Genomic DNA, 115343 nt, shown 5'->3' with positions numbered 1-115343 from the left:
GTGGCAAGCCAGAAATGGCCTTTGGCGCGGATTACCCCCGGCCAGGGCTCGTCCAGGAATGCTCGAAACCGCTTGGGGTCGAAGGGACGTCTCGTGCGATAGACAAAGCTCGATACCCCATATTCCTCCGTCTCCGGAACATGATCGCCCGGATTGTACAGTTCCTTGTGCCACAACGGGTGAGCGGCGGCTTTTGCTTCATCGAAGAGGCCTGTACTGAGGACGGTTGCAAGAGAAACCTTGCCGAAGTCCGTCTCCACCTGGCGGGCATCCGGGTTGAGTGCAGCCACCGTCTTGCGGACTTCCGCGCGGATCTCCTCGGTCGCATCGGAGATCTTGTTGATCACGACAACATCGGCAAACTCGATCTGGTCCACCAACAGGTCGATAAGCGTCCGCCGATCCTCGCTGTCGCGCTGCAGGCCGCGATCGCGAAGCAGATCAGCGCTGGTGTAGTCGGCCAAGAGGCTTGTGGCGTCGACGACGGTCACCATCGTGTCGAGTTTCGCAAAATCGGAGAGCGAAACACCGTTTTCGTCGCGGAATGAAAAGGTTGCCGCGATAGGGCATGGCTCCGCAATGCCGGTCCCCTCTATCAACAGATAGTCGTATCGCCCCTCTTCGGCCAGTCGCCGCACTTCCGTCAGGAGATCGTTGCGCAGGGTGCAGCATATGCAGCCATTGCTGAGCTCGATCAACGTCTCCGTCGTATGCGACAGGTTACAGCCGCCGTCTCGAATAAGACTAGCGTCTATATTCACTTCGCTCATATCGTTGACGATGACCGCGACCCGCAGGCCCTCGCGATTGGTCAACACGTGGCTGAGAAGCGTCGTCTTGCCGGCGCCGAGAAAACCCGAGAGCACCGTCACCGGCAGCCGGTCGATGCTGTTTATCAGCATCCCTTGAATGAGGGCATTCGGAGCGACTGTCATTTGCGTTTTATGAGCCTCATTCGAAACCCTCTTTAACCTCGTTCGACGCGTCAAGCTGCAAGCTGCGGCCGGAAGACCACATCGGCATAATAGTTTGCCGAGTCAAAGGTGCTGGTCGGGAAGAGACCTGTGGTGGCAGATCCGCCGTAGGCATAGACGCCATTGCCGCCAGCCGCAGCGCTGGATAGCGCCGACAGCGGACCGTTGCTGACGCCGTTGGCGAAGAAGCCATCGGTAGCCACGTATGCACCGGTGGTGTGGTAGGAGGCGATATAGGTGGTGTTGGCGGCGATGGTGACGGGCGTTGTGAAGTTCACCGTCTGCCAGCCGCTCGCCGTGGTGTTGGTGAAGGTGGCGGTGGCAAGCTTGGTGCCGGTCGTGGTCCACAGATCGACGACGTTCTGTCCGTTGTCGTTGGCGTTGCGGTAGAACTTGATGGCGGTGACATCACCGATAACGTTCGACTGGAACTTGACGCCGACCTCGAGCTGCTGACCGTCGTTGAGGTTGGTCTGGGCCGGTGTGCTGGAGGCGTTGAACAGGCTGTAGGTCGCAGGCGCCACTGTCGCAGTGATATTGAAGGTCTCGTTGGCGGCAAGGCCGCCGAGGTCGGTTGCCGTCACCCTGACGCCATAGGTGCCGGATGTCGTCGGTGTGCCGCTGAAGGTCCGCGTCGTGGCGTTGAAGGCGAGCCAGGCAGGCAGTGCCGTGCCGTCGGCAGCCGTTGCCGTGTAGGTCAGCGTTTCACCGCTGTCGACATCGGTGAAGGTCGTTGTCGGCAGGACAAAGGAGAAGGCGGTGCCGACGCTGGCGTTCTGGGCAGCCGTCTGAACAGCCAGCACCGGCGCGTCATTGGCGCCATGGATGGTGACGGTCAGGTTGGCCGTGGCGGTGGCGCCGGCAGTGTCGCGCATCGTGTAGCTGAAGACTTCGCTCAGCGTGTTGGTCGACTGCCGCAATGCCTGCACGGCGGCATTGGTCTCGTTGACGGCATAACTATAGACGCCCGATGCACTGAGCACGAGACTGCCATAGGCGCCGTTCAGCGCCGAACCGAGCGTGCCTGATGTCGCGCCGAAGCCGACTGCGGTCACCGCCTTGGTGTCACCGGCATCCGCATCGGTGTCGTTGGTCAGCACGTTGCCGCTGGCAACAACGCCGCCCGAACCGTTGCCCACGCCACCCTTCTCGGTCGCATCCCCGGCATCGGCAACCGCCGTCGGCGTCGTGTTGCCTGATGTCGACACGGCGATGTTGAAGGTCTCAGTGGCGGTGAGGCCGCCAAGGTCGGTCGTCGTGACCCTGACGCCATAGGTACCTGATGTCGTCGCCGTTCCGGAGAAGGTCCTCGTCGAGGCATTGAAGCTCAGCCAGCCAGGCAGCGCCGTGCCGTCGGCGGACGTTGCCGCATAGGCCAGCGTCTCGCCGCTGTCGACATCGGTGAAGGTCGTCGTCGGCAGCGTGAACGAGAAGGCAGAGCCGACGGTGGCGTTCTGGCTAGCCGTCTGGACCGCCAGCACCGGCGCGTCGTTGGCGCCATGGATGGTGACGGTGAGGCTGGCCGTGGCGGTGGCGCCGGCCGTGTCACGCATCGTATAGCTGAAGACATCGCTCAGCGTGTTGGTCGACTGCCGCAATGCCTGCACGGCGGCATTGGTCTCGTTGACGGCATAGCTATAGACGCCCGATGCGCTGAGCACGAGACTGCCATAGGTGCCGTTCAGTGCCGAACCGAGCGTGCCGGTTGTGGCGCCGAAGCGGATCGCCGTCACCGTCTTGGTGTCACCGGCATCCGTATCGGTATCGTTGGTCAGCACATTGCCGCTGGCAACCACACCACCCGAACCGTTGCCCACGCCACCCTTCTCGGTCGCATCCCCCGCATCGGCAACTGCCGTCGGCGTCGTGTTCGGTGTTGTCGATGCCGGACGGAAGACCACATCGGCCCAATAATTGGCAGCGTTGAAGGTGGCATTCGGGAAAATGCCTACGGTGGCGGATCCGCCATAGCGGTAGACGCCGTTGCCGCCGGCGACAGCGCTCGACTGGGCCGTCAGCGGACCACTGGTGACGGCGGTCGTATAGAAATTGTTGGTAGCCACGTATGCACCGGTGGTGTGGTAGGAGGCGATATAGGTGGTGTTGGCGGCGATGGTGACGGGCGTTGTGAAGTTCACCGTCTGCCAGCCGCTCGCCGTGGTGTTGGTGAAGGTGGCGGTGGCAAGCTTGGTGCCGGTCGTGGTCCACAGATCGACGACGTTCTGTCCGTTGTCGTTGGCGTTGCGGTAGAACTTGATGGCGGTGACATCACCGATAACGTTCGACTGGAACTTGACGCCGACCTCGAGCTGCTGACCGTCGTTGAGGTTGGTCTGGGCCGGTGTGCTGGAGGCGTTGAACAGGCTGTAGGTCGCAGGCGCCACTGTCGCAGTGATATTGAAGGTCTCGTTGGCGGCAAGGCCGCCGAGGTCGGTTGCCGTCACCCTGACGCCATAGGTGCCGGATGTCGTCGGTGTGCCGCTGAAGGTCCGCGTCGTGGCGTTGAAGGCGAGCCAGGCAGGCAGTGCCGTGCCGTCGGCAGCCGTTGCCGTGTAGGTCAGCGTTTCACCGCTGTCGACATCGGTGAAGGTCGTTGTCGGCAGGACAAAGGAGAAGGCTGTGCCGACGCTGGCGTTCTGGGCAGCCGTCTGAACAGCCAGCACCGGCGCGTCATTGGCGCCATGGATGGTGACGGTCAGGTTGGCCGTGGCGGTGGCGCCGGCAGTGTCGCGCATCGTGTAGCTGAAGACTTCGCTCAGCGTGTTGGTCGACTGCCGCAATGCCTGCACGGCGGCATTGGTCTCGTTGACGGCATAACTATAGACGCCCGATGCACTGAGCACGAGACTGCCATAGGCGCCGTTCAGCGCCGAACCGAGCGTGCCTGATGTCGCGCCGAAGCCGACTGCGGTCACCGCCTTGGTGTCACCGGCATCCGCATCGGTGTCGTTGGTCAGCACGTTGCCGCTGGCAACAACGCCGCCCGAACCGTTGCCCACGCCACCCTTCTCGGTCGCATCCCCGGCATCGGCAACCGCCGTCGGCGTCGTGTTGCCTGATGTCGACACGGCGATGTTGAAGGTCTCAGTGGCGGTGAGGCCGCCAAGGTCGGTCGTCGTGACCCTGACGCCATAGGTACCTGATGTCGTCGCCGTTCCGGAGAAGGTCCTCGTCGAGGCATTGAAGCTCAGCCAGCCAGGCAGCGCCGTGCCGTCGGCGGACGTTGCCGCATAGGCCAGCGTCTCGCCGCTGTCGACATCGGTGAAGGTCGTCGTCGGCAGCGTGAACGAGAAGGCAGAGCCGACGGTGGCGTTCTGGCTAGCCGTCTGGACCGCCAGCACCGGCGCGTCGTTGGCGCCATGGATGGTGACGGTGAGGCTGGCCGTGGCGGTGGCGCCGGCCGTGTCACGCATCGTATAGCTGAAGACATCGCTCAGCGTGTTGGTCGACTGCCGCAATGCCTGCACGGCGGCATTGGTCTCGTTGACGGCATAGCTATAGACGCCCGATGCGCTGAGCACGAGACTGCCATAGGTGCCGTTCAGTGCCGAACCGAGCGTGCCGGTTGTGGCGCCGAAGCGGATCGCCGTCACCGTCTTGGTGTCACCGGCATCCGTATCGGTATCGTTGGTCAGCACATTGCCGCTGGCAACCACACCACCCGAACCGTTGCCCACGCCACCCTTCTCGGTCGCATCCCCCGCATCGGCAACTGCCGTCGGCGTCGTGTTCGATCCCGACGTGCTAAACATCACATCGACCCAATAGTTCGTCGACTGGAATGTGCCTGTGGGGAAGAGGCTGGCGCTGCCATAGGTGTATACGCCGTTGCCGCTGGCCGGCGCCGTCAGAGGCCCACTCGTCACATTGGAGATGAAGTAGTCGGCGGTTGTCGAATAGTGACCGGTATTCGTGTGGTAAGACGCTGTATAGGTTTGTCCGGCCGTCAGCGCCACCGGACTGGTGAAATAGGCGATCTGCCAGCCGCTGGCGGTCTCGTTGGTGAAGGTGAGGGTCGCAAGCCGCGTACCGGTGCTCGACCATAAAGAACCGGTGTGCGTGCCCGTATCCTGGCTGCCCTTGTAGAAGCGAATCCCGGTGACGGTCCCTGCCACAGAGGTCTGGAATTTGACCCCGAGTTCAACGGCTGAGGTATCGTCGGTGTTGACGACCGCTGGCGTCGCCGAACCGAACAGAGACGTGTAACTCGGTCCGCTGACGGTGACCGTTCGCCCGGCGGAGGGTGTTTCAAGGTTGATGTTGTCGTCGACGGCGCGGGACCGGATCGTGTAGCTACCGGCGACCTGCGGCGACCAGCTATAGGTCCAGTTCTCATCGCCTGTCGCTGGATGCCAGCTCGCGCCGTTGTCGGTCGAAACCTCCACGCTGGCGACCACCCCGCCGCCCGTGTCGGCAGCAGTGCCCGTAATCGTCACGTTGGATCCGACGGCCACCGTCGCGGGCACCGTGATGACGGAGGTCGGTGCAACATGGTCCGTGGAACCGGTTGTAGCGACAAGCCCGGATTGCAGCGTCCCAGGCTGAATGCCCATATCGGCAAGCAGATTGACCATTGCCTGCTGTACGCGGGGATCGGTCGGAGTCGCCTGGTTGTCGTGATTGTCGCTCAGGCCCCATGTCCAGTACACGGTACCGGCGCCGAACACCAGTGCACCGCTCGGCGCACGATAGAGCGTCAAATTGTGGGTCGACGTCGCATTGCCGGTGGTATTTCCGTAGTCAAGCAAGTAGGTGCTGACCGGAAGCGTCGTCGACGACAGCTTGACAAGGCCAGCCGGATCGAAGCCGTTATCGACCGCTTCGTCCCATTCGTAACCAAGATAGTTTTTGGTGAGCGTTGCGGTCTGGCCAGGCTGAAGATTGGCAACACTCGTATTGCGCCAGAAGCGCAGGTTGGCGTCGTCATATCCGACCGTGATGGCGGCGAGATTGCTGCCGACATCATCGACCTTGAACAACTGTCCGGTCAGTGAGTTTTCCGGGTTTCCACCGCCGACGGCGGGTGGGCTGAGGCGCGGATCACGGAATGTGCCTGTCCATTCGTTCGAAGGGTCGATGCTCGCGCCGGGCGAAAATGTCTCCTTATAGGTGATCAGAGTGCGATAGGGCGTGCCGTCGGCGCTATAGGCATTGCCCCAACGGGTGCGCCAATAGACCTCGTTACCGCTCCAGAACATCAGGTTGACGCCCGCATCGCGCGCTGCTTCGACATTGGTCCGCTGCTGACCAGACCAGTATTCGTCATGCCCAGCATCAACATAGGTCTTGTGATTGAGCAACAGGCTGCCATAGCGGTCGGCGTCGACACCCGACAGGTAGGAGACGTCATAGCCGTTCTGTTCCAGCCAGTAGATGCCCGCATATTCGGCGCCGAACAGATAATCCTGCGGACCGGCAAAAGTGCCAACCCCGCCGCGGGTCGCGATCGGTCTGTTGTAGCTGACCGCATAGGCGCGACCCGCACCCTGCCCCGTCGCCGGACCGTTGCCGCCATAGAGGTTTGCGCCACCCCAACCGTTGTAAGCTTGCCAGGTCTGGTCTGCCGTCTGAAAGACGATGTCGCTGTGGCTGTCGTCGTCGCGCACGATGAACGGGATGTGATTTTCGCCGGAGGTGCCATCCTGACGCACGAGCTTGGCGATATAGACGCCTGATACGGCGTCCTCGGGTGCGGTCCACGAGGCCGACACGGCCCAATTGCCGGCATCGACCGTGCCGGTCGTCGCATTGCGCAACGGATTAGGTTGATTCTGCAATCCGGTATGCTGAATGGTGTCGACCTTGCGCGCGCCCATGCCGCCATAATAGCCGAGCCGGTATATATCGATCCGATAGTTGGTGGAATTCGTATTGATCTTGAAGCTGATCGTCTTGCCATTGTCGACGCTGATGTCGGTCGCAAATCCCTCGATGTTGGAGCTACCGGCACCGTCGATGCCCCACTCGCTCTCTGGGTTACCCTGCTTCTGATTTTCCAGCACGATCAGGTTGCTTGCCGCAGCCGCGGCCGCCAGATTTTGCGTCGTCAACGACCGCTGCGTTGAAGGTGGCGTCGTCACCGAGCCGGAAAGAGTGCCGATACCCTTGGATGTGGCGGTGCCCGTTCCGATTTCTCCGCCGCCTGGCAACGATCCGTTCAAGATCGGCGAATCCGTCCATGTTGCGGTCCCGCGCCAGCCCGAGAGAGGGGAAAGGTTACGATCGAGAAGCGGGTCGCTGATCGAGGCGCCGATGGCCCGCTTGATCGTCGATACAAAGTCCGGCCCCTCGGTCAGCCTGGTTCCCGGTAATTGACCGTCCTGTTGGAGCACGGCGCCGCCATGGGCCCAATCGAGAATCCGCGTAGGAGAGGTAAAATAACCGCATCCGCACACACCAAAGGGCATGCCAAAAGCCAGCGAGTTAACTCCATCATGCTGCGCGGTCGCCTGCGCTGACGGGCTCGATTCGAGGATGACGACGTTGCCCGAGTGCGCGCGCTCGCCCGTCACCGCGGCAGAACCCTGTCCCGAAACTATCGGTGAAGAGCTTTGCGACAGATACGGAGCCAAAGGATCGTCGCCTATGAGGCTCATTCCAGCGTAGGTGCGATAAAGGGACGATTGAGCCCCGAATGCGACACCGTGCGCGTCCCGCTCGAAACTTGCAAAACCAGGCGTGTGGGCGAACAACCGAGACGCGGCAGTGTCCCCGCTTCGAACCCCTGTCTCGCGATTTGCTGTGAAAGCGTCAGGCAGGGCAGGCAAGGGCAGCGCTAGGTGGTTGATATCCACCCCACCTTCCGCGTCGCCAATCACGCCCCCACTCGGACCAACATCGTGCTCGTTGAGCGCCGCGTTGTTGTAGGGATTGTCGACAAGCGTACCATCATGCTTGTCTCCATCGGCCGTCTGCACGGATGTCGCAAGTTGAGCACTATCCTCGCGCTTATCGGCAGGCTTGCCAGGCCTTCCCTTTCCGCCGACGGTCAGCCATCGGGGAACCAACGAATCCAGCAGGAGTGAGCGTGATGTCCACCGGCGAGCGTTGCGATACATGGCGGGGCCCTCTCTCGCGAGATTATCGGGATCGATTCTACGGGGATCGTTTGCTACGAAGCCCTGAATGATAGCCCAAAAATAAGCGAGTAGGTCCTACGCCTTTCGCTCTACAGGCGGTATCCTTTGGGCAACGGCATTGTTGGCATCGGCCACGTGATGCGCGAGACACGCAAGGTGTTCGTTTCGGGGCATTTTTTCCTTTGCTCCGACCGTTAAGGCGGCGCCGCCGGTCAATATCAACGTCTCGAAATCGACGATCCAAACAATGGCTCTGCCGCAAGGGATCGTTGTCCTGCGCGGCGAGCGCGCCTCTTCCTGCGCATGATCACCTGATTTCCCGGGCCAATGCCTCTGTATCGCAACGAAGGTGTATGTTGCTGCCCGGTTTAGGTTAAGCACCCTCCCCCACCTCATCAATAGTGATTAGGCGAAGCAAACAACCGCCACCTTCCTCAAGGCTTCGCCAGATTGCACACTGGCATTACGGCTTCGGACCTGGTGCCCGACGCTCGCGTAACGCGTAAGGCGTTGAACCGGTGTCCGTTTAAGGATGCTATTGCAGGCTGGACATGTAAATGAAGCTATCGTATCGCGTTCTCAACGTGTTTTTTCCGGCGACACTTGTCATCAGTACACTGGTCTTTCTTGCCGGAACTGTACCGCCGGCTCTCGCCAATGACGCTGCTTTTGCTCCGCAAACGAAAATCCGTCTGACGATTGTCCAATGGATGCAGTCCAAAGGCCAATATGAAAGATGGGATGCGCTTGGCGGCGAATACACCGTCTCGGATGAAGGCGCTGTCTTTCTGCCCTTTCTTGGATCCGTTTCCGTCGGCAATCTCGATAACACCAGCCTCACAACCGAGATTGCCAAGCGTTTGCAAGAAAAAATCGGATTGGTTCAGCCACCCGCCGTCACCATCGAAATTCTTGAATACCCGCCAATCTATGTCGTCGGAGACGTAACCACGCCTGGGGAGTACAAATTCCGTTCCGGACTTACCGTCCTGCAATCCCTGGCAATGAGCGGTGGCCCATTCCGCGCCACAAGTCAGCAGCAATCGCAGACGATCAAACTCGCAGGCGAATTGCGGGAAATCGACCACTCGCTGCTGCGCAGCACTGCCAAATTAGCACGGCTCCAAGCAGAGATGATCGGGGCAAAGGAGATCTCGTTCGATCAGACGGTCGGCGTCGATCAGCGATACGCTGCGGGAATATACAACGAGGAACGGGTTATTTTTCAGGCTCGTGCAAATGCGCTGGACAGGCAGTCGAAGGCGCTCACGGAATTGCGTGATCTTTTGAACAGTGAAGTCGGCATGCTGGGCGAGAAGGTGCAGGGCTCGGAGGACAATATCAAATCTATCGAGGAGCAGCTGACCAGCGTCAAAACGCTGGTTTCGAAAGGCCTCACACTCTCGTCGCGTCAATTGGATCTGGAACGGTTGCTCACCACCTACCGCTCCGATCGGCTCGACCTTGTCACCGCCATCATGCGGGGCCGTCAGGCGATCAGTGAGACAACGCGAAATCTTGAGGGGCTTTATGACACGCGGCGAAGCGAAGTCGCTTCCGAATTGCAGTCGGAACAGGCAAGCCTCGATCAGTTCAAATTGAAGCGCGAGATGACGCAAAAACTGCTTCTCGATGACCTTGCGGCAGGAGGCTCGACTACCACCGACGAGGCGCTCCCGCTGACGTTTACGGTGAGCCGGCGAAGCGAAGGGCAAATCAGGCAGTTCCAGGCCTCCGAAACAACGGCGCTGATCCCGGGTGATGTTGTGAGGGTCGTTCGAACCCCAATTGCCGATCCGGTGTCTCAGGCCGCGCCCGCCGACCTGTCGCGTGAAACTGAGACACACGCCAGTCAGGCAAGCCAGTGACCCGCGAAAAGCATGTATTACAAACGAGCTCGCAGCGGACGATTGAGCAGCACCAAGGCGTTCCGACTACGTGCGCGACAAGCTGTTATAAACCCGACCAGGTCTTGAATTCGCTCCCTGCCCCAACAGGAATGCCTTTGCCGCATATCTCCGAAGCGGCGTTGGTAAACATGTCGGCGACAGCGCGCCGGAGATCCCGCCCCACAGCATAGCGGCCAAGGATGATTGATGACTTTGCGCATGATCCCAGCCAGTGGGCAGACTTATACCCAGATCCTCAAGTCGACGATGCTGATGGGCGGTTCCTCGCTCGTGAACGTCGCTTTAAGCATCATTCGCAACAAGGCCCTGGCCGTTCTGCTTGGGCCTGAAGGCGTGGGGCTCATGGGCCTCTACCAGTCAATCGTCGATATCGCGCAAACGGCCGCTGGCCTGGGACTGGGCGGCAGCGGGGTGCGACAGGTCGCCGAGGCCGCCGGTACCGGCGACGAAGCGAGGATCGCACAGTCGGCGAAGGCGTTGAGACGCATATCGATAGTACTCGGGGTGGTTGGCGCGCTCCTTCTTGCGGCGCTGGCATTTCCCGTCTCGGGGTTCACCTTCGGCGCCTACCAGCACGCCGGTGGCATCGCACTGCTCTCGCTCGCCGTATTTTTCCGGATAGTGTCGTCCGGGCAGACGGCGTTGATCCAGGGCTTACGTGGCATTGCAAATCTTGCCCGCATCAATGTGCTCACAGGTTTTTTCGGCACGGTTATCACGGTCCCGCTGATTTACCTGTTCGGCGCGCAGGCGATCGCACCCTCCGTCGTAGCGATTGCGGCCGTCACAACACTCTCCACCTGGTGGTACAGCAGACGGATAGGCGCACACTCGCCGCGAATGTCGGCTCGCCAATTTGGCCAAGAGTGGGCACCTCTGCTGAGATTTGGCGCCGTGTTCATGGCGAGCGGACTTCTAACCTTCGGCGCGGCCTATGCCATCCGCATCATCATATTGAAGGATGGGGGCGTGATGGCCGCAGGATTGTATCAGGCAGCCTGGGGGTTGGGCGGTCTCTATGCCGGCTTCATTTTGCAGGCGATGGGAACGGACTTCTATCCGCGCCTGACCACGACTGCGGATAATCATGCCGAATGCAACCGCCTGGTTAACGAACAGATGGAAATCAGCATCCTTCTTGCCGGCCCCGGTCTGCTCGCCACTTTGACCTTGGCGCCGCTCATGATGAGCCTATTCTATTCTTCGGAGTTTCATGGCGCGGTTGATCTCTTGCGCTGGATCTGCCTTGGCATGATGCTCAGGATCATCGCGTGGCCGATGGGTTTCATCATCCTGGCGAAGCGTGCACAATCCATTTTCTTCTGGACGGAGGTGGCGGCCACGCTCGTGCATGTAGGGCTGGCATGGCACTTCGTATCGAAGTTCGGTACGCCAGGAGCCGGCATGGCGTTTTTCGGCCTCTACGTCTGGCATAGCATCCTCATTTACGTGATCGTGCGGCGGCTTACCGGCTTCCGCGGATCCGCAGCCAACCGCAGGCACGTGCTGCTTTTCCTGCCTGCATCGGTGCTGGTATTCTCGGCGTTTTGGGTCTTGCCGTTATGGCCGGCGATAGGGATCGGCACCTTGGCCGTAGCTCTGACTGGGATCTACTCGCTGCGCATGCTGGTCCAGCTTCTTCCGCCCGAAGTGATGCCTGCAGTGATCAGAGGATGGATCGCGAAGTTCGCCTAGAGCCTTTCCGGGTCAGATTGAATCATTCTGCCGGAACAGGTGTTCGTCCGGGAAAAGGCGATTGGCGAAGGGCATACCCCAAGGTACGTCCGAGCCGATCGCCTCTGATCCAGGTGGAGAGATGCCCGGCCCACCGGCCGCACTGCTTCGCCATGCGAAGCAATGCGGCCGGCAATTCTAGAGTCTTGCAGATTTGCTGGGCAAATCTGCGGGGGTTGGCTGAAACGGGCCTGCCTGATCGACCTGCCGGCTTGGCCGTAGAGCTTGGCTTCGACGCGCGCCGGCCGGGGTCGACCATCCGACTCCGTTTGAGCCAACAGAATGCTTCAAATTGACCAGGAAAGGCTCTAACAAAAAATGCGCATCGAAGCGATGCGCATCAGGTCCTGCGGCACAACAAAGATTGCATCACGCAATCAGGAAATCATACAAGAGCGATATCCCTATCGTGCTGTAAGGCGGGTATGTTGGCGACCTCAGCCAATGAGCTTCGAAGTGCTTCGACAACCCTGACAATGTCGAGATCCGTCATCTGAGCATAAAGCGGAAGGACTACCGTTTGCCGCTGCGCTGCCACGCTTCGCTCCAGACTTGTGGCGGCACGATAAGAACTCTGGTCGGAATAGGCACCTTCCAGATGAATGTTCATCACACCGCGCCGGGTCGAGATCCCTTGATCGAGCAGTGTCTGCATGACCTTCCGCTGGTCGACGGCATCAGGCAGTCTCACGCAAAAGCTCTGCCAGTTGCTACGAGCCCAATGCGGCTCGACCGGTGAGAGCCCAGGGATCGTAGACAGGCGCTCACGATATTGCTCGGCGAGCCGCCTGCGCTGCGCAATCAGCCCCGGCAGCCGCCGTAACTGTTCCCTTCCGACGGCAGCCTGAAGGTCGGTCATACGGTAGTTGTAGCCCAGTTCGTCATAGTCTTCGAAGATCACCTGTTTCGAGCCATGGCGAACAGCATCGGTGACGCTCATGCCATGCTGACGCCACAGCCGGAACTTTCGATCATACTCGGGATTGGCGGTGGTCAACATGCCACCATCACCTGTCGTGACGACCTTCCGGGGATGGAAGGAGAAGCAGGCAATGTCGCCATGCGGCTTGCCTATCTTTTCCCAACGCCCGTCCCACAGGATTTCGCTTCCCGTCGCGCATGCAGCATCTTCGATGACCGGGAGCTGATAGCGCTTGCCGATCTCCACGATCGAGCGGAGATCGCAAGGCATGCCAAGCTGATGCACACATAGGATTGCCTTGGTGCGGGGCGTGATGGCTGCTTCGATCAGGCTGGGGTCGATATTGTAACCATCTGCTTCGATGTCGACGAAGACAGGGACCGCATTGCAGTATCGAACAGCGTTCGCGGTGGCGATGAACGAATGGCTGACCGTGATGACTTCATCGCCGGCACCGACATCGACCGCCATCAAGGCGAGATGCAGTGCGGTCGTGCAGTTTGAAACCGCGCAGGAATGTGCGGCGCCGACAAAGGCTGCGAATTCGCCCTCGAAGGCCGCGACTTCCGGTCCCTGCGTTACCCATCCTGACATAATAACGCGGCGCGCTGCTTCGGCCTCCTCTTCTCCGAGGACGGGCTTGGCGACCGGAATCGTTGAGAGAGACGCGCTCATGCAGCTTGCCCTCCTGCCGCAGCGGTCTTCGACTGCCACCAGGCGACAAGGTCGCGAAGCCCTTGTTCCATCGATATTTCCGCTTTGAAGCCAAGGAGTTTCTCGGCCTTGCTGATATCGGCAAGACGACGGGTTACGCCGTTGACCGCGCGGGCTTCTTTGTGCTGCGGTTCGAGTGAGACCCCCATGATGCTGCTCAGCATCTGCGCAAGCTGCAGGAGGCTTATTTCCTCGCCGCTCGCGACATTGAACACCTCATCGGTGACATCGCTCTTCGCAGCCAGCAGGTTTGCCCGGGCGATGTCACGTGCATCGACGAAGTCCATCGTCTGGCTGCCGTCTCCGTAGATGAGGGGTGGCATTCCGGTCGCCAGACGCTCCATCCAGCGGATCAACACTTCGGTATAGGCACCGTAAACGTCCATTCGCGGCCCGTATACGTTGAAATAGCGCAGCGCCACATAGCGCAGGCCGTACATCTCCGCGAAGCTGCGAAGCAGCCCCTCGTTAAAGGTCTTGGCCGCGCCGTAGATCGTCCTGTTATTATATGGATGATGGGCTTCGGTGGTCGGAAAGGTCTCGGCCAAGCCCAGCACAGAGGCTGAAGAGGCAGCGACGACCTTCGACACGCCTGCCTTTACGGCAGCTTCGAGAACATTGAACGTGCCTTCGGCCAGCACATCGAAGGCAAGCCGTGGGTCTTCCGCGCATTGCGTGATGCGAATGGCCGCCTGGTGAAAGACGATGTCCACACCCTCGAAGGTTTTCGCCAGCAAGGCTCTGTCACGGATATCTCCCTCGATAATGTTGACGGACCCGCCACCTATTGCCGTGCTGAGATTGTCCCGGCGTCCGCGCACGAAGTTGTCGAGGATGATAATCTCGCGCGGCTTCTCCAATGCGACGAGATCGGCGATATGCGACCCGATCAGGCCGGCTCCGCCGGTAATGAGTACCCGTTGATCTCTCACGATCTTCCTCCACGCGATATATCGACCACAGCATCGGCTTCCGTGCGCCAGCGTATAAACTTCGCCGGCACGCCCGCCACGACTGAAAACGGTTCGACATCGGAAACAACGACAGCGCCCGCTCCGACGATCGCCCCCTTCCCGATGCTCACGCCGGGAAGAATTGTTGCGTTCGTTCCAATATCGGCCCATGCGCCGATGCGGACCGGCTTGATTTCGAGATCCGTGCGAATGATCGGCACATCCACCGGCAGTGCCGTGTGGGTCGACCCAAGCACTTTGGCGCCAGGACCCCAGCCGACACAGTCCTCGATAACCAGATCGCGTGCATCGAAATAGGCCATCGGGCCGATCCAGACATTGTCGCCGATCACGCAGGTGCCGTCGAAGCGTCCCTGGATATAGGCCTGGGCGCCGATGAACACGCCATTGCCGATTTCGAACGTTTCCGGATGTTTGAAACCGGCGCCGCCCGCGACCTGAAGTCCCGCGCCGCAGTTCCGCGCGATCGCTTGCCAGATGGCTTTGCGCATCAGAGTGTCGACGACCCCGTCACCTGTGGCGAAACGACCATAGAGGTCTATCAGGCCAGCGCGCCCGTATGATTGTCTGAGCTCTTCGACCAACCCAGTTTGGTAGTCAGGATCTGCCGGCCTTTCATGGCGACCATGGACCGCCTGCACCAGTCGAGCCTCGCCTGGGCGGTTAACTGACATAGGCGTACTCCAGCGCGGCGGCCACCTGGTCAACGTGTCGTACAGGCATCTCTGGATAGATCGGCAGCGAGAGGACCTCCCGTGCGGCGGCTTCCGAAACCGGGAAGTCCCCGGCCTGGTAACCAAGGTCGGCATGGGCTTTCTGCAGATGAACAGGGATGGGATAATGCAGCCCGGACGGAATGCCTTCCGCGCTGAGCAGGCGTTGAAGCCCATCGCGATCGTGGCTTCTTATGGCATAGACATGATAGACGTGACGCCGGTCGGCTGCTTCGACAGGGATTGTCAAATCCGTCGATCCGGCAAGCAGCGAAGAGTAGCGGCGCGCATGAGCGCGACGCGCCTCGGTCCAGTCTTCAAGGTGCCGGAGCTTGACACGCAGGATCGCGCCTTGAATGGCGTCCATGCGATAGTTAAAGCCTTTCAGCAGATGGTGATAGCGTTGCTCCTGACCCCAGTCTCGCAGCATGCGCATCGTCTTGGCCTGATCATCGTCATTCGTAACGACCATACCCCCCTCGCCGCAGGCGCCGAGGTTTTTGCCCGGATAGAAGCTGAAGCAGCCGGATAGGCCGATACTGCCGGCACGGTGGCCTTTGTATTGCGCGCCATGGGCCTGGCAGGCGTCTTCGATGACGGGTATCCCGTGGCGCTCGGCAATTGCCTTGATCGCGTCCATATCGGCCATTTGACCGTAGAGATGGACAGGAACAATGGCCTTGGTGCGGGGAGTAATCTTTGCCTCGACCTCCGCCGGATCCATCGTGAGTGTCACGGGCTCAACATCGACGAACACGGGTCGCGCACCCGTATAGCAGATCGCCGACACGGTTGCGACGAACGTGAATGGCACCGTAATGACCTCATCGCCGGGACCAACGCCCGCCGCAAGCAGGGCAAGATGCAAGGCACTCGTTCCGGTGTTGACCGCTATCGCATGCTTGACGTTGCAATAGTCGGCGAATTCCTGCTCGAAATGCGCGACCTCGTCGCCCAATACGTACTGCCCCGAGGCGAGGACGCCGAGCACAGCGGCGTCGATCTCACCCTTGATTGACTGATATTGTGCCTTAATGTCCAGGAACGGGATCATGCGATGCGCCTTGCCTCTTCGAGCTCGATGATGCGACCGCGCTGGGCTAACGACCGGCTTGCAGCTTCCAGAATGCGAACGACGCGCAAGCCGGCATGGCCGTCCGTAATGGGCCGCGAGTTCTGCTCGATGCACTCGACGAACTGATCCAGTTCGCGTTTCAGTGCTTCGGTCATATCGAGCTTGGGCGCCCACATGTCGCCGCTGCGGTAGCCAACCATCATCTGATGCACTTTCTCGCCGTAAGCCTGAGAATTGGGGTTCAGCGTGATGCCCTTGTCGTAGACCTTGATCTTTTCGCTGGGCTCCAGATCGTCGTAGACGACCATCTTGTTGCTGCCACCGATCAGCGTGCGGCGCACCTTGACCGGCGCCAGCCAATTGACGTGGATGTGTGCGATGAGCTTGCTTTCGAAGAAGAGCGTGAGATAGGCGATGTTTTCCGGCTCGCCGAGGACATGGCTCATGCCTGTCGCTGAAACAGCCACCGGCCTTTCCTGCACAACATGGTCCAGGATGGAGAGATCATGCACCGCGAGGTCCCAGATGACGCTGACATCATGCTGGAAGAGCCCCAAATTGACCCGAACCGAGTCATAATAATACATGTCGCCCAAGCCGTTCTCGACCAGTTCGCGCATCTTGCGGACGGCGCCGGTGTGGACGAAGGTATGATCCACTGCCAGCACGAGGCGTCGGCGTGCGGCCTCTTCGACCATCCGCGAAGCTTCCTCCGTCGTCGATGCCATCGGCTTTTCGACGAAGACATGCTTTCCGGCCATCATAGCCTGCATTGCGAGCTTGAAATGGGTGAAGACCGGCGTCGCGATAGCGATGGCATCAACTCTTGGATCACGCAGCACTTCCTCGAAATCATCGGTGATCGTCACGGCGGGGTAGCGGCTTTTGACAGCCGCCAACCGCTCAACATTAAGATCACAGACAGAAACGAGGTGCGCTCCGGCCGCCTCCGAGATGTTGCGCACCAGATTCGGGCCCCAATATCCATACCCAACAACAGCAATGCCGATCATTTCATTCCTCCCGACGCATACATGTCGACTGGTCCGTCATTGACGCGACCGATCACCCTGGCCGGAACGCCAATAACAATGGCGCCATCCGGTACATCTTTTGTTACAACGGCTCCGGCGCCGACCTGCGCAGCCTCTCCGATGGTCACGCCAGGCAGAATGGTGGCGTTGCTGCCAATCGACGCGTGGCGCTTGACCAGGGTCGGGACGACAATCCAGTCGGCCTCCGTCTGGAGGCTGCCATCCGGATTGACGGCGCGCGGGTATGTGTCGTTCGTAAACATGACCCCGTGGCCTATGAACACGCCGTCTTCCAGCGTCACGCCCTCACAGAGGAAGGAATGGCTGGAGATCTTGCAGCTTTTTCCGACCAGGACGTTTTTCTGGATCTCAACGAAGGTGCCGATGCGCGTTCCGGCGCCGATTGTGCAGCCGTATAGATTCACAAGATCCGGATGGTGGATAATGGTGCCGTCATCCAGCTTGACGTTTGATGCAATCATCCCTGCAAAACCCCTACTCTTGAACACGCCCAGACTTTCAGTTGAAACCAACAATCGCTTGATTGCACCCAAGGTTTCACACCGACAGGGCTAATATTTTTCTACATTGCAAAGAGAATTGTTTTCTGCATCTGAGTAAAGAAACAAAACGTTTAAGGTTATTCACCTAAAGGCGTATCTACTTATGATGACTTACGCCCATGTTCATACATCGGCCAACGTTGGTGGCGGACTCACCGACCGCATCCGCAGCCGGTCCTACGCCGGAGACTGCGATTGTTTCCATGCATTTAGTGACCCGTCACAAACTACGGTGTAACGATGAAGTTTATCCTGAAAATTATCTAGTAACGCGTAAGACTACTTCAGATTTACTTTATATTTCCGACTTGTTATGAAAGTTGTGCGCTACTTAGCCTATATTAGCTACTGTAACGTTCCGCGAATTGTGGTATTCGATTCCTACTTTAGAGTTTCCTAAACCCCCGAATTGAGAGGGGTTGGTACTCGGAGCCTTAGTTGAGCGTAACGTGTTAGGGGAGGGTGAAGCTGTGAATTCAGCACTTATACCGAATTTGGACCTCAGGCAGGAGAACGTAGCTCTTCCCCTCAGGATAGATAATCCGAACACAGCTGTCGTGCCGGGAAGACACACGCATTCGCTTGTCATTCTCGATAATCGTGAGCTTGATCGGCAATGCCTGGCGCAATGCATGGCTGCCCAAAAGGCGGATTTGCAGATTCTGGCATTTGGATCAATTGAGGAGTGGAAGCAGAAGCGCGACGAATATCCTCCGCTTTCGGCAATCCTCTTGAACGTCGGCGGCAAAAAGATCGATGAACCGGCCGTTTCGGAGCAAATCCAGAAGCTTTCGTCAGAATTTGTATCAACGCCACTCATCGTATTGGCCGATAGCGACGATTTCGGTCAAATCGTTAGGGCACTTGAGTACGGAGCCAAAGGGTTCATCCCCGCCTCAGTCAGCGTCAGTGTCTGTATGGAGCTGATCGCGCTGTCGGTGGCAGGAGGAATTTTTGTGCCTGCAAGCGCCCTGTTCGCCATGCGTCATTTGCTGGACTCGAGCAATTCGACCGCACGCCCGCTAGCCGGCATATTCACGGATCGTCAGGTCGAAGTCGTGGAGGCGCTCCGACGCGGAAAGGCAAACAAAATTATCGCTTATGAGCTCAACCTGCGAGAAAGCACTGTAAAGGTGCATGTTCGCAATATTATGAAAAAGGTCAAAGCGACGAACAGAACGGAAGTCGTGTTCAAGCTCAACGATCTGTTTCTTTCGGGCGGCTCTGCGACAAACAGCCTGTGCTGATGCGGTCGGCCGATCAGATCTTGGATCGCATCAGGAGCGCATTCTCGCTCTAAACATCCTCGGTGGCTGCACGGCAAATACGCCACCGAGTCCGCGATTGCATCTTCAGCCTCACTTGGAAAGTCTGTCATGTACGACTCTCCAGGTGTCGCTGTTTGCATGTGCAATTTTCCCACGGCTAATTGCCGGTGCCGATAGGAAGCCTGGAAAGCGCTATTCGGATCTTGCGCAACGGGCCTCTCTGCGAATGGGGGACCAGACCCCGCGCAAGATGCCAGAAATATCGGAACTCAGGCAGCGGCGGCACATTCGGCCGCAGGCCATTCAGGCGCAGTCTGACCATCAGGCCATCGACGCCTGAATATAGTCGCAGACGCCAGCCAGCATCACGTTTGAATTGTAGAGATGTTACTTTCTCGCCGGCGCTGCTTCCGCCGACGGGAGCGTGACGAAGAACATTTGCAAGATCTGGCTGCTGACAGCGCTCAAGAATATCGGAAAACCATGCAAGCCACTCGGAATCGCTCCGATCAGGAATCTGATGAATGCTTTTTCGATCCCTGCCATACCGCCCCGAGACGACCCCATCGCCTGAGCGACCGAGTTGCGCGATGACGAGGCGCGCGCGCCTGAATTCGTCGTGGGATAGCGATGGATAGAAATCTTGCAGCCTTCGCGCCCGCTCAAACTGGCCTCTGGAGATTAAAGCGAGAAGGAAGTACGCCCACTCGACCGGATCCGGGTTGAGTGCCCCATATTCGCTCATGGTCACCTTGACCAGGTCCACCAGAAGCTCATAGGCGTGATCGGCGTCGCCCTCCTGCAACGCACAGATGGCAAGGCGGAATTTAGCTTCGGGCAGGTAGGATACATAGTCCAGGCAGCGCGCGTAGCACTGCTTGGCCTCCGCCACCCTGCCCTGCTCGAGAAGCAAGTCGCCCTGCTTCAGCAAAGCGCGATCGCTGGCTTCCCCCACGATATGGACGCTCTCTCGCCTGGAGCTACGCTGAACCTTTGTAAGATCGCCGAAGGGGCCGGACTGAATGATCTTTTCACCGAACTGCAGGCCTTTGTTCAGCATGAACCACTGATATATTTGCGGCCTGTGGCTCAGTGTGTGACACGAATGGATCAAACTGTAACCGGCTTTCGTGATACGCCGTATTTCGTCGGGATGGGCAAAAAGGTAATCTAGTCGCTCGACGACGTTTTGGCCGTCAACAAAGACACAGTTCTCCATATCGACAAAGCCAGCTGCCTCCACTGCTGCTGTGCGTTCGGTCACGAGACAGGCATTTGCCCCGGGAATCTCGAAGTGCTTGCGTACGACCTCGCCGCCCATAGTGCCGCATGTGGGGACGACGAGGCTCGAGTTGAGCGCGCGCGCGTAAGCCTCTCCGGACAGGAGCTGGGAAGCTAGCTTGCTCTCATAGGCGTGTTGCGGCGAGACCAGGCAGGGGTAACGGTCGCGGATCATCGGAAAGACCGTCTGTCGCCAGGGATAAAGGCCATAGGCCTGACCTGTGAGCATCACCGGGATGACCTTTTGCTGGCCATAGTCGTGGTAGACTTCGGGATCGATGAAATTTGGCCAGACGAAGAGATTCTCCTTCACCGCCGGCATATATTCCGGAGTCATCGTTGCGATCGCGAAATACGCCTCGATGCCCCACTGCTCCATATCGGAAAGGAAGCCCGCGCGTCGATCGCACCATGCGTCGGCGTTATGAAGGCCAAGCTTGGGAACGACGATATGGGTATTGGTGTTGGTGATTTTTATGCGACGCGACCCATGCGACCGATAACCGCTTTCAAACAGCGTCAGATCCGGTTCGTACCTGTCGCATATCTCTGCATAATCGCAGTCGCGGTTAATGACGACGACATCGAAATGTGTTGTGAGGCATTTGACCTGCTGCTGCATGTGCAGCAGCAGGTAACCGGCCGCGTTCGCATTGGGCTGATGGTCCCATTGAAAAAAAACGAGCCGCGGCTTTCGATCATTAACGTTGCTATTCATGTCCCTATCGAATGGCTTCAGGAGCAGTGAGTTCGACGTTCGCAGACGCCAGATGCGGATAAGCTTCTTGCGAGGACTTGGCGCTAAGCCTGTTCCTTACGCCGCCGGAAAGCTTCCACTCGAAATAAGCGATCGTTCTCTCAAGCCCCTCACGAAGGTTCACCTTCGGCTGCCAGCCCAGTTGTTGCGTTGCGCGGCTGATATCGGGCTTGCGCTGTGTCGGATCGTCGACCGGCAGAGGATTGAAGACGATACCGGACTTCGATCCGGTCATTTCGATCACCATTTCTGCCAATTCACGGACCTGGAATTCTCCGGGATTGCCGAGATTGATAGGGCCTGTGACTCCAGCGGGCGCACCCATCAGACGGATAAAACCGTCGATCAGGTCGTCTACATAGCAGAACGACCGTGTTTGCGTGCCGTTGCCAAAGATGGTGATCGACTCGTTTCGAAGCGCCTGAACGATGAAATTGGAGACGACGCGGCCATCGTTGGTCTGCATGCGAGGCCCATAGGTATTGAAGATCCGCGCCACCCGGATTTCCACGCCATATTGACGATGATAGTCGAAGAACAGCGTTTCGGCGCACCGCTTGCCTTCGTCATAACACGCCCGCGGGCCTATGGGATTGACGCTTCCGCGATAGTCCTCCGTCTGAGGATGGACTGCCGGATCGCCGTAAACTTCGCTGGTGGAAGCCTGGAAGATCTTCGCCTTGGTGCGCTTGGCCAAGCCCAGCATATTGATGGCCCCATGCACATTGGTCTTCACAGTCTGCACAGGATCGAACTGGTAGTGAACAGGAGATGCCGGGCAGGCGAGGTTGTAGATCTCGTCGACTTCCACATAGAGCGGGAAGGTAATGTCGTGCCGGAGTATCTCAAAGCGAGGATCGTCAAGAAGATGCAGCACATTGTCGCGCGAACCGGTGTAGTAATTGTCCACGCAGAGGACGTCATTGCCCTCGCGCAAAAGCCTTTCGCACAGGAATGATCCCAGAAACCCGGTGCCGCCGGTTACCATAATTCGCTTTTGTCCGTGCATTGGTATGCTCCGTTGTTGATGGTTGCCTCGCGGAAGCGAGGATGGTCAGTAGGCTCCCCCGCGCTTGAACACCGCAGGGATTGTGCTGAGAAGAATTTGGCAGTCGAACCACAGGGACCGGTTGTCGATGTAGAACTCGTCGAGTTGCTGCTGCAGCTCGATATCCGCATTGCTTCGTTCGGATATCTGCCAGAGGCCTGTCAGCCCCGGTGTTACCGAACGCCGCTTGTCACGAAATTCGCTGTCCATCGCTGAGAGGTGATATTCTGGAAACGGACGCGGTCCGACGATGGCCATCTGCCCCGCAATGATGTTTGCCAATTGCGGCAGCTCATCGATGCTCGAAGAGCGCAGCATATGTCCGATCACCGGAAGGACGCGCGGATCGTCCTTGAGCTTGAAGTGGCTCAACCACTCGGCGCGCATGTTGGGGTCGTCTCGGAAGACAGCTTCAAGGCGCTGCTCTGCATCCTGATACATCGTCCTCAATTTCAGGACGTGCACCGGCTTGCCTGACCGCCCCTCCCTGGTGTGCCGGAAGAAGACGGGGCCCGGATCGATGGCATAGATTGCGGCCGCTGCAAACGCGATGAATGGGGCGACGACGATCGATGCAGGGATGGCGATTGCGAGATCGAGGATTCGGCGAACCAGGTCCGAGTTCACCGAACTCCCACTGTTGGTAAGGCGAATACCGATTTCTCCGCCGACATCCGCAGGCCGCAATCCGGTTACCTTGAGGCTCGGCGTGTCGGACAGCAAAATGACTTCGGCGAACTTCCGACGCATAGCCGCCAAATCTGGTGCAAGCACGCCTGTGTCGCCCGCAATCATGGCAATGGATGGCCCGCCATCGGGCAATGCCTCCACACTATCGGGGGAAATGGCCTCCGGCCTGATGCCATACTGCCAGTGGTTCTTGAAATGGGCCACGAGAGCGGGGGTAAGGTTGCCCCCCCCTATGACAACCGCGTGCTCCCCCCAGACTCCAAGTTTCCAGGACAGGCCCCGTGCAAGCCAATGCACAAATGGCTGAACAATCAGCCCGAGAGCGAGGAACCCAATGACGGCAAGCAGCAGTCGTTCCCCCTCCGGGAGGATAATTGCTCCAAACGCCGCCAGGACAGCCACCTTGACGGCAGCTACAGTGCGCCGCCGCAGATGTTCGTGCTCATGTAACCGATATCCAGGGTAGAGGCCGGCCGATGCGTAAAGAATAATCGCGGCGAGTGCTGCGATCGCGAACGTACGCTCCGCCAGCGTGCCCTCCAAACCACTGGGGAAAAAGGACAGGACAACAAAATAGGCAACCAAATAGCTTGCAATGTCGCCGGCGGCCAGCAAGGACGAGGTTGCAAGCCGAGGAAGCCGACGCCGTAGTGCGGCGGGCATATTCAGCCCTGCCCGGTCAAAGGGATCGGCGGTCTTAGCTGCTATGGGCGGCACGGAACCTGCCGCAATCGCCCGCGACGTCATGTCACTTGATGTGGCTGCCTTCGACGGACGCGGTGTCATTGCTGGCGACGCAAATAAGGACATGATGGCTTTACACCTTTGCAGCTGCTTCTTTTGGCGCGCTTGGTCCAAAAACCGTGTCTTCGATCGGAAACTTCCGAAGCCCCAGTCTCTGGAATGCCGTCAGTGAGATGAAGGTCGGCACGACGACCGCATAGCGCCGCCACAGCCGTCGCGGCTCGCACAAAAGGCGGAACGCCCATTCGAAGCCGCTTCTTTGAATGATCCTTGGAGCCTGCCGCTTGAGGCCGGCGTGGAAATCGAATGCGGCTCCGACCCCGATGAGCATCGATGCTTCCAGACGATCGCGCATGCGCGCCATCCAGAGCTCCTGCTTTGGACTGCTCAGGCCGACCCAGATGATATCGGCGCCCGATCGATTGAGCTGGTCAGCAATCTCCGTTTCCTCCCGCGTCGACAGTTTGCGAAAAGGTGGCGCATAGGAGCCGACGATCTGTGCTTGCGGAAATTTCGCGAGAAGTCGCGCCTGCAGCTGTTCGAGCGTTTCGGCCGTTGCGCCATAAAGGAAGTGGCGCAAGCCCTTGGAGCTGCCGGCATCGAAAACGGATAACATGAGATCCGGTCCATAGACCCTGTCGCTTTCGGCATGACCGGCACGTTTCAATGCCCATACCAACGGCATGCCGTCGGGTGTCACGAGGAACGCACGGTTATGTATCGACCGGAGTTCGGGATCATCTTGACATCGGACGACACCGTGCGCGTCGCGAACGCACACATATTCCTTCCTGCCGTCTTCGATCGCTGTTTGAATAAATCCGGTGGCACTTTTGAGATTAACTGCCGAAATGCGAACACCAAGGACATTAATAGATTCCGAATAGCTCGGTCGATTAAGAACCGAATCTTGACTGCTGTCTGCTAGTTGCTTTCTCATGACCTGCGCTTTCGCGATCTAAACTGTCATCAGAATATGCTGTAAGGGCGATTGCCTCCATACTTGCCGTTCCAACTATTGGACGTAGATGAGACTTCATATTTCTACGCCTTACGCGGGGATAAGTTACAATATTTGGAGTAACGCAATGTACCCCTATGGTTTACGACGTGCTCTTTTTGATGAGTGCCGTCGCGAAAGAGCGTTTGACCGTCGCAAAATCGAAGAAGATAGTCGCCGTCGCGCAGACAGGGCCGGGGGTGAGCGCACAAGCCGGGAGAGAGATGTGGGGATCCGACAGGCGAGATGACGGCCTCGGCTGGCGAGCAGTCAGAGCTGGACGACAGAATCCGCTGCAGAAAGATTTGAGTTCCGACAGCTACACCGTCATCAGGGAACTGCTAGCCGCCAATCAGGTGGAATGCTTACGACTGATTGTGACACAGTACCTGAAATCGGAAGGCCGGTATCAGTACGGTGGCAAATTCCAGCTTCAGGCCAGGTATGTCGCACAGGAAGTCGCCAGATTTCTGACATCCGACGTGATCCTCAATCACCTCAAGGAAATCACGCAACCGCTTGACGTCGTTCTCACAGGCGAATGCGATATGATGATCAACACGACATCGTCGTGGCATAATGAGGTTCCCCACCACCTTGCCTGCATTGACGGAACTATCTTCGCGGACGAGTCTTTCAGGGGTATAAGATCGCATTCTACCTGCAGGATCGGGACGAAAACTCGCCAGCGACATTGAAGGTTCGACCAAGATCTCACCTCAGGGGCCTGGTAAGGAGCATGCCGGAGAAGGGGCAGGCGATGCCATCATTTTCGATGTGCGGATCGAACATGCCGGGCAAATGCCGACACTCGTTGACAGAAGCCTACGCAAGTTCTGCGACCGGATCGGGCCGCGACTTCGCATTGACTCGCAAAGGGCTTTCACCGTGGCACGATCAGCCCTTCGACGGATGGCCGGGACTCCTGACCGCGTTGCGGTTTTCATGACCATTGGTCCGTCTGATGTATGGACCCATTCTTATGCCGATGAAGGCTCCAATCGTCATCCGGGAGTTCGGGGAACTCTCAGTGCAAAGGTGCTGACCCAGCTCGCTGCCTACAATATTGCCCCGCCTAAGCCTGCCTCACCCTACCAGATCTCCGGATCCTGATTTTGATGCAGTATACTTATGTCGGCTATCCCCGCGCGTCTGGCGCGGGATCCGAACTGGCAAGGGTTGCAATTTCGCTTTCGAATTGGCTCACCAAGGGCATGTCTTCATCGTTCTTAACTGCTGCAGTCACCAGCAACGCGTGCACGAATGGCGGAGCGGGTTTACAAGTCGCCATAGCCGAAGGCGCTATCGCGGGCAGGAACACCGCTCGTCGCGGCGCCTTTTGTTACTCCGGCGGCGCGACGACGCTTGCGGTGTCCGCCCCAGCCTTCTGGAGATCCCTTAGATTGCCAAATTCTCCCGAACGCATGATGCTCGGATGTATTCGGAAGCTCTTGTCGTTCAAATTGCCGATGTAGCGGTTGCGAGCGAACTGCACGTATCCAGGCCCGTGGCCGGGAGCGTAGACGTATGCTGCAAGCCCGCTACTACTGCCGATCGACACGATATTGCCCTCGATACGGTTGGGGCGTGCCCATGGCGGATGCCACTCCCTGCCGGTACCGTCATCAACGCGAAAAGCCGCGCCCGATCCGTGCGTGATGACGTTTCCCGTCACCAAGTTGCTCCAGCCGCCGTTGATGCCGATCGCCGATATATTGTCCGAGAGCGTATTTCCTTCGATGCGCACACCGCTGGCCTTGCCATCGGTGTAGATCGCCCAACTGATAGGGGTCGGCCATTCATTGATATTTTCATATCCGGGAGGCCAAAACGTCCCATCGGCCCTGTTCATAAGTTGACCTGTCCCGGTAACCAGGTTGTAGCGGATGCTGCTGTTCAGGAGGTCCGCCTGCTCGCCCATCAGCTTGATGGCACCGCCATCTGCCGTCTGCTGATTGGCATTGCGGATCACGTTATGCTCGATGACTGCGTCGTGGACTGCGTCTTGTGCTCCCCACAGTGAGCCGCCGGCGATACCGAACTGCGCAGTATTTTCGACCAGGTTATGGGCGATCCTGATACTGTCGGCCGCCTGGAACCATATCCCCGCGGTTTCAAAGTAGACCCTTCCGATGTCATGAATATGGTTCGACAGGATTCTGGCTCTGTCGGATTTGCCGAAGCTGCCATAGGTTGTGCCAACGTAAATCCCATTGCCAGCCACATCTCCAATCACGTTGCCGGCAATCAAGACATCTTTGCTCTCGGAAACATGGATGCCGACGCCGACATTGTCGATGGAATTGCCGAGCAGCCGGACGCCGTCCGAGTGATCGAGCCGTATGGCCCCAAAGCTTCTGGTGTCGGTACCGAACTTGCCGCTGCCCTGCGGATCCCCATCCCGAAACTGGAGCCCCGAGATAACCATCCCGTCGGCTCCATCCAGCCTGAAGAAGGTCGGCAGGATGCCGGCGACAACTGTAGAACTGGTTGGCGGTCGATCGGTCGGGATATAATCGAGTTGACCGTTGACGCGGTCATACCACCACTCCCCAGGCGCATCGAGCATCGCCGCCGCCCCAGTCAGGAAATAGCGGCTGCCTTCTGCGGTGAAGAAATAGCTGGTGCCTTGGGTATTTATGGCCCGGTTCGCGGCGTCGATTGAAACCACTGGGAGGGTGTCACTGCCCCACTGGCTGCCGGGGTGAAAACCACCTACGATGTGGGCGACTAGCCCTGCCGCATTTTTTGAGATCGGAAGATCGCCGGCATGGAAGCAAAAGCGCGTGTTACCATGCCATATATCGTCGTCCTGCGTGCACTTAGCCGCGAAAAGCCACCCTTTGCGCGGGTCTCCATCGAGTGGAGCGTTGGGAAAGCGAGCCCGCGTCTGGCGCGCGCCGCTGACGAAAAGATCGCCCACATCCCGGCCCGCAGGCAGCTTCAGTGACGCCTTCCAGCGACCATCGGCCTGCGCCGTCCAATTGCGCACAATCGGGCCGCCGTGCAGGACTGGCGCCTCGTTGCATCTCGCCGCGATGATCAGGCCCGCATCGCGAGCATCGAAGACTATCGGTTCAGCGAGATAATAATCCCCATTGCCCATTGCGATCGTATTCTGGCCGCCCTTCTGGCGCGCAGCATCCCGCGCTCTTTCAATACTGGCAAAAGGACCGTCTGTACGCCGAGAATTTGCTTTAGGAAGGTGCCCGCTCCAGGTGTCTTTGCCATCGGGAGAGACATAGAATACTGCCCGGGCCGCGGGTGCTCCGGTCACCATGCTGCTCAGTGAAGTCCCCTTCAGCTTGTCTGAAAAAGTCGCCGGCGAGGCTTCCGCGCAAGTTGCCTCCCTGACCGTCGTCTGCAGCCTCTCAGGCGCATCTGCGTTCGGGCTCACCGAGGCCAGCTTGCTCGGCTGCGGAAAGAGCATCGCAAGCAAAATGCTCAAGATCGGCGCGAAGCGCAGCCTCATGAGATTTGCAGCTCCGCCGTTGGGCTGCGGGCCGATGCTCGCAGTTGCCGGCCGGGAGCCGTCGAAACAACAACAGGCTTGTATAGAGAGAACATGATGATGGCTGTTGTGAACAGAATGAAAATCGCGTCATTCTGGATAAGGAAGATTGTCTCGGTCAGGTTCATCACCAAAACCACAACCGTGAAGACGTTCAGCCAGAGCCAGCCATAACGCGGGTCCCCGCATTGTAGGGCCGCCCCTTGGCGGAGTGCCTGCAAAAGCATCAGAGCGAACAAAGTCATTCCGCTTATTCCGAAGCTCAGCAGCGTATCGCGGAATCCATTATGGGCGTGGGGAGCCATCCATTGGATCTTTGACCAGATAATCCACGCTTCGGGATTCGCTTCTGTCCAAAACGCCTGGTAGCCGAAGCCGAGCAGGAGATGATCGGCGATCTGACCGTCGACAAGTTCCCACAAGGGCACTCGGCCCGTCAACGTGGCATCCTTGCCAAGCGCCTCAAGGAAAGGGACCAGGAATTCATGAAGCAAAAGGAGGATCCCGACGAACATTTGAACAAAAAACAGGATGAAGACGATCCGACCGATGCCACGGATTCGCTGCAACATGGAGTAGAATCCGATCAGGCAATATGCCGATACCGTCGCAATTGTCGCGGTCATCGATCCGGAAAGGAAGAGACAAGCCCCGCCCGCCATCAGCAAGATCAAAGCGGTTCGCCGCAAGCCTCGGTTGCCGTCCATTACGACGGCGGTCGACACCAGTATCATCATGCCGGCGTACCAACCAAGGCTGTTCTTGTGGATGAATATGCCGCGCACCGCGCTGTCCGTGGGCATGCGAGCGAGCCCCGGTGACACCACAAGAAGCAAAAGGCTGAGGACGATACATGTTCCGAAGGTCGCAAATGCAATGAGAAGCAGCTGCCTCGGCGTAAAGCGTATTGCCAATACATAAGCCAAAAGAACCGTGAAGAGCAGGCCGATGGCACGCCTGAAAGTCGTCGACGGGCCAACCGACCAGAAGACGGACAAGAAGGGCATAGCGACCATCAGCGGGACAAACCAATTTCGCTTCAGCGCTGTGATGAAGTGCGGAAAATTTCGTGCCAGCATCAGCAATGTAAACCCGTATACGGGTAGACAAAGCAGACGCAATATCGACCTGGCATGATCGCTAAGGCCTCCGTCGGCATCCGCCAACATTAGCGGGAAAAGCGCGCCTGTCTGAAGAAAAAGGCAGAGGCCGGCGCCCCAGCACTCTATTGTTCGCCAACTGGCAGTCGGCCCATTCGCTATTCTAAGCGTGTACGCTCTCATTACCCGTCCCGACTTGCTTGGACAGATGAGAGGGTATTGATCGCGGCAATGTGGAAAGACATGAAACCCCTTTCATAGCTGCGCCACCACCAGCGAACATCCCGCCACCTCCCCAGTCAACTAACGCAAACGTAGGCGGAGCTAATCCTAACGCGCTTACCCACCATCTAAGGGCGTTGTTTGGTTTAAGCTCCCGGTTTGCCCCTCCTCCAAAAGTTGGTGCCGGGACGTACAACATTGCCCATAAGAGCAGATGTCACCTGTGACCAATCACCGGTAGCTTCACGATGAAAGATGCCGCAAAGCACGTCGCGCTGAGCCGCAGTTTTCGGTGAAGTGAGACAGTAATTCTAGCGCAACTGACTATTGGCAGGTGACGCTTAGAAGGGTTGGGATTGGTATGGTTCTGCGTCATGATCCTGGTTTTGTAACGGGAGTGCCACGCGTCAAGGCGTTGTCGGCGGTAAATCTAGCTCAAGGCGAAATCCTCACCGAGCAGAACAATACCTGTCTGCATCTCATCTCTTTCCGCCAATTCGCGCTACCAGACGCGCGAGCGTTGGCAACTCTGGTGCACCGAAGCGTCGCGCAGCGACGAGCTTGAGGAGGCGTCATGGAGAGGCCGACATTCAGCGTCCTTATCAACAACTACAACTACGGTCGCTTCGTCGAACGGGCGATTGACAGCGCCTTGGGACAAGAGGCGTCCAATGTCGAGATAATCGTCGTCGACGACGGCTCGAGCGACCAGTCGCGCTCTGTTCTCGACGGCTATGACAAGCGGGTGGCGGTGCTTTTCCAGGAGAACCAGGGACAGGCCGCAGCCATAAATGCTGCTGTGAAGTTGAGCAGTGGCGACATCCTCTGTTTTCTCGATGCCGATGACTGGTGGGCGCCAGGCAAGCTGTCGGCAACCGCCGTTGCTTTCCACTCCAATCCTCAGGCATCTCTTGTTTATCACCGACTTCAGCCAACGCAGACCGATGGCTCACCAGCCTTCAAGCCAATACCTCGGACCCTGTGTTCAGGAAATTTGTCGCCACTGCTCGCCAAATCGGCTGGTTGGTGGCCCTTCCCGATGACATCAGCCATCGCTGTAAGACGCAGCGCGTGGGATGCTGCAGGGGATATTCCCGAGCAGTTCCGTATGTCTGCCGATGCCTGGCTCACAGGCATCTATCCATTTCTCGGGGGCGTTGTCGCCTTGTCGGATCCACTCGGGTTCTATCGGATTCACAACAATAATTGGTATCGGCCAGTCGATGACGCCGCCATGCTGCGGAAGCGGATGGCCCATTGGCAGGCGACGGTTGAAGCGACGAACCGGTTTCTTTCCGCGCATGATCTGGCGGGAAGGCTGCGTCTGACTGATCACTATCCGTACCGGGTAGCCTCAGCCAGGCTGCAGGGCGCCGATACACGCACCCGGTTCAGCCTCGCAGTGGAAGGGCTCTTTTTCGCCGGAGAACCAAACTTGCTGAGGCGGACGCGTGATGCATTGCGCACAGCCTACGACTTGCCTCGACTTGGTCAGGATGTCGGCGTGTCGGAGTCTGCGGGATGAAGGCGCTGCTGCTGGTTTCCGAACTGGAAGACTACACCATCTCCTTCGCTAGCGGCGTTGCGCGACATGCGCATGTCGTCCTCGCGGTTCCGCGCCGGCGCTACGCACACCTTGCTTCATGGATCGATCCGGCTGTCGATCTGCACCTCATGGACTGGCCAAGGCACCGCTCGCTCTCCAATCCCTGGTTCCTGCACCAACTCACACGTCTTATCCGGCAGGAGCGGCCGAACGTCATTCACCTGCTGAGCAACTCGACGCTCTGGTTGAATTTTGCCGCGCCGTTCTGGCGACCGATCCCGATCGTGACGACCGTCCATGACGTGGAAGTGCATCCCGGCGATTCCGACACCCGCACGCTGCCCGCCTGGGCTCCCCAATTGATGGTGCGGCAATCGGGCCATGTCGTCGTCCATGGCGAAGGGCTGAAACAGATGGTCCTCGAGCGATATTCAAAGTCGCCTGATTGTGTCCATGTCTTGTCGCATCCCGCCATTCATCGCTACGCGGAACTCGCCCGGCGGCACAAGATGGCGCGGCGCGGCGCAGATGGAACTTTGCGCGTTCTGCTTTTCGGACGGATTTTTGCTTACAAGGGATTGGAGCATCTGATCCGTGCCGAGGCAATGCTCAAGGACCTGCTCCCCAATCTACGCATCACGGTGGCAGGCCGCGGCGACGATCCGCGGATCTTCCAGCCCCTTATGGGGGACGCTACTCGCTATGATATTCGCAATCGCTTTATCGAGGATATGGAGGTCGCCCAGCTCTTTCTGGATGCCGACATCGTTGTCCTTCCCTATACGGAAGCCTCTCAAAGCGGCGTCCTCAATCTTGCCGCCGCATTTGGCAAACCGGTTATCGTGACGGATGTCGGCGAATTGCGAGCCACCGTTCTGCCAAACGGACTGGGAATGGTGGTTCCACCCGGGGATGCGGAACAGCTCGCGACAGCCATACGGACACTGGCGGAAAACAGCGAGCTCAGAAGCAGCTTCGGGATCAACGCACTCGCTTGGGCTACAGGTCCGAATTCGCCGCAACAGGTCGGAGCACAGGCTGCGGCCGTTTATCGTAAGGTGGTCGGGGCATGCTGATGAACACGCTCACGGATGGAAATCGGGTAGCGACGCGGAACGCAGCAGCAACCGTCCGCCACTACGTCCCGGGTGGTTGCGAAAACGGTGGCGGAATTGGCAGGCTCGTCGGCTATATATCGAACACGGCAAAGGAGGCCGGCGAAACACACCTCGTCACCGACACTAGAGGGTCTCGGTGGTCCTCCGTTGCGTCGCCTTTGCGCGTGCTCGGCGCCGTCTTGATGATGGCGAAGGACCGGATAATTGCTCCGGCACGCATTCACCATATTCATGTCGCGGGTCGCGGCAGCACCGCAAGAAAACTGATCCTGACCGAGGCTGCCCGTCTCCTCGGATGCTCTCACATATTGCACCTGCACGACTACGACTACGCGCGCGATTTTGCCGCACGCTCGCCACGTCAACAAATGCTTGTACGCCGGATGTTCCAACATGCTGACCAGGTCGTGGCACTGGGCCAGCGCGACCGCATGACGCTTACGACGCTTCTCGGCGTGGATGAGCGCCGCGTAGTCGTCATTGGCAATTGTGTGCCCGACCCCGGACCGCGCAATGTTCATGTCGGCGAGATGCCGTTGATCATATTTCTCGGCCGGCTGAGCGAACGCAAAGGCGTTCAGGAGCTTCTGCTTGCCTTAAGTCATCCGATCATGAAAGAGCTCCAGTGGCGAGCCGTGCTGGCAGGCGACGGACCTGTGGAAGACTACCGGCGTCAGGCTGCCGCCATGGGACTTTCAGATCTGGTGAAAATGCCGGGCTGGCTTGGCGCCGACGAGGCGCGGGCGTTGTGTACACGGGCAGATATCCTGGTCTTACCTTCGCATGCCGAGGGCTTGGCAATGGCTGTGGTCGAAGGGCTTGCCCATGGGCTCGCCGTCGTCACCACGCGCGTCGGCGCGCATGGCGAAGTCATCTCCGACGGTGAAACTGGCGTCTTCGTACCTGTCGGAGACAAGGATGCCCTGGCTGCGGCGCTGGCTAAGCTCGTCACCGACCCGGAAGTCCGCAACTATCTGTCGGCCAAGGCCCGCGCTCATTATCTCAATAATTTCAGTATGAAGGCTTACATGCGATCGCTGGACAAACTCTACGACGCTATCTCCGCGCAACCTCAAACAACGGCGGGTGAACGATGACTATTTCGACTGTGCCGCCAGACCGCAACACCTCGCTCTCATCGATGCGCTACGATCCCCGGCTTCAGGTAGAGACCCGTTCGGACGAAATTGATCTGACGTCAGGCCTGCGCCTTATTCGGCGACGGATGGTCATGATAATGGCCATCATCACGGTACTTATGGCGGTTGCCGCAACCGTGATTTCGGGATTGAAGCCGACTTATCATGCCGAGTCCCGGCTGATCATCCACACGCCTCTGGCGACGAAGCTCGGCACCGACGAGTCCGGCCGCAACGATCCGCTGGACGCCACATCTGAGACCGAACGGCTTCTTTCCAGAAGCATCGCAGAGCGGGTAATCCGCGACCTGCGCCTCAATGAATGGCCGGAATTCAATCCGGCGCTGCAAGAAATCTCGCCTATCGACAAGATCCGATCAATGCTTCGCGGTTGGGTCGACAGTGAAAAACCGTCCCTGCCGGTACGGGACAGCATCGAGCCCATAATCCCGAAGTACTACAAGGCCCTCCGCGTTTGGCGCGATGGCCAGGGTGACGTCATTCAGATCGGCTTCGATGCGAGCGACCCCGAACTGGCCGCCTCGGTCCCGAACCGGCTCATCAGCATCTACCTCGAAGAACGCAAGGACAGTCTGCGTGGTCGAGTGGACGCAGCAGAAGAATGGATTCTGCTGCGCATCGACGAACAGATGGGGCGCGCCAAGGCAGCACGCGATGCCGCCGACGGGTACCAGAAAATTATGGACGTCGCCTCAAGTGATGACGATCAGGTTGAACAGATCAAGTCGATCATGGAGTTGGGCGAGCGGCGGACAAAAATCGAACAAAGCCGCGTTGAAGCGAGAGCAACGATATCTGCACTCGAAGCGGCCGACGACCCCTCGCTCGCCCTGCAGAATATGGTCATTCCCGACAGCATTGGCGCAATGCAACGCGAGCTTCGTGCGCAGGAGCAAGATCTCGAGCGCCTTCTCGAGACATATGGCAACACGGCAGAATCCGTGCTCGACACGCGGGCCAAGATCCTTAAATCCCGCACCGATCTCAGCCTTGCGACTGATCGATATCTCCAATCGATACGCGCCAAGCTTGCGGCGCTCGATCATGAGGACGACGCAGTCCGGTCGGCATTGGCGGCCGCTCATGAGAAACGCGCTCGCTCCACACTGGCGCAAACCGAGTTGGCCCGACTCGAGCGCATGGCTGACAAAGAGCAGACGGCACTGGACAAGCTCGACGAGCAGCGCCGTGGCCTGGCTGCGCAAGCCATGTTGCCAGGCGCGGAACTGGAAGTCTTGTCACCGGCCGCGGTGCCGCTGGCGCCAACGGGACGCGGGCGGCTTTTCTATTTGATCGGCGCCCTTTTGGCTTCGGTATCGATCGCGGTGACGGCCGCTTTCGTGGTCGAGATGCTGGACAACTCAGTCCGCAGTTTCGACCAGATGGCCGGAATGTCGCGCATCGTACCCGCCGGATTCATCCCGCACCTCAAACGGAAAGACCGGAGAGATCCGTCGATGCTCTTCGGGAGCATCCAAGACGGGATGTTTGACGAAGCAATTCGCTCCGTGATGACTTCGCTCAAACAATCTAACGGCGGGAAACTGCCAAACACGATTGTCGTGACGTCGGCTCACAGCGGAGAGGGCAAGTCGCTTGTCGCCAGATCCCTGGCAATCGATCTCGCCGCCAACGGAATTCCGGTGCTGCTTGTCGATGGCGACCTCAGACTCGGAAATCTCGACTCGTTTTTCAAATCAGAGCTAAAGCAGGGGTTGAACGAATTCCTGTGTGGGCAGGCGGGATTGCGTGACATCATCCATCACCATCCAAGCGGCATCGACTTCATCCCGGCTGGCAATGCCAGTCTCCATCGGCGCGTCCGTTTGACTGATGCAGCTGACATCGTGGCGATGGCCGCCTCACTGGGCCAAATCGTCATCTTCGACAGCGCGCCTGTGCTCGCCTCGGCTGATACGATGCATCTGACAGCGTTAGCAGAAAGAACGCTGGTGGTCGTAAAATGGGGAAAGACGAGCCGTCGGGCGGTAGAGTTTTGCCTACATCAGCTGAAGACCGCGCGCAACGCAGAGATTGCCGTTGCCATAAATAACGTCAATACGAACAAACACGCCATGTACAACTTCCGCGATTCAGAACTGTTTGCGAGCTCACTGCGGAAGTACCACGAGTTCACGTGAGTTCGAACAGCGCGTGTCCGCCTGATTCCGCCGAAATAAATTACGGAGACCGCATGAAAAACGAAAATAAGGTTGCACTGGTTACAGGCATAACAGGTCAGGACGGTGCGTATTTGGCCGAACTGCTCCTGGAGAAGGGCTATATTGTTCACGGCCTCAAGCGACGCTCATCGTCCTTCAACACCAGTCGCATCGAGCATCTATACGAGGATCCCCATGTCGAAAATCCTCGCTTTATTCTGCATTACGGGGACATGACCGATTCAACGAACCTCATCCGCGTGGTTCAGGAAACGCAGCCGGACGAGATCTATAATCTCGCCGCACAGAGCCACGTTCAAGTCTCTTTCGAGACCCCGGAATATACGGCTAACGCCGATGGAACCGGCACCCTTCGGCTACTTGAAGCCATTCGCCTCCTGGGGCTGACAAAGAAGACCCGCTTCTATCAAGCATCGACCTCAGAGCTCTACGGCAAAGTCCAGGAAGTCCCGCAGAGCGAAACGACACCTTTCTACCCTCGATCACCCTACGCTGCGGCCAAGCTCTACGCCTATTGGATTGTGGTCAATTATCGCGAGGCATATGGCATGCACGCCTCGAACGGCATTTTGTTCAATCATGAAAGCCCGATCCGCGGCGAAACATTCGTGACGCGCAAAATCACCCGGGCGGCTGCGGCGATCCATCTTGGACTGCAGGAAAGGCTTTATCTCGGCAACTTGGACGCCAAGCGCGACTGGGGACATGCACGAGAATATGTCCGTGGCATGTGGCTGATGCTGCAACAGGATGAACCGGAGGACTATGTCCTTGCGACCGGCGAAACGCACTCGGTTCGTTCCTTCGTTGACAAGGCCTTTGCCCAGGTGGGCATGCCGATTGATTGGCGTGGGAACGGAGTTGAGGAAAAGGGATACGACAAGACATCCGGTCAGTGTGTGGTGGAGATCGATCCCGCTTATTTCCGCCCGACTGAAGTTGATCTTCTGATCGGCGATCCGACGAAAGCGCACACGAAGCTTGGTTGGAAACATGAGACCAGTCTTGATCAACTGATTGCGGAGATGGTTCGCGCGGATCTGAAAGTCATGGCACGAAATGTTCCGTCGGTCGGTGTAACCAAAGGTTTTGCCCATGCCTGAGGTGATCTACAGCCTTACCAGAAAGAGGGTCTATGTCGCGGGCCACCGCGGCATGGTGGGCTCTGCGATCGTGCGGCGTCTCGCTTCCGAGGGCTGCGAAATTTTGACGTCCACCCGCGCCGAGGTCGACCTCAGACGGCAGGACCAGGTGGAGGCCTGGATGAGTAAGCATCGTCCCGATGCTGTCTTCCTAGCTGCTGCGAGGGTCGGCGGTATTCTCGCGAACGCTACCTATCCGGCCGACTTCCTTTACGACAACTTGATTCTCCAAGCGAATGTCATCCACGCAGCCCATAGAACTGACGTCGAAAAACTGATGTTTCTGGGCTCGTCCTGCATCTATCCGAAATTCGCCGACCAGCCGATCGTTGAGGACTCACTTCTGACCGGATCGCTTGAACCCACCAATGAATGGTATGCGATCGCCAAAATTGCCGGATTAAAGCTCTGCCAAGCCTATCGCAAACAGCACGGTAGAGATTTCATCTCGGCCATGCCGACCAATCTTTACGGTCCAGGCGACAATTTTGACCTCGGGTCAAGCCATGTCATGCCGGCGCTCATACGCAAGACACATGAGGCCAAGGTCAGCGAGCAGCAAGAGATATGCGTCTGGGGTACGGGCACGCCGCGGCGCGAATTCCTGCATGTTGACGATTGCGCCGACGCCTGCCTCCATCTCATGAAAACCTATTCCGCCGAAAGTCATGTGAACGTAGGTTGTGGCGAAGACATTACCATTCTCGAATTGGCATACCTCGTCTCCAAGATCGTTGGTTTCGAAGGCAAGATCACCCGCGACCTCACCAAGCCAGATGGCACGCCACGTAAACTCCTGAGCGTCGACAAGCTCCGCAGTCTCGGCTGGTCTCCTAAGATAGGTCTGAAAGAGGGCATCGCAGATGCCTACCGCTCCTTCCTTGATGGCCATCATCTCGAACGCAGCGACAGAGCTGTGTCCAGCGACTTGATCGGTCAAAGCGACATCAGTTTCGAGAAAGCGAAGAGTTCGGCGCCGCACGCGCCCACGCTCTCGACCGTTGCGCATCATCCCTCGCCATAGGGAATTTGCACGAGGGATAACAGGGGTTTTGTCTCGGGGGGACGTACATGCTGGGACGGCGCAAATAATGCAGCCTGTAGAAATCAGGATTGCAGCGCTCATTTTCTTGATGGTCGTGTGGTTGATGATTATCGGTGCGGCGTTGGATTTTTTCGCGGTCGAAATGCCGATATCGCTTGTCGCGCTACTAGGCAGATAGTCCACATCGGATGACTCCACCGGGCCTTACCTTCGGCTGACCTTTCGGACGACAATCGCTGGAGTAAAGTCGACAGGCGAAGAGGAGCCGGACGGAACCCCGCCTCAGTTGATTGGCGGTTCCGCATCGATGTCACTGGGCGGCAAACCTGGCTTACCGAGCCCGAAGAACGCGCGCGCGGTCAAGCAAGCGTCATCCCCTGGGACGCAGGCGCGGCAGACATCAGGCCGAAGATCGTACACTTGACAGGATGTCTCTGAACCGACGCGACCGACCAATGCGGAGCAGCGCGCACCGTCGCAACGCATTCCTTGCTGGTTCGCAGCTACGAAATGCGCTGGCAGCAAATCGAGAGCAGCGTCGGTTTCCGTGGAAAATCTGGGCCAGGTCGGCGAATAGGAGCAGCAGGCTCCGCAGCCTTGGCAATTGAAATCGATCAATGATGTCATGGCCCGCTCCTACCACATAGGCCGCCAAGAGCAAAGCCTTCGGCTATGCGCTGAGCGAGCGCACCGCAGACGCGGCATCGACTACGTGAAATGGGCCATCGACTGCAGCGACGCGCTCGGCACGACGATGCTGAGCGGCCCGCGGCATTCGACGCTCGGCAAAATTCGGGAAGCCGGCCGAGCGCGGCGGAACTCAAGCGCTCGGTTTCCTCACAACACGCGATCGGCGATCATGCAGCAAAGCACAGCGTAATGATCGGGCTTGAGGCGCTGAATCGCCTCGAATGCTCTGTTCAACACGATGGACGATCTTGCGGCCCATATCGACGCGGTCGGACATCCGCATATCCGCGCCATGTACGACACGTTCCACAGCAAAATCGAAGAGACAGATCCAATCGGCGCGTTCACGCGAAACAGTGACCGCATCGTGCATGTCTACATTTTGGAGAACGACCGCCGCTTACCCGGCGGCAACATTCCCTGGGCAGAGAGGTTCAAGGCGCGACGCGCGAGCGGCTGCGACGGGTGGCTGACAATCGAGGCCTTTGGTCGAGCCCTCAAGGAGCTCGCCGCCGCGGCAAGGTCTGGCGCGACTTTTCCGAGACACCGGAAGCGGTCTATCGCCAGCCTGAGCCTCCTCGAAATCCCTGGTCCGACCCAAACATCTACATCCCAAGCCCCAAGGACTTGCCCCGCTTCAGCGACCGCTTCAACTCCATCTGCTGGGTGAGCTCCGCACGATGACTGCGATCGGCAAGGCGGGCAACCTGGCGGATCCGCTCGACGTCACCATCCTGATCAGGCCCAACGCGCTTCAGCTGATCCGCGAGATCTGAGGGATCGGCGCGACCGAAGCGCGTTTCGATCGCAGTAACGATGTCCTTTGCCTCGGCAAGCGCTCGACGACCCTCCGGTTTCCCGGCCAGTTGCTCGACGAACTTTGCCTTGTCGCTATAGGGGAGATCGTCGAGCTGGCGCAGCAGCGCCTCACTCCGGCGGCTCGGCCCCAGAACCTCGACCCCGTCCTGCTTTTCCCGCTTCCAGCGCTCCGAGCCGCATTCAGCCGCGAGGCGACGCTGCCAGGTGTTGGCGGATTGGCGAACATGCGAAGCCAGCGCATCGATCCGCGAAAGCGCGTGTTTGCGTTCAGCGTTGTCTCCGAACAGGCCGGTCTTGCCGGCGAGCGCGCCGATCGTCTCGGGCGAAGTGCTGAGTTGGTTGGCAAGCGCGACCGGATCTGCATTCTCATCCAGGATGCGGCCACGCAACACGTCCATGGCCGCTGGCGCGTCGTTGAACACTTGCGGCGCAAGCTGCTTTGCCGCCTCCCAATCTCGTTCGAATGCCGGCATCGCCTTTGATCGTCCGATCTCTTCGACACTCATCGCATAGGTCTTCACGGCCGCAACGAGCACGCGGCGTTCATCGTCGCGTTCATCGCGACGTTCATCGACATTGGGATCCTGGTGCGAAGAGCCGCCATCGGCGATGCTGCGCACTGCGAGCGGTGTCGGCGGCCGCAGTTCTTGCATTGGCTTGGGAACCGCCGTGTCCGGAATGGGCTGTATCCCTTTGCTGATTTCGTGAGATGCGACCTCACTCTCTCCCTGCCCCCGGCGATCCCCCATGCCGCGCCGATTGGCGAAGTCATGCGTATAGTCGAGTGTCGTCTCCTTGACGCCTGAGCGGCTCAGTGTCTCTGTCAGGGATCGCAGCGTCTTGAACGCATCGAGCCCCGCATAGAGCTGCACCGCCTCGCGATGACGGGTCATCGCCACGTAGGTCAGATGCCGGTCCATCGTCGTCGACGCGAGAACAAAACTCCGGTCGACGGTAGCCCCTTGCGTCTTGTGGATCGTCGTCGCGTAGCCGTGGTCAAAGGATTGGTAACTGTTCACCGGAATGATCACCTGGCGCTGGTCCTCTGGCGTCTGCGCCTTGCCGTCAAGCCGAACCTGTATTGCGTCCGGTTGGACGGCGATGACCTCGCCCAGCATGCCATTCTTGACGGCGAGATCGCGATCGTTCTCCAGAAAAACGATGCGGTCGCCACGTGCGAAGGATCGCTTCCCATTGCCGGTCTGGTAGGTGAGTTCCTCACCACGATCATCCGAGGTGCCGGTGCTTCTTGAGAGCTCACCGCGCTCCTGCAACCGAGCGCGAATGCCGGCATTGATCGCAGCCACATCTATCCGCCGATGGGCCATCGCAATGCGCGTGTCGTTGGGATGTGCCGATCGGTCAGCGACATAATCGGCAATGATCGCCTTCAGCGTTTCAGCGCGATCCGTCTTCAGATGAACGCTTCCCCGTGCCTCGTAGGCAGCAAGCCCGTCCGCAGTCCGATGCGAGGCAAAGTCGATCGAGGCCTGCTTTTGCCAATCGGTTCTTTGCCGTCGCACGTCCGACAATTGCGCATGACCGACGGCTTCGGCGATTGCCCGAAACGGCGCGCCCGCTCCGATCGCCTGAAGCTGTTCATGGTCGCCGACCAGGACGAGCTTGGCGCCGGCCCGTTTGACCTCGTCGACGAAGCGGGCGAGCTGACGACTGCCGACCATGCCACCCTCGTCGATGACGAAGACGTCGCGGGCATTCAGCCGACCGCGATTGGCTTGCCAGCTGTATTCCCACGACGCCAATGTGCGACTTGAGATCCCCGACGATTGCTCCAGTCCTTCCGCCGCCTTGCCGGCCAATGCCGCGCCATGAACGCGATAACCTTGCGCTTCCCAGGCCTGGCGGGCAGCTGCCAGCATCGTGCTCTTGCCGGCACCGGCAAAACCGATCACCACGGCGATCTGAGAGGCGCCGGTGACATGCTCGATCGCCTGGCGCTGTTCCGCCGACAGCCCCTGCCCGGGTGAAGGATTTCCCGCCTGTATCGATCTGTCCTGATCGGCGATGGCCGCATCGACATTGCGCTTGAAGACACCGTGGTTTTGGCGCGTCTTCATCGCAACAGTGGCTGTTGCCATCGCCCCTTCGATCGCCACCATCTCGACCGTCGAATAGCGTGCGTCGCCGTCACGGCCGCGAAGGCTTGAACTGTCGGGCCTCAACTCGACGAGAGCCTTCGACGCCATGACCGATGCAAAAGCATTCTGGAAGGTCTGCGCATCGTCGTTGATGGTGCGATGCAAAGCCCTGGCGATATCATAACGGTTGAAGACGCTTTTCTCGTTGGTGATGAGCTTCAATATCTCTTCGGGCCGCCGGCGAATGATCTCGGCATTGCGCTCGGCCGATTGCGGTGAGATGCGGACGCGCGAGACTGCCCCACCCTGGCGATTGATCTCAGTGGCATGCACACCGACATGTTCGCTCGGCTCGATCGTGATCCCGGCTTCCAGATGCGAACGATGATCGATACGGATATCGAGGCCGGCCCTCTCAAGGTGCGTGTTGGCAAGATGCTCCCACGCCTGTCTGAGATCCTTCAGCTGCAGCTGCGATGGCGGCAGGTGATTGGCGAGAAGCCATCTGTTTTCCCGCTCAAGCAGCGTCTTGTCGCCAAGACCGGTTTCCCTCACCTCACGCGTCGTCATCATCAGATGCGCGTGGCTGTTGCGGATATCGCTTGCCCCACCTGGCCGATGGATCGCGAAGTCGACGGCAGCGCCATAGCGATTGGCCAGATCTTCGGCAAAGGCCCGCGTCAGCACCAGTCGCTGGTCGGAACTCAATTCGTGTGGCAGGGCGATTTCGAATTCCCGGGCAATCCGGGCGTCACTTCGCTTCTCGGCACGCTCGGCGGCATTCCACAAGGCCGATCGCTTCATCGCCCAATAGGCGGAAGACCCAGTCGGCAAGACGATCTCGGCATGCTCGACACCTGTCCTGTTGCTAAAATCATGGGTTAGCCCATCACGCTCGTTCGTCAGCCGCTCGGCGGCACGATAGGCGGCGGACGCGACAGCGCTACGGCCAGCGCTGCGGGCGATCGGCTTCATGCTGAGATGATAGATCGCCATCGCCATCCCTTTGTTAGCGGGCTGCCGGCCCGCGCTTTGAGTTGCCCAGCAACTCGTAAGTGCGCCCTTGTGCCTTCGTCGCTTGGCTCCTTCGGGCACTGGTGGGAGCACGCGGCAATCTCCCGATGACCTCGTAAGCCGTTCAGCCCGTCGCTTCCACGCGCAGATTTGCGGGTTTCGAAGTGCCGCTCTTCGAGACAACTTCGATCCAGGCACGCCGGCGGCTGTGATCATCCGTTCATCGCCGCGGCCAATGGCTGAACAGGAACAAGGGAGAAATCATCATGGCGCGCAAAACCATCGGCGAGCGGCTGGCCCAGCTGGAAGCCCAGCGAAAGACATTGCAGATCCGTCTCGGCAAGCAGGAGCGCGCCATCGACACCCGCCGCAAGGTGCTGATCGGCGCACTGGTGCTGCATAGGCTGGAGAATGATCGCGATGTGCAGATCGGCGCAGGACTGGCAGCCTGGCTCAGATCCGAACTGCCAAAGTTCCTCACCCGCGATGGCGACCGGGATCTGTTCGACGATCTGCTGAAGCCGCGGGCAAATGAGCCGACTATCGGCGATATCGGCAACGGGAGTGCAACATCATGATCCATGCCAACGAGATGAACAGTGAGACCTAGGGTCGCTAGTCCGACTTAGGTCCGGCTTTCCCTCGGCACAATCGGGCCTAGATTGTCCTGATGCTTGTTGAAAGGACGTCAGGGAGGTTCTAGCAATGTTGCCGACTCCAGTCAGAACCTCCCTGATGAATTGCCAAGTCGCCGAACCGTGTTGGAAACGAACAATGCAAAGAGTCGGGATAAAGCGAAGACTTCCCTCCGCTGATGCTTGTGGTGAGCGGTCAGGAAAAGCACAGGCTGGCTCGATCACTCGGCGACGATGTCGATGCCCCGATTATCAGGTGGCCGGTAGTGATTGCGAGGAACATATTGCGGGGATACAGACATGCCTTCATTCGGGCCAATGTCCACGCTAGGATAGCTCGGCCCGCCGGAGGCTCCAAATCATCGGTTGACATTCAAAAGGCAACGACATGCTCAAAACAATGGCAGTCGGCTTGGCCGCCTTGATCGCCATGTATGTTCTGGGCGGCATGAGCGCGAGACATGAGATCTTTCCTTGGCCACAACTTTCCGCGCTGAAGAAAATGGTTGGCGGAGAGAAGGCGGCGGCTCCAAGCCGTTATACGTTCGACGACAACGAACGACTGATCGGGGATGAATCAAAAACGCTTGTGGCCTGCCCGCCTCAGACTGACCGAACTGCTGTCTTACTCATTCTTGGCCAATCGAACGCGGCCAACTACGGTGGACAACGGCACCGCTCGAATTATGGCGCTCGCGTTGTAAACGCCTTTGACAAACGCTGCTTCATCGCGGCGTCGCCACTTCTTGGATCGACCAATACGAGGGGAGAGTATTGGACGCTTCTTGGGAACAATTTGATAGCATCGGGTCAAAATGACAACGTCATCCTCGCACCTCTCGCATATTCCGGATCTGAGGTCGCACGATGGGCGGCAGGTGGTGACTTCAATCCCGTGCTAGTCGATACAGTGAAACAGCTTCAGGGTTCCGGTTACCGGATAACGAACGTCCTCTGGGTGCAAGGAGAGGCGGACCTCGTTATGGGCACCACTGCGAAGGCCTACCAGGAACGTTTCATGTCGATGGTTGACACGTTGCGTCAGCACGGCGTCGAAGCACCCGTTTACATTTCGATTGCATCGAAATGCCTCGAACCGAGCAACGGCGGCTTCAAGGAGCATATTCCAGACAATGCGATCGTACGGGCGCAACTGGCCCTGTCAAAAAGCAGCCATGGTATCCGAGAGGGGGTAAATTCTGATGCGTTACTCGATGGAGACGACCGCTACGACGATTGCCATTTCGGGGGCACAGGCGGGGAGAAAGCGGCCCGGGCCTGGCTGAATCTTCTGCGCGGCGATCGCCATCTGGAAACCTCGCAATAGTCATGCGTTGGAGCCTGAACAACGCTGTCGGTACAGGCCCGGCAGGCGTATTTGGGACGGCGGTGACGAGGACGCGTGCACTGCGCTGGAACGACGCCCAACCGTTCGGACACGTCCTCGCCAAGCCATGCAAGCCTCCGCCGCAGAGCAGATGGGGGCTTTCCGGCTCGATGATCTCCTCGATACGAGGAAGATGGACGGGCCGCAATTGGCGGCGCGTGTTTTGGGGTGCTGCTTGCCTGAAGGGCTATCGGCCTCGGCTCTGCATGAACGGTCGCGATAGCTGTCTCAAGGTCTTCCACCGCGAGATCCCTTCGCTTGTCCATGGAAAGGCGATCACAGATCAGGGCGGCGAGAACAATGTGGGAGCAGAAGACGGACCGCTCGATGTGCTATCGCGTGTACGTCGTGAATCAAATGCCGAACTTGCGACTGTCAGCACTTCTTGTTCTTGAGATCGTGCCTGCCTCGGCAAGGACGCTCCTCCAAACAATGAGCATACCAGGCGAAGGCGCGTCCGCGCCGGCGCCAGTTCGCGCACGGCTTGACCGGTTAAAAGGGCAGCCGCAGGAGGGTTAGCGGAGCGCCGCTCGGGAACGAGCGGAACCCGGGACCGACTGCCCCCGGCAAGCCGTTCCGCTTGGGGTGTACCGGCGATCCCCTCGCCTCACCTGCCCGGCCTCGCCAACGACCTCGCGATATCGACAATGTCATCGCGCGAGGCGGTTGGGTCGTCCTTGCTCCACGCAACACCGAGCCCGATCCTGAAGTCGATGCCTCTGACAGCCTTCAGTTCGAAGTCCCGGTTCGGCAGGCCCTCGGTCCATTCCGGCGCAAAGCCGATGCCAAGGCCTGCCGAGACCAGCGACACCAGTGAATAGGTATCATCGCAGCTATAGGCGATGTTGCGGGTCAGATCGTATTCCTCGAACTTCTCGTTGAAGTACCGCTCGGTGTAGGAGAGGTTCTTGCGATTGAAGGCGATGATCCTTTCCGAGCGCAGGTCGTCGATGGCGATCTCCGCCCGCTCCGCCAGCCGGTTGCTCCTCGCCACCGCCAGCAGATACCGCTCATGGGCGATCGAGGAGAAGCGCAACGAGCCGATGTTTTCCACCGGCCGGATGAAGCCGAGATTGATCTGGCCGTTTTCCAGGCCGCGGATGATGTCGCCGGTATTGCCGCTTGATATATGAATGCGGATATCCGGGTACTTGCGGGCGATCTTTCCAAGAAACGCCGGCAGCACGCCGGTGGTCGCCGGATAGACGGTACCGATCCTGATCTGCCGGATCGTCTTGCCGGCCACCGCCCTGGTGATCTCGGCACTCAGATCGACCTCGCTCAGGATCCCGACGCAGCGTTCGTGGAAGATCTCCCCTGCCCGCGTCAGTTCCACCCGCCTGGTCGAGCGGATGAACAGCGGACAGCCGAGTTCCCGCTCCAGCGCCTGCACGTGATTGGAAAGCGCCGGCTGGGCGATGCGCACCTTGGCGGCCGCCCGGCCGAAATGCAGTTCCTCGGCCACCGCGACGAAGTAGGAGAGCTGCCGTAGTTCCATGAATGCCCTGTCCCGACGACGTCTCACGCCGCCCTCGCGCTTCAGCACTGAGCTAGGCTATAGTCGCCGTTGATAGAATCAGCTCGCGCGGGAGGTAGCCCCCGCAAAGTGTGTATACGACGCAAAAATCGCCATGTCAAGGCGAATTCGATATGGGGAAGCGATTTTGTTGCCTATTCAGTGTAAGATGGCGCGAACCGCGCTGGAGATGGGCGTGAAACAACTCGCCGATGCAGCCGCTGTCTCAACAAATACGATCGTGAGATTTGAGCGCGGCGAGGATCTGAAGCCGAGGACAATCGCAGCCATTCGGACAGTTTTAGAAGAAGCAGGGGTTATATTCCTCGATGGCGATTACTCTGGGGTCGGTGGTCCCGGAATTCGGTTGAAGGCAATGGAATGACGCACGGCAAGTCCACAGCGCTGGTCGAACTTATAGCGCGGTTCGAATCCGCTCTTCACGCGTTTTGTGTGCCCATGATCTCCTGCAAGACGTCCCGAAGTCGTGCGTCCTTGGCCGATAAAATGGCGTCTCGCAGTTTCAGGAGGCTGGGCGCATTGACAGAACGTCTCATCCGGAGCGATCGAGTGTTTTTCGAGCAGGACCGTCGCGTCGGCATCGTTCAGGGCATCGAACGGGCTCAGCGAATACTTCGAACAGACCGGCAATCAGATGCACGGTTTACCGCCGTCGCTGAAGTTGAGGTGGCTGGCGTGCTCCTGCAAGCCAGCCACCTCACTCGTTGACTTTCCTGACGAGGCCTGGAATGTGGCGCGACATTTCCAATAGAAGGCGCGACCTGTCAGGTGGCCTCGAGGATCATGTTGAGGGGCGTCTGGGCTGCACGCCGGATATGAGTGAAACCGCCTGAGCGGATCACCTCGGCCAATCGCCGCTCTCCCGCTTGCGCACCGAGTGCCAGCCCTGTCTCCTGCGCAAGCGAGGTCGGAACGCAGATCATCGTCGAGGCGGAGTAATAGAGCCGTCCAACCGGATTGATATTCTCCTCCAGCGTATCTCCGGCCATTGGTTCGACCACCATCCACGCACCGCCCTCCTTTAACGCCTTTCGGATATGAGCCGCAGCGGCTTTCGGGTCGCCCATGTCGTGCAAGCAGTCGAAGCAGGTGATCAAATCGAAATCTCGCCCGTCGAAATCCTGCGCCCTGCCGACCTCGAAGTGCAGGTTCGTCAACCCGTGTGCCTGGGCGTGCGCGGAAGCAGCGGCGATCGAGCCCGGATGGAAGTCGTAGCCCACGAACCGGGAATTGGGAAACGCCTGCGCCATCAGGATCGTCGAAAGCCCGTGCCCACATCCGACGTCCGCCACCTTCGCACCCGCTTTCAACCTGTCGGTGACACCGTCGAGCGCCGGCAGCCAGTCCTGCACAAGGGCATTGACATAACCTGGGCGGAATAGCCGCGCGACGGCGCAGAACATGCAGCCAGCCTGATCGCCCCAGGCAACGCCTCGGCCGGTTTTGAAGGCGGACTGCACCTTCGGCTGGTTTTCGACCATCGCAGCAGCGGTATCGAATGCGCCGATCAGATTGACCGGGCTGTCCGGCTCGGCAAACACGAAGGCCTGTTCGGGCGTCAGCGAGAACAATCCTCGCTCATGGTGCACATAACCGGAGGCGGCCTGTGCCGCCAGCCACTCGCGCACATAGCGAGGTGCGCATCCCGAGGCATCGGCAAGTTCGTCGGCCTTCACCGGCCCGGTCTCCTTCAGCGTCCTGTACAGCCCAAGAGCATCCCCGATCCGGACTAGCGGCACGCTGACCGCTCCGCCAAGATCGCCAAGGACGCGGCCCACGAGTTCATTGAGCGTTGTTTCGTTGATTTCCGTCACGTGAATTCCTCCCAGTGCACGGATGGCGTCCTGCCATCCGTAACGCCGAGGATGAAGCTTGCCGTCTCGGCGGGCATGAGGCGGTTGTCCCGCGTCTGCGAAGAAATCCCGCTCCTTGGAGGGACACATGTCCCATTGGCATCGGAGGAGGTCTATCCACCTGCAGAAGCGGGACTATCGGGAGAGCGCGACGACGATCGCTTGCGAGCGGCTATGCACGCCGAGTTTGCTGAATATCACCGACAGCTGGTTTCGCACGGTCTTTGCACTCTTGCCAAGCCGTTCTGCGATCGCGCGGTTGTCTAGCCCCTCCGCAACGAGGTCGAGAAGGGCGGCCTCGGCGGGTGTCAGACCGGCCTCACTGACCGCACGCGGCCGCACCGACCGATCCTGCCCGAGAAAGGCAGCAAGTTCCGTTTGAAACACCTTCCACGCGGGCTCGTCCGGCAAGAGCACATGGTTCTTGCTCTCAAGCGGCACGAAGCTCGCGCCCGGAATCGCGGCGGCGAGCTTGCAACCCTGATCAAACGGCACGCGCATGTCACCGCGGCTGTGTACGATCAACGTCGGAACGCTCAGCATCGCCGCAAGATCCAGCACATCGATCCCCTGCATCTGCCAAAGCAGTTGTGCGGCGACGTCGGCCGTTGCCGTTTGCCGCTCGAGATCGCCCCACCAGCGATGCTGTTCAGGCGTGCCGTCGGGGATAAAGAGATTGGTGAAGAACCGGCAAAACGCCGGATTGTCGCGTCCCCAGCCGACGCGAACGAAATTGACAAGGGTCTCGGCTTCCAGCCGCTCCGCCTCGGTCTGAGCTCTGGCGCGGGCACCCTGACCATAGGCGTTCAAAAGCACCAGATGCGATACTCGCTCGGGATATTTGAGGGCATATGCGATAGCGAGCGCGCCGCCCTGCGAAAGACCGAGGAGGACGAAGCGCGGCTCCTCGATCGACGCCGCCACGGCAGCAAGGTCGGCGTGCCACGCTTCGACCGAGAGGTCAAAGACATGCCGGTCCGACAGGCCGCAGCCGCGCGGATCATAGCGTACAAACCGGTTGTGGGCGGACAGTGCCTGGAGCCACGGCCGCCACACCGGGCTTTCGAGATCGTAATCGACATGGCTCAGCCAGTGCGCCGCCCGCAGGATCACCTGACCCTGCCCGCAAGAGGCCATGGCAATACGGGTGCCGTCCTCGGCTGTAGCGAACCGTATGGTCTGACTGAGTTTCATCGGTCGAGAATATCGCAGCCGACGATCGCATAACAGACCTATCTCCTACGGGGGCGATTCCAATTGATCCAGCGATGGCCTGTAGTTTGTGAATTTCATGATATGCCCAGTCTATGCGAGGATAAGGCCGGCAGCTTTGCCTGCCGCAGCCATGACGGCAGCGTTGGTGTTGCCGCTGACGATCGTTGGCATCAGAGACGCGTCTACGACCCGCAAGCCTCGTGTACCCCAGACCCTGAGGCTGGAATCCAGGACCGCATCTGGGTCGCTGTCTTGACCCATCTTGCACGTGCCGACAGGGTGATAGCCGGTTTTAACAGTGCGCTTGCAATGAGCGGCGAGGGCCTCGTCACTTGTCGCGTCCGCGCCAGGGAATATCTCTTTTTCGATCAGCTCACGCATGGGGGACGCTTCGAGAACCGTCCGGGCGAACCGGAACCCTGCAATGGTCAGGCGCAGGTCATCGGGATGGCCGAAGATCTGGGTGTCGACGATCGGGTTTTCGAATGGATCGCTTGAGGCCAACGTCACCGATCCTCTCGCCTTTGGACGAAGCAGAAGCGAGTTGATCGTGACGCCATCACCGGGTTCGGTGCCCATGACGTCCCGGTCCAGGTAGACGGTCGGCACACAGAACATCTGGATCGTCGGTCGATCGTTATTGCCGTCAGGGTCGTAGAACGCGCAGGTCTCCACCCCAGTCGTCGACACCGGACCCGTCTTGAACATGAGATACTGCAGCCCAGCTTTGATCATCGGCCAGCCTCGGTCCGCACCGTAATAGCCAAACGCCCCCTTCGTGGTTGCAACGACCGGGCACTCGTAATGATCCTGCAGGTTTTTGCCGACGCCAGGCAGCACGACTTTCTTCTGGATATTATGCTTGGTGAGTTCGTCATCCGGTCCAACACCAGAAATCATCAGCAGTTTTGGCGTCTGGTAGGCTCCAGCGGCAAGAATGATCTCCCCCGCGCTCGCGGATTTCCGGCTCCCGTTGCGTATGTAATCGACGCCAGTCGCGCGATCGCTTTCCATCCTGATCGAGGTGACGGTCGCTTCCGTCTCGATGGTCAGCAGCGGATCGCTCATCACCGGTGCGAGGAAGGCATCGACGGCGCTGGACCGCCTTCTGGTCTTCCAGTCTATGGTATGCTGCATGAATCCGACGCCAAACTGATGTGCGCCGTTGAAGTCCGGGTTGTAGGGGATTCCCATGGCTTGCAGGGTTTTCACGTAGGTCCGTGTCATCGCACTTGTGTGTCCAAGATGTGAGATCTTCAGCGGCCCGCCGACACCATGGAAGTCGCCGGCAAGATGATCATTGTCCTCCTGCGCCTTAAAATATGGAAGCAGGTCGCCGTAGGACCAGGCGCCGTCATTGGATCCTTTCGGCGTGACCAGTTCGTTCCAAAGATCAAAATCCGCCTCCTGTCCGCGCATGTAGACCATCGCGTTGACGGCACTGCCGCCACCTAGAACCTTGCCCTGCGGCACAATGGGACCACGGCCGTCCAGTTGGGGCTGCGGCTTGGTTTGATGCATGGCGAGATATGTGTCTTTGGCAAGGAACTTCATATACCCGGCTGGAAAGCTCATGATCGGATTGGCTTTTGCGGGTCCGCGCTCCAGAAGCAGGACGCGCGCCTTGCCCTCGCGCACCAGTTTCTCGGCGACGACGCAGGCGGAGCTTCCTCCACCAACGATGATGTAATCGTAACGGTCACTCGCAGGCATTGGGAACTCCGTAATCGATATCAGATGCTGGAGGGGCGCATGTGGATGCTGCCAGAGATGGCTTCACCGGATTTCAAAACCTTGAGACCGCCAAGGTCGGGCATATTGTGGCCGTTGGCCAGATGGCTCATCGGCTCAAAGCAAAAGTAGTCACGCTTGAAGCTCGTATCGAAAGTCGTATCTGATACGAACACAAAGGCGTGCTTGAAAATGGCGTCGGCAGTTAAGTGGAGCGATGTATTCCGCTCCGGCCAAGTGATGAGTGCTTCACCACTCCAATCCTCGAACCCGTTGTTGACCCAATGTTGGGGCAGCGACGCCGGAGAACTAAAATCCAGCTCCTTCGGTATTTCGGTCTGGTGGCCTGGCAGCCATCCTTCGACTTCCGTCCAAAACTTGCGAGCCGGAGCAAGCAACGTCGTCTTCGGCGTCATCGGAAAGTAAGGATGCCAGCCGAGTCCGAACGGCAGTGAGCGTTGGCCACGATTTTCGACCGCAAGCGTCATGGTCAACCCTTGTTCGTCGAGGGCGAAGCGCTGCCGGGCTTGGTATTCGTATGGGGTGCCTTGGCCCTCGTGGGCGAACACCAGTTCAACCGACGTCGGTGTCCTCCGTCCGATAGACCAGTCCGCCTGCCAGCCTTCGCCGTGCAGATAGTGCTTGTCCCAATCCGTGTTCAGGCGGAAGTGATAGTCGCTTCCTTCAAACGAGAATTTATTGTCTTTCACTCTGTTGCCGAATGGCACAAGCGGGTAGCAGGAGGAGCTAAGCGCATCGACGTCGTCGGACAGGCAGGGACGCAGAAGCGCTGTCCTGGCCGACCCGACATCTCGCCAAAAGCCGAGCACAAGCCCTCCTCTTGTCGAGACGCGAAGAGACAGCGGCCCAGCCTCAAGGCTTACAATGGACATGAGATCAGCTCTTGTTACGGGACATGCTGCGCTTGATCGCCTGGATGTTGGCGAGCACCGCGATGACGATGATCAGACCGCGCACAACCTGCTGGAAGAAAGGATTGATGCCAAGCAGGACAAGGCCGTTACCGATGAGGGTGATAACGAGCACGCCCAGAAGCGTGCCAAGCATCGAGCCCCGCCCGCCAGACAGCGAAGTTCCTCCGACCACGACTGCTGCGATAACGTCGAACTCGAGGCCGGTCGCTGCGGTCGCGTTGCCCGATCCTAGTCGTGAGAGCAGGAGAATACCGGAAATTGCCGCCATTGCACCGGCGATCGCAAACAGCGCGACGCGTATCTTGGAAACACTGATGCCGCTCAGAAACGCTGCGTGAGCATTACCGCCGATTGCGAAAACGGACCTGCCGAAAGGTGTCTTTCGGCTGATGAAGGTGAACACCGCAAACAAGATCAGCATGATGATTGCGGCAGGCGGAATGCCAAGAAACGAACGATCAAGGGCGTCCAGGGTATCGTTGCGACCGATAGAAACGGGCAGCGCATCGGTCACGAACAATGCAGTCCCGCGAAGAGCACTCCACAGACCGAGCGTGCCAACGAAGGACGGGACATCGAAGTATGCTCGCAGAGCTCCGGCGATCGAACCAAGCATAGCACCGACCAAAATCGCAAGCGCGAAGGCGATCGGAGTCGGAACGCCCCACTGAAGCAGAAACGCAAGCACGACTGAAATGAACGCCACCATCGGACCGACGCTGACGTCGATTTCACCTGCAATGATAATGAGCGTAGCCGCCCACGCAGCGATCCCGATCGTAGCCGCGTCTCGGAGGATATTGATCTGGTTATTGAACGAAAGGAAACCGTTCGCGGTGGCTGTAAAAACGACGTAGAGTATTACGATCGCAACGAACAAACTGAGTTCGTTCATATGTTGCGACAACGAGAAACGAGATCTTGTTCCTTCGGTCGCCGATTCCGACTTTGCAGTCTGGTCGAGTGACATATCGCGTCTCTCCCTCAATGTCCGGCGATGCAGGCGGCCATCAAGGCGTCCTGATCGATCTTGGGTGATTTGAATTCTTCCTTGAGGGTCCCGTCCCTGAGGACCAGCACTCGATCGCAGACGAGCGGCAGTTCCTCAATCTCGCTGGAAACGAAGATCACGCTCCGCCCTTCCGCTGCAAGCTGACGAATGATGGCGTAGATCTGAGCCTTCGCTTCGACGTCCACGCCTCTGGTGGGCTCGTCTAGGAGCAGGACGCGGCTGTTGGCGTAAACCCATCTGCCGATAACGACCTTTTGCTGGTTTCCGCCCGACAGCGTGCCGATCGGGGTGTTCGTCTGGGCTGTCTTGATATGCAGGCGCTGGATCACCTTGCGGGTGGCATCCGCCATCATCTTGGCAGATAGGGTTCCGTGCTTGCTGACGCCGGCAAAATTTGTCGAAAGCGTATTCTCGTCGACACCGAGAAGAGGAACGATCCCCTCTTCTTTCCGGCTTTCGGGCGTATAGGCGAAGCCCATGGCAATCATTCTTTTGTACCGGCCGGGTTGAGCGGCCTGACCGTCGACGAGGACTTGCCCGTGATCGTAGGAGCGGACGCCCATGATTGCCTGAAGGAGCTCTGTCCGCCCGGAGCCTAGAAGCCCGGCAATCCCGAGCACTTCTCCAGCCCTGAGTTGAAAGGAAACGGAAGTCAGCTTGGGCGCCAGGGCGATGTCTCGAACTTCCAGAACGGTGTTCTCTTGGCTTCGATTGTCCAATGCCGCTGCCTTTGAAGCCTCGGCGCCAAGCATGAGCCGAACGATCTCTCGAGTATCGGCGCCCTTGACGTCGACAGTATCGATGATGCGCCCATCGCGCATGATCGTGGCTGAATGCGCAATCTGGCGGATCTCGTTCATTCTATGGCTGACATAAATGACCGCGATGCCTTCCGAAGCGATGCGGGTCACCGCCGCCATCACCTTCTCGGCTTCGGCGGCCGCAAGCGAACTGGTCGGCTCGTCGAGAATGACGAGTTTCGGCCGTCCAAGGAGGACGCGAGCAATCTCGAGGAGCTGGCGCTCAGCCGGGCTCAGGCTTGCAACCAGGGCATTGGGGGTACGGTTGAGCCCTAGTCGTCGCATGGCCGCGGATGCTTCCGCTTCCATGTCGGCGTATTGGATGACACCGCCCTTCCTCGGCCAACGGCCAAGGAATAGGTTTTCCGCAAGCGTCATGCCAGGAACGAGACTGAGTTCCTGGTAGACGACCCGAACACCCTTTTCGAATGCATCCTGAGCGCGGCTGGATCCCGAGTGTCGCAGTTCCTCGCCGTCGATCATCACGGTTCCGCTATCGGGGATTTCAGCTCCAGTGAGGAGTCTGATTAGCGTCGATTTGCCCGCGCCGTTCTTGCCAAGTAGCGCCCTCACCTCTCCGGCCGCTACTGAAAACGATGCGTTGTCGAGAGCTAGCACGCCAGGATATTGACGTGTGCACCCCGCAATCGATGCGATCGGATGGGAAGCGAGTTCGGCCGTTCGCGATGTCTGTGTCATTCAATTTCCACCTTCGAAAAGGCGCCGCCGGTCGTCCGGCGGCCTCGACGCTCGTGACTTGGGAGGTGAGCTTACGGAATGCCGTCGGAGTGGGCCTTCAGCCACGCCTTGCCGTCTTCGGAAGATTTGTAGAGATCGATGTTGTAGGCAACCTTGATGCCTTCCGGCGGTTGCCCGTCGATCGACTTGATGGCCTGAGCGAGCGCAAGCTTCCCGAGACCTTGGCCGGAGATATCGACAACGGCCTTTATGACGGTGAAGTCGGCCAGCTCCTGAGCGATCTCGGTCGTCATGTCGCCACCGAAGACGACAACCTTTCCGGTCTTACCCTGGCTCTTTACCGCACGAGCGGCACCGAGTGTTGCACCACCTGCCTCGCCGAAAAAGGCATCGATATCAGGGTTCGACGACAGCATCGTGCTTGCTACCGAAACCGCCTTGTCAAGGACAGCGCCTTCCTGGTTTGCGACGATCTGTGCGCCTGGGACCTTTGCCTTCAGTGCCTCCTCAAAGCCCTTGCGGCGAGTCACGCACACCTCCACGAATTCGCAGTTAAGGACGGCGATCTTCGGCGCATCGTTCTTTTCCGCGATGAAGTAGTCGGCTGCAGCATCACCAAGCTTGTGACCGAAATCATAGGGATCGCCGACAGCGTAGGCCGAGATATATTCCTTCATGTCGGCGTCGTTGAGGCATGTGTTGTAGCAGACGACCGGAATGCCGGCTTCATGAGCGCGGCGGATCGCGCGATTCGAACCATCGGCGGAGACAGGCGATACGATGATGGCCTGCACGCCCGACGAGATCAGAGAGTCGATGAACGAAGATTCTTTGCTTACATCACCCTGAGCGTTGGTCTCGACGATGTCCAGCTTGCGGCCGGCATCATTCGCGCCGGTCTGGATGCCTTTGCGAACACCTGCATAAAACCCCTGAGCATCCATGTAGATGGCGCCGACCTTCAGGTCCTTGTCTTGCGCGAAAGCTGACGTGGCATGTGATCCAGCAATTGTGGTGAGCGCCAGGATCGCGGCGCGTACGATGAGCTTCATTGCTCCCTCCCGTTATCTTCAACGACAGGCTCCATGGCGGAGCCAACCGACCAGGCGAATTTAAGTTAGGTATGATTATTGTCAATATAAATAGGATTTATTTTTTTAAAGATATGGCGGGCGGCTCTTTTCGTGTGCTACAACCCAATTGACGCGGCGCACAGAAACAAGGCCTGAAAAAGAGTTTCCGGTCGTCGCAAGTTTCGGATAAGCCGCAATAGGGGTTATGGGAGGCAGCCAGTGACAATCTCACGCAACGAGTGGAAGCTCACCGACGGGGGCATCGAGATCGCATCTCGCGGCAAGCGTTCCGTTCGCGAGGCATTGCTCTCCAAGTTCGTAGAACGGATTGTCTCCGGCGCGTTGCCTGAGGGTTCTACGCTCCCCAATGAAGCGGACCTGACCGATCAATTCGGCGTCAGCAGAACGACGTTGCGCGAAGCCATGCAGTATCTATCGGCAATCGGGTTGATCCGGTCCAGAACCCGAGCCGGAACCACGGTGCTTCCGCGAGAAAACTGGAACTACCTGGATCCGCTCGTTCTTGACGTAATGCTTTCCCTCGGTGGCGATGAGTCCTTTTATACGTCACTGATCGACGCCCGTCATTTGCTCGAACCCGCCGCTGCGGAGCATGCGGCAACAAAGGCAACCGCCAAACAGCTGGCCCGAATTGCCCAGGCATTCGAGGACATGGTCGATGCAAACGCCCGTGACAACGAGGAATGGAGCCGGGCGGACCTTGAGTTCCACACAGCGATCATCAATGCCAGTGGTAACTGGGTCTTCAGGCAGTTTGCGAGCGCCATTCGTGCCGCCCTCCTTGCGAGCTTTCGCCTCACGAACCGCGCCAGTCAGTCTCACGAACAGGCCATTCAAAAGCACCAGGACGTTCTGGAAGCGATACGCGTTCGCGATCCAGTCGCAGCCAGAAAGGCGATGGAAACCTTGATCGGCGTTGCGAGAGCGGAAATAACGGACGCGCTTCGAAAGAACAAAGGGAGCCGCTAAGGCAACAAGAGTGCTTCGCTCAGCGATGGGAGAAGCTGGATTCAACGCGCGAGCATGCAGGCGCCGCCACGGGAGGCCTTCGCTCCCATCCCAAGCCCTGTTCATCGGTCTGTCGTCTCTAATTCAGGAGGCGATCATAGTTGCGGCAATGACGGCGGTCGCTGTCCCAAACGATCGTCGCACCTGCTAGCGCTTGAGTACGAAGCGAAATCACCGCAACGTGACGCTGTACCTCCGTTGACTGTCGCTGAGCTCACGGTCTTGTGGCAAGAGCCAGGAGGCCATCGTAAAGCGCGGTGGCAATCGGGTCGACATCCGGTGCCTCCTGATGGAGGCGGACGAGGATCGGTCTCAGCCAGTTCCTCGATGCCGGAGCCGACCGGTTGAGCTACCGCAGCATTATCAGCGGCAATAGCTTTTCAAGATCCTTCGGCGAGCAGTCATAGTGCCGCCACAGAATTCAGCCCAATCAAGCTTGTTCAACAAGCGGAAGGCGACAAGATGAGATTGCTGGCTCTCGTGGCTGCGGCCTTTTTGCTGACGGTCTTTCAGACTCAAGCCCAGATCTATGGGCCGTATGACGGATATGACGACTTTGACGGATCCGGTTACGACGATCCATACAGCCCCTATCCGCCACCACTCGATTACGATCCAGCGCCTCCCTATCAAGAGCCCCTGCATGATCGCATGCAACCGCCGACAGGACGTGCAAAAGGAACCATCGAAATCGTGACGAGCGAGCATACGCTCATTTACACCACCCCTTGGGGCGAGCAATTCGCTTACCCCATCGCGGTCGGCCGTGAGGGCAAGCAATGGTATGGATCTACGCGGATCGTGTCGAAGCGAGCGCATCCTGAATGGCGACCCACGGCCAGCATGCGGCAGAAGAACCCTCGGCTTCCAGCGGTGGTGAAGCCCGGCCCCGCCAATCCGCTTGGAACCCGCGCGATCTATCTCGCCGATGGCCTGTTGCGCATCCACGGCACCAACGACCCCTCGTCTATCGGCACCAACGCGTCGAGCGGGTGCTTTCGAATGTACCGTCAAGATGTTGAAGAGCTTTACGAGATCGTGCAGCCGGGAACGAAGGTCATCGTTCGGCGCTAACTGTAGCCGATCGATCGCTGATGGACCTCTGCGGATTGGCGTTGGAATCTAACTCTCGATACGCAGCTTGCGCGCCAGGGCCTGAAGTTCCTTGAACCCTTCGTAACGCTTGTCATGAATATGAGGGATCGGCCCTTCTGATAGCAGGAATGTCGTTTCGACCGCCGAGAGTGTCGTCATCGCTTCGCGTACATCCGCAAACAGACCGCCGGCGACAGCGCCCAGGATGGCGGCCCCCAGGAGCACCGGTTCCTCAGCCTTTGTCGCGATGACCGGCTTACCGCTCGCATCGGCAAGCAGCTGGCGAACGAAATCGTGCTGGCCGGCGCCACCGCTGATGACGATGTTTTCAATGGTAACGCCCGCATCGACCTGCGTCTCGATGATCTGCCTGAGGCCGTAGCCGATACCGCAAAGCCCTGCCACGTAAAGAGAGACCAGGCTGCCGATATCGTCCTCCATCCCGAGACCAGCAATGATTGCGCGGGCATGCGGATCGGCAAAGGGCGCGCGGTTGCCGAGGAACTCGGGAACGACGTGCAGTCCGCTCGCAAGCATGACGGCGTCGGAAGAACGGCCCGCCTTTCGGGCGGCCATATCTGCGAGCAGAACCGGCAGCGGAACGCCCGCCCTCTTCGAAAGCTCCCGCGCTTCCGCGGCAGCCGGATGGAAGGAGAGCAGTTGGTCGATCGCCGCGCCTGCCGCACTCTGGCCACCCTCGTTCAGCCATAGTCCTGGCACCATGGCCGAATAATAAGGCCCCCAGACGCCGGGCACGAAAGACGGTTCAGCTGTCGATGTCATGGTGCAGGAGGAAGTGCCGAAAACATAGGCCAGATTGGCTTGTGGATCGGTACCGATGCCAACGGTTCCTATTCCGCCCGCATGGGCGTCGATCAGTCCGGCAGCGACGGGCGTTTCCGGCTTCAGGCCGAGCTCGCCGGCTGCAGCCGCGGTCAGTCCTCGACCGAGGGCCGAACCGGGCTCGACGATAGCCTGCCCGATGCGGGCAAACTCTTCGTCGGCGAGCGTGCCGAGGCCGATCTGATGAAAATAATCGCCATCCCAGCGCTTTTCATGGGCGAGATAGGTCCACTTGCAGGTGACCGTGCAGGTCGAACGCGACAGATCGCCGGTCGCCCGCCAGGTCAGGAAATCTGCAAGGTCGAAGAATTGCCATGCGGCATCAAAAACCTCAGGGCGATTTTCCCTCAGCCAGAGAAGCTTGGGCGTTTCCATCTCAGGCGAGATACGGCCGCCGACGTAACGCAGGACGTCATGGCCAAGCGCATTGATGCGCTCCGCCTGCGGCACGGCTCGGTGGTCCATCCAGACGATGATGTCCCGGTTCGGATCTTCCGAGGGTCCGACGGGAAGCGGCTTGCCGCCTTCGCCAAGGACGACGAGCGAACAGGTGGCATCGAACCCCAGCCCCATGACGGACGCCGGATCGACCCCGGCCGAGGAAACCACCTCGCGCACTGCCGCGCAAACCGCCGCCCAGATCTCGGTGCTCGATTGCTCAACCATCGAACCCGGTTCGTGAAACAGGGTGATATTCCGCTTGGCGGACGCCAGCATCCGGCCAGTCAGGTCGAACAGGCCGGCGCGGGCGCTGCCGGTGCCGACGTCGACGCCGATGACATGTTTGGCATCTGCTTGCGGCGTGCGAGATGTGTCGCTCATGGTCTCTCCTTTGAAGTCGGCAAGGATCAAGCTAACTGCAGTCTGGGCCTGTGTTTACAGATCCACGCTATTCGGCAGAATCACCAGATCGCGGACAGTTACATTACGCGGCCGCGACAGCATGAAAAGGACGGCGTCGGCCACTTCTTGCGGCTGCATCAGACTGCCATTGGCCAGCGCTTCCTCCATTTTCGCCTTCGGCCAGTCGTCGAGCAAGGCCGTGATGACAGGTCCTGGCAGCACCGCACCGACGCGCACGCCGTGCTGCGCCACTTGCCGGCGCGTGGAATGGACGAAGGCCTGAACTGCGAATTTCGAGGCTGTGTAGATCGGCTCCCACGCGACCGGCACGACGCCCGCGATCGAACTCGTAAACAGGATGTCGCCGGACTTCTGGGCAATCATGTGCGGCAGCACCGCATGGACCGAGCGGAAGGCCGCGTTGATATTGAGATTGAGCATGCGGTCCCAGGCATCCGGGTCGCCATCGACAACAGGACCGCCAATATAGGCGCCGGCATTGGCATGGAAGATGTCGAGCCCGCCGGCCGTTTCGAGAATGCGAGGCAGTATGCCAGAGACCTGCTCTCCATCGAGAAGGTCGACGACGAGCCGCAGAGCACCTGAACCGATCTCCCTGCAAAGAGCTTCGAGTTTATCCTCCGCCCGGTCGATGAGCACGACTGTTGCCCCCTCGCCATGGAGGATCCGGGCGCAAGCCAATCCGATGCCCGACGCGGCGCCCGTAATGGTGGCAACCTTGCCTTTCATGAGATCAGTCATGAGGAATACTCCTTGCAGATGCAGATAGGGCGCGTCCGTGGCTGACATGGGGGCAGGGTTCGTTCCCGAACCAGACGCCATTCGGTGAGATCAGGAATGGAAACCCTTTTGGGGCGGAAACCCGTCACAGCGTGCCTCCGATATCCTCCAGGATGGCGACAAGCTGTTCCGCCCCCATGGCAACGGCAAATGCTCCAGCTGTCATCAATGCCGCATGCCGGTCAGGTCTCGGATCAGCCGGGTCGACAAATCCGACGGCCGTCATTCCTGCGGAAACGGCTGCCGCCACGCCATGACTGCTATCGTCGATCATGACGCATCTGGAGGGACGGGCTCGAAAACGCTCCGCGCAGTGCAGCAAGAGATCGGGCGCGGGCTTCGGCCGGGCGACGGCTTCGGCACTGAAAACCTCCTCTCCAAATGCGCTCCACAGATCCAATATGCCCAAGCTTTTGCGAAGCCGCTGCATCGTGCTGTTTGACGCAACGCATTTTGGTCGCTGAAGTCCGTAGACGACATCGGCAATGCCGGGGATCGGCAACAGCGAGCGTGAAAACTCTTCGAATAGACTCTGGTGCCATGTTTCAAACAATTCGGGGATATCGATAATCCCGTAATCGCGCCGGCACATCTCGCCGATGATGCTTTCTGAATTGCCGGTAAATTTGAGATGAGCCTCTGTGGCGGTGATCGCAATGCCGGCACCTTGCAGAGTTTCCGCCAATGTGCGGCTGGCGATCGGCTCGCTATCAATCAGCACGCCATCGCAATCAAAGATCACGAGATCAATGCTTTCCAAGGCTTGGCGGTCCGGCATACCGGGGTAATCGACGCGGTTATCGAGCATGTCTCACCTCCGCGCCTGCAATGCGAGATCCGGCCGGTCCGTGGTGATCTGCCGGATCGGTTTGGCAAGCCAGTTTTCAAGATCGCCGATGTCGTTTGGGACCCAGGCTCCAAGCCGCTCGACCGGCACGAGTTCGGTAATCTGCTCCCATTGTGCCGTAAGCAATGACTTCTCGACAGCGATGATATCTGAGCATTCGTTGAGTAACTTCAGACCGTTGATCAGACCGAGACGCTCGGCCGACTTGGAATCGAACGACGACAAGGTGCGGATATGCGGAGCAACCTTGCGTATGTCGACGAGCACGTCCGAATGAAAGCTGGTGAGAATTGACCGCTTCGCCAAGTCAAGACGGTCGACCGCGGCGGCTGCCTTGGCGGCGAGCCCCTCATACGGCGTTCCGTCGGCATTGGTTTTCAATTCGATATGAAGCTCGAGCGACGTGTCCTTGAAGACGGCGAGGACCTCTTCCAATGTGGGAATGGTCTCCCCGTCGCTCTCTTTGAGGCGCACCGTGCGATTTTCGCCGAGGTGAAGGTCGGCGACCAGCCCGTCCGCATCTGTCGTTCGCTCCAGCGTCGGGTCGTGAATGACAAGCACTTCCCCCGCGCGCGTCAGATGGATGTCGAATTCGACACCGTCTACAGGCATTTGCGCGAGTTTACGAAAGCCCGAAAGACTGTTCTCGGGCCAGAGATTGCGACCACCGCGGTGGCCGATGATATGCACCATTGTCTGATTATCCTTGAAATTCGGGATGTTACTTTCCTGAGTCCACCAGTCCCTTGGTGAACCAGCGCTGCATGAAGAGAATGACGGCCGCAGGCGGAAGCATGACGAGAAGTGCTGCACTCATCGCGATGTTCCAGGCAGGCGCTGAGTCCGAGACGGGAACGAGCTGCTTCAGCCCAAGGACCGCGGTTCCCATCTCCTTGTCCGTCGTGAAAAGCAGCGGCCACAAATACTGGTTCCAGCCATAGAGAAACAGGATGATCGACAGGGCCGCGATATTGGCGCTCGAGAGTGGAAGGAGAATGTCCTTGAAGAATTTCAGCGGGCCGGCTCCATCGAGCTTGGCCGCCTCGCAAAGTTCATCGGGAACGGTCAGGAAGAATTGCCGGAAAAGGAAGGTTGCGGAAGCAGAGGCGATGAGCGGCAGGATCAGGCCGGCGTAGCTGTTGACCATGTTCCACTTCAGGGATGCTTCGATATTGTATCCGGTGAGCCCCTCAACGACACCGGAAAGACCGATCGACCCTGCCAACCAGCGTAGCGGTCCGGCGGCATCGGCGACCGCTTCATAGGTCGGGATGATGCGGACCTCGACCGGAAGCATCAGCGACACGAAAATAAGCCAGAATGCCGTCATGCGAAACGGGAAGCGAAAATAGGTCACGCCAAATGCTGCAATCAATGAGATCGCCAGCTTTCCGATCACGATGCCGGCAGTGACGATGATCGAATTCAAAAACAACTGCGAAAACTCGCCCTGCTGCCAGGCGGCGGCAAGGTTTTCGAGAAAATGCCGACCTGGGAAGACCGGGAACGGTGCCTGCTGAACCTCCTGCAACGTCAATGAACCGGCGACGAAAGCGAAGTAGAGAGGAAGGCAGACAAAGATCGCGCCAATCAGCAGTATGGCATGGCAGAAGATCGAAAGACCAAGATGACGTTCGGGCATGATTACACCTGGTAATTGACCTTGCGCTCGAGGGCGCGGAATTGAACGATGGTGAACAGGATGGCAATGAACATCAGCAGCACGGATTGTGCGGCCGACGACCCGAGGTCCAGTTGCACGAAGCCGTCCTGATAAACCTTGTAGACCATGCTGTTCGTTGCGCCTGCCGGGCCACCGCGCGTGACCGCGTCGATAATGCCAAAGGTTTCAAACAGTCCGTAGACGAAGTTCATCACCACGAGGAAGAAGATCGTCGGTGAGATCAGGGGAAGCGAAATTGTGAAGAAGCGCCGGACCGGCCTTGCGCCATCGAGCTTTGCCGCCTCCAGAAGCGAAACGGGCACGGCCAACAATGCGGCAACGAGAAAGATATAGTCATAGCAGACATTCTTCCAAACCGACGCGATGGTCACCAGGAGTTGCGCATCGAAAGGGCGCCGGTTCGGGTCCCATTCGAAACCGAGCCCATGCAGAAATTGAGCGACCGGCCCGACCGCCGGATTGAACAGGAAGGCCCAGATCACGCCTGAAATCACCGGGGCGATCGCGTAGGGCAGAAGGATTATGCTTTTATAAATTCCCCTGCCCCTGACCACGAAATCGGTTGCGAATGCAAACAGACCTGCAAGCACAAGCGTTGCAACATTCTGTGCGAGGGTGAACCAGAGGGTGAATAGCGCACTGCTTCGATATTCCGGACTTGCGAACAGATTGTAGAAGTTTTTCAGCCCGACGAAGATTTGCGTGCCGCCGAACGGGTCGACCTGAACGAAGGCCAACGACAGTGCCTTGTAAGACGGTATGAAAAAGAAGAACAACAGGATCAGCAGCTGCGGCGCGACAAGTCCGAAGGCGAGCCACGGCCTGTTGAAGTGAGCGGACTTCAATCCAGCATCCGACGACGGCGCGATCAGGCGGCCCGCCGAAAGAGCGTGCGGGATGCGAAGGCGCCGGGTGGCGCCCCCCATCTCTCCGAGGGTCTTACTTTGCTGCATGAAGCTGCTCATACTGCCGAAGGATCTGGTTTCCGCGGGCCGCCGCAGCATCCAGTGCCTCCCGCGGCGTTTTTTGTCCGGTCCACACGCCTTGGATCTCCTCAACCAGAAGCGCCATCGACTGGTTGTGATTGCCAAAGCGGAAGCCGCGCGAATTGTCGGTTGGCGTGCCGCGCGTGAGTTGGAGAATGGCGACCTCGCGGGTCGGATGCTCCTTGAAATAGCCCTCGGATTTGGCCTCTTCGTAGGCGGCATTCGTCACCGGGACATAGCCGGTTTGCTTGCTCCACCAGACTTGTGTCTTCGGCAAGGCGACAAAATTCAAGAAGGCCGCAGTGCCTGCGTATTCTTCGTCCGACTTGCCTTTCAACACCCAAAGCGCTCCGCCGCCAATGGTGCTGTTCTTAGGCTCGATGCCCTCCTCATGCGGTAGGAACGTCGCGCTCCATTGAAATTTCGCACCGCTTTCAACAGCGGCATGCGCCGCGGTCGAGGCCACATAGGTCGAGCAACTGCCAGAGGTAAACAGCTGGTCGGGTGAGAGGCCTTGCCCGGCGATCTGCAGGACCCCATCGTCGAGCCACGTCTTGAGGCGTGTCACCTGGCCGACGATCAGCGGGCTCTTGTTGAAGATGAATTCGGTATCGAGACCACCGAAGCCGTTTGCCTTGGTACCGTAAGGCTGGTCCTGGATCGCGGCGTAGTTCTCGATCAGGCTCCAATAGAAGTCGTTTGCAAGCGCCATCTGGCACTTTGAAATTCCCTTCTCCTTGATAGCGTGCAACTGCTTGTCGAGTTCCTGCCAGGTCTCGGCCGGCTTGTCGAAGCCGGCTGCCTTGAAGTGATCGGCATTGTACCAGAAGATCGGTGTCGAGCTGTTGAAGGGCATTGCCGCCGGCTTGCCGTCAACGAGATAAAAGCCCGCGACCGGAGCGATGAAATTGCCCCAGTCGATCTTGTAGCCTTCCTTCTCCATAAGCTCCGGCACCGGGATGATGGCGCCGGAATTATACATGGTCAGAAAGCCTCGCTCGGCGGCTTGGATAAGCACGGGCTGCTGACCGACGCGATAGGCAGCCACCATCGCCGCCATGGTTTCCTCGTAATTGCCTTTGCTGATGCCAACGAGCTCATATTTGTCCTGCGAGGCATTGAAGTCCGAAATCAGCTGTTTGGTGATCTCGGCCAGGCGGCCGTTTGCTGCGTTCCACCACTCGATCTTGACGCGATCAGCTGCACTGGCGTCGCCTGCATTTGCCAATCCGAGCGTCATAAGAGCAGCGCCTGCCGCGAAGGACCGGAATCTCCGTCCTATGCGAGCGCCCATCGAAAATTCTGTCGTCATTTCGCTTTCCTCTCCATTGCCGTTGTGTTCGCCGACCGGCACGTCCAGCGCCGATCAACCCCTCCCAAGGTGGCGATGAAAACAAGGGTGGGGCCACTTGTTACAAATGTCAATAGCGTGTTACAAATGTATGACGATATCGAAGGGAGGATACTTTGGCAGCGATCGAACTGATTGACCTGAAGAAAAATTACGGCCCCGTCTCCGCGGTGAAGGGGATCAATCTCACCGTCGCAGATGGTGAAATGATCGTGCTGGTCGGACCGTCGGGATGCGGAAAGTCGACTTTGCTTCGTATGATCGCCGGCCTAGAAGCCATAAGCTCCGGGCACCTCAGGATCGCTGGCAGCGACGTTAGCCATGTCGATCCGGCCGACCGCAACATCGCCATGGTGTTCCAAAACTATGCGCTCTATCCTCACATGACCGTTCGGCAGAATCTCGAATACGGCCTCAAAAATCGCCGTGTCGCTCGCGGCGAGATTGATCGGCGAATCGCCAATGCCGCCAGCATTCTGGAGATTGGCGAATTCCTCGAGCGGCGCCCCCGCCAGCTGTCCGGCGGACAGCGGCAACGGGTTGCCATGGGCCGCGCCATCGTCCGCGATCCCGCCGCCTTTCTCTTCGATGAACCGCTGTCCAACCTGGATGCGAAGCTGCGTGTGCAAATGCGCGTCGAAATCCGAAGACTGCAGCGGCAGCTTAAAACGACAAGCCTTTATGTGACGCACGACCAGCTCGAGGCCATGACGCTTGCCGACCGGCTGGTGGTCATGAACGGTGGCCGGATCGAGCAGATCGGGACACCAATCGAGGTGTTCCGCCGGCCTGAAACGGTGTTCGTGGCAGGGTTCATTGGCTCACCGCCGATGAACCTGATCGATCTCGATCAGCTTGGCCCCTGCCAACTCGCGCTTCCCAGGGATACCGATGTCATCGGCATCCGGCCGAGTGCAATCAATCTCGGTGGGAGTTCAGCGCATGATCTCCGGTTCGACGCTTTCGTTGAATTGATCGAGACCGTCGGCGATGAGAATAACGTCCATTTGCGCATCGATGGCGCGGACAAGCGCGTCGTGGCCAGTGTTTCCACCAATCAGCGTCTGCAGGAAGGTGATCGGATTTCGTGTCATGTGGGAATGGATGGCCTGCATCCCTTCAACCGGGCGACCGGGCGTCGAACCGATTGACAGGGGAAGCAAACGGCATCCAACCGTCACAATTGACAACGGCAGGAATTCGCGATCCATAGCCGTCAAAGCGGAGGCGCAGATATTGCATGACGCAGAATAGAAATTCTCCATTCGCCCCCGTTGCGCTCCCAGATGAGCAAATGCAGGTGCGCGTGGTTTGGCTCTATTACATGGAGGGGCGCACGCAAGGTGAAATTGCCGAAGCACTTTCAACCAACAGGCTTCGCGTCAACAAGATCATCGCAGAAGCGCGCCGATCAGGATTGGTCACGATCACGCTCAATTCGCGGCTGACATCCTGTGTGGCTCTGGAACAGCAGTTGGCGGCGGAATTCTCGCTCACCAGGGCTATCATCGTACCGACTCCAGAGGATGAGGACCTCATCCCCGTCCTGCTCGGTCAAGCGGCAGCCGATTATCTCGTTCAGTTGCTGAACGGCGGCAACATTCGCGGTATCGGCGTCGGATGGGGAGCCACTCTGCGCGAAATGGTGCGTCATATGCCTTCACAGCGGCGACCCGAAATCTGTGTCAACTCTGTCATGGGCGGACTGACGCATGGCATCGAAATCAACACGTTTGATATCGCAAGCGACCTTGCCCGCCAGCTCAATGCCGAATGTTCCTATCTTGCCGCGCCCATTTACGCCGGCAGCCCCGAGTCGCGCGAAGCGATCGTCAGACAAGACGTCTTTGAAGCGGCCTTCCGGCAGATCGAGGCCAATGACGTCATCGTGCTCAGCATCGGCGACATGACCGAACGCTCACTGCTGATGCGCTACGGCCTGCCGAGCAACATCAACATAGAAGAGCTTGTCGCAGCCGGCGCCTGTGGTGACGTGCTTGGCCAGTTTGTCGATAAGACCGGGCGCCCGATCGAGCATCCGATCAACAGGTGCGCGATTGCTCCGGAATTTGAGGTGTTACGAGCCATTCCCAATGTCGTCTTCGCATCGGGCGGCTTGAACAAGGTTCACGCAATTGCCGCGGTTTTGTTGTCCGGCCTTGGAAACGTGCTGATTTGCGACGAAGCGACCGCACTGCAGGCGCAACTCGTTGCTACCGAGTTGAGGACGCGCGGCGGGTCATAGACCGCGCATCGACGGCCGATCCCGGCTGCGAGCTCCTCCGGATACATCCACGTGCGCCTGCGCATCTCAGGAACTCTCCGGTCGCCCATCTGTTTTACATTCTGCACCGCCCAGAAATTGCCCCCAGAGGCAATCGGCGGCAGTGGAGCTGATCCATGGATATGACGCGCATTCGAGATCGCATGGTGGAGCACCACGTGACGTGTCGTGGCATTCGCGATCAAAACGTCATCGGGGCGATGCGCATGGTGGCGCGCGAAAAATTCGTTCCTCCAGGCTCCGAGGAATTCGCCTATGAGGATGCGCCGCTGTCGATCGGCGAGGGCCAGACGATTTCGCAGCCATTCATCGTGGCTCTGATGCTCGAAAAGGCCAATCTGAATGCCGGTGACAAAGTGCTCGAGGTCGGAACGGGCTCTGGCTATGCTTCCGCCCTCATCAGCCGGATAGCAAGGTATGTCTATTCTATCGAGCGCCATGAAAAGCTGGCGCTTGAGGCTAAGGAACGGTTCGAGAAACTGGGATACCGCAACATCGACGTTCGCGTCGGCGATGGCAGCAAGGGCTGGGCGAAAGCCGCTCCGTTCGATGCCATTATCGTTTCCGCGGGCGCACCCGAGGTGCCAACCGCCTTGAAAGAACAGCTGGGGCTTGGAGGGCGGCTGATCATTCCGGTCGGCCGCGGTGAAGGGCAGCGCCTGAAACGGCTCACGCGCACCGGCGCCACCGCATTCGAGGAAGAAGATCTCGGCGGGGTGCGCTTCGTTCCCTTGATCGGCCAAGACGCCTGGACTGCTACCCATCCGATGTACACGGCAACGGCCCCCTCGTTGCCGGGAACGGTTGCCTCCGAGCCAAGCTCTCCGCAAGACGCACAGGGAGGGGGCATGGGAAAGATAGACAAATTGCCCGCGCTGCCGCATCAGCATCATCAAGCAGCAGAAATCCGGCTGACAATCGACGACGAAGGAGACATCGCGAGTTAAGAGTATGAGCTCTCTACCATTTTTGAGTTGATCACCGCTTGGGAATGCCCGTCAGAAGGATAGATCGAGCACCCTGCCCTCGAACAGACGGTCCCGAGAGCCTTCGAGATGCGCCTTCATCAGTCTTTGTGCATCGTCAGGCCGGCCATCGGCGATCGCCTTGTAGATGGCGTTATGCTCTTCATAGACCTGTTCCAACCCTTGGCGAGGGCCGAGCAAAGAGAGGCCGTGGAGATGCATGCCGACGGCGATATGAGCCTTCAGCGCATCGATCGAGGCCGTGTAATAATGATTGTTGGCAGCCTCCGTCACCGCGCGGTGGAAGAGGAAATCGGCGTCGGTGCGATGAAGTTGGTGGCTGGTCGCCTCACGCAGATCCGCAAGCGCGCTGGCGATCTTCTGGATGGCCTGCTCATTGCGGCGTTTGGCGGCGAAATAGGCGGCCGCCGGCTCAATCGTCAGTCGGAATTCGTAGCAGCGCTGAATGTCAGCGATGGTCTTGACCGGCGAATAGGCAAGCTGCGTCGTCGGCGATCCATGCGCGCTGACGAAGGTGCCGGCGCCCTGCCGGGCATAGACCATGCCTTGATCGCGCAGGCGCGCCAGCGCATCGCGGACGATCGGCCGCGACACACCCAGCATCGAGGCAAGCTCATGCTCGCCGGGAAGGCGTGAATCGGGCGGATAGTTTCCGCCGCGGATACGCTCGAGCAACTGGTCGAAGACGCGATCGACCAGCTTGACGCCCTTGCCGCGTTCGGGCTTGCCCGGCGGGCCGGCTTCCGCGTTCAAAGATTCGCCATTCACTTCAGCCACGTCATTCTCCCCGACGGTATCTTACTATGCCGCCCGATTCCAAAGGACCAGTCTTATCAAACTATCGGGCTTGCCGAAGCCCCCCGACTTCACGGCGCACCGAAAATGCCGCCCGTCGGCTGCCGTGACATCGAACCACGGCACACCGGCTTCGATTTCGCCCTGCGGCGCCAGCACTCTGACCCCAAGCGCCTGGAAAACGGCAAGCGCCGTATCGCCGCCGCCGACCATCAGCATGTCAGGCCTGGTATCGTCGATGACCGATCTAACGCCTGCAGCAAAACAGCGGGCGACCTCTGCTGCATCGGCTGTCATATCGCCGGTGCAGCGCAGCAGCGCCGGCAGCGCCATGCCCTCCCCGACTTCGACCTGCCCCATCGGCGCGTCTACCACCATGCGCAGGACACCCGAGGCTTCGAGCCGGTCCATCTGGGTAGCGGTAATCGGATCGCGCGAGCCAAAAGCGAAAAGGGTGCGTCGGGTCGCTGCAAATTCCGGCACCGGCTGCCGCCCCGTTTCGCCGAGCTGGCGGGCAAGAGCAGCACCCAGACCCCGTGCGCCGACCGCAAGTGCCAGCCGCCAGTCCTGATCAACCACGATCTGGTCGAGATCACTGTCATTCTCCGCATCGGCAACGGTGACGCTGCCTGCGCGGCTCTCGAACAGATCGGCGATCGGGAGCGGCTTGTCGACGCCGCGGCCGACAACACAGCCTCTGTAGGTCACGCGCTCCTGATCGGGAATAGCGGGCGCCACGAGGATAGTCTCCAGGCCGAGCGCATCTGCCAGCGCCAGGCTCTCCGCCGCGACATTGCCCTTCAGACGGGAGTCGATCTTCTTCATCACGACTGCGGGCTTCACGCCACGAAGTGCCTCGGTCGCGAAGCGCACCCTTTCGGCAGCTTCGCGCTCGCCGAGCGCGCGCGAGGCCGTGTTGATAACGACCACGTCACAGCCAGTGGCGATGGCATCCTCTGCGGCCTCGACATCAACGGCGACCGAAATCGAAAGGCCGGCTTCGACGAAGGGCGTGCCTGTATCGAGCGCGCCGGTCAGGTCATCGGCAATGATGACGGCCTTCAGCGTCATGCGGTCTGTCCGGTGTTGACGGCGTGACAGGCGACGAGATGGCCGGGTTTTGCTTCCTGCCACGCGGGGATGACCTTGCTGCAGACATCCATGGCGATCGGGCAGCGCGTGTGGAAACGGCAGCCGGTCGGCGGGTTCAGCGGGCTCGGCACATCACCCTGCAGGATCTGGCGCTGGCGCGTGCGCTCATGCTCCGGATCGGTCTCCGGAACGGCCGACAGCAGCGCTCTGGTATAGGGATGCAGCGGATTGTCGAACAGTTCCTCGCGGCTGGCAAGTTCGGCCAGCCGCCCGAGATACATGACGCCGACACGGGTGCTGATATGGCGCACGACCGCGAGATCATGGGCGATGAAGAGATAGGTCAGCCCGTATTTTTCCTGCAGATCGAGCAGCAGGTTGATGATTTGCGCCTGGATCGACACGTCGAGCGCCGAAATCGCCTCGTCGCAGACGATGAATTTCGGCTGGCAGGCGAGCGCGCGGGCAATGACGACGCGCTGGCGCTGACCGCCGGAAAGCTCGTGCGGGTAGCGCTGGGCAAACCGCGTCGGCAGGCCGACATCGGTGAGCAGTGTCGTCACCCTGTCCTTCAGCTCGGCCTTGGTGCAGAGCTTGTGGAAGAGGATCGGCTCGCCGATCGCCTCGCCCACCGTCATGCGCGGATTGAGTGTCGAATAGGGATCCTGGAAGACGATCTGCAGGTCGCGGCGAAACGGCCGCATCTGCTTCTCGTCGAGCGTCGCGAGATCCTGGCCCTTGTAGACGACCTTGCCGCTGGTCGCCTTGTAGAGGTTGAGGATGGTGAAACCGGTCGTCGACTTGCCGCAGCCGGATTCGCCGACCAGGCTCAGCGTCTCGCCTTCCATGATGTCGAGATTGACATTGTCGAGGGCATAGACGGTTGCCGAGCGTTCGCCGAAGGCGCCGAGCTTGACGTGGAAATGCTTGACCAGGTTTTCGATCTTGAGCAGCGGTTGAGCGCCCATCACGCGGCCTCCTGCATTCTCTGGACGACGAAACAGGCGGCGCGGTGATTGGCGCTGCCGCTCAACGGTTCGAGCTGCGGCACCTTCTCGTGGCATATGGCTTCGGCAAGCGGGCAGCGCGGCGCAAATGGGCAACCCTTCGGCCGGCGGCCAGGCTCCGGCGGCGTGCCGCCGATCGAGCTCAGCCGGCTTGCCGGCGGGTCCGAAAGCTTCGGGATAGAAGACAGCAGGCCGCGCGTATAGGGATGGCTCGGGCGGGCATAGAGCTCGTCGACCGGCGCATCCTCGACCACCGTGCCGGCATAGAGCACGGCGACGCGATCGACCAGGCCGGCGATCAGCGCCAGATCATGGGTGATCCAGACGACCGACATGCCGAGCTTGGCTCTGAGATCCTTCACCAGATCGACGATCTGAGCCTGGATGGTGACGTCGAGCGCCGTCGTCGGCTCATCGGCAATCAAAAGCTTCGGATTGCAGGCAAGACCGATCGCGATCATCACGCGCTGGCGCATGCCGCCGGAGAGCTCGTGCGGATAGGCCTGCAGGCGCTCTTCCGGGCCGGGGATGCCGACAAGCCGCAGAAGTTCGACAGCGCGGGCGCGGGCCGCCGCCTTTTTCATTCCGCGATGGTAGACCAGCGGCTCACAGATCTGGTCGCCGACGCGCATCACCGGATTGAGCGAAGTCATCGGATCCTGAAAGACGAAGCCGATATCGCCGCCGCGCACCTTGCGCAGCTCGCGATTCGACATCGTCTGCAGGTCGCGGCCGTCGAATGTCGCCGATCCCTTGGTGACCTTGATCTTGTTCGGCAGCAGCCGCATCAGGCTCAGCATGGTCAGGCTCTTGCCGCAGCCGGATTCGCCGACGACGCCAAGGGTCTCGCCCTTGTTGACATGGAGATCGATGCCATCGACGACCACGGCCGGGCCGTTGCGGCCGTCGATCTCGACGGTGAGGCCCCTGACATCGAGCAGGCGGTCGGTGCTTTTCGTATCCATCATTTGCTGCCCCGCGGATTGAGCGCGTCGTTGAGTCCGTCGCCAAGGAAGCTGAAGGCAACCGAGGCAAGGCCGAGCACGGCCGCCGGAGCGGCGAGAAGGTGGGGATAATGCTGCCAGACGCGCAGGCCGTCCGAGATCATGTTGCCCCAGCTCGGCGTTGGCGGATTGACCCCGACGCCGAGGAAGCTGAAGGCGCTTTCCAGCACCATCGCCGTGCCGAGGCCGGCGCTGACCGAGACGATCAGGGGGCCGAGCGCATTCGGAATGACATAACGCTTGATGATGATCCAGTTCGACAGGCCGAGCGCCTGGGCCGCGGTGATATAGGGCCGGCTGCGGATCGACAGTACCTGGGCGCGCACGAGACGGGCGTAAGGCGGCCAGGAGATCAGCGCCATCGAGCCGAAGACGAGAATGAAATCCACCCACATGGTTTCGCGGTAGAAGGGATTGAGGGTCGCGAGATAACGCGCCTCCATCCATTTGCTGATCGGCGATTTCAGCGAGGCGTTGATGACGACGACGAGCAGCAGGTTGGGAACCGACATCGTCACGTCGGTCAGCCACATGATGGCGCGATCGAATGGATTGCCGAAGAAACCAGCGACGGCCCCGAGCACGAGGCCAATCAGCACCGCGAAGACGGTGACGATGATGGCGACGAGGAAGGCGGTGCGTGTGCCGAAGACCACGCGGCTGAAGACGTCGCGGCCGAGATCGTCGGTTCCGAAGAGGTGGCTCATCGACGGCAGGACGTTGCGGGCGTTGAGGTCCTGGCTCAAATAATCATAAGGCGTGAGGTAGGGGCCGAAGATCGCCGTGAAGCCGAGGATCAGGACGATGACGAGGCCGAAGATGGCGAGCCTGTTGCGCTTCAGCCGATACCAGGCATCGCGCCACAGGCTGACCGGCTCTTCGACGGTTTCGGTGGTGGAAAGAGGGATGGCGGACATGGTCAGCGGCTCCTTCTTGAATCATTGGCGCGCGGGTCGAGCAGCGGATAGAGCACATCCACCAGGAGGTTCGAGACCATCACCAGGAATGAGCCGATCAGCGTGATCGCCAGAATGACCGGATAATCGGAATTGATCAGCGCTTGCACAGTCAACCGGCCGAGGCCCGGCAGGCCGAAGACGAGTTCGACGAAGATCGCGCCGTTGACGATGGTGATCATGATCAGGCCGAGCTGCGTGACGACGGGCGTCAGCACCGGCCGCAGGATATGGCGCAATGCCACGATGATCTCGGGCACGCCCTTGGCGCGGGCGGTGCGGACGAAATCCTCCGACAGTACCTCGATGACGGCGGCACGCGTCTGCCTCACGATCAGCGCGATCGGCTGGAAGGAAAGGACGAGCAACGGCAGCAGGATACGGACATCGAAGATGCCGCCCCAGCCATAGGGCACGCTTGCACCCGGCAGCAGCACGATGAGGCCGACCATCAGCATCGGACCGGCGACATAGGCCGGGATCGCCCAGAGGAAGAGTGCGGAGCCCAGAATGGCATAGTCGATGCGCGAATTCTGGTTGAGCGCAGCGATCATGCCGAGCGGGATCGCGACGACGGCGGTCAGGATGATGGAACAGATCGCAAGCTGGAAGGAGACGGGGGCTGCGGCCGAGACCATTGCCCAGACGGAGCGGCCCGAGGTCAACGAATTGCCGAACTGGCCGTGCAGCAGGTTCCAGATGTAAAGGCCGAACTGGACGATGAAGGGTTTGTTGAGACCGGCACTTTCGCGAATGGCTTCGATGCGCTGCGGATTATAGGCGACGTCGCCTGGCGCGCGCAGGAAGATCAGCTTGATCGGATCGCCTGCACCATAGAAGGCCAGCGCGTAGACCGCCAGCATCACCACCAGAACGGACGGAATCCAGATGGCAAATCGGGTTAGCACGTAGCGCAGCAAGGCCACCTCCCACCTGTTGTTCGACGCGTTCCCGCTTTTGGCTGCGATCGCATCTCTTCTTTTTGATACGTGCGCGAAGGCCTTGCGGCCTTCGCGCGGGTTATTGCCGATTGGAACGGTTTCCGCCGGATCAACCGATGGAAATGTTCCAGGGTTCGACGACCTGCCAGTCAAGGTTCTTTTCCAGGCCCTTGACCTCTTTGGTAGCCCAGCGCGACATCGCCTGAGAATACCATGGAATGAAGGCCCAATCCTCGCGGAACGCCTTCTGGGCTTCCTGGGCGAGAGCGATGCGCTTCGGATCGTCCGCAGCCTTGGTCGTGGCCTCGGCAAGGGCACTGTCGACCTTGTCGTTCTTGTATCCACCGAGCTTGTTCTGCGCATTCGACGAGGTCGAGGCGATGCAGCCCGCCAGATAGGAGACGGCATCGGGAACGCGGGTGCCGACGTCGTCGCGGAAGATCTGGACCGAATTCTGATCCGGACCCGCATAGGAATCCTGCTGCGGCTTCATGTCGACGGCTGTGATGCCGAGATTCTGACGCCACTGCTCGGCGATGAACTGGGCGGCGGCCTGAATGGCCGGCGCCGAAATGCCGACGAACAGGATCTTCGGCAGGCGCTCCGGACCGCCGTAGGTCGATTCCGCAAGCAGCTTCTTGGCAGCAGCCGGATCATAGGGATAAGGCTCGAAACCGGAATTCTCCGCACCCGGAACCGAGTTGAGGATCTGGTCGGCTTTCTTGTGCGGGCCGTCGGGATAGGACGCCTTGAACAGGCCGTCGCGATCGACGGCCATGATCAGCGCCTGGCGGACCTTCGGATCGTCCATCGGCGCGCGGGAGATGTTGAACCAGAAATGCTGGCTGGTCGGGATCAGCGGGCCGGCCGAGAATTCCGGACCAAGATCCTGGATGATGGTCGAGGTGACAAGTTCGGTATGGGCGTTGAACTCGCCCGATTTGATCAGCGACGTTGCCGTGACATTATCCTCGATCGAGGTGATATCAATACGGGCAAGCTTCGGCTTCGGTCCGAAGAAGTTCTCATTCGGCTCGAAAGAGAGTTTGCCGGCGTCGATGTCGATGCTCGTCAGCTTGAACGGACCGGAGAAGACCGGCTTGCTATCGGGCTTATACCAATCGATGATCTCCTCGCCGTCGCTGCCGCGCGACTGCGATGCCTTGGTGATCGGCGCGATGTGGTTTGCCAGGCGCATGAAGAAGATCGGGTCTGCGGCACCAAGCGTCACCACGACCGTCCCATCGTCGGGTGTCGCGACACCAGTCAGTTCGTTGCCGGAGCCGGCGGCGATTTCGGCGTAACCCTTGACCCTGCTCAGCACCTGGTCGGCGCGCTGGTTCTTGGTGTTGGGCATCGAGGAGACTTCCCACGATCCCTTGACATCCGCTGAGGTGATCTTGCTGCCGTCGGAAAAGACGGCCTTCGGGTCGAGCTTGAAGGTCCAGACTGTGTTGTCGGCCGATTCCCAGCTGGTGAAGACGTAGGGCTTGATATTGCCTTCGCTGTCGAAATACATCGGCGATGCCCACCAGATCGAATTCCAGCGGAACGTCCTGCCGCCGCCGCGCAGCGGCGACCAGTCCTGGTCGAAGGCCGGATTTGCGACCTTCAGGACCTGGCCTTCATCGGCCATAACGATGCGGGCATTCATCCCGAATACGGTGAGGCCGACACCGGCTGCAAGGCCGAGCTTCAGCGCGTTACGACGTGATATTTTGGTTTTATCCGATTGATCAGACATGGCATTCCTCCCAGAGTGAATTCGGCAGCGCTCTCCCTGCACCTGCCAGGCGCAGCACAATCCGTTCCGTATCGTTCTCTCGTTATTGTAAATATGTCAACAAAAAATCGCGATTTCAATCCGAACAAAATTTTCTCCTGAAAATATATGAGTTATAACAGATAGATAACTTTTCGCGGCGGCTTCACGGCATTTTGTCTTCTTGACAAAAGCGCGGCAATATAAAAGTTCTTTGCACTCCATCGCGACAGACGGATGACAATTGGAACGCGCAGCCCCCGGTTCGAACACGGATCGGCAAGACAGGACGCGCCGAGGAGGGCGGAAATGAGCCAGCACAGGATTACCGGCGTTTTCAGCGCCTCCGCAACGCCGCTGACGGCGGACAACAGGCCGGATTTCGCCCTTTTCACCGACCATTGCCGGCAGCTGCTGACCGAGGGGTGCCATGGCGTGGCGCTGCTCGGTACGACGGGCGAGGCCAATTCCTTCTCCGGAGCCGAGCGCCGTGCCATTCTGGAAGCAGCACTGAAGGCCGGCATTCCCGCCGACAGGCTTTTGCCGGGCACTGGCGTCGTCGCCATTCCCGAGACTGTGGAATTGACCCGGCACGCGCTGTCGCTTGGCGTCACCAAGGTGGTGATGCTGCCACCCTTCTACTACAAGGGCGTCTCCGACGATGGTCTCTTCGCCGCCTATTCGCAGGTGCTGGAAAAGGTCGCCGACACCCGCCTGCAGGTCATCCTCTATCATATTCCACAGGTCTCAGGCGTTCCGCTATCCATTCCGCTGATCGGGCGGTTGATTGCGGCCTTCCCAGAGACGGTCGTCGGCATCAAGGAATCTGCGGGAGATTTCAACAACATGCAGGCGATCATCGCCGCCTATCCCGGCTTCTCAGTGCTCGCAGGCGCCGATCCGCTGTTGTTGCCGCTGCTGAAGGCCGGCGGCGCCGGCTGCATCACCGCCACCTCCAATCTCGTGGCGAATTCGCTCCGCACCGTCTACGAGCATGTCCATGACGAGGCGCGCGCCGCCGATGTCGAGGCGGCGCAGGCCCGCATCAACGCCTATCGAACGCTTTCCAATTCCTACGTCCAGATCCCGACCATCAAGGCGATGGTTGGGCTGAAGACCGGCAATCCCGCCTGGAAGCGTACGCGCGCGCCGTTGATGCCGCTCGGCGATGCCGACTATGCCGCACTCGCCGAAAGCTACGCCAAGCTGCCTTGAGGAGATCCGTCATGAGTTTTACCGGCCTGCCTCCGGAAGCCATTCCGGCCCTGATGACCGGGGCCATCGCCCCTCACCCCACAATCGAGGGTCGTGCGGATGCCTATCTGCCCTCCCCCTGCATCCAGAACCATGCCGCAAATCTCGCCTTTCTGCCCGACGGCACGCTGACCTGCGTCTGGTTCGGCGGCACGATGGAGGGCATGGGCGATATCTCGATTTACATGTCGCGGCTGGCGCCGGGCTCCGGGCGATGGTCCGTGCCGGAAAAGATGAGCGACGACCCGGAGAAATCCGAACAAAATCCGTTAATTTTCAAGGCTCCAGACGGAAACGTATGGCTGCTCTATACCTCGCAGACTTCCGGCAATCAGGACGGTTCTGTTGTCAAATGCCGGATTTCAGGTGATGGCGGCCAGACTTTCGGCCCGGTCCAAATTCTCTGCGACAGTCCCGGCACTTTCGTTCGCCAGCAGATCGTCGTCAACGGCAGGGGCGATTGGCTGCTTCCGGTCTTCCGTTGCGTCGGCCTGAATGGCCAGCGCTGGAGCGGCGATGCCGATACGGCTGCGGTGCTGATGTCACGTGATGGCGGCGCGAGTTGGCAGATGCGCGATATTCCAGACAGTATCGGCGCGGTGCACATGAACATCCTGCCGCTTGGCGACGAGATGATCGCCTTCTACCGCAATCGTTTTGCCGAAAACATCCTTTCCAGCCGATCATCCGATGGCGGCGAGACATGGAGTGCGCCCGAGCCCGCCGAACTGCCGAACAACAACTCCTCGATCCAGGCCACGATCCTGAATGATGGAGCAATCGCAATGGTTTACAACCATTCGAATGCCGGCATGTCGGATGCACGTCGCCAGTCTCTCTATGACGAAATCGAGGGTGGCGAAGCTGGAGAGACCGCCGTCGTTGCCGATACCAGCGCACGCAAGGCCGTCTGGGGTGTTCCGCGTGCGCCGCTGAGCCTGGCGATATCAAGGGATGGCGGCAAGAGCTTTCCGCATCGCATCGATCTCGATACCGGCGACGGCTTCTGCCTCAGCAACAATTCGAAAGAGTCGCTGAACCGCGAGTTCTCCTACCCCTCGATCGTCCAGGGCGGCGACGGCACGCTCCATATCGCCTACACCTACTACCGGCGCGCCATCAAATATGTGCGCCTCGCCCCGCAATCCCTGCCGTGAGCAAAGCGGCAGCCGGAAAATTGTAAACCTGCATCCGATCGCAAGGATCCAGGATGGCAACGGCTGCGGGTTGACGGACGGGGAAATTGACAACAGGCTCAGATTATTCACTGCCGTCGCAAAGATCATGGGCCAGCGGTGCATGAAATGCCGGCATAACCATGACGAATTTCATAACACACTGATATCTTTATCGATATTGGCACAGCAACGCCGCGTTGAAGCGCGCTCGAGCGCACGTCAGATGATAAAAACTTCTGCTCTCTGGAATGCTGGCTTGACATTGACCTTACAACTTTACATTAAAGAGGACGATGATATTGCCGCAAGATCTTGCAGGGAGGACTGGTTCATGGCCAGCTTGGATTCGCCGATCACGATAGTTCGGCCGCATCTGATCGAATTCGGCGTCGGCACGGCGGGAAAGCTCGGCAAATGGGCCGCCGAAAAGGGCTATGGTCGCACGCTCGTCATCTCCGATGCCTTCAATGCCTCGCGCATCGACGTACTGGAGCTGAAGGGCGAGGTAACCGTCTTTGCCGAAGTGACGCCCGAACCGGATACGGCCAATCTCGCAAAGGTGCTGGCGGCGGCAAACGCCGCCGATGCCGAGCTGATTGTCGGCTTCGGCGGTGGCAGCGCCATGGATCTAGCAAAACTTGCCGCCGTGCTTGCCGGCTCTGCCCAGACGCTGCACGAGGTCGTCGGTCCGAACAAGGTGCATGGGCCGCGCAAGGTAGCGCTTGCCCAGGTGCCGACGACATCGGGCACCGGCAGCGAGGCCGGCATCCGTGCGCTTGTCACTGATCCGGCGACGATGGCAAAGCTTGCCGTCGAAAGCCTGCATATGCTGGCCGATATCGCCGTCATCGATCCTGCTTTGACCTTCAGCGTCCCGGCTCGCACGACGGCCGCCACCGGCGTCGATGCCATGGCCCATTGCGTCGAGGCCTTCACCAACCGCAAGGCGCATCCGATGGTCGACATCTATGCGATCGAGGGGACGCGGCTCGTCGGCAAATATCTCGCCCGCGCCGTCAAGGACGGCAACGACGCTGAAGCGCGCGCCGGCCTCTCGCTCGCCTCGCTTTACGGCGGTTTCTGCCTCGGCCCGGTCAATACCGCCGGCGGCCATGCGCTTGCCTATCCCCTCGGAACACGCTGGCATGTGGCCCATGGCGCAGCCAATGCGCTGATCTTTCCGCATGTTCTCGCCTTCAATACACCGTCCGCGCCTGAGAAAACCAAGGCGGTGATGGAAGCGCTTGGGCGTGAAACCTCCGGCAATGTCACCTCCGTCTTCGATGCGGCTTACGCTTTCTGCGCCGAACTCGGCATCGAGATGAAGCTCTCCGGCCTCGGCGTGCCGGAAACCGATCTCGACGCCATGGCCGACGACGCCTTTGCCATTCGCCGTCTGCTCGATAACAATCCGCGCGATCTCACGCGCGCCGACATTCGCGCGATTTACGCGGCTGCCTTTTAAGCGGTAAGGTTTTTTAGAAGGGACTCGATCGATGGACAGGAATGCGAAAGTTGCCGTGACGCTCGGCGATCCGGCCGGCGTCGGCCCCGAGGTGATCGTCAAGGCCTTGGCAGCCCTTCCGAGGGAAGAGCGCCGCGATTTCGTGATCGTCGGCAATGTCGAAGCGCTGGAACGCGCCGACCGCGTCAGCGGCACCGGACTGCGGTTCGGGCCTGCCGATGCGCCCGGTGACGACAGGATTGCCGTCGACGAAGTCGCGCTCGCCGCCGCCCTGCCCGAGATCGGCAAGGTCAGCCCCGTCGCCGGCGATGCCTCGGTGCGCTATATCACCCGCGCCGTCGATCTCGCCATGTCGGGACAAGCCGACGTCATCGTCACCGCGCCGATCAACAAGGAGGCGATGAACCTCGCCGGCCATCACCATGACGGCCACACCGGGCTGCTCGCGCATCTCACCGGCTCGAAGAGCTCCTTCATGCTGCTTGCCTCCGAGCGGCTGAACACCATCCACGTCTCCACCCATATCTCGCTGAAGGGCGCGATCGAGCGCGCCAAGACTGAGCGGGTGCTGGCGACAATCGAAGCCGGCCATCGACACTTCCTGCGGCTTGGCAAAACAGCGCGCATCGCCGTCGCCGGCCTCAATCCCCATTGCGGCGAAAACGGCCTGTTCGGCACCGAGGATACGGAATTCCTGGCGCCCGCCGTCGAGCAGGCGCAGGCAAAGGGCATCGACGTCGTCGGCCCGATCTCGGCCGATACGGTTTTCGCCCGCGCCTATAACGGCGCCTTCGATCTTGTCATCGCCCAGTATCACGACCAGGGCCATATCCCGATCAAGCTCGTCGCCTTCGACACGGCGGTCAACGTCTCGCTCGGCCTGCCGATCGACCGCGTCTCGGTCGATCACGGCACCGCCTTCGACATCGCCGGCACCGGCAAGGCAAACCACGTCAACATGCTGTCGGCCATCGCCTATGCCAGGCTGATGGCCCGCTCGCCGCGGCAGAGAGCGTGATCGCGGCTTCCATGAGGACCAACAAGCGCCCATCGCCGACACAACGATTTTGAACTTCGTTATGACATCCAATAGCATAACCGGACTCTGTCGTTCAGGAGCGTCCCGCCGTTGACGCGTCGACATTCCAAGACTATATAGCTAGACAGTCTAGCTAGGAACAGAATCGATGGAATGGCAGTTGCAGGACGCCAAGAACCAATTTTCGAAGGTCGTGCAGAAGGCCCGACAAGAAGGGCCGCAGGTGGTGACCGTGCGGGGCGAGCGTACGGCCGTCGTTCTGTCCGCGCGCGACTACGACGCCCTGCGTGCCGGCAGGCCGACCCTCGTCGACGACTTGCTCGGTGGCCCCGCCTGGGACGATGAGTTCGCCGATGCGGTAGAAGCACGCAACAAGACTCCAAGCCGCGACGTTGCCTTCTGATGTATCTGGTCGACACCAACATCGTCTCGGAGGCGCGACGCGGCACGCCGCAGGCGGTCTCCTGGCTGCGCTCCGTCGATCCGCTCACCATCCACCTGAGCGCGTTGACGCTTGGCGAGATCATGTGCGGCATTGCCCTCAAACAGAAATCGGATCCGAAGACCGCGGCGCATCTCACCGAGTGGCTGCGCAAGCTGCGTTATGATCATGGCGACCGGATCCTGCCGGTGACCGACGAGATCGCCGTCGAATGGGGCCGCATCGCCGCCATCCGGCCGCGTGGCGATATCGACGGGCTGATCGCCGCAACCGCGATCGTTCATGATCTGATTGTCGTCACTCGCAATGTCGGCGATTTTGACGACACCGGCGCAGCGGTGATAAATCCATGGGAGACGGACGCGTGAGCAGTCGAGGCAGCCACTTCCTCGTTTAAAATGGCCTCCTGTGCCTTTGGATAAAGGCCTTGGCTACGTCGGGCCGAGTACTATTGTCGGCGCGTTTGGTGGCAGCATCATGATCTGCTGACCAAGCCTCATCTGTCCGGCGTTTTGATCTGCTCAGCGGAAACGTTGATTGCACCGCAACCCGTCACATGCCGAACAAGCGACGATCCCAGAAGACCGGTTGGTGGAGGCTGGTGGTGATCGACGGGAATTCCGGGTGGGCCGGATTGATCAGCACGTTGCGGTCGACGCGGGCGACGACGCTTGGCACCAGCAGGATGGCGCTGCGCTTTTCCTGGCACCAGCGCTCGCCGAAAGCCTTGCTGACGTTTGCCGGCATGCTGTCCCAGCCGGGCAGCGCGGGCTCGGAGAAAACCTCGTAGCTTAGCCCACGCGGTAGGGTGATCGTGACATAGTGCTGATTGGGTGGCAGCCGCCCGCTGCCATGGACGAGCTTTTCGAGCAGTGCCGTCGAATAATGCTCGCTCGTATAGATGATCGGGCTGCCCGACGTGTTCCACCGGCCAGGCGCGATGGTCGAGCCGGTGGCGTCGAAGATCGGATAGGTTCCGTGGGGATCTCCGATGCGGACGGATGTCAGTGTGCGGTCAAGAACCTGTGCGCTCACGCAGCGCTGCCGTATTTCAGGCTTCCGAGAATATCGAGCACGAGCTCGCCGCCGATCTCGCTCTGGATCACCACGTCGATCGGCCGCCTGTCCTCCAGCATCGCATGCGGCCGAAACAGGAAATCGCGCGCCTCGGTCTCGGTCTGCCAGACATCCAGCGCCGATCCCCAGACGCGCGCCAGACGGGCGAGCTTTATGCCCTCGTCGGAGGAGAGCCGATGCTTGGACTTGCGCCGCTCATAGGTGGCCTTCGGAACGAGCCTATACTTGAACTGAGTATCATCAGGCGCCAGAAGCAGCGCCATGCGATCAAGCGCCTTGACCGGCAAGCCTTCCTCGATGCTGGAGAGCAGGCCAAAGGCCGAGCGCGACGCCGGTTCCCGGGCGGGCAGTCCGAGAACGTCTGCGATGACTGCAAATCCCATCATGACAAAGCTCCTTATCACTTGAGGATATATCTAGCCTCAAGTGAGGCGATGTTCAAGGGTGCCATCCCGGCTTATCTTCGATAGCGGCGGATTGCCGTGCGCGCGAGAGACCGCTATCTTTACCTAAGGCACACGAACAATGAAGGAGGTTGCCTATGTCACCGCGGGACGCCTGATCCAGCAATATCAACACTTCTGCCTTTACAAGGGCATTGATTTCATACACATCGAATCCGTACGGCCGCATGACGATACCACGCTCTTCTGCAGCGCTGGAATGCAGCAGTACAAGCCCCTCTTCACCGATCCCTCCCATAGTGGAACAATCGCAAACAGCCAGGCTTGCCTGCGCATGGGCGACCTCGACGAAATCGGCGACGGAACTCATCTTCTCCATTTCTCCATGCTCGGCCTTTTCTCGTTTAGGGAAATGACCGTCGGCAATGCCATCGATTTCTGGCTCGAGTTTCTGGGAACGGTGGGGCTCGTGCCGGATCATGTGACGATCCATCCCGACCGCCTGGTGGAATGGACGCCGCTCTATGGCGGGCGCGTGGCCATCATGCCGGATCCGGAATGCATGTGGAGCGATGGCAGCATCAGCGGATACTGCACCGAGTTCTACAAGGATGGCGTCGAGATCGGAAACATCGTCAATCCGCTCGGCACCTGCATCGACGTCGGCTTCGGTCTCGAGCGCCTCGACATGATCGTCAACGGCACGCCGCAAGACGATGCGCTTGGGACACTGTGCGAGACGGTCATGACAATCGTGGAAAGCGGCTACCGGCCGGGCAACAGGGAGCAGGGATATGTCTTGCGAAAACTGCTTCGTCGCATCCACAAGATGGGCGGCACGCTCGATCACCCCTTCTTCGCGGAAGAGGTCGAGCGCCAGAAGCGGCTGCGCGCCAAATATCTGCGTCTGCGTGAACGCCATTCCGACATGAGTCCCGCCTGGTGGTTCGACACTCATGGCATCGATCTCTCCGACATCCGGGAGACGATGGACGAATAGCGGAAGCAAGGCCTCCCGCAGACAAAGCGGGAGGCCTTGCCATATGCTGGAAAGTGTCAGCGTTTTGGCCATCCCCTGTTTGCCCAGGCGATGAGCCAGTCACGGAGATGTGCTGCCCGCATTGAACGCTTTCAGTTGCGCGCCGGCTGCAGCCGACGGAAAATCCGCTCGATCTGGGCAACAGCGGCAAAAAAGACGATACCGGAGAACGAGGCGAGCACGACGGCGGCAAAAAGCCTTTCCGCCTGATAGTTGAATGTCGACTGGATGATGACGGCGCCCAGCCCCTGGTTCGAACCGATCCACTCCCCGACGATCGCGCCGATCACACAGGTGGTTGCCGAAATGCGCAGCGAAGCAAAGAGCAAGGGGGCGGATCGTGGGGCGCGTAAGCGCCAGAACGTCTCCCACCCGCTCGCCGAAAGCACATGCATCAGGTCAAGCTCGCTCGCAGTCGCCAGATTGAGGCCCCGGGCCGTATTCACCAGGGTTGGGAAGAAGCAGATGAGAGCGGCGATGATGACCTTTGGCAGCATGCCGAGGCCGAAAATGAGGATGATGATCGGCGCAAGCGCCAGCACGGGGATGGTGTTGAAGAGCAGGACAACGGGAAAATAGGCGGCCTGGAAGCGCGGATTGTAGACAAAGGCAATCGCCATGATCACGGCGAGACTGTTGCCCAGGAGGAAACCGAGACCCGCCTCGCCCCATGTCGGAATCGCATTCGACAGAAGGAAGCGCCATTCGATGCCAAGCGTGCGCAGGATCGCCAGCGGCGTTGGAACGATATAGGCCGGAATACCGAGCGCCGGCACCAGCCACTGCCAGGCGAGAAGCAGCGAAAGGGCGCCGATAACAGGAAGGCCGATTGCCTCGGCGAATGACAACGGACGATGCATCATGCAGCCGAACTCCCCTGCTGCAACAAATGGCGCAGATGGGCGGCTGTCTCCTGGACATCGAGACTCTCGCGCCGACAGAGCCCACGCTCGTCTTTCAGCGGTGCAAGGTCGATCAGCGCCTGGACGCGGCCCGGATTGGCGGCCAGGACCAGCACGCGTCCGCCGAGATAGATCGCCTCGACGACGCTGTGGGTGACGAACAGGATGGTCGTGCCGGTCCGGCGCCAGACGTCCAGAAGCTCGTCGTTCAGTCGTTCACGGGTGATCTCGTCGAGCGCGCCGAAGGGTTCGTCCATGAGCAGGATATCCGGCTCGCATTGAAGCGCGCGCGCTATGGCGACGCGTTGGCGCTGGCCCCCGGACAGTTGATGCGGATAGCGGTCGGCCAGATGCGACAGGCCGACCAGTTCGATCCAGTGGTCGGGCCGCGGATCGACCGATCGCAAGACGCTCTTCTTCCCCACCTGCAGCGGCAGCGCGACATTCTCTTTCACGGTCCGCCACGGCAGCAGCGTTGCGTCCTGAAAGACGAAGGCGACCTCGCGCCGCCGGCGCGCCTCCGACGCTGTCCTGCCGAGCACCGACAGCCGCCCGTCAAGCGGCGGGAGAAGATCCGCCACGGCACGCAGCAAGGTCGACTTGCCGCAGCCAGAGGGACCGAGAATGGTCAGAAACTCGCCCCTGCCGACGCTGAGGTCGACGCCGGACAGAATGCGGGTCGTCTCGACAGCGCCGGCATAACCGACAGCCAGATCCTTGGTTTCGATGGCCGCTGCTTCAGGCAAATCCGCTCTCACGCAATCTTCGGGCGGTCGTCCGCCGTCATGTCCAGGATTTTGGCCGTATAGCAGTCCTCCAGCTTCGGCGCGCCGCTCTTGAACTGGCCGATCTTGTCGTAGACGGAAATCTGTTCGGCAAGCGCCGCCGGATCGAAACTGCCCCAGCCATCCTTACCCGTTGCTGCGTCGAAGCTCAGCGACAATATGCGCGGTATCGTCTTCAGCTCCACGGCAAGGTCGAGCTGCGGATAGGCCTCCACCGTCAATTTGACCGCCTCTTCGGGATGGTCATGCGTCCAGGCCCAACCCTTGGCGACCGCACGCAACACCTTTGCCAATGTCTCAGCATGGCCGGTCACGGCATCGTCGGTGGCAAAATAGACGTTGGCGTAGGACGGCAGGCCCGTGTCCTTCATTATCAGATCAATGCGGTCGGGGCCGATGATGGAAAGGGCTTGCGTGTTAGTGATCCATCCGGTCACTGCATCGACCTGACCGGTCATCAGCGGCGTCATGTCGAAGCCGATATTGGTGATGGTCAGGCTCGAGGGATCGATATTGTTCTTCAGCAGGATGGCATCAAGGACATAACGAGCCGTCGGCTGGATGCCGATGCGCTTGCCGATCATGTCCTTGACGGTGCGGATCGGCGCCTTGGGCAGCGAATAGAAGGCGAAAGGCGCCATGCGGAAACCGCAGGCGAAGATCTTGATCGGCACGCCGGATGACCTGGCAAGAAGAAGCTGTGCCGAATCCGAGAACTGGCCGAGCTGCGCATCACCCGTGATCACGGGCGGCACCGTTGCCGAATTGGGACCGCCAGGGGAAAACTCGACGTCGAGACCCTCGGCCTCGAACAGCCCACGCTTGACTGCGACGATATCGCCGATCTGTCCGTTGCTCATCAGCCAGTCATATTTGATGACGACCTTGGATGCGGCGGCTTTGGAGTGACGCGGCACGAACACGCTGATCCCTGCCGTCGCTGCAGCAAGGGCAAAGGCTCCGCCCTTCAGGACGGTACGCCTGCCGACCACGATTTGTTTGTCTTCCCCGTTCATTTGTTTGCCTTTCCCCTTGTTGGATTGTTGGACGACCGACCGATTGCGCTCGCTATTGCGGGCCGATGTCACCGATCGGGCCACCTGCGGACCACGCATAGATTTCCCAGAGATTGTCGTCAGGATCGGCGAAATAGACGCATCGCGCGTTCCAGACATAATCCTGCGGCGGCGCGTGGAAGAGCACGCCCGCAGCTTTCAGCTCCGCATAGGCAGCATCGACCTGCTCTGGCGAGGCGAGCTCGATGGCCGCGCAGGCCTTGTGCGCACCTTGCGGGGCACGGCGGCTTGAGACACCGGTATTCTCGGCGATATGCTCGATCTCCCAGAGCGCCAGCGTCACGCCCGCCCCTTTGAAATCGGCAAAGCCCGGAGCCCGGCGGCGCGGCTTGAAGCCAAGCCGCTCGACATAGAAGGCCGATGCTTTGTCGATGTCCTCGACCAAAAAGCAGATGTCGGTAATCGGATTAGTTTGGGCAAAAGCGGTCATATGGGCCTCCTGATGGGAAAAGCCTCGCAGACCGCAGCCTCAAGAGATTTCAAATTCGTGCGGTAGTCTTTCGCAAAGCTGCTGATCTGTCATCGGCAAGAGCCGGCTCAAAGACGGACCGAACGCTGGTATTCCTTCGGTGTCGCCCCCATCAGACGGCGAAAGACGCTGGAGAAATGCGCCTGGCTGGAAAAGCCTGTGGCATAAGCGATGTTTGCGAGCGTCTCCTTGCCATCGGCGAGGTAAAGCCGTGCTCGTTCGATCCTGCGTTCGAGAACGAAGCGATGCGGCGCCATGCCAGCCGCCCGTTTGAATTCCCGGCTGAAGTGAAAGGGGCTCATATGGGCCACCCCGGCCAGCTCCTCCACACTCAGATCGGATTTGCCAAGCAGGTTTTCAATGTAGTCGATCACCCGTCGAAGGTTCTCCGATGTCAGCGGACGATCGCCGGCTTCAGGTTTGGCGCCCAGCAGTTTTACAACGCAACAGGCGAGCGCCATCCCCAGATGCTGCATCAAAAGCGGGTCGTCGCGCCCGGTCTTCTCGGCGGCAAATGCAAGGGAGAGCGCGACCTGCAGCGTTGTCGGATCAGTCGTCGCGCTGAGCGCATCACTATCCCAATGCTCGGAATCGAAGCGAGAGCCGCCAATGCTGCTGTAGAGCGCAGGTGACTGGAAGATCGAGATATAATCCGCCGCATCGCCATCGACTTCAAGGGCGGTGGCGGCCGGTTGAAATCCGAGGGTGAACGGCGGCCTCTCAACTTTGCGGAATGCCCCGCTTCCAAGCCGATAGGCATATTTGCCGTGCGCCGTGCGGTTGATCGAAATTCGATGAAGGGAGCCCCTCGAAACCATCTGCCCCGCGGCGCTGCGATAGGTCTCGACAATCATGTCGCGTTGAACGAAAGCCTTGTAGCCTCCAAGGGATGGCCGGCTTATTGAGAAAATCTGCGGGTCGATATCCGGCATTGTTTCATTCTCCCTGGCAGGGGAGAGGCAAGTTGCGCGCCAAGTGGAGCGAAGCTTCGCGCTGGATATCAACATCGCAGCATAAAACCCGACGGTGCCCCGTTAAATCGTGATTTTACGCCTGCTGTCGCGCCACACGGCACCGCGGCCCGGCAGGAGTTCGCCTTCGGCAAATTTGGTCGCATGCGCAAGAATTATGCAGTGCATGTTCTTCTTGATCGGTGGCTGCAGACTCATCGACCGCTCTGAAAACCGCCGAGGCCTCCGGAATCATCCCTGGTCGCGGGAAACCGCGGCCAGGGAAGAGCTTTCGTTTTGTCCACTCTTTCCCCCGGAGATCGTTCTTTTGGAAATTCGTTCCTATCCAGACGCATTAATCCATTTAATCTATAGACATAATTAATTGGAGAGAAATTGCGATGAGTATCGAAAAGTCTGAAAACGGTCTCGGAAGACGAGAGCTGCTGAAACTGTCTGCGGCGGCCGGGGTCGCCGTCGCCGGTGCATCGCTCATCGGACAGAAGTCGGCTTTTGCCGCGGGCGAAGAACTGTCGCTGAAAGGCAAGCGCATCGCCATCAGCGCAACCGGCACCGATCACTTCTTCGACCTGCAGGCCTATAATGCCCAGATCGAGGAGGTAAAGCGCCTCGGTGGCGAGCCGATCGCCGTCGATGCCGGACGCAATGACGGCAAGCTCGTCTCGCAGCTGCAGACGCTGATTGCCCAGAAGCCGGATGCGATCGTTCAGATCCTTGGAACGCTCAGCGTCATCGATCCCTGGCTGAAGAAGGCGCGCGATGCCGGGATCCCGGTTCTGACCGTCGACGTCGGTTCGACCAATTCGATCAACAACACCACCTCCGATAACTGGGGCATCGGCAAGGACCTGGCGCTGCAGCTCGTCTCCGATATTGGCGGCGAAGGCAATATCGTCGTCTTCAACGGCTTCTACGGCGTAACCCCCTGCGCGATCCGCTACGACCAGTTGGTCAATGTCGTCAAATATTTCCCGAAGGTCAAAATCCTCCAGCCGGAACTGCGCGACGTCATTCCGAATACCGTGCAGGACGCCTTCACGCAGATCACGGCGATCCTCAACAAGTATCCGGAAAAGGGTTCGATCAAGGCGATCTGGTCGGCCTGGGACATTCCGCAGCTTGGCGCGACCCAGGCCTTGGCGGCCGCCGGGCGGACCGAGATCCGCACCTACGGTGTCGATGGCAGCCCGGAAGTGCTCCAGCTCATCGCCGATCCGAATTCGCCAGCCGGTGCCGATGTCGCCCAGCAGCCGGCGGAAATCGGCCGCACCGCCATCCGCAACGTCGCCAAGCTGCTCGCCGGCCAGACGCTGCCGCGCGAGACCTATGTTCCGGCACTGCTCGCCAACAAGGCCAATGTCGGCGAAGTCACCAAGAAGCTCGGCATCGGCTGACACTGAACACGAGCGGTCCGGTCATCGCCGGATCGCTCGCAATCTGCCCGCCCGGAGAGATCGATATGACGGCCATTTCGTTGAAGCCGCCGGTGACGGCACGCGACGACATCATCCGCTTTGAAGGCATCGTCAAGCATTTCGGCGGTGCGCAGGCGCTTGCCGGTGCGTCGCTGATCGTCAGGCGCGGCACCATCCACGGTCTCGTCGGCCAGAACGGCGCCGGCAAGTCGACGCTGATCAAACTGCTGGCCGGTCTTCATCAGCCGGATGGCGGCCGGATCGAGATCGAAGGGCAAACATTCGACAGGCTGACACCGCATCTTGCCGAAGAGCTCGGTATCCACTTCATTCACCAGGACCGGCTGTTGGTGCCGACCTTCACCGTCGGCGAAGCTCTGTTCCTTGGCCGGGAACCGCGGATATCGGGCACACCGTTCCTCGACCGGCGACTGATGCAACGTCGCGCGTCTGATATTCTCAACGACTATTTCGGTATCCGGTTGCCGAACGCCGCCTTGATCAGCGAATTGTCGACTGCCGAAAAGCAGATCGTGCAAATCACCCGCGCGCTCCTCAATCAGCCGAAGGTGCTCGTCTTCGATGAGCCGACGGCCGCACTGGTGCGCCGCGAGGCCGATATCCTCTTTCGATTGATCCGCCGTCTGCGCGACGAAGGCGTCACCATCATCTATATCTCGCATTACCTGAACGAAATCGAAGAGCTCTGCGACCACGTCACCGTGCTGCGCAATGGGCTGGACGTCGCCTCCCTGCCGATCGGGGAGACCTCGGCTGGCGCGATTGCGCGGCTGATGGTCGAACGCGACATCAAGGAGATGTTTCCGAAGCCGCAGGTGACGCCCGGCGCGGAAATCCTCAAGGTCGAGCAGCTGTCGGCGCCGGGGAAATATAGCGACATCAGTTTCACGCTTCGCCGCGGCGAGGTGCTTGGCCTCACCGGCCTGCTCGGCTCCGGCGCAAAGGAGCTGGTCCGCACTCTCTTCGGTCTGGAGACCCCGGCTTCCGGCCATATCGAAATCAGTGGCAAGGCTGCCCGTTTCACCAATCCCACCCAGGCGGCCGGCCGCGAGATCGCCCTGGTGCCGGAAGATCGGCGTCGCCACGGCGTCGCGCTCGACCTCAGCGTCGCGGAAAATATCAGTCTTTCCAGCCTTGGCCGCTTCACGCGTTTTGGCTTTCTCGATCCCAGACGCGAACAGCAAGAAGTGGACGCTCTGATTACGCGGCTGCAGGTGAAGACCAATGGGCGGGACGCCCTGCTGCGCACGCTTTCGGGCGGCAACCAGCAGAAGGTGGCCATCGCCAAGTGGCTGAGCCGCCGTTCCGAGGTCTATCTCCTCGACGAGCCGACTGTTGGAGTCGATATCGGCTCCAAGGTCGAGATCTATACGCTGATCGGTGAACTCGCGTCGCGCGGCGCCGGCGTCATCGTGCTGTCTTCGGATCTGCCCGAGCTCATCGGCATCACCGATCGCATCCTGGTGCTCTTCCGCGGCCGCGTGGTGCGGGAATTCGTCTCGTCGGAGACCACGGCAGATGCGGTGCTCGCTCAATCGACCGGATCATCCGAGGGACAACGCCATGTCGGCTGAAGTAGAATTCGCGCCTTCCGGTTTTTCCGCTGCGGAACCGCCTCCCCGGCCGGCCGGCAATATTGCAGCGACCGCGTTGCGCTTCGGATCGCTGATCGCTTTCGCCGCCATCCTGATCATCTTTTCGCTGACCGCACCCTATTTCCTCAGCATCGGCAATATAGGCAACGTACTTGGTCAATCGGCCATCTCCGGTGTGCTTGCCATCGGGTTGACGATCGTGCTGATTGCCGGCGGCTCCAATGTCGTCACCGGCGGCATCGACCTGTCGCTCGCGGCCAATATGGGCCTCAGCGCTGCCGTCTATGCGAGCCTGACGCAGCTCGGCTACGGCGATGCGACGGCGATTGCCGCGGCGATCCTCACCGGCGCCCTGATCGGCACGGTCAATGCCATTGCCATCGTCTATGCCGGCATCGTGCCGCTGCTGGCCACGCTTGCCGTCATGAACGTCGTCGCCGGCCTGGAGTTGGTGCTGACCGGCAATACCGTCCTGCCGGCCTCGACGCCTTTCCTGTCGGCGCTCTCGGCCTCGGATGTTTTCGGCATCCCGGTTCTTGCCTATGTGCTCCTTGGCTTCACGGCCATCACCACGGCGATCGTTCAATATACTCCGCTCGGCCTGCGCCTCTATGCCGTCGGTGAGTTTCCGGATGCGGCGCGTGCCGCCGGTCTGCCGCTTCGCCGGCTGCTGGCCGGCGCCTTCGTTGCCAGCGGCGTCTCCGGCGGCGTCGCTGGCATCCTGTCGGTTTCCTATCTAAGCGGCAGCACGACCGGCGCCGGCGAGATGCTGTTGCCCGTCGTCGTGACGGCCCTGCTCGGCTCGGTCTTTTCGCGCCGGCTGGTTCCGACGGTCACTGGGACGCTGCTTTCGGCCCTTTTGGTCGGCTTCCTGGTCAACGGTTTCCAGCTGCTGAACATTTCGAGCACGCTGGTCAGCGGCGTCCAGGGTGTGCTCATTCTCATCGTCGTTTCCGCGACCACGCTGCTGCGCCGGCAGGAGGCCTGACCATGTCGCTCCAGACCCCTACCCCCGCCAGCATCGGCTTGCCGCGTCTTCTCGCCGGCGGCCTGGTGCGCTATGGGCTGATCCTCGCCCTGGTTGCGGTGTTTGCCGCCTTTTCCGTGGCAACGCCGACATTCCTGACGCCTGCCAATCTGCAGAGCATCCTGGTCAACAATTTCACGCTGCTAGCTATCGTCTCGGTCGCCATGACCTTCGCCGTCGCATCGGGTGGCATCGATCTTTCGGTGGGAACGGCGATGGATTTCGCCAGCTTTGCCTTCGTTTCGCTCGTCCTCGCCGGGCAGCCGGTGGCAGTCGCCGCACTCGCGGGACTGGCCGCCGGAGCGTTCGTCGGCGCCTTCAACGCGCTCTTGATTTCCGGGATCGGCGTGTCGCCGTTCCTCGCCACGCTCGGCACGCTGTTCATCGGCCGCAGCGTTCAGCAGCTGCTGACCAATGGCGGCAATCCGGTCTATCTGCCGCCGAACGGCGTGCCGGAAGCCTTCCGTTTCCTCGGCCACGGCACGATCGTCGGCTTCCCAGTACCGCTTGCCGCTGCCATCGTCGTCATCGCGGCCGCTGCCGTTGTCTTTGCCCGGACGCGTTTCGGCCGCGTCATCCTGTCGATCGGCATCCAGCCGGGCGTCGTGCGCTATTCCGGGATCGCCGCGCCGGCCCATGTCGCGGTGACTTTCATCCTGGTCGGGTTGATCGCGGCAATCGCCGGCCTGATCCTGACCGCAACCGTCACCACCTACATCCCTTCCTCGGGCAATGCCTTCCTGCTCAATGCCATCGGCGCGACCTTCATCGGCACGACGCTCAGCCCACTCGGACGGCCGAATGTCGGCGGCACCGTACTCGGCGCCCTGCTGCTCAGCATCGTCGCCAATGGGCTTCTGCTGACCGATCTGAACTTCTATTGGCAGCAGGTCGGCACGGGAACGCTGATCTTCGCCGTGCTCGCCCTGAGCTTCATCAACAGAAAGGCTGCCGGCGCGTAAGAGCCGGAAGCGGTCCTATCCCGCGGAGGCGTCTGAAATCATTCGCGATACGGCATTCTTCCAGCCGATGATCTTCGTTTGGCGCTCGGTCTCATCCATCGAAGGGCTGAAGCGGCGGTCGCAGGCCCAGGCCTGCGCAAAATCCCGCTTGCCGGGCCAGATGCCGGCTTTCGACCCGGCAAGCCAGGCTGCGCCCAGCGCCGTCGTCTCGCGGATCGCCGACCGGTCGACAGGATTTCCGGTCATGTCGGCCAGGCACTGCATCGTCCAATCCGAAGCCGCCATGCCGCCATCGACGCGCAGCACCGTTTCCAGCTGGTTGACGCCCCAGTCCTTCTTCATCGCCACCAGCAGGTCGAGCGTCTGGTAGGCGACGGATTCAAGCACCGCGCGGGCAAATTCCGCCGGCCCGCTGTTTCGCGTCAGACCGAAGATCGCGCCGCGCGCAGCCGGATCCCAATAGGGGGCGCCGAGGCCGGTGAAGGCCGGAACGATGTAGACCTGCTGTCCGGGATCGGCCTTGGCGGCAAGCACTCCCGCCTCCGACGCCTGGTCGATAATGCCGAGGCCGTCGCGCAGCCATTGCACGGCGGCACCGGCGATGAAGATCGAGCCTTCGAGCGCATAGGTCGTCTCGCCGTCGAGCCGGCAGGCGATCGTCGTCAGCATCCGGTTGGAAGAGGAAACCCGATCCCGGCCGGTGTTCAGCAGGGCAAAGCAGCCGGTGCCATAGGTGGATTTCATCATGCCGGGTTCGAAGCAGGCATTGCCCATCGCCGCCGCCTGCTGGTCGCCGGCGACCCCGAGGATCGGAAGTTCCGCGCCGAACAGCGCCTTGTCGACGCGGCCGAAATCATCGGCGCATTCCCTGACGTCAGGAAGCATGGCGGCCGGAATGCGGAGAATGCCGAGAAGCTCCTCATCCCAGGCACCGTCATCGATATTGTAGAGCAGCGTCCTCGATGCATTGGTCGCATCGGTGGCATGCACGCGTCCATCAGTCAGATTGTAGATCAGCCAGCTGTCGATCGTGCCAAAGCAGACGTCGCCCACTTCCGCCTTCTCACGCAGGCCATCGACATTGTCGAGCAGCCAGCGCAGCTTCGTTCCGGAGAAATAGGGGTCGAGCAGCAGCCCGGTCTTGGCGCTGAACAGCTTCTCGTATCCATCGGCCTTCAGGCTCTCGCACATCTCGGCCGTGCGCCTGTCCTGCCAGACGATCGCGTGGTGAAGCGGTGTCCCGGACCTGCGATCCCAGACGACCGCCGTCTCGCGCTGATTAGTAATGCCGATCGCGGCAATGTCGGCGGCATCAAGTCCGGCATCGGCGATCGCCTTGCGCACAGTATCGACGACGGACTGCCAGATTTCGGCAGCGTCATGCTCCACCCATCCGGGCTGCGGATAATATTGAATGATCTCCGCTTGCGCCGAGCCGGCCATTTTCATGTCGCCGTCGAAGACGATCGCGCGCGAGGAGGTCGTGCCCTGGTCGATTGAAAGAATATAGCCGCTCATATCCGTCTCCGGCTCGCACGAAACCGCTCCTGCCGAGGACAGCAGGACGCGGACGTTTCATGAGAGAAAGATTGTGGGTGCCACCGGCTTGTTGCCGGTGGCAGGAAGTGATGGCCGGAAGCCCCGTCGCTTCCGGCCGGGTCCGCCTTACTTCGACTGCCAGCTCTTGACGAGTTCGTCGTAATTGACCGTGACCGGCTTTTCCTTCTCGTTCTCGATCTTCAGCTGCGGCGCAAGGTTGCCCTTCTTCACCGCATCCGCGTTCCAATAGGCGAGATCATGCTCCTCGGCGAGTTTCGGGCCGATATCGCCCTGGACGCCCGATTTCTCGATACGTCCCATGACCTTCTCCTGCTCGCCGCAAAGAGAATCCATGGCTTCCTGCGGTGTCTTGGCGCCGGCAGCGGCGTCACCGATAGCCTGCCACCAAAGCTGAGCCAGCTTCGGATAATCGGGAACGTTGGTACCGGTTGGCGACCACTGGACGCGGGCGGGCGAACGATAGAACTCGATCAGGCCGCCGAGCTTCGGAGCGCGCTCCGTAAAGCTCTTGTCGCGAATGGTAGATTCGCGGATGAAGGTGAGACCGAGCTGGCTCTTCTTCACGTCAACCGTCTTGGAGGTCACGAACTGTGCATAGAGCCACGCGGCTTTTGCACGGTCCGTCGGGGTCGATTTCATCAGCGTCCAGGAACCGACGTCCTGATAGCCAAGCTTCATGCCGTCTTTCCAGTAAACGCCATGCGGGCTCGGTGCCATGCGCCATTTCGGCGTACCGTCTTCATTCATAACAGGCAGGCCAGGCTTGACCATGTCTGCGGTGAACGCAGTGTACCAGAAGATCTGCTGCGCGACGTTACCCTGCGCCGGCACCGGACCGGATTCCGAGAAGGTCATGCCCTGAGCTTCCGGCGGTGCATACGCCTTCAACCAATCGAGATACTTCTGGATCGAATAGACCGATGCAGGGCCGTTGGTATCGCCGCCACGCGCGACGCACGAACCGACGGGACGCGAATTCTCGTCGACCTTGATACCCCATTCGTCGACCGGAAGACCGTTCGGCAGACCCTTGTCACCGTTGCCGGCCATCGAAAGCCAAGCGTCGGTGAAGCGCCAGCCAAGCGACGGGTCCTTTTTGCCGTAATCCATATGGCCGAAGACCTTCTTGCCATTGACGTCACGGCCGGTAAAGAATTCGGCAATGTCCTCATAGGCCGACCAGTTGACCGGAACGCCGAGATCGTAGCCGTATTTCGCCTTGAAATCGGCCTTGTTCTTCTCGTCGTTGAACCAGTCGTAACGGAACCAATAGAGGTTGGCGAATTGCTGGTCGGGAAGCTGGTAGAGCTTCTTGTCCGGCGCTGTCGTGAACTTGGTGCCGATGAAGTCGTCGATATCGAGGCCGGGGTTGGTAACGTCCTTGCCTTCGCCGGCCATCCAGTCGGTCAGGTTGCGCACCTGCTGATAGCGCCAGTGGGTGCCGATCAAGTCGGAGTCGTTGACCCAGCCGTCATAAAGGTTCTGCCCGGTCTGCATCTGCGTCTGGATCTTCTCGACAACGTCACCCTCTTGAATGACGTCGTGCGTGACCTTTATCCCGGTAATCGCAGTAAAGGCCGGAGCCAGAACCTCGGACTCATACTTGTGGGTGGTCAAGGTTTCCGAAACAACCTTGATGTCCATCCCCTGGAAAGGCTTCGCAGCATCGATGAACCATTGCATTTCCTTTTCCTGGTCGGCGCGAGAAAGCGTCGACACGTCGCCGATCTCTTTATCCAGAAAAGTTTTTGCCTCGTCCATGCCGGCATAGGCCGACCCGGTCATGGCCAGCAGCACGGCTGCTGTCGTCGTCAATAAATGCCTTCGCATGATATCCTCCCAGGGTTTTGCGATTGCAGTCTTCACGTCTCAGGCGGCCAGAAAAACCCGGCCATCTGCATCAGTTTGCCTCACACGTAACGGAATACGCCAACGGCGTAGACAACGGAGAGAGCGAGAGCCCACCAGAGGCTTGATCCAGCGAGACCAAGCCAGGCAAGATGGATAAAGGCGCTGCCGAGCAGCGAAAGGAAAAGCCGGTCACCGCGCGTCGTCTCGAAGCGCAGGATTCCGATCCGGGGATTGCCGCCCGGAGCGGCGTATTCCCAGACCCCCATGCCGATCAGCAGCAATGCGATAACGACGAAGAAAGTGGCCGTCGGCCAGGTCCACGCCATCCATGAAAAATCGGGAAGCGAAAAGCTCATCAAACCCTCCCCAGGGCGAAGCCCTTGGCGATGTAATTGCGCACAAACCAGATCACCAGCGCCCCTGGGATCAAGGTCAGAACACCCGCGGCGGCGAGCAAGCCCCAATCCATGCCGGATGCAGAGACGGTACGGGTCATGGTGGCAGCGATCGGCTTGGCGTCGGTCGTCGTCAGCGTTCGTGCGATCAGCAACTCGACCCAAGAGAACATGAAACAGAAGAAGCAGGCGACACCTATGCCGCTCGCAATCAGCGGCGTGAAGATCTTCAGGAAAAAGCGCGGGAACGAATAGCCATCGATATAGGCCGTTTCGTCGATTTCCTTCGGCACGCCGGACATGAAGCCTTCAAGGATCCAGACCGCAAGCGGCACGTTGAAGAGGCAATGCGCCAATGCCACGGCGATGTGCGTATCGATCAGCCCAAAGGCTGAGTAGAGCTGGAAGAACGGCAGGGCAAAGACCGCCGGCGGCGCCATCCGGTTCGTCAGCAACCAGAAGAAAAGATGCTTGTCACCAAGGAACCGATAACGGGAAAAGGCATAGGCCGCCGGCAGCGCGGCTGCCACCGAGATCACCATGTTGATCACGACATAGGTGATTGAATTGATGTAGCCGGAATACCACGCCTTCTCCGTGAAGATCGTCACGTAATTGGCGATCGTCGGGTTATGAGGATAAAGCGTCAGAGAATTGACGATTTCCGCGTTGGTCTTGAAGCTCATATTGACGAGCCAATAGATCGGCAGCAGGAGCACAATGATATAGATCGTCGGAACCACCCACCACCAGCGCGATTCCTCGCCGCGCCGGCGCATCAGACGGCTGACTTCATCGGAGGAGAGACCGCTTGCGACACTGGTAGCGCCAGAGATTTTTCGGCTCGCTGTCGTTTCGTTGGAGGCGCTCATTTCAATTCTCCGCGTCGTGGCTTGTCATGACGGTGTAGAACACCCACGAAAGCAGCAGGATGATCAGGAAATAGACCAGCGACATGGCAGCGGCCGGACCGAGGTCAAACTGTCCGAGGGCGGTCTTGACCAGATCGATCGACAGGAAAGTGGTCGCGTTGCCGGGACCGCCACCAGTGACGACAAAAGGCTCGGTGTAGATCATGAAACTATCCATGAAACGCAGCAGCACGGCGATCAGAAGAACGCGCTTCATCTTTGGCAGCTGGATATAGCGGAACACGGCCCAACGAGACGCACCGTCGATCTTGGCTGCCTGATAGAAAGCATCCGGAATGGAAACGAGGCCTGCATAGCAAAGCAAGACGACCAGGCTCGTCCAGTGCCAGACATCCATGATGATGATCGTCACCCAGGCGTCGAACGGATCCTGCACATAGTTGTAATCGATGCCGATGGCATTGATGTAATAGCCAAACAAACCAATGTCGTTGCGGCCGAACACCTGCCAGATCGTGCCGACAACGTTCCACGGGATCAGCAGTGGTAGCGCCATCAGAACCAGGCACACCGGCACGCCGATGCCCGATTTCGGCATGTTGAGCGCAATGAAGATACCGAGCGGGATCTCAAGAGCGAGAATGATCAACGAAAAAATCAGGTTTCGCTGTAGGGCGGCCCAGAATCGGTCGGAATGCAGGATTTCCGTAAACCAGTCAGTTCCGTTCCAGAAGAACTGGTTGTTTCCGAAAGTGTCCTGAACGGAATAGTTCACAACCGTCATCAAGGGAATGACGGCCGAGAATGCCACCAGCACAAGGACCGGCAAGACCAGAAACCACGCTTTGTTGTTCCAGGTTTTTTCCATCATCAAGCCTCCGGTCCGGCGCGCCAAGAGTCGGCATAGATACTGATACCCGATGGCTCGAAGGTCACCCGCGGATCAGCCGGAATGTCCTCGTCCTCAGGGACGACTATCGCGATCGGCTGGCCGGCAAACTGCGCGCGGACGATCTTCTGCCGGCCGATATCTTCCACCTTGCTGACGGTCACAGGCATGCCCTCGCGGCCGACCCGAACAAACTCGGGCCGGATTCCAAGCTCTACCTTGGCCGCTGCCGAAATCTTTGGCGCATAGTCGAGCGTCAGCGCATGCTCGCCGACCCGAACCGTGCGGCCTTCCACCTTGGCTGGCATGAAGTTCATGCCCGGAGAACCGATGAAGTAGCCGACGAAGGTATGACTCGGACGCTCGAAGAGCTCGGCCGGCGTGCCGATCTGCACGATCTCGCCATCGTACATCACCACGACTTTGTCGGCGAAGGTCAGCGCCTCCGTCTGGTCATGCGTGACATAGACCATTGTAAAACCGAACTGCTTATGCAGCCGCTTCAGCTGCGATCGCAGCACCCATTTCATATGCGGATCGATAACAGTGAGCGGCTCGTCAAAGAGAATCGCGTTCACATCCGAGCGCACCAGGCCGCGGCCGAGCGAAATCTTCTGCTTTTGGTCCGCCGTCAAACCGCGCGCGCGACGCTTGGCCCAATCTGCAAGATCAATCATCTCCAATATTTCGCGGACACGACGATCAACATCAGGCTCCGCGACTCCGCGGTTGCGCAAGGGGAAGGCCAGATTGTCATAGACGGTCATCGTGTCGTAGATGACCGGAAACTGGAATACCTGCGCAATATTTCGCTGCTGCGTCGGCAGGTTCGTAACATCCTGTCCGTCGAAGAGAATTCGTCCTTCGGAGGGCTGAATAAGGCCGGAAATGATATTGAGCAGCGAGGTCTTTCCGCAGCCTGAAGGTCCGAGCAGCGCATAGGCACCGCCATCGTTCCACTCGTGGTGCACTTCCTTGAGAGCGTAGTCCTTCTCGCTCTTCGGGTTCGGCCCATAGGCATGTCGAATATGATCGAGGGTGATACGTGCCATGATCTTCTCCTAGCCCCTCTGCCTGGCAGCGGTGATCGCCTGGCCGTCCGCGCCGAACGCCATCAGGTGGCGCGTATCGATGAAAACGGAGAGATCCGTGTCCGGGTCGACATTGAGGATGCCGTGCGCAAGCATCACCCAGCGGGTGTCGGCAAATTGCAGATGCACGAAACTCTCCGACCCGGTGATCTCCGAAATCTGTGTCCGTGCTGTCAGCCGCGCCGAATCAGCCGTCTGGGCGGTTGGTGCAAGATGATGGGGGTGAAACGCGATCGTTGCCGGCCCGTCTGGCACGTTCTGAAGATGCCGCGGCACGGCAAAAATCACAGCGCCGTCGCGCAGGAAATTGCCTGCCGATTTGATTAGATCAATAAAATTCAGCGGCGGATCGGCAAAGGTTTTCGCCGTCGTCAGATCGAGCGGATTGCGATAGACCTCGACCGTCGGGCCAAACTGGGTGATCCGGCCCTCGCTGAGCGTTGCCGTATTGCCGCCCAGCAACAAGGCTTCGGAGGGTTCCGTCGTGGCATAAACGAAGATCGCGCCGGACTGGGCGAAAATGCGCGGCAATTCCTGCCGCAATTCCTCGCGCAGCTTGTAGTCGAGGTTGGCAAGCGGCTCGTCCATCAAAACAAGGCTCGCATTCTTCACGAGTGCACGGGCAAGCGCCGTGCGCTGCTGCTGGCCGCCCGAGAGGTTGAGCGGCGTGCGATCGAGATAAGGCCCGAGTTTCAGAAGTTCGGCAGCCTTGCGTACCTCCAGATCGATGATCTTGGCATCCTTGCCGGCAATCCGCAGCGGCGAGGCAATATTCTCGTAGACCGTCAATGCCGGATAATTGATGAACTGTTGGTAGACCATGGCGACGTTGCGCTTCTGCACCGGCATGCCGGTGACGTCAGTGCCGTCGAAATGGATGGAGCCGCCTGTGGGACGGTCAAGCCCCGCCATCAGCCGCATCAGAGAGGTCTTACCCGCGAGCGTCGGCCCGAGCAGGACGTTCAGCGTGCCTCGCTCGAGAACCAGATCAGTCGGATAGATATGATAGTCCGCGCCCACCATCTTGGCAGCGTTTCGCAGTTCCAGCATTCCGATTCCCGTGCCTCCACGCATCGGGGACCACATGGCTCCTACCCGGCCATCGCCGGCATGGCAGCCATGTACTCCTCCAGTGACTGGGCCTGCTCCTTCGAAAGGCGCAGACCATCCTTTGTTCTCCTCCACAGCACGTCTTCGGCGTGCCGGGCCCATTCATGTTCGACGAGATAGGTGACCTCTGCCTCGTAGAGATCGCCGCCGAACAGCCGTCCGAGATCGTCGATGCCGCTGGCATCGCCAAGCAGCGCCTCGGCCCTGGTGCCATAGCGGCGCACCAGCCGGCGGGCATGCCGATCGGCGAGGAACGAATAACGCCGCTTCAGCTTGGCGACCTCCGCCTCGTAACCCTTGACCGCGAAATCGCCGCCCGGCAGATGGCTTTTGGCCGTCCACGGGGCGCCTTTGGCGCCGATCGCAGCGCCGATCTTCTCCAGCGCATGTTCGGAAAGCCGGCGATAGGTGGTGAGCTTGCCGCCGAAGACGTTGAGCAGTGGCGCCGCGGCACCTTCGCCTTCCAGCTTCAGCACATAGTCGCGCGTCGCCTCCTGCGCCTTCGAGGCGCCGTCATCATAAAGTGGCCTGACCGCAGAATAGGTCCAGACGATATCCTCCGGCCTGACCGGCTCCTTGAAATATTCCGACGCCGCATTGCAAAGGTAGACGGTCTCCTCCTCGGAGATCCGGACATCCCGGGGATCGGCGGTGTAGTCGCGATCCGTGGTGCCGATCAGGGTGAAGTCGCCCTCGTAGGGGATGGCGAAGATGATCCGGTTGTCGGGGTTCTGGAAGAAATAGGCTCTCACATCGTCGAACTTCTTCTTCACGACGATATGGCTGCCCTGGACGAGGCGGACATGGTGGGCTTCGTTCTGGCCGAAGGCGGAACGAATGACATGGTCGACCCAGGGACCGGCGGCATTGACCAGCATCCGAGCCTGATGGCTGTCATTGCGACCGGTGATGGTATCGGTGGTCTCGATATGCCATAGGCCATTCTCGCGCTTTGCCGACACCACCTTGGTGCGCGGCATGATCAGCGCCCCCTTGTCGGCGGCATCGCGGGCGTTCAGCACCACCATGCGGGCATCGTCGACCCAGCCGTCGGAATATTCGAAAGCCTTGGAAAACAGCGCCTTCAGCGGCTTGCCGGCCGGATCGCGGCGCATGTCGAGAACGGATGTCGGCGGTAGCAGCTTGCGGCCGCCAAGATGGTCGTAGAGGAAGAGGCCGAGCCGGATCAGCCAGGCCGGACGGATGCCGCCCTTGTGGTAGGGCAATACGAAACGCAGCGGCCAGATGATGTGCGGCGCCATCGCCCAGAGGATCTCGCGCTCCATCAGCGATTCCCGCACCAGGCGGAATTCATAATGCTCGAGGTAACGCAGGCCGCCATGGATCAGCTTGGTGGCGCCCGACGAGGTACCCGAGGCGAAATCGTTCATCTCCGCCAGCGCCACCGAATAACCGCGCCCGACGGCATCGCGCGCAATGCCGCAGCCGTTGATGCCGCCACCGATGACGAATATGTCGTGAATATTTCGGCCCAATTCCCCCTCCGAGCCCGCCGTCAATTTCGCATCGCACAAAACTTGCGCAATTGCGAAAGTAACAACAGTTAAAACGAAAGGAATACGAATGTCAAACGAATGTTTGCGAGGGTCGTTGTCTAGCGAAATCTGCCGTTCGTTTCGATCAGTTTCACATTATTTTCCAGGCAGAGATTACGGATCGACGGCACCGGACAGTGATCGGTGATGAAGGTATGAACCTGGGAAAGCTGGCCGATCCTGACCGGTGCGGTGCGTTCGAACTTCGTCGAATCGGCAACGAGAATGACATGTCTGGCATTGGCGATGATGGCCTGGGCGACCTTCACTTCGCGAAAATCATAGTCGAGAAGCGCGCCGTCGATATCGATCGCCGACGCGCCGATCACGGCGTAATCGACCTTGAACTGGCGGATGAAATCGACGGCCGCCTCGCCGACGATTCCGCCGTCCGAACCGCGCACGACGCCGCCGGCAATGACGACCTCGATTGCTGGAAAAAGACGTAACCTATTGGCTACGTTTATATTATTGGTGATCACCATCAGTTCATGATGGTCGGCAAGGGCCTCGCCTACCGCCTCCGTCGTCGTTCCGATATTGATGAAGAGCGAGGCCCCGCTCGGGATCAGCTCGACCGCGGCAATGCCGATCGCCTGTTTCTCGGAAGCCGCGATCTGGCGGCGCGCTTCGTATTTGACGTTCTCCGTCCCGCTCGGGAATGTCGCGCCGCCATGGATGCGCGTCAGCACCTGCGCATCGCAGAGATCGTTGAGGTCCTTGCGGATCGTCTGCGGCGTCACCGAAAAGCGGGAGGCGAGCTCCTCGACCAGCACCCTGCCGCTCGATTTCGCAATCGCCACGATTTCAGTTTGCCGGTCGGTCAAGAACATGAGCACGCGCCTTTCGATCTGCTTTCGTTTTAAAGAAAGCGAACGGCGGCGCAATGCTTATCTGTTACCAGGCCGCCTTTCGCGGCCTGAATTCGACGCTACCGCTTCCGCATCACGTTAACGACGAGCACGCCGAGGATTGCCATGACGCCACCGACCGCGCCCAACGCCGTCGGCGTTTCGCCCAGCCAGACGAACCCGATCAGCGTGGCGACCGGGGGAACGCCGTAGAGGAAATTCGAGGCGCGGGCGGCCGTCAGCCGCTTCAGGGCGATTGCCCAGGTGAGATAGCCGATCGCGGTCGGGAAGATAACGAGATAGGCAACGCCCCAGTTCACCTCCGCCGGTGCGGCAGCCAGCGCCTGAATCGTCGCCGGGACGGCTGGAAACAGTGGTACGGAACCGATGAGCAGGATCCAGGCAGTGACGGCAAGCGCCGGCAACCGCCCGAGCAGCGGCTTCTGCAGCACGCTGGCGATCGCCGAGCAGAGCGCTGCGCCAAGGATGAGGACGGCATTTGGATCGAGCTTGAAGCCGCTGTCGGAGGCGACCGCAATCAGCGCCACGCCGCCGAAAGAAACCGCGGTGCCCACCCAGCCCCAGCGGCCGAAGCGCTCGCCGAGCGCGAATGTGGCAATGAGGGCGGTGAAGACGGGCATGGTGTTGATGATGAAGCTCGCCGGTCCTGCCGCAACGGTCTGCTCGCCGGTGTTCAGCAGAACCGCATAGGCGGCGATGAAGAGCACGGCGGCAACGGAGAGGCGGAAAAAATCGCGTTTTTCCGGCATCGGCCGATAGATGACGAGATAGACGAGGGCGATGGCGCCAGCTGCCACATAGCGCGCCGTCGCCAGTTCGATCGGCGTCAGTGGTCCGAGACAGATGCGGATCACCACGAAGGAGGAAGCCCAGGAGAGGATGGTGACGACGATCGCCGCAAAGGCCACCAGATCGAACCCGCCTTGCTGTTTCGTCGAAACCGGTACGCATGCCGCCATGCTCATTTTCGCCTCCATATGTTCATGCGACAGTGATTAGGCCTTCGATGCGTGCTTGAAAAGCATCGCAATCGATGATCAAATGTGCGCATGGTTCACAGCTCGCCAGTGCTTCCACCGCTCGATACGCTCGAGACCTTTGCCCGCGCCGCCCGGCTCGGATCGTTTTCGGCTGCAGCCGAGGAAAGCGGCATCACCCACGGCGCGGTGTCACGGCAGGTCTCGCGACTGGAGCGCTGGATGGGCGTGCGCCTGTTTGCGCGCGAAGCCCGAGGCGTGCGCCTGACGCCGGAAGGCATGCGGTTTTTCGCGCGGGCGGAAGAAGCACTTACGCTGCTCGGCAATAGCGGCGAACGCTGGCTGCCTCGCCGCAACAAGGCGGTGGTGCGCCTTTCGGTGACGCCCTCTGTCGCCTCTCTATGGCTGTTTCAACGCCTGCCGAAGCTCGAAGGAAACGAGCTGCATGTCGAGCTGACGCTCGAACACCGGCTGGCGGATTTCGGCGAAGGCACGGATCTTGCCATTCGCTGCGGCAAGGGACCGTGGGCCGGCGTGCGCGCCCTGCCGCTCTGGCAGGAGAAATCGTTTCCGATCGCCGCCCCGGCGCTGGCGGAGCGGCTCGGGCAGCGCTCCGATGCCTCGGCGCTGCTCGATCTGCCGATCCTGCACGATTCGAATATTGAAGGCTGGCGACGCTGGCTCTCCCGTGAGGGCGTCGACTATATACCGCGCGGCCACGATCGCCGCTTCGAGGACTATAATCTGGTGATCGATGCCTGCGCCCAGGGCCTCGGAATCGCGCTCGCGCGGCCGCCGCTGTCGGATGCCGCGCTGGCCACCGGGCGCGTCGTCGCCGTATCCGAGCGGACGCTCGATTACCATGTGGCCTTTCACCTGATTAGACCGGACGAGGCGCTTAGAAGCCCTGCCATCGAATTCGCCAGCCGCTTCCTGCGCGAGGCCGGCCATGACGAGACGACGATCGCTACTTTTATCGCACCCGGCCGAGCGAAAGCGTAGGCGGATCGGACGGCCCGCGCTAGATCGAGCCAGTTGATCTCAGAGCAGACAAACGACGGCATTGCCGATGCACAGGCCAAAGGGAAAGAACCGCGGCACCAGCCACTCGATACCAAGAAAGTCGACGCCGCTGTGAAGCTTTTTAGTGCTGGAACTTCGCCGTCGGAAACTGCGATGCAACTTGGCCTAGCCGCTCAACTTTCTATCGCGGATGCACCGGCTAGGTGTCAGACGCTCCGAGCAACTGGATTTTCTTATGATACGCAACTCCTCGCAAAGCAATATCCTGAAACACACGGTACGATCCGATGCAGAAAAAGCGCGCATTTGTGCCGCTAACAATGCAGACCTGTATCAGGCGATGTTCCGTGCCCATGGACTGCCTGATCAGCGAACCAGTGCATTTTGGTCAAGCGATGCGATCGCACCCCCCTACTATTCCAACATGACGACACTCGACCCGGATGCAACAGAGGAACAGCTGATTGAAATCGGTCGGCTGACAGATCGGCTAGGACGGCGACCTGGTTTCAAAGACGGGTTTTCCAGGCTCGATCTCGTCAACAAAGGGTTCCAGTTGTTGTTTTCCGCATCATGGATTTGGGCTGAACCTCGCAGAATTTCAGTGCGTGCGCCTCAGGATTGGGCACGCATTCGCGATGCAGCGGCACTGGAGCGCTGGGAACATTCCTGGAAAGAGTCTGGTAGCCAGACCGATGCCAACGTCTTCACACCGGCCCTGCTTTCCGATCCCAACATACATATCTATGGCCGATGGGCCGGCGACGCTTTTGATGCGGGCTGCATCGTAAATCGATCAACCGAGGCTGTAGGGATCTCCAATATCTTTAACTTGACTGGTGCGCTGCAGGCCTTCGGGGACGCCATGTCGTTGGCCACTATCGCCTTTTCACCCGAAGTGCCGCTAGTCGGCTATGACAGTGGCGCAACGCTAAACGAAATGACAAAGCTGGGCTTCAGGTCAGTCGGCAAACTGAGGATTTGGCTACCTGACGACGGTTCCTAAGCGTCTTTCTCTATTTGTTATCCAATAGCGTAGTTTGATGGGAAACCAACGCTCGCCCTCTATAGTGCTCCGGCGGCGTGCCGTAGCTGTCCCAGATCTTCAGATAGTGCCCGACCAGGATCTCGTCCTCGCCGGGCGTTGCCATTCGAATATCCACATGTCGTGATCCGGCTTGGGCATGCGAGGGTGCGAAACCGCGCCCCAGACGAGATGACGTCCCCTGCCGCGTCGCGGCAGGGGACGTCAAAAGGCCATATCAATTCGCTGGTGTGAGCGTCATCGAAGCGCTGCCGGCCGCAACGTTGAGGCCGAGCTGACCGGTCAGGCTGACCGTCTGCAGATGGATCGAGCCGGAGGTGCCGCCAACCAGGAGATTGGCGCCGACACCGGCGCCGAGCGTCGCTTCGGCGGTGGCGCCGACGTAGAGGCCGGCGAGCGATCCGCGGTGATAGCCGGCCGTCGGCGCGAACACGGCCCAGATCAGGCGGCTGCGCGTGGTGAAGCCAAGGTCGATGCCCAGCTTTCTCATTTCACCCGTATAACGATCCGAAAGTTCGTTGCCGACGGTCGACTGGAAGATGCAGTCGGCCTCTTTGGAGGAACCGAGCACGTAACCCGTGCCGCCACCGATATCGCAGGTGAGGTAACCGATCTTCACGCCATTGCGGAGGTCCGGCTCCTCATATGTCCTGGTGCCGAGATCGGCGGCATTGACCGCCCCAGCGCCGACAAACGTCAACGATACCGCGGCAAAAGCCGTCGCAAGAATTTTGTTCATAAGTCTCTCCTTCTCAAATCGTGACGGGAGCATACCCGGCTACTCGCCACCAGATTCGGCAACAGATAACGGACGGAACCGCAAAACGATCCCGAACCGGCATCATTTACGCATCGCATGTCAAAGCGCCTGGGAGGGCGCAAGCGATAAACACGCTTACGGTTCAGCTCCCATTGGGACATTTCGAAGGCATCTTTTCGCGTCATCCGGTTATTTCACGATGTTGTCAGGGATGGTTGCCGGAAAGGCACGATCCTGGTCGCCGTCAACTCTCGACGAGCGGTATCATGCACATCGCAGGCGCCCCTATTTGGATAAGCATCGATGATCGCGCAGGTTGCCATGCCGTATAGATAGCTGTACTGTATCGAAGATACTCTCCATGCAGCAGTGCAACTGGAGAGAAAACAGCATGATTGCTTGGCATTGCCGCAGCATTTCCGCTTGTTTTCCGGATTTCTGCTTCTGCTCGAACAGAAACTAAGTCTGAATTTAAGAAATATAATCAGGCGATATTTTCGCGGGGGCCGGACAATCGTACGCCCGCCGATCTCTATTGGAGATAACGGGTAATTTTATCGGGAGGGAAAGATGCGCATACGCAGGACAAACATCATACTGGCGGGATGCCTTGCCGTCTCCGCCTGCCAGTCCGGCCCGACGTCGCAGGCCGTCTCGGATCGTAATTCCGAATTCGGCTGCATCGCCGGAACCGTCGGCGGCGCGATTGTCGGTGGCTTGATCGGCAGCACGATCGGCGCCGGAACCGGGCAGGTGCTTGCTGTCGGCGCCGGCATAGGCGGCGGCGGCTTCGTGGGTAACCGCCTGGCTTGCCGATAATTGGGGAGGGATATCAAGCGATGAAAACTTTGGCTTTGGTGACCACATTCATACTGTGCCAATGAGTTGGGGCAGTGGCGCAACAACAGCAACAGCCCGGATCAATGTATCAGGGCCAGATGGATCGGCTTGACGCAAATACCAGCAAGACCGTCGACCGATCGGAATACGAGACCTTCATGGGCTCGGCTTTCGGAAGTCTCGACAAGAACAAGGACGGCAGCCTGCAGTCCGACGAGACGGTGCAGATCCTGACGGTCGAGCAATTCACTTTGACCGACGCGAACCATAACGGCCGGATCAGCCGAAGCGAATTCATGCAGCGGGTGATGGCGGATTTCGCGACAGCCGACCACGACCGGGACGGAAGCCTTCAGTGACGGAGACATGAAACCGAATGTGGCAATAAAGAAAAACCCGGCGATGTGCTTCGCCGGGTTTTTATACTTTAATCTGTCCGAGTTATACTTTTCGCATCAGTCGCATGACGAGCGATACGACGAACAGCACCAGGAAAATGAAGAACAGAACCTGGGCAATGGAAGCTGACGCCCCTGCGATGCCGCCAAATCCGAGGACGCCGGCAATCAAGGCCACCACGAGAAACACCAGAGCGTAGTAAAGCATCGCAATCTCCTTGTACGTTGCTGCGGAGATAACGGAGACGGCCGCATTTGGTTCCCGTCCGTCTGATGGCCGGGACATGCGGCGTCGCATCGGCTCCCTTCAGCCGAAATGAAAGGCGCCGCTGTACGTCCGGTCGCCTTCATTCGGCTCGGGAGGTTCGGCTGCATCGAGATAGGCCTTGAGCGGCCCGGTCAGCACGAACCAGATGCTGGCTCCCAACATGAAACAGGCTCCCACCGGATCGTCGATGCGGGCGATGAACGGAAGGCAGGCCGATGCAAAGAGGACGATGATCCGCACCGACCACTCCGCCTCACGTTTGGCGATGGCGCGCGCTCTCAGCGACTTGTACTCCCGGGCGCCGTACCCGCCTTGCCCTGCCTTCACAGCCGAAAGCAGCTTTCGCGCAGACGGCAGCGCCAGCATGATCAGCGCAGCGACACTGAGCGCAAAAGGTTTGCCGGCCATAACCTGCCCGCTCGCGATCAGCAGAAAGGAGAGCACGACGAGATTCCATGTCGGCTCCAGCAGCTCCGGCGGTTGCCGCGTGCGGAGATGCCAACTCCGCAACAAACCCGCCGCGCCGTGCAGTAGCGGCTGATCGATATAACGATTGATCCAGTCCATGCCGATGCGCCCGTCCCCGATTGCATGAAGAGGCCTCCGAACACCACGGAATTTGGTCATCATCGTGGCAATAGCCGTCGAATCCGCTCTTCGCTTGGAAGAAGCGGCCCGTCCGTAAGGCCGATGACGGCAAAACTTAAATCGCACGAGAGGGGTTAGCGCAATTCGTGCGCGACCTCCCAGACATGGCCTGACGGATCCGCAAAGGCCGCGGTGCGGCGGCCCCATGGACGATCGATCGGACCATTGAGCAGCGCAACCCCGAGTTTCTGCAGCTCCGCGCAAACCGAATCGACGTCATCGACCTTGATCGTCAGCAGGATGCGTGCGCCCGAACCGGGGGCTGACACGGCGGATGGCTCGACCAGCTGAGGCGCCTGCGCTGCATCGAGCAAGTTGATCATCGTTCCCGAGAATTTCAGGACAGAGGATACCGCGTCTTCATAAACGACGTCGAGCGCAAAGACCTTTTGGTAGAACGCTTTGGCCTCGTCGATATCATCGACGAACAGGGTGACGACCTCGATCCGATCCAACAGCATGCGCATTTTCTCCTCCGTTGCTTCGAGCGGCCAACCGATATCGCTGGCCTGCTCTCCGCTTGTCGATTCGACGCTGACGGTTTCGACATGCTGCGCAAAAAACCGTCAGCTTCGCAGGCCGGGCGCCTCGTGGCCGGTGCGCGCTACATATTCGGTGTAGCCGCCGCCATATTGGTGGACACCCTCGGGCGTCAGTTCCAGCACCCGGTTGGAGAGTGCTGCCAGGAAATGCCGATCGTGCGAAACGAACAGCATCGTGCCCTCATATTGCGACAGCGCCTTGATCAGCATCTCCTTGGTGTCGAGGTCGAGATGGTTCGTCGGTTCGTCGAGCACGAGCAGGTTCGGCGGGTCGAACAGCATGATCGCCATGACCAGCCGCGCCTTCTCGCCGCCTGACAGGACCCGGCACCGCTTCTCGACATCGTCGCCGGAGAAACCGAAGCATCCGGCCAGCGCGCGCAAAGGCCCCTGCCCGGCCTGGGGAAACTGGTCTTCCAGCATCTGGAAGACGGTCCGCTCGCCGTCGAGAATATCCATGGCGTGCTGGGCGAAATAACCCATCTTGACGCTGGCGCCCAGCGCAACGCTGCCCTGATCAGGCGCGGTCGAGCCCGTTACCAGCTTCAGCAGCGTCGACTTGCCGGCGCCGTTGATGCCCATGATGCACCAGCGCTCCCGGCGCCGCACGACGAAGTCGAACCCCTCATAGATGCTTCGGCTGCCGTATTTCTTGTGAACGTTCTTCAGGTTGACCACGTCTTCGCCGGAGCGCGGCGCCGGCTGGAACTCGAAGGAAACGATTTGGCGGCGCTTGGGCGGCTCCACCCGGTCGATCTTCTCCAGCTTCTTCACCCGGCTCTGCACCTGCGAGGCATGCGAGGCGCGCGCCTTGAACCGCTCGATGAACTTGATTTCCTTGGCGAGCATCGCCTGCTGGCGTTCGAACTGGGCCTGCTGCTGCTTCTCGTTCTGCGCCCGCTGCTGCTCGTAGAATTCATAGTCGCCGGAATAGGCCGTCAGCGTGCCCGCATCGATCTCGATGATCTTGGTGACGATGCGGTTCATGAACTCGCGGTCGTGCGAGGTCATCAGCAGCGCGCCCTCATAACCTTTCAGGAATTCCTCCAACCAGATCAGGCTTTCGAGATCCAGATGGTTGCTCGGTTCGTCGAGCAGCATGACATCGGGACGCATGAGGAGAATGCGGGCAAGCGCCACGCGCATCTTCCAGCCGCCCGACAGCGCACCGACATCGCCGTCCATCATCTCCTGGCTGAAGCTCAGCCCCGCGAGCACTTCGCGGGCGCGGCCTTCGAGCGCATAACCGTCCAGTTCCTCGTAACGCGCCTGCACCTCGCCGTAACGCTCGATGATCTCTTCCATGTTGTCGGCTTGTTCGGGATCGGCCATGGCCGCCTCCAGATCGCGCAATTCGCCGGCAACGATGCTGACCGGACCGGCGCCGTTCATCACCTCGGCGACGGCGCTGTGGCCGGCCATCTCGCCGACATCCTGGTTGAAATAGCCGATGGTGACGCCCCTCTCGACGGAGACCTGCCCCTCGTCGGGCTGCTCCTCGCCGTTGATCATCCGGAAGACCGTTGTCTTGCCGGCGCCGTTCGGACCAACAAGGCCGATCTTCTCGCCTCTGTTAAGAGCCGCGGATGCCTCGATGAAGAGGATACGGTGGCTGAGCTGCTTGCTGATATTTTCGATACGGATCATGATTTACGCGGCGCCTGGAGAAGGAGATTTTGGCGCGCTTATGCCATGCGGGGAAAGCGCAGGATAGCCCTGTTTCCCACCCTCTCGATCAAGAATATGATGCCGAAAAGCCTGAGCGGTTTTCGAACCACATCATGCTCACCTTCTTTAATTTGCAACAGGATTGGATAATATCGCGGCTCACACCAACGGGAACTCGCGCCAATGAGCGTTCGTCCGCCGCAGTCCTTCAGACCATCCGAGCAGAATAAAAACGGTTTCAACGTCCTCGAATACGAGCTGATGTCGGAACGCGCGGATTCGCTTGGACGTCACGGACTGAAGGTGGAGGCGACGCTTGCCGCCCTGAAGGCCTGGGCTCCCGATCGCCAGAGCGCTGAGGAACGCGAGAGGCTTCTCAATGAAGCATCAGACGCCGTCTGGGCATTCTTCATCCAGCGTGAGATCTGCGGCTTGCGCAACAACCGCGACGCCATCCAGCGTTACGGCATCCCCAACGAAGTAATCGCGAGATTGGGCGCAGTGCGAAAATAGCGCGGCGACGGCTGGTGTGGCAGCCGTCCAGCCTCGCTATTGGGTGGAAATCGCCGGGGCGGAACGGTATGGCTTGATGCGGAACCAATGCGAAAGGAAACGCGATGCCAATCTCAATCCGGATCGGGAATCAGGATCTCACCGTCGATGTCTCCTCCCTCGGCGCCGAGATGCAGTCGCTCACGTCAAGCGACGGGCGCTCTTGGTTATGGACCGGCGACGCAGCCTTCTGGACCGGGCGGTCACCGATCCTGTTTCCGATCGTCGGCAAGGCCCCGGATGACAAGGTAACGATCGACGGCACGGTTTATCCGATGGCCCAGCATGGTTTTGCCCGTCGCAGCGAATTCACCCTTGCGGCCTCCACCGAGACGATGTGCCGGTTCGAACTGGTCGCCTCGGATGCGACCCGGGCGATGTATCCTTTCGATTTTCAGCTGGCCGTCGTGCATGCGGTGGAGGGTCACGCGTTGACTGTCACGGCGGAGGTTACCAATCGCGACCGGAAAGCAATGCCCTTCGGTCTCGGCTTCCATTCGGCCTTCGCCTGGCCATTGCCCGGTACTTCCGGCCGCGACCACGTCGTCACGCTCGACAATGAAGGCGAGCCGGCGCTTGTGCGGCTGGAAGGCGGCCTCATCAACCCTGCGGCCCTGCCCTCCCCATTCAAAGCCGGCCGGCTGGTGCTCGATCATTCGATGTTCGAGCAGGATGCGATGATTTTCCCTGATGGTGCGGGCGAAGGGCTGACTTATGGCGCCGAAGACGGGCCGACCATGCAGTTCCATTTCGAAAACCTGCCCAACCTTGCGTTATGGACCAAACCGGGCGCGCCCTTCCTCTGCATCGAGCCCTGGCACGGAACGGCTGCGGAAGCGGGGGGCTCGAGCGAGCTTTCGAAGAGGCCGTCGACCACGATCCTGGCGCCGGGCGCCGTGGCGAGCTTCGCCTTCACCGTCAAAATTTCGGAATAGGGACAGACAGAAGCGCTCGCCGGGAAGCCGGGCGAGCGCCAGGGGTCTTCAATGAGCGCCGGCGCCACCACCGGCCCGCGGTTTTTGGGTGAGCAGAAGGGCGACGGCTGCAATGGCAAGAACCACGCCGATGACGGCGAAGGTATCGGCAAAACCCAGGATCAGGGCCTGGCGTTTGACGACCTGCCCAAGCGCCACGATAGCCTTCTGGGTTGCTACGGCATGGTCGGAAACACCATGCTGCAGGAAGTAGCCTGTCAACTGGTCGAGGCGGTTGCGCACTTCGTCACGGCCGAGCGTCACCGACTGGCCGATGATGTTCGAGTGAAACTGCTCGCGTTTGGTCAGCACCGTGCCGAGCGTTGCCGTGCCGACGGCGCCGCCGAGATTGCGCAGCATGTTGGTGAGGCCCGAGGCGGCGGCCGCATCCGAAGGCGCGATGCCGGCAGTGGTGATCGCGGTGATCGGCGTCAGCACCAGCGCCTGGCCGATGGCGCGGACGATGTTCGGGATCCAGAACTGGTCGCCTGCGGTATCGGCTGACAAGGTGATGTTCATGAAGCAGCTGATCGCGAAGATCGAGATGCCGAGGAAGCCGATGTAACGCGCATCGAAGCGCTTCATCATCATCGGCACGAGCGGGATCAAAAGCAGCTGCGGCAGGCCGGTCCATGCCAGCACATTGCCGATCTGCTCGGCATTATAGCGCTGCACCTGGCCGAGATATTGCGGCAGGATATAGACGGTGCCGAAAAGGGCGACGCCGACCAGCACGTTGACGGCAACGCCGATGCCGAAATTGCGCTGCTTAAGCAGGCGCAGCTTGACCAGCGGCTTCTCCACCGTCAGCTCGATCCAGATGAAGGCGACGAGGAAGACGAAGGCGAGGATGCTCAGCTTGACGATGAAGGGCGAGGAGAACCAGTCCTCCTTGTTGCCTTCTTCGAGCACCGTCTGCAGCGCCGAGAGGCCGATCGCCATGCTGATGATCCCCGCCCAGTCACCTTCCCTGAGCAGGCCGAGCTGCATCGGCTGCTTGTCGAGCGTCAGGGCAAGGGCGACCGCCATGATGGCGCTGGGGATGGCGTTGATGAAGAAGATCGTCTGCCAGCCATAGTTTTCGGTGAGATAACCGCCGATGGTCGGGCCGATCGCCGGCGCGAAGGTGACCGAGAGCGCGAAGGCCGCAAGGCCGAGCGGCTGCTGGTGCTTCGGCAGCTTGGTCAGCACCATGGTGAAGGCCATGGGGATCAGCACGCCGCCGGCAAAACCCTGCAGGCCGCGCAGCACGATCATCGTGCCGAGATCATGGGCGAAGGCACAGCCAATCGAAAACAGCGGGAAGAGGACTGAGTTGACGAGGATGTAGCGGCGGAAAGAGAAGACATTGCTGAAATAGGCCGTCAGCGGGATAACGACGATCTCGCCAATCAGATAGGAGGTGGAGATCCAGGCGCCGTTGTCGACGCCTGTTCCGATGCCGCCCTCGATGTCGAGAAGCGAGGCATTGGTGATCTGGATGTTGAGGATCGCCATGAAGGCGCCGATCATGCCGGCGAGAACGGCGATCCATTCCCTGGTACTGGCGCCGGTTTTCGGCTGCGGAACGGCGATTGATGTTGCTGCGATGGTGGACATGACACGAACTCCTTGTCCCCCGGCCCTAGCTGCGGTCGTTCTTGGTATTGATATCAGGCTGGACGGACATGCCGGGGCGCAGGTCGCCGTTCGCGGCGGCGTCACCGTCGAGCACGATCTTCACGGGAATGCGCTGGACGACCTTGGTGAAGTTGCCGGTGGCGTTGTCAGGCGGCAGCAGCGCGAATTCCTGGCCGCTTGCCGGAGCGAGGCTGTCGACATGGCCGTGATAGGTGCGGCCGGGGAACATGTCGACCTCGATATCGACAGGCTGGCCGGCCTTGACGTCGGTGAGCTGGGTTTCCTTGTAGTTGGCGATGACATAGGCAGCTGTCGTCGGCACGACCGACATCAGCTGGGTGCCGGCCTGGACATATTGGCCGACGCGCAGCGTCCGGTTGCCGACGGTGCCGTCGACGGGGGCTGTGATCGTTGCATAGGAAAGGCTGAGCTCGGCCTGGTGCTGGACAGCCTGGCTGCGGGCAAGGGCGGCCTTTGCCTGGGCCAGCTCGGCGTTCAGCAGATCGACCTGCTTGACGGCGGCATCGAGCGAGGCGGTGTCGCGGACGATCGAGGCCTGGGCGGCAGCGATCTGCGAGGCGGCCTGCTGCGCCGTCTGGACCGGGGCATAACCGCTGGTGGCGAGGTTCGAATAACGCTTGTTGTTCTGCTCGGCAAAGGTCTCATTGGCGCGGTCGACATCGACGGTCGCGCGGGCGGCGGCAATCGTCGACTGCTGGATATCGAGAGAAGCCTGCTTGGCGTTGACGGTGGCTTCGGCGGCAGCGACATCGGCGCTGGCCTGATCGAGGGCTGCCTTGAAGTCGCGATCGTCGATACGGGCGAGCGGCTGACCGGCCTTGACGGTCTCGTTATCCATGACGAGGACCTCGGCGAGATAGCCTGATACCTTGGGGGCAATGGTGCTGTTGTCGGCCTTCACATAGGCATCGTCGGTCGATATATGGAAGCGACCGACCGTCCAGTAATCATGGCCGTAATAGGCGCCGGCGGCGATCAGCACGAGCGCGGTGGCGCCGAGAAGCAGGGAGCGGCCGCCGCGCCTGCCGGCGGGCTTTTCCTCGGCAACGGTGGCGGCAGCTTCCGCGACGCGCGGCGGCTGGCCGGCGTCCAGGCTTGCCGGTGCGGCTTCGGCAGTGTTTTCGACGGCAGTATTGTTGTTCAAGGCGTGCAGCGTCTTGATGGTCATTGTCTCTCTCCTGATGACGGTCGCTGTCACGAGGGCTGCGGCCTCTAATGGGGTGAATACGATTTAGGAAACTTGATGTTTTCTAAAATATGCACTATAAAATGGATGTCAACATGAATTTGGAAAATCGTCATGGTCCAAAATCAACAAATCGAGAAGAGGCCGAGAGGCCGGCCGCAGATACGCTGTGACGACGACACCAGGAACCTG

98 protein-coding genes and 4 pseudogenes (2 of these 102 only partly in view) are annotated in these 115343 nt (G+C 59.7%); 38 read left to right on the top strand and 64 right to left on the bottom strand.

Going from position 1 to position 115343, the window contains the following annotated elements:
- A protein-coding gene (locus AC244Q_RS32680) for a GTP-binding protein (RefSeq protein WP_206641037.1) crosses the window boundary here: on the bottom strand, positions 1-935 show its 5' portion. Its footprint begins 289 nt before the window's first position; the window shows 935 of its 1224 coding nt (coding positions 1-935); it begins with the start codon at positions 933-935; its stop codon lies off the left edge, out of view.
- Between the two features lie 50 nt (positions 936-985).
- Positions 986-8032, bottom strand: a complete 7047-nt coding sequence (locus AC244Q_RS32675; protein WP_487764165.1) for a DUF4082 domain-containing protein — start codon at positions 8030-8032, stop codon at positions 986-988.
- A gap of 578 nt (positions 8033-8610) precedes the next feature.
- On the opposite strand from AC244Q_RS32675, the gene AC244Q_RS32670 reads away from it, so the two are divergent.
- Positions 8611-9921, top strand: coding sequence for a polysaccharide biosynthesis/export family protein (locus AC244Q_RS32670; protein WP_012760113.1), 1311 nt, complete (start codon positions 8611-8613; stop codon positions 9919-9921).
- Between the two features lie 228 nt (positions 9922-10149).
- Positions 10150-11658 carry an O-antigen translocase gene (locus AC244Q_RS32665; RefSeq protein ID WP_012760114.1) on the top strand — a complete coding sequence of 503 codons (1509 nt, stop codon included), beginning with the start codon at positions 10150-10152 and terminating at the stop codon, positions 11656-11658.
- A gap of 424 nt (positions 11659-12082) precedes the next feature.
- On the opposite strand, the gene AC244Q_RS32660 is transcribed toward AC244Q_RS32665, so the two are convergent.
- From AC244Q_RS32660 to AC244Q_RS32635, 6 genes are read right to left on the bottom strand one after another with little or no spacing between them, the layout of a single operon-like run.
- Positions 12083-13294: a DegT/DnrJ/EryC1/StrS family aminotransferase gene (locus AC244Q_RS32660; protein ID WP_012760115.1), complete on the bottom strand. Its 1212-nt coding sequence runs from the start codon at positions 13292-13294 to the stop codon at positions 12083-12085.
- Positions 13291-14265, bottom strand: coding sequence for an NAD-dependent epimerase/dehydratase family protein (locus tag AC244Q_RS32655; RefSeq protein ID WP_012760116.1), 975 nt, complete (start codon positions 14263-14265; stop codon positions 13291-13293). Before AC244Q_RS32655 ends, AC244Q_RS32660 begins: the two co-directional genes overlap by 4 nt.
- Complete coding sequence (locus AC244Q_RS32650; RefSeq protein WP_017997142.1) at positions 14262-14981, bottom strand: acyltransferase; 720 nt, start codon at positions 14979-14981, stop codon at positions 14262-14264. Before AC244Q_RS32650 ends, AC244Q_RS32655 begins: the two co-directional genes overlap by 4 nt.
- Complete coding sequence (locus AC244Q_RS32645) at positions 14971-16074, bottom strand: DegT/DnrJ/EryC1/StrS family aminotransferase (RefSeq protein ID WP_012760118.1); 1104 nt, start codon at positions 16072-16074, stop codon at positions 14971-14973. Before AC244Q_RS32645 ends, AC244Q_RS32650 begins: the two co-directional genes overlap by 11 nt.
- Positions 16071-17108, bottom strand: coding sequence for a Gfo/Idh/MocA family protein (locus tag AC244Q_RS32640; RefSeq protein WP_012760119.1), 1038 nt, complete (start codon positions 17106-17108; stop codon positions 16071-16073). The genes AC244Q_RS32645 and AC244Q_RS32640 overlap by 4 nt, the downstream gene beginning before the upstream one ends.
- Positions 17105-17611, bottom strand: coding sequence for an acyltransferase (locus AC244Q_RS32635; RefSeq protein WP_012760120.1), 507 nt, complete (start codon positions 17609-17611; stop codon positions 17105-17107). Before AC244Q_RS32635 ends, AC244Q_RS32640 begins: the two co-directional genes overlap by 4 nt.
- A 551-nt stretch (positions 17612-18162) precedes the next feature.
- On the opposite strand from AC244Q_RS32635, the gene AC244Q_RS32630 reads away from it, so the two are divergent.
- A complete protein-coding gene (locus tag AC244Q_RS32630) occupies positions 18163-18939 on the top strand; it encodes a response regulator transcription factor (protein ID WP_128405748.1) in 777 nt (258 codons plus the stop codon).
- Between the two features lie 178 nt (positions 18940-19117).
- Here AC244Q_RS32630 and AC244Q_RS32625 read toward each other — a convergent pair whose 3' ends face one another.
- Genes AC244Q_RS32625 through AC244Q_RS32610 form a run of 4 tightly spaced genes read right to left on the bottom strand, consistent with a single transcriptional unit; the run spans position 19118 to position 24420 of the window.
- Positions 19118-20959: a glycosyltransferase family protein gene (locus AC244Q_RS32625; RefSeq protein WP_012760122.1), complete on the bottom strand. Its 1842-nt coding sequence runs from the start codon at positions 20957-20959 to the stop codon at positions 19118-19120.
- Between the two features lie 4 nt (positions 20960-20963).
- Positions 20964-22007, bottom strand: coding sequence for a UDP-glucuronic acid decarboxylase family protein (locus tag AC244Q_RS32620; RefSeq protein ID WP_012760123.1), 1044 nt, complete (start codon positions 22005-22007; stop codon positions 20964-20966).
- Positions 22008-22052: 45 nt separating this feature from the next.
- Positions 22053-23546 carry a sugar transferase gene (locus AC244Q_RS32615; RefSeq protein WP_041935942.1) on the bottom strand — a complete coding sequence of 498 codons (1494 nt, stop codon included), beginning with the start codon at positions 23544-23546 and terminating at the stop codon, positions 22053-22055.
- 7 nt (positions 23547-23553) lie between these two features.
- Positions 23554-24420, bottom strand: a complete 867-nt coding sequence (locus AC244Q_RS32610) for a WecB/TagA/CpsF family glycosyltransferase (protein WP_128405749.1) — start codon at positions 24418-24420, stop codon at positions 23554-23556.
- A gap of 158 nt (positions 24421-24578) precedes the next feature.
- Here AC244Q_RS32610 and AC244Q_RS32605 point away from each other — a divergent pair, with 158 nt between their 5' ends.
- The gene (locus AC244Q_RS32605) at positions 24579-25178 is read left to right on the top strand and encodes a hypothetical protein (protein ID WP_128405750.1); all 600 of its coding nucleotides are present in this window, start codon (positions 24579-24581) and stop codon (positions 25176-25178) included.
- Positions 25179-25822: 644 nt separating this feature from the next.
- Here the strand turns inward: AC244Q_RS32605 and AC244Q_RS32600 are convergent.
- Both AC244Q_RS32600 and AC244Q_RS32595 read right to left on the bottom strand, forming a co-directional pair.
- Complete coding sequence (locus AC244Q_RS32600; RefSeq protein WP_012760127.1) at positions 25823-27952, bottom strand: right-handed parallel beta-helix repeat-containing protein; 2130 nt, start codon at positions 27950-27952, stop codon at positions 25823-25825.
- Entirely contained in the window at positions 27949-29274 is a 1326-nt protein-coding gene (locus AC244Q_RS32595) for an O-antigen ligase family protein (RefSeq protein ID WP_012760128.1), read from the bottom strand. The genes AC244Q_RS32600 and AC244Q_RS32595 overlap by 4 nt, the downstream gene beginning before the upstream one ends.
- Before the next feature lie 613 nt (positions 29275-29887).
- On the opposite strand from AC244Q_RS32595, the gene AC244Q_RS32590 reads away from it, so the two are divergent.
- From AC244Q_RS32590 to fcl, 6 genes are read left to right on the top strand one after another with little or no spacing between them, the layout of a single operon-like run.
- Complete coding sequence (locus AC244Q_RS32590; RefSeq protein ID WP_012760129.1) at positions 29888-30838, top strand: glycosyltransferase family 2 protein; 951 nt, start codon at positions 29888-29890, stop codon at positions 30836-30838.
- On the top strand, positions 30835-31935 hold the full coding sequence (locus tag AC244Q_RS32585; protein ID WP_012760130.1) for a glycosyltransferase family 4 protein: 1101 nt from the start codon (positions 30835-30837) through the stop codon (positions 31933-31935). Before AC244Q_RS32590 ends, AC244Q_RS32585 begins: the two co-directional genes overlap by 4 nt.
- Entirely contained in the window at positions 31929-33074 is a 1146-nt protein-coding gene (locus AC244Q_RS32580) for a glycosyltransferase family 4 protein (protein ID WP_012760131.1), read from the top strand. Before AC244Q_RS32585 ends, AC244Q_RS32580 begins: the two co-directional genes overlap by 7 nt.
- Positions 33071-35278, top strand: coding sequence for a GumC family protein (locus AC244Q_RS32575; protein ID WP_012760132.1), 2208 nt, complete (start codon positions 33071-33073; stop codon positions 35276-35278). The genes AC244Q_RS32580 and AC244Q_RS32575 overlap by 4 nt, the downstream gene beginning before the upstream one ends.
- 53 nt (positions 35279-35331) lie before the next feature.
- On the top strand, positions 35332-36423 hold the full coding sequence (gmd, locus tag AC244Q_RS32570) for a GDP-mannose 4,6-dehydratase (RefSeq protein ID WP_012760133.1): 1092 nt from the start codon (positions 35332-35334) through the stop codon (positions 36421-36423).
- Positions 36416-37486, top strand: coding sequence for a GDP-L-fucose synthase (gene fcl / locus AC244Q_RS32565; RefSeq protein WP_012760134.1), 1071 nt, complete (start codon positions 36416-36418; stop codon positions 37484-37486). Before gmd ends, fcl begins: the two co-directional genes overlap by 8 nt.
- Positions 37487-37789: 303 nt before the next feature.
- Here fcl and AC244Q_RS32560 read toward each other — a convergent pair whose 3' ends face one another.
- Entirely contained in the window at positions 37790-38134 is a 345-nt protein-coding gene (locus AC244Q_RS32560) for a YkgJ family cysteine cluster protein (RefSeq protein ID WP_017997131.1), read from the bottom strand.
- 55 nt (positions 38135-38189) lie between these two features.
- On the opposite strand from AC244Q_RS32560, the pseudogene AC244Q_RS32555 reads away from it, so the two are divergent.
- Positions 38190-38881: pseudogene (locus AC244Q_RS32555) on the top strand (sugar phosphate isomerase/epimerase family protein); the annotation flags it as partial.
- On the opposite strand, the gene traA reads toward AC244Q_RS32555, so the two are convergent.
- Entirely contained in the window at positions 38803-42111 is a 3309-nt protein-coding gene (gene traA, locus AC244Q_RS32550; RefSeq protein ID WP_487764168.1) for a Ti-type conjugative transfer relaxase TraA, read from the bottom strand. The pseudogene AC244Q_RS32555 and the gene traA sit on opposite strands and share 79 nt — an antisense overlap.
- Before the next feature lie 284 nt (positions 42112-42395).
- On the opposite strand from traA, the gene AC244Q_RS32545 reads away from it, so the two are divergent.
- Positions 42396-42707, top strand: coding sequence for a hypothetical protein (locus AC244Q_RS32545; protein ID WP_012760136.1), 312 nt, complete (start codon positions 42396-42398; stop codon positions 42705-42707).
- Between the two features lie 445 nt (positions 42708-43152).
- The gene (locus tag AC244Q_RS32540) at positions 43153-44091 is read left to right on the top strand and encodes a sialate O-acetylesterase (protein ID WP_012760137.1); all 939 of its coding nucleotides are present in this window, start codon (positions 43153-43155) and stop codon (positions 44089-44091) included.
- 8 nt (positions 44092-44099) lie between these two features.
- Here AC244Q_RS32540 and AC244Q_RS32535 read toward each other — a convergent pair.
- Positions 44100-44402 (bottom strand): annotated as a pseudogene (locus AC244Q_RS32535) (IS66 family transposase zinc-finger binding domain-containing protein); the annotation flags it as partial.
- A gap of 356 nt (positions 44403-44758) precedes the next feature.
- A complete protein-coding gene (locus AC244Q_RS32530) occupies positions 44759-45649 on the bottom strand; it encodes a LysR family transcriptional regulator (protein WP_012760138.1) in 891 nt (296 codons plus the stop codon).
- Between the two features lie 187 nt (positions 45650-45836).
- Between AC244Q_RS32530 and AC244Q_RS32525 the strand changes: the two genes are divergently transcribed.
- A complete protein-coding gene (locus tag AC244Q_RS32525; protein WP_171815749.1) occupies positions 45837-46052 on the top strand; it encodes a transcriptional regulator in 216 nt (71 codons plus the stop codon).
- A gap of 155 nt (positions 46053-46207) precedes the next feature.
- The gene (locus AC244Q_RS32520; protein WP_128407259.1) at positions 46208-46396 is read left to right on the top strand and encodes a hypothetical protein; all 189 of its coding nucleotides are present in this window, start codon (positions 46208-46210) and stop codon (positions 46394-46396) included.
- Between the two features lie 56 nt (positions 46397-46452).
- On the opposite strand, the gene AC244Q_RS32515 is transcribed toward AC244Q_RS32520, so the two are convergent.
- The 7 genes from AC244Q_RS32515 to AC244Q_RS32485 all read right to left on the bottom strand — a co-directional run bounded on the left by AC244Q_RS32515 (position 46453) and on the right by AC244Q_RS32485 (position 54985).
- On the bottom strand, positions 46453-47502 hold the full coding sequence (locus AC244Q_RS32515) for a class I SAM-dependent methyltransferase (protein ID WP_012760140.1): 1050 nt from the start codon (positions 47500-47502) through the stop codon (positions 46453-46455).
- Positions 47503-47676: 174 nt separating this feature from the next.
- Complete coding sequence (locus AC244Q_RS32510; RefSeq protein ID WP_128407260.1) at positions 47677-48735, bottom strand: alpha/beta fold hydrolase; 1059 nt, start codon at positions 48733-48735, stop codon at positions 47677-47679.
- Between the two features lie 111 nt (positions 48736-48846).
- Positions 48847-50469, bottom strand: coding sequence for a GMC family oxidoreductase (locus AC244Q_RS32505; RefSeq protein ID WP_012760142.1), 1623 nt, complete (start codon positions 50467-50469; stop codon positions 48847-48849).
- Positions 50470-50489: 20 nt separating this feature from the next.
- Positions 50490-51380, bottom strand: coding sequence for an aldose 1-epimerase (locus AC244Q_RS32500; protein ID WP_012760143.1), 891 nt, complete (start codon positions 51378-51380; stop codon positions 50490-50492).
- Positions 51381-51384: 4 nt separating this feature from the next.
- Positions 51385-52392 carry an ABC transporter permease gene (locus tag AC244Q_RS32495; RefSeq protein WP_012760144.1) on the bottom strand — a complete coding sequence of 336 codons (1008 nt, stop codon included), beginning with the start codon at positions 52390-52392 and terminating at the stop codon, positions 51385-51387.
- A 14-nt stretch (positions 52393-52406) separates the two neighbouring features.
- Entirely contained in the window at positions 52407-53933 is a 1527-nt protein-coding gene (locus AC244Q_RS32490) for a sugar ABC transporter ATP-binding protein (protein WP_012760145.1), read from the bottom strand.
- A gap of 71 nt (positions 53934-54004) precedes the next feature.
- Complete coding sequence (locus AC244Q_RS32485) at positions 54005-54985, bottom strand: substrate-binding domain-containing protein (protein ID WP_012760146.1); 981 nt, start codon at positions 54983-54985, stop codon at positions 54005-54007.
- Positions 54986-55225: 240 nt separating this feature from the next.
- Here AC244Q_RS32485 and AC244Q_RS32480 point away from each other — a divergent pair, with 240 nt between their 5' ends.
- Positions 55226-55996, top strand: coding sequence for a FadR/GntR family transcriptional regulator (locus AC244Q_RS32480; RefSeq protein ID WP_012760147.1), 771 nt, complete (start codon positions 55226-55228; stop codon positions 55994-55996).
- A 501-nt stretch (positions 55997-56497) separates the two neighbouring features.
- Positions 56498-57109 carry a L,D-transpeptidase gene (locus AC244Q_RS32475; protein ID WP_012760148.1) on the top strand — a complete coding sequence of 204 codons (612 nt, stop codon included), beginning with the start codon at positions 56498-56500 and terminating at the stop codon, positions 57107-57109.
- Between the two features lie 48 nt (positions 57110-57157).
- On the opposite strand, the gene AC244Q_RS32470 is transcribed toward AC244Q_RS32475, so the two are convergent.
- From AC244Q_RS32470 to AC244Q_RS32440, 7 genes are all read right to left on the bottom strand, one after another.
- Positions 57158-58795, bottom strand: a complete 1638-nt coding sequence (locus AC244Q_RS32470) for an FGGY-family carbohydrate kinase (protein WP_128407261.1) — start codon at positions 58793-58795, stop codon at positions 57158-57160.
- Positions 58796-58849: 54 nt separating this feature from the next.
- Positions 58850-59578, bottom strand: a complete 729-nt coding sequence (locus AC244Q_RS32465; protein ID WP_128407262.1) for an SDR family oxidoreductase — start codon at positions 59576-59578, stop codon at positions 58850-58852.
- A gap of 124 nt (positions 59579-59702) precedes the next feature.
- Positions 59703-60425 carry an HAD family hydrolase gene (locus tag AC244Q_RS32460; protein WP_128407263.1) on the bottom strand — a complete coding sequence of 241 codons (723 nt, stop codon included), beginning with the start codon at positions 60423-60425 and terminating at the stop codon, positions 59703-59705.
- A 3-nt stretch (positions 60426-60428) separates the two neighbouring features.
- Positions 60429-61157 carry a glycerophosphodiester phosphodiesterase family protein gene (locus AC244Q_RS32455; protein WP_128407278.1) on the bottom strand — a complete coding sequence of 243 codons (729 nt, stop codon included), beginning with the start codon at positions 61155-61157 and terminating at the stop codon, positions 60429-60431.
- A gap of 28 nt (positions 61158-61185) precedes the next feature.
- On the bottom strand, positions 61186-62106 hold the full coding sequence (locus AC244Q_RS32450) for an ABC transporter permease subunit (protein WP_128407264.1): 921 nt from the start codon (positions 62104-62106) through the stop codon (positions 61186-61188).
- 2 nt (positions 62107-62108) lie between these two features.
- Positions 62109-63074, bottom strand: coding sequence for an ABC transporter permease subunit (locus tag AC244Q_RS32445; protein ID WP_206641104.1), 966 nt, complete (start codon positions 63072-63074; stop codon positions 62109-62111).
- 13 nt (positions 63075-63087) lie between these two features.
- Complete coding sequence (locus AC244Q_RS32440) at positions 63088-64446, bottom strand: extracellular solute-binding protein (RefSeq protein WP_020487142.1); 1359 nt, start codon at positions 64444-64446, stop codon at positions 63088-63090.
- A 155-nt stretch (positions 64447-64601) separates the two neighbouring features.
- On the opposite strand from AC244Q_RS32440, the gene AC244Q_RS32435 reads away from it, so the two are divergent.
- The 3 genes and pseudogenes from AC244Q_RS32435 to AC244Q_RS32425 form a co-directional block, all read left to right on the top strand.
- Positions 64602-65636, top strand: a complete 1035-nt coding sequence (locus AC244Q_RS32435) for a sn-glycerol-3-phosphate import ATP-binding protein UgpC (protein WP_017997111.1) — start codon at positions 64602-64604, stop codon at positions 65634-65636.
- A gap of 89 nt (positions 65637-65725) precedes the next feature.
- On the top strand, positions 65726-66730 hold the full coding sequence (locus AC244Q_RS32430) for a sugar-binding transcriptional regulator (protein WP_012760157.1): 1005 nt from the start codon (positions 65726-65728) through the stop codon (positions 66728-66730).
- Between the two features lie 155 nt (positions 66731-66885).
- Positions 66886-67650 (top strand): annotated as a pseudogene (locus AC244Q_RS32425) (protein-L-isoaspartate(D-aspartate) O-methyltransferase); the annotation flags it as partial.
- 117 nt (positions 67651-67767) lie between these two features.
- On the opposite strand, the gene AC244Q_RS32420 reads toward AC244Q_RS32425, so the two are convergent.
- The 7 genes from AC244Q_RS32420 to AC244Q_RS32390 form a co-directional block, all read right to left on the bottom strand.
- A complete protein-coding gene (locus tag AC244Q_RS32420; RefSeq protein ID WP_017997109.1) occupies positions 67768-68532 on the bottom strand; it encodes a FadR/GntR family transcriptional regulator in 765 nt (254 codons plus the stop codon).
- A 24-nt stretch (positions 68533-68556) separates the two neighbouring features.
- Complete coding sequence (locus AC244Q_RS32415) at positions 68557-69621, bottom strand: four-carbon acid sugar kinase family protein (RefSeq protein WP_017997108.1); 1065 nt, start codon at positions 69619-69621, stop codon at positions 68557-68559.
- The gene (locus AC244Q_RS32410) at positions 69618-70610 is read right to left on the bottom strand and encodes an ABC transporter ATP-binding protein (protein WP_026157687.1); all 993 of its coding nucleotides are present in this window, start codon (positions 70608-70610) and stop codon (positions 69618-69620) included. The genes AC244Q_RS32415 and AC244Q_RS32410 overlap by 4 nt, the downstream gene beginning before the upstream one ends.
- A complete protein-coding gene (locus AC244Q_RS32405) occupies positions 70610-71617 on the bottom strand; it encodes an ABC transporter ATP-binding protein (protein WP_017997106.1) in 1008 nt (335 codons plus the stop codon). The genes AC244Q_RS32410 and AC244Q_RS32405 overlap by 1 nt, the downstream gene beginning before the upstream one ends.
- Positions 71614-72570, bottom strand: a complete 957-nt coding sequence (locus AC244Q_RS32400) for an ABC transporter permease (protein WP_012760162.1) — start codon at positions 72568-72570, stop codon at positions 71614-71616. The genes AC244Q_RS32405 and AC244Q_RS32400 overlap by 4 nt, the downstream gene beginning before the upstream one ends.
- A gap of 2 nt (positions 72571-72572) precedes the next feature.
- Complete coding sequence (locus AC244Q_RS32395) at positions 72573-73529, bottom strand: ABC transporter permease (RefSeq protein ID WP_012760163.1); 957 nt, start codon at positions 73527-73529, stop codon at positions 72573-72575.
- 130 nt (positions 73530-73659) lie between these two features.
- Entirely contained in the window at positions 73660-75294 is a 1635-nt protein-coding gene (locus AC244Q_RS32390) for an ABC transporter substrate-binding protein (RefSeq protein ID WP_128407266.1), read from the bottom strand.
- 327 nt (positions 75295-75621) lie between these two features.
- Here AC244Q_RS32390 and AC244Q_RS32385 point away from each other — a divergent pair, with 327 nt between their 5' ends.
- The 6 genes from AC244Q_RS32385 (at position 75622) to AC244Q_RS32360 (ending at position 81058) form a co-directional block, all read left to right on the top strand.
- Positions 75622-76527: a dihydrodipicolinate synthase family protein gene (locus AC244Q_RS32385; RefSeq protein ID WP_128407267.1), complete on the top strand. Its 906-nt coding sequence runs from the start codon at positions 75622-75624 to the stop codon at positions 76525-76527.
- 11 nt (positions 76528-76538) lie between these two features.
- Positions 76539-77723, top strand: coding sequence for a sialidase family protein (locus AC244Q_RS32380; RefSeq protein ID WP_128407268.1), 1185 nt, complete (start codon positions 76539-76541; stop codon positions 77721-77723).
- A 352-nt stretch (positions 77724-78075) separates the two neighbouring features.
- Complete coding sequence (locus tag AC244Q_RS32375; protein ID WP_128407269.1) at positions 78076-79209, top strand: iron-containing alcohol dehydrogenase; 1134 nt, start codon at positions 78076-78078, stop codon at positions 79207-79209.
- Positions 79210-79240: 31 nt separating this feature from the next.
- Entirely contained in the window at positions 79241-80227 is a 987-nt protein-coding gene (gene pdxA, locus AC244Q_RS32370) for a 4-hydroxythreonine-4-phosphate dehydrogenase PdxA (protein ID WP_128407270.1), read from the top strand.
- A gap of 169 nt (positions 80228-80396) precedes the next feature.
- Positions 80397-80651 carry a type II toxin-antitoxin system Phd/YefM family antitoxin gene (locus tag AC244Q_RS32365; protein WP_011649626.1) on the top strand — a complete coding sequence of 85 codons (255 nt, stop codon included), beginning with the start codon at positions 80397-80399 and terminating at the stop codon, positions 80649-80651.
- Positions 80651-81058 (top strand): type II toxin-antitoxin system VapC family toxin, encoded by a 408-nt coding sequence (locus tag AC244Q_RS32360; RefSeq protein ID WP_128407271.1) that lies wholly within the window; start codon positions 80651-80653, stop codon positions 81056-81058. The genes AC244Q_RS32365 and AC244Q_RS32360 overlap by 1 nt, the downstream gene beginning before the upstream one ends.
- Positions 81059-81242: 184 nt before the next feature.
- Here the strand turns inward: AC244Q_RS32360 and AC244Q_RS32355 are convergent, their stop codons facing one another.
- Together AC244Q_RS32355 and AC244Q_RS32350 are read right to left on the bottom strand one after the other, a co-directional pair.
- A complete protein-coding gene (locus AC244Q_RS32355; protein ID WP_012760170.1) occupies positions 81243-81725 on the bottom strand; it encodes an RES family NAD+ phosphorylase in 483 nt (160 codons plus the stop codon).
- Positions 81722-82153 carry an antitoxin Xre-like helix-turn-helix domain-containing protein gene (locus AC244Q_RS32350; protein ID WP_018070805.1) on the bottom strand — a complete coding sequence of 144 codons (432 nt, stop codon included), beginning with the start codon at positions 82151-82153 and terminating at the stop codon, positions 81722-81724. Before AC244Q_RS32350 ends, AC244Q_RS32355 begins: the two co-directional genes overlap by 4 nt.
- Before the next feature lie 139 nt (positions 82154-82292).
- Between AC244Q_RS32350 and AC244Q_RS32345 the strand changes: the two genes are divergently transcribed.
- Complete coding sequence (locus AC244Q_RS32345) at positions 82293-83171, top strand: alanine--tRNA ligase-related protein (protein ID WP_113546844.1); 879 nt, start codon at positions 82293-82295, stop codon at positions 83169-83171.
- Between the two features lie 131 nt (positions 83172-83302).
- Here AC244Q_RS32345 and AC244Q_RS32340 read toward each other — a convergent pair whose 3' ends face one another.
- The 5 genes from AC244Q_RS32340 to AC244Q_RS32320 all read right to left on the bottom strand — a co-directional run bounded on the left by AC244Q_RS32340 (position 83303) and on the right by AC244Q_RS32320 (position 87374).
- Entirely contained in the window at positions 83303-84073 is a 771-nt protein-coding gene (locus tag AC244Q_RS32340) for an ABC transporter permease (protein ID WP_128407272.1), read from the bottom strand.
- Positions 84070-84858 (bottom strand): ABC transporter ATP-binding protein, encoded by a 789-nt coding sequence (locus AC244Q_RS32335; RefSeq protein WP_041935945.1) that lies wholly within the window; start codon positions 84856-84858, stop codon positions 84070-84072. The genes AC244Q_RS32340 and AC244Q_RS32335 overlap by 4 nt, the downstream gene beginning before the upstream one ends.
- A gap of 8 nt (positions 84859-84866) precedes the next feature.
- Positions 84867-85913: an ABC transporter substrate-binding protein gene (locus AC244Q_RS32330; RefSeq protein ID WP_041935946.1), complete on the bottom strand. Its 1047-nt coding sequence runs from the start codon at positions 85911-85913 to the stop codon at positions 84867-84869.
- A 52-nt stretch (positions 85914-85965) separates the two neighbouring features.
- Positions 85966-86403 carry a VOC family protein gene (locus AC244Q_RS32325; protein WP_012760175.1) on the bottom strand — a complete coding sequence of 146 codons (438 nt, stop codon included), beginning with the start codon at positions 86401-86403 and terminating at the stop codon, positions 85966-85968.
- Positions 86404-86510: 107 nt separating this feature from the next.
- Entirely contained in the window at positions 86511-87374 is an 864-nt protein-coding gene (locus AC244Q_RS32320) for a helix-turn-helix transcriptional regulator (protein WP_128407273.1), read from the bottom strand.
- Between the two features lie 419 nt (positions 87375-87793).
- On the opposite strand from AC244Q_RS32320, the gene AC244Q_RS32315 reads away from it, so the two are divergent.
- From AC244Q_RS32315 to AC244Q_RS32300, 4 genes are all read left to right on the top strand, one after another.
- The gene (locus tag AC244Q_RS32315) at positions 87794-88807 is read left to right on the top strand and encodes a sugar ABC transporter substrate-binding protein (RefSeq protein WP_012759887.1); all 1014 of its coding nucleotides are present in this window, start codon (positions 87794-87796) and stop codon (positions 88805-88807) included.
- Between the two features lie 65 nt (positions 88808-88872).
- Positions 88873-90423 carry a sugar ABC transporter ATP-binding protein gene (locus tag AC244Q_RS32310; protein ID WP_128407274.1) on the top strand — a complete coding sequence of 517 codons (1551 nt, stop codon included), beginning with the start codon at positions 88873-88875 and terminating at the stop codon, positions 90421-90423.
- Complete coding sequence (locus AC244Q_RS32305) at positions 90413-91432, top strand: ABC transporter permease (RefSeq protein ID WP_128407275.1); 1020 nt, start codon at positions 90413-90415, stop codon at positions 91430-91432. The genes AC244Q_RS32310 and AC244Q_RS32305 overlap by 11 nt, the downstream gene beginning before the upstream one ends.
- 2 nt (positions 91433-91434) lie before the next feature.
- Positions 91435-92433 carry an ABC transporter permease gene (locus AC244Q_RS32300; protein WP_128407276.1) on the top strand — a complete coding sequence of 333 codons (999 nt, stop codon included), beginning with the start codon at positions 91435-91437 and terminating at the stop codon, positions 92431-92433.
- 15 nt (positions 92434-92448) lie between these two features.
- Here AC244Q_RS32300 and glpK read toward each other — a convergent pair whose 3' ends face one another.
- The 10 genes from glpK to AC244Q_RS32250 form a co-directional block, all read right to left on the bottom strand.
- Positions 92449-93951 (bottom strand): glycerol kinase GlpK, encoded by a 1503-nt coding sequence (glpK, locus tag AC244Q_RS32295; RefSeq protein ID WP_128407277.1) that lies wholly within the window; start codon positions 93949-93951, stop codon positions 92449-92451.
- Between the two features lie 147 nt (positions 93952-94098).
- Positions 94099-95823 (bottom strand): ABC transporter substrate-binding protein, encoded by a 1725-nt coding sequence (locus AC244Q_RS32290; protein WP_003552212.1) that lies wholly within the window; start codon positions 95821-95823, stop codon positions 94099-94101.
- A gap of 80 nt (positions 95824-95903) precedes the next feature.
- Positions 95904-96200: a DUF2160 domain-containing protein gene (locus AC244Q_RS32285; protein WP_003552210.1), complete on the bottom strand. Its 297-nt coding sequence runs from the start codon at positions 96198-96200 to the stop codon at positions 95904-95906.
- Positions 96200-97111, bottom strand: coding sequence for a carbohydrate ABC transporter permease (locus tag AC244Q_RS32280; RefSeq protein ID WP_012759893.1), 912 nt, complete (start codon positions 97109-97111; stop codon positions 96200-96202). Before AC244Q_RS32280 ends, AC244Q_RS32285 begins: the two co-directional genes overlap by 1 nt.
- A gap of 1 nt (position 97112) precedes the next feature.
- On the bottom strand, positions 97113-97979 hold the full coding sequence (locus AC244Q_RS32275; RefSeq protein ID WP_012759894.1) for a carbohydrate ABC transporter permease: 867 nt from the start codon (positions 97977-97979) through the stop codon (positions 97113-97115).
- A gap of 2 nt (positions 97980-97981) precedes the next feature.
- Entirely contained in the window at positions 97982-99052 is a 1071-nt protein-coding gene (locus tag AC244Q_RS32270; protein ID WP_012759895.1) for an ABC transporter ATP-binding protein, read from the bottom strand.
- Between the two features lie 9 nt (positions 99053-99061).
- The gene (locus AC244Q_RS32265; protein WP_012759896.1) at positions 99062-100141 is read right to left on the bottom strand and encodes an ABC transporter ATP-binding protein; all 1080 of its coding nucleotides are present in this window, start codon (positions 100139-100141) and stop codon (positions 99062-99064) included.
- Positions 100142-100182: 41 nt separating this feature from the next.
- Positions 100183-101697: a glycerol-3-phosphate dehydrogenase gene (glpD, locus tag AC244Q_RS32260; protein WP_012759897.1), complete on the bottom strand. Its 1515-nt coding sequence runs from the start codon at positions 101695-101697 to the stop codon at positions 100183-100185.
- Between the two features lie 119 nt (positions 101698-101816).
- Positions 101817-102590, bottom strand: coding sequence for a DeoR/GlpR family DNA-binding transcription regulator (locus AC244Q_RS32255; RefSeq protein ID WP_003549541.1), 774 nt, complete (start codon positions 102588-102590; stop codon positions 101817-101819).
- Positions 102591-102688: 98 nt separating this feature from the next.
- Positions 102689-103606, bottom strand: coding sequence for a DMT family transporter (locus AC244Q_RS32250; RefSeq protein ID WP_128406045.1), 918 nt, complete (start codon positions 103604-103606; stop codon positions 102689-102691).
- Between the two features lie 72 nt (positions 103607-103678).
- On the opposite strand from AC244Q_RS32250, the gene AC244Q_RS32245 reads away from it, so the two are divergent.
- Both AC244Q_RS32245 and AC244Q_RS32240 read left to right on the top strand, forming a co-directional pair.
- A complete protein-coding gene (locus tag AC244Q_RS32245; RefSeq protein WP_128406046.1) occupies positions 103679-104608 on the top strand; it encodes a LysR substrate-binding domain-containing protein in 930 nt (309 codons plus the stop codon).
- Positions 104609-104864: 256 nt separating this feature from the next.
- The gene (locus tag AC244Q_RS32240; RefSeq protein ID WP_128406047.1) at positions 104865-105635 is read left to right on the top strand and encodes a hypothetical protein; all 771 of its coding nucleotides are present in this window, start codon (positions 104865-104867) and stop codon (positions 105633-105635) included.
- Between the two features lie 58 nt (positions 105636-105693).
- Here AC244Q_RS32240 and AC244Q_RS32235 read toward each other — a convergent pair.
- Both AC244Q_RS32235 and AC244Q_RS32230 read right to left on the bottom strand, forming a co-directional pair.
- Positions 105694-105780 (bottom strand): annotated as a pseudogene (locus tag AC244Q_RS32235) (GNAT family N-acetyltransferase); the annotation flags it as partial.
- A gap of 111 nt (positions 105781-105891) precedes the next feature.
- A complete protein-coding gene (locus AC244Q_RS32230; protein ID WP_017957594.1) occupies positions 105892-106413 on the bottom strand; it encodes a DUF992 domain-containing protein in 522 nt (173 codons plus the stop codon).
- 591 nt (positions 106414-107004) lie between these two features.
- Between AC244Q_RS32230 and AC244Q_RS32225 the strand changes: the two genes are divergently transcribed.
- Positions 107005-107253: a YMGG-like glycine zipper-containing protein gene (locus AC244Q_RS32225; protein ID WP_012759902.1), complete on the top strand. Its 249-nt coding sequence runs from the start codon at positions 107005-107007 to the stop codon at positions 107251-107253.
- Between the two features lie 74 nt (positions 107254-107327).
- Entirely contained in the window at positions 107328-107633 is a 306-nt protein-coding gene (locus AC244Q_RS32220; RefSeq protein ID WP_245460428.1) for an EF-hand domain-containing protein, read from the top strand.
- Positions 107634-107715: 82 nt separating this feature from the next.
- Here AC244Q_RS32220 and AC244Q_RS32215 read toward each other — a convergent pair whose 3' ends face one another.
- From AC244Q_RS32215 to AC244Q_RS32200, 4 genes are all read right to left on the bottom strand, one after another.
- Complete coding sequence (locus AC244Q_RS32215; protein WP_003549551.1) at positions 107716-107880, bottom strand: DUF1328 domain-containing protein; 165 nt, start codon at positions 107878-107880, stop codon at positions 107716-107718.
- Between the two features lie 99 nt (positions 107881-107979).
- Positions 107980-108570: a hypothetical protein gene (locus AC244Q_RS32210; protein ID WP_012759904.1), complete on the bottom strand. Its 591-nt coding sequence runs from the start codon at positions 108568-108570 to the stop codon at positions 107980-107982.
- A gap of 92 nt (positions 108571-108662) precedes the next feature.
- Positions 108663-109055 (bottom strand): VOC family protein, encoded by a 393-nt coding sequence (locus AC244Q_RS32205; RefSeq protein WP_128406048.1) that lies wholly within the window; start codon positions 109053-109055, stop codon positions 108663-108665.
- 99 nt (positions 109056-109154) lie between these two features.
- Complete coding sequence (locus tag AC244Q_RS32200; protein WP_012759906.1) at positions 109155-110777, bottom strand: ABC-F family ATP-binding cassette domain-containing protein; 1623 nt, start codon at positions 110775-110777, stop codon at positions 109155-109157.
- 204 nt (positions 110778-110981) lie between these two features.
- On the opposite strand from AC244Q_RS32200, the gene AC244Q_RS32195 reads away from it, so the two are divergent.
- Both AC244Q_RS32195 and AC244Q_RS32190 read left to right on the top strand, forming a co-directional pair.
- Positions 110982-111311 carry a DUF6665 family protein gene (locus AC244Q_RS32195; RefSeq protein WP_012759907.1) on the top strand — a complete coding sequence of 110 codons (330 nt, stop codon included), beginning with the start codon at positions 110982-110984 and terminating at the stop codon, positions 111309-111311.
- A gap of 104 nt (positions 111312-111415) precedes the next feature.
- A complete protein-coding gene (locus AC244Q_RS32190; RefSeq protein ID WP_128406049.1) occupies positions 111416-112285 on the top strand; it encodes an aldose 1-epimerase family protein in 870 nt (289 codons plus the stop codon).
- Between the two features lie 48 nt (positions 112286-112333).
- On the opposite strand, the gene AC244Q_RS32185 is transcribed toward AC244Q_RS32190, so the two are convergent.
- Entirely contained in the window at positions 112334-113923 is a 1590-nt protein-coding gene (locus AC244Q_RS32185; protein WP_012759909.1) for a DHA2 family efflux MFS transporter permease subunit, read from the bottom strand.
- 25 nt (positions 113924-113948) lie between these two features.
- The gene (locus AC244Q_RS32180) at positions 113949-115133 is read right to left on the bottom strand and encodes an HlyD family secretion protein (protein ID WP_128406050.1); all 1185 of its coding nucleotides are present in this window, start codon (positions 115131-115133) and stop codon (positions 113949-113951) included.
- 132 nt (positions 115134-115265) lie between these two features.
- On the opposite strand from AC244Q_RS32180, the gene AC244Q_RS32175 reads away from it, so the two are divergent.
- A protein-coding gene (locus AC244Q_RS32175) for a TetR/AcrR family transcriptional regulator (protein ID WP_128406051.1) crosses the window boundary here: on the top strand, positions 115266-115343 show its 5' portion. The gene runs 570 nt beyond the window's last position; the window shows 78 of its 648 coding nt (coding positions 1-78); the start codon lies at positions 115266-115268; the stop codon falls past the right edge of the window.

The organism is Rhizobium sp. CB2179, assembly GCF_057653455.1.
This window is presented reverse-complemented; position numbering and strand designations above follow the sequence as displayed.

Coding starts and splice junctions, on each gene's coding strand:
- AC244Q_RS32675 (WP_487764165.1), bottom strand. CDS start 8,032: ATGTATCGCAACGCTCGCCGGTGGACATCACGCTCACTCCTGCTGGAT.
- AC244Q_RS32670 (WP_012760113.1), top strand. CDS start 8,611: ATGAAGCTATCGTATCGCGTTCTCAACGTGTTTTTTCCGGCGACACTT.
- AC244Q_RS32665 (WP_012760114.1), top strand. CDS start 10,150: ATGACTTTGCGCATGATCCCAGCCAGTGGGCAGACTTATACCCAGATC.
- AC244Q_RS32660 (WP_012760115.1), bottom strand. CDS start 13,294: ATGAGCGCGTCTCTCTCAACGATTCCGGTCGCCAAGCCCGTCCTCGGA.
- AC244Q_RS32650 (WP_017997142.1), bottom strand. CDS start 14,981: ATGTCAGTTAACCGCCCAGGCGAGGCTCGACTGGTGCAGGCGGTCCAT.
- AC244Q_RS32645 (WP_012760118.1), bottom strand. CDS start 16,074: ATGATCCCGTTCCTGGACATTAAGGCACAATATCAGTCAATCAAGGGT.
- AC244Q_RS32640 (WP_012760119.1), bottom strand. CDS start 17,108: ATGATCGGCATTGCTGTTGTTGGGTATGGATATTGGGGCCCGAATCTG.
- AC244Q_RS32635 (WP_012760120.1), bottom strand. CDS start 17,611: ATGATTGCATCAAACGTCAAGCTGGATGACGGCACCATTATCCACCAT.
- AC244Q_RS32625 (WP_012760122.1), bottom strand. CDS start 20,959: ATGAATAGCAACGTTAATGATCGAAAGCCGCGGCTCGTTTTTTTTCAA.
- AC244Q_RS32620 (WP_012760123.1), bottom strand. CDS start 22,007: ATGCACGGACAAAAGCGAATTATGGTAACCGGCGGCACCGGGTTTCTG.
- AC244Q_RS32615 (WP_041935942.1), bottom strand. CDS start 23,546: ATGTCCTTATTTGCGTCGCCAGCAATGACACCGCGTCCGTCGAAGGCA.
- AC244Q_RS32610 (WP_128405749.1), bottom strand. CDS start 24,420: ATGAGAAAGCAACTAGCAGACAGCAGTCAAGATTCGGTTCTTAATCGA.
- AC244Q_RS32605 (WP_128405750.1), top strand. CDS start 24,579: ATGGTTTACGACGTGCTCTTTTTGATGAGTGCCGTCGCGAAAGAGCGT.
- AC244Q_RS32600 (WP_012760127.1), bottom strand. CDS start 27,952: ATGAGGCTGCGCTTCGCGCCGATCTTGAGCATTTTGCTTGCGATGCTC.
- AC244Q_RS32595 (WP_012760128.1), bottom strand. CDS start 29,274: ATGAGAGCGTACACGCTTAGAATAGCGAATGGGCCGACTGCCAGTTGG.
- AC244Q_RS32590 (WP_012760129.1), top strand. CDS start 29,888: ATGGAGAGGCCGACATTCAGCGTCCTTATCAACAACTACAACTACGGT.
- AC244Q_RS32585 (WP_012760130.1), top strand. CDS start 30,835: ATGAAGGCGCTGCTGCTGGTTTCCGAACTGGAAGACTACACCATCTCC.
- AC244Q_RS32580 (WP_012760131.1), top strand. CDS start 31,929: ATGCTGATGAACACGCTCACGGATGGAAATCGGGTAGCGACGCGGAAC.
- AC244Q_RS32575 (WP_012760132.1), top strand. CDS start 33,071: ATGACTATTTCGACTGTGCCGCCAGACCGCAACACCTCGCTCTCATCG.
- gmd (WP_012760133.1), top strand. CDS start 35,332: ATGAAAAACGAAAATAAGGTTGCACTGGTTACAGGCATAACAGGTCAG.
- fcl (WP_012760134.1), top strand. CDS start 36,416: ATGCCTGAGGTGATCTACAGCCTTACCAGAAAGAGGGTCTATGTCGCG.
- AC244Q_RS32560 (WP_017997131.1), bottom strand. CDS start 38,134: ATGACATCATTGATCGATTTCAATTGCCAAGGCTGCGGAGCCTGCTGC.
- traA (WP_487764168.1), bottom strand. CDS start 42,111: ATGGCGATCTATCATCTCAGCATGAAGCCGATCGCCCGCAGCGCTGGC.
- AC244Q_RS32545 (WP_012760136.1), top strand. CDS start 42,396: ATGGCGCGCAAAACCATCGGCGAGCGGCTGGCCCAGCTGGAAGCCCAG.
- AC244Q_RS32540 (WP_012760137.1), top strand. CDS start 43,153: ATGCTCAAAACAATGGCAGTCGGCTTGGCCGCCTTGATCGCCATGTAT.
- AC244Q_RS32530 (WP_012760138.1), bottom strand. CDS start 45,649: ATGGAACTACGGCAGCTCTCCTACTTCGTCGCGGTGGCCGAGGAACTG.
- AC244Q_RS32525 (WP_171815749.1), top strand. CDS start 45,837: ATGGCGCGAACCGCGCTGGAGATGGGCGTGAAACAACTCGCCGATGCA.
- AC244Q_RS32510 (WP_128407260.1), bottom strand. CDS start 48,735: ATGAAACTCAGTCAGACCATACGGTTCGCTACAGCCGAGGACGGCACC.
- AC244Q_RS32505 (WP_012760142.1), bottom strand. CDS start 50,469: ATGCCTGCGAGTGACCGTTACGATTACATCATCGTTGGTGGAGGAAGC.
- AC244Q_RS32500 (WP_012760143.1), bottom strand. CDS start 51,380: ATGTCCATTGTAAGCCTTGAGGCTGGGCCGCTGTCTCTTCGCGTCTCG.
- AC244Q_RS32495 (WP_012760144.1), bottom strand. CDS start 52,392: ATGTCACTCGACCAGACTGCAAAGTCGGAATCGGCGACCGAAGGAACA.
- AC244Q_RS32490 (WP_012760145.1), bottom strand. CDS start 53,933: ATGACACAGACATCGCGAACGGCCGAACTCGCTTCCCATCCGATCGCA.
- AC244Q_RS32485 (WP_012760146.1), bottom strand. CDS start 54,985: ATGAAGCTCATCGTACGCGCCGCGATCCTGGCGCTCACCACAATTGCT.
- AC244Q_RS32475 (WP_012760148.1), top strand. CDS start 56,498: ATGAGATTGCTGGCTCTCGTGGCTGCGGCCTTTTTGCTGACGGTCTTT.
- AC244Q_RS32470 (WP_128407261.1), bottom strand. CDS start 58,795: ATGAGCGACACATCTCGCACGCCGCAAGCAGATGCCAAACATGTCATC.
- AC244Q_RS32465 (WP_128407262.1), bottom strand. CDS start 59,578: ATGACTGATCTCATGAAAGGCAAGGTTGCCACCATTACGGGCGCCGCG.
- AC244Q_RS32460 (WP_128407263.1), bottom strand. CDS start 60,425: ATGCTCGATAACCGCGTCGATTACCCCGGTATGCCGGACCGCCAAGCC.
- AC244Q_RS32455 (WP_128407278.1), bottom strand. CDS start 61,157: ATGGTGCATATCATCGGCCACCGCGGTGGTCGCAATCTCTGGCCCGAG.
- AC244Q_RS32450 (WP_128407264.1), bottom strand. CDS start 62,106: ATGCCCGAACGTCATCTTGGTCTTTCGATCTTCTGCCATGCCATACTG.
- AC244Q_RS32445 (WP_206641104.1), bottom strand. CDS start 63,074: ATGGGGGGCGCCACCCGGCGCCTTCGCATCCCGCACGCTCTTTCGGCG.
- AC244Q_RS32440 (WP_020487142.1), bottom strand. CDS start 64,446: ATGACGACAGAATTTTCGATGGGCGCTCGCATAGGACGGAGATTCCGG.
- AC244Q_RS32430 (WP_012760157.1), top strand. CDS start 65,726: ATGACGCAGAATAGAAATTCTCCATTCGCCCCCGTTGCGCTCCCAGAT.
- AC244Q_RS32415 (WP_017997108.1), bottom strand. CDS start 69,621: ATGACGCTGAAGGCCGTCATCATTGCCGATGACCTGACCGGCGCGCTC.
- AC244Q_RS32410 (WP_026157687.1), bottom strand. CDS start 70,610: ATGGGCGCTCAACCGCTGCTCAAGATCGAAAACCTGGTCAAGCATTTC.
- AC244Q_RS32405 (WP_017997106.1), bottom strand. CDS start 71,617: ATGATGGATACGAAAAGCACCGACCGCCTGCTCGATGTCAGGGGCCTC.
- AC244Q_RS32400 (WP_012760162.1), bottom strand. CDS start 72,570: ATGTCCGCCATCCCTCTTTCCACCACCGAAACCGTCGAAGAGCCGGTC.
- AC244Q_RS32390 (WP_128407266.1), bottom strand. CDS start 75,294: ATGTCTGATCAATCGGATAAAACCAAAATATCACGTCGTAACGCGCTG.
- AC244Q_RS32385 (WP_128407267.1), top strand. CDS start 75,622: ATGAGCCAGCACAGGATTACCGGCGTTTTCAGCGCCTCCGCAACGCCG.
- AC244Q_RS32380 (WP_128407268.1), top strand. CDS start 76,539: ATGAGTTTTACCGGCCTGCCTCCGGAAGCCATTCCGGCCCTGATGACC.
- AC244Q_RS32375 (WP_128407269.1), top strand. CDS start 78,076: ATGGCCAGCTTGGATTCGCCGATCACGATAGTTCGGCCGCATCTGATC.
- pdxA (WP_128407270.1), top strand. CDS start 79,241: ATGGACAGGAATGCGAAAGTTGCCGTGACGCTCGGCGATCCGGCCGGC.
- AC244Q_RS32365 (WP_011649626.1), top strand. CDS start 80,397: ATGGAATGGCAGTTGCAGGACGCCAAGAACCAATTTTCGAAGGTCGTG.
- AC244Q_RS32360 (WP_128407271.1), top strand. CDS start 80,651: ATGTATCTGGTCGACACCAACATCGTCTCGGAGGCGCGACGCGGCACG.
- AC244Q_RS32350 (WP_018070805.1), bottom strand. CDS start 82,153: ATGATGGGATTTGCAGTCATCGCAGACGTTCTCGGACTGCCCGCCCGG.
- AC244Q_RS32345 (WP_113546844.1), top strand. CDS start 82,293: ATGAAGGAGGTTGCCTATGTCACCGCGGGACGCCTGATCCAGCAATAT.
- AC244Q_RS32340 (WP_128407272.1), bottom strand. CDS start 84,073: ATGATGCATCGTCCGTTGTCATTCGCCGAGGCAATCGGCCTTCCTGTT.
- AC244Q_RS32330 (WP_041935946.1), bottom strand. CDS start 85,913: ATGAACGGGGAAGACAAACAAATCGTGGTCGGCAGGCGTACCGTCCTG.
- AC244Q_RS32325 (WP_012760175.1), bottom strand. CDS start 86,403: ATGACCGCTTTTGCCCAAACTAATCCGATTACCGACATCTGCTTTTTG.
- AC244Q_RS32320 (WP_128407273.1), bottom strand. CDS start 87,374: ATGCCGGATATCGACCCGCAGATTTTCTCAATAAGCCGGCCATCCCTT.
- AC244Q_RS32315 (WP_012759887.1), top strand. CDS start 87,794: ATGAGTATCGAAAAGTCTGAAAACGGTCTCGGAAGACGAGAGCTGCTG.
- AC244Q_RS32310 (WP_128407274.1), top strand. CDS start 88,873: ATGACGGCCATTTCGTTGAAGCCGCCGGTGACGGCACGCGACGACATC.
- AC244Q_RS32305 (WP_128407275.1), top strand. CDS start 90,413: ATGTCGGCTGAAGTAGAATTCGCGCCTTCCGGTTTTTCCGCTGCGGAA.
- AC244Q_RS32300 (WP_128407276.1), top strand. CDS start 91,435: ATGTCGCTCCAGACCCCTACCCCCGCCAGCATCGGCTTGCCGCGTCTT.
- glpK (WP_128407277.1), bottom strand. CDS start 93,951: ATGAGCGGCTATATTCTTTCAATCGACCAGGGCACGACCTCCTCGCGC.
- AC244Q_RS32290 (WP_003552212.1), bottom strand. CDS start 95,823: ATGCGAAGGCATTTATTGACGACGACAGCAGCCGTGCTGCTGGCCATG.
- AC244Q_RS32285 (WP_003552210.1), bottom strand. CDS start 96,200: ATGAGCTTTTCGCTTCCCGATTTTTCATGGATGGCGTGGACCTGGCCG.
- AC244Q_RS32280 (WP_012759893.1), bottom strand. CDS start 97,111: ATGAGCGCCTCCAACGAAACGACAGCGAGCCGAAAAATCTCTGGCGCT.
- AC244Q_RS32275 (WP_012759894.1), bottom strand. CDS start 97,979: ATGGAAAAAACCTGGAACAACAAAGCGTGGTTTCTGGTCTTGCCGGTC.
- AC244Q_RS32270 (WP_012759895.1), bottom strand. CDS start 99,052: ATGGCACGTATCACCCTCGATCATATTCGACATGCCTATGGGCCGAAC.
- AC244Q_RS32265 (WP_012759896.1), bottom strand. CDS start 100,141: ATGCTGGAACTGCGAAACGCTGCCAAGATGGTGGGCGCGGACTATCAT.
- AC244Q_RS32255 (WP_003549541.1), bottom strand. CDS start 102,590: ATGTTCTTGACCGACCGGCAAACTGAAATCGTGGCGATTGCGAAATCG.
- AC244Q_RS32250 (WP_128406045.1), bottom strand. CDS start 103,606: ATGGAGGCGAAAATGAGCATGGCGGCATGCGTACCGGTTTCGACGAAA.
- AC244Q_RS32245 (WP_128406046.1), top strand. CDS start 103,679: ATGGTTCACAGCTCGCCAGTGCTTCCACCGCTCGATACGCTCGAGACC.
- AC244Q_RS32240 (WP_128406047.1), top strand. CDS start 104,865: ATGATACGCAACTCCTCGCAAAGCAATATCCTGAAACACACGGTACGA.
- AC244Q_RS32230 (WP_017957594.1), bottom strand. CDS start 106,413: ATGAACAAAATTCTTGCGACGGCTTTTGCCGCGGTATCGTTGACGTTT.
- AC244Q_RS32225 (WP_012759902.1), top strand. CDS start 107,005: ATGCGCATACGCAGGACAAACATCATACTGGCGGGATGCCTTGCCGTC.
- AC244Q_RS32215 (WP_003549551.1), bottom strand. CDS start 107,880: ATGCTTTACTACGCTCTGGTGTTTCTCGTGGTGGCCTTGATTGCCGGC.
- AC244Q_RS32210 (WP_012759904.1), bottom strand. CDS start 108,570: ATGATGACCAAATTCCGTGGTGTTCGGAGGCCTCTTCATGCAATCGGG.
- AC244Q_RS32205 (WP_128406048.1), bottom strand. CDS start 109,055: ATGCGCATGCTGTTGGATCGGATCGAGGTCGTCACCCTGTTCGTCGAT.
- AC244Q_RS32200 (WP_012759906.1), bottom strand. CDS start 110,777: ATGATCCGTATCGAAAATATCAGCAAGCAGCTCAGCCACCGTATCCTC.
- AC244Q_RS32195 (WP_012759907.1), top strand. CDS start 110,982: ATGAGCGTTCGTCCGCCGCAGTCCTTCAGACCATCCGAGCAGAATAAA.
- AC244Q_RS32190 (WP_128406049.1), top strand. CDS start 111,416: ATGCCAATCTCAATCCGGATCGGGAATCAGGATCTCACCGTCGATGTC.
- AC244Q_RS32185 (WP_012759909.1), bottom strand. CDS start 113,923: ATGTCCACCATCGCAGCAACATCAATCGCCGTTCCGCAGCCGAAAACC.
- AC244Q_RS32180 (WP_128406050.1), bottom strand. CDS start 115,133: ATGACCATCAAGACGCTGCACGCCTTGAACAACAATACTGCCGTCGAA.